Origin of the sequence: Pseudomonas frederiksbergensis, from assembly GCF_900105495.1 — a bacterium.
In the GTDB taxonomy this organism is placed as follows: Bacteria; Pseudomonadota; Gammaproteobacteria; order Pseudomonadales; family Pseudomonadaceae; genus Aquipseudomonas; species Aquipseudomonas frederiksbergensis.
The window spans coordinates 3852671-3968013 of the sequence record NZ_FNTF01000002.1 but is presented as its reverse complement, the minus strand read 5'-3'; the positions used below and the strand labels follow the sequence as shown (position 1 = coordinate 3968013).

Genomic DNA, 115343 nt, shown 5'->3' with positions numbered 1-115343 from the left:
CGTGTGTTTCATATTGGCGCGACTGTTGTTCATCTCCAGCATCAGCCGTTTTGGTGGATTCACCTCGGCCATTGCCTGCATGAGCATTGAAACGGTGGGCCTGGTGTTGCTGTGGCTCGCGCCTTCGACCGGTTATGCGCTGATCGGCGCAGGCCTGACCGGGTTCGGTCTGTCGCTGGTGTATCCGGCGCTGGGGGTCGAAGCGATCAAGCAAGTGCCCAATTCCAGCCGCGGGGCGGGGTTGAGTGCTTACGCGGTGTTTTTCGACCTGGCGCTGGCGATTGCAGGGCCGTTGATGGGCGCCGTGGCGTTGAACCTGGGGTATTCGTGGATTTTCTTCAGTGCGGCGTTGTTGTCTGTAACTGGTCTCGGACTGACGTTGTTACTGAAACGCCGCGCAATGGCCTGACACTCCTACAAGGATTTCTTATTGATCGGCAGTCTGCATTCCGGCGCGGGTCGGCTTGGCCAGTGCGTGTGAGAAAAAACGCCCGGCTTCGGAAATCATGTTGCGATGGATGTCTTTGCGATCGACGCCATCGGCATCGGTACACAGCGCCGGCATGGCGATGATCTGCTCTTCGTTGCACGGCGCCAGGAACACAAAGTGCCCTGCCCCCGCCAGCAACTTGAAGTCCGGTGCAATCGGCAGTTTGCGCGCCAGGGCGGCGGCATTCTTGTCGAACGCCACCAGTTTGTCGCCGTCGCCGCTGTAGAGCAGCACCGGCACATGTACGTCGGCCAGGGTATGGCGGCCAAACTTCAGGCTCAACGGCGCCATGAGCAGCAAGGCGCGAACCCGCGGGTCTGCCACCGGTTGCAAGTCATCACGATCCGCAATCAATTCGCCTTGGGTGTTGCAGGCATCGCGGTCGTCCGGGCGCTCCTGACAATAGCGGCGCAGACGGTCCAGGTCGGGTGTCGCGCCGGACAGAATCAGCGCCGTCTCCCCGCCCGCCGAATAACCGATTACACCGATCTGATCGGCATTGACGAAGGGCGCGAGCATTCGGTCGCCCAGCGTCGCGGTGATGGCTTCGGAAATCTGGATGGGCCGACCGTAAAGGTTACTCAACGTACCGAGGCGGCTGTGGTCCTTGGAGTTGTCACCGGGATGGATCACCGCCACCACCACAAACCCTTTGCGTGCCAGCGACGTGGCGAGGTCGTGCAAGGCCAGCGGGGTTCCGGTGTTGCCGTGGGACAGCATCAGCATCGGGAAACGACCGATAGCGACTCGCGTGTCTTCGCCCGCTTCGACCGTGTAGCCCTCGAGGAGGCTGGAGTGTTCCTTGTCGCTGGAAGGATAGAAGGCGATGGCGCGCATCGGCTGCAAATCCAGAGGGTCAAGGAAACTCATCTCATGGAAGCCGACGCTCCAGTGAGGATGCGGCGCAGGCGCGGCGTGCACCGAGTTCAGGCTGCTGAGCAGGCAAATCAGCAAGGTTGCACAAAGACGCACCATGGAAGGTTCCACCTGGCTACTGACCGGGGACGTTAACCCTCGACTGCATGACTCGGGCCACTATTTAATGAAATTCCAACAGCAAGAAACAGCCAGAAACAAAAAACTCCGTATCTGGCACTTGCGTGATCAGAATACAGAGTTTTTTGAGTGCTGCTCGAGCTGTTTGATTTTCTTTACAAAGGCCTTACGCGGCGGCGAACAACTGCTCGCTGATTTGCGTGTGCGCGTCGCTCATGGCTTTGGTGCGGACTTCGTCACCGTAGGCAAGGCCATGGGCACGGACGAACTCGAGGTCGGTGATGCCGATGAAGCCGAACAGCACCTTCAAGTACTCTTCGTGAGCCACGCCAGTCGCTTGACCGGCATGCAGGCCACCGGAAGTCGATACGATGACGACTTTCTTGCCACCGCACAGGCCTTCAGGACCGGCTTCGGTGTAACGGAAAGTCTGACCGGCGACGGCGATGCGGTCGATCCAGGCCTTGAGTTGGGTCGGGATGGTGAAGTTGTACATCGGAGCTGCAATCACCACGGCATCGGCGGCGAGGAACTCGGCCAGGGTGGTGGCACTCAACTCGGCTTCGTGCTGCTGGGCGGCATTGCGCAGTTCAGCGGTGGTGCCGGCGGCGACCAGGGTCGTGGCGGAGAAATGGCTGATGGCATCGGCGGCCAGGTCGCGGTAGGTCACCACGGCCGTCGGCTCGGCGGTTTGCCAGGCTTTAACGACTTCGCTACTCAGCTGACGGGAAGCCGAGTTATCACCAAGAATGCTCGAATCGATATGCAGCAGTTTCATGGGGGGATCTCCAGGTGAGGATCGCTACGTGGCGATCTGATGGGGAGAATCCTACAGGCGAAACCAATAGCTGATTAGACTGCAACGATGCGATAGTTCGTCCCACTGATAGAACAATCGAGCGCCCACCATGCAAGACCTCAATGATCTTTACTACTTCGCCAAGGTGGTTGAAGCCGGAGGTTTCGCCGCGGCCGGGCGTTTGCTCGGCATTCCCAAGTCGCGATTGTCGCGGCGCATCGCCGAGCTGGAAGAGCGCCTCGGCGCGCGCCTGCTGCAACGCACCACCCGACAACTGAAGCTGACCGCCGTCGGTGAACGTTACTTGCGGCACTGTCAGGCAATGCTGCTGGAAGCCGAAATGGCCGACGAAGCCGTGGCCAGTATGTCCAGCGAACCTCGCGGGCGGTTGCGGGTGTCCTGCCCCGTCGGGTTGGCCCACGAAATTCTGCCGACAGTGATCAGCGATTTCCTTGAGAAGTATCCTCAGGTTCAGCTTGAAGTCATGTTGCTCAACCGCCGCGTCGACCTGGTGACCGAGGGCGTCGATGTGGCGTTGCGGGTGCGTGATTTGGGCGATGAGGATCCGCTGTTGGTCACCCGACGTTTGCGCCAGGCGCAGATGGCGATGGTTGCCAGCCCCGGTTTTTTGCAAGGACGTGAAATCAATCACCCCGAAGACTTGAGAAACCTGCCCGTGCTCGGTGCCCTGGAAGCTGATCGCCTGGTGCATATCCGCCTGCTCGACCAACAGGGCAAAAGCTGCGACCTCACCCTCGAAGCGCGATTGGGCATCGATGACTTTATCGTGCGCAAGGCCTGCACCCTCGCCGGCCAGGGCTTTACCATGCTGCCGATGATGTACTGCGAGCAGGAACTGCAAGACGGCTCGCTGGTACAGTTGCTGCCCGACTGGTCGTTGCCTGGCGGCTGGCTGCAAGCGGTCTACCCTCATCGGCGCGGAGTGATGCCGGCCGTACGCGCCTGGCTCGACCATTTGATCGAATCATTCAATGCCTGCGGGGACCGACTGATATGAAAGCTGGACGTATGAGCGAAGAAGATGTCGCGCAATTCTGTCTCGCGCTGCCGGGTGCGCGGGAAGACTACAAGTGGGGTGGCGTAAGGGTGTTTTCGATTGCCGGGAACAAGATGTTTGCCTTGCAGAATCTGCGGGGCGATTCCCTGGCCTTCAAGGTCGACAAGGACTTGTTTCTCGGTCATTGCGACCGCCCGGGAATTCGCCCGGCGCCGTATCTGGCGCGGGCTCAGTGGATCATCATGGAAACGCCCTACCCGCTGGGCCGTGAAGAGCTGCAAGGTTTGTTGCAGCGTTCCCATCAATTGGTGGTGAGCAAGTTGCCCAAGCGCACCCAGGTCGGGCTGCTGCTTTAAAACAGCGCCAGCAGATTTGCACCCAGAAACAATTGATCGATCCAGAACACCTGATGCATCAGCACGATGCTCCAGAACACCAACTGATACGAGAGCTTGCGCGTCTTGTGACGGAACAGCTGCTGCGCCAGCAAGGCGCCCGGCCAGCCTCCGGCAAATTCCACCGCATGCAACACGTTTTCCGGCGTGCGCCAATGGTCAGAGCGTGCCTTGCGCTTGTCGCTCCAGTACAGCAAGAACGCCAGCAGGCTGACGACCCCGTAAGCCACCAGGGGAATCACCGAAACCCCACGCAGCCACAACGAGATCGAGCCAAACAGCGGCAACGTGCACAGGACCGCAAACACCAACAGTTTCAGCTGGAGATTGCGAATCACTCCTGAGGGCTTGCGTCCGGGGTTGTTGCGCGTGCTGCCATCATTCATGGCTTGACCGCCGTCCAGTCGACCCAGCCGAACTGCCAGGTGGCCAGGATGACCAGGCCGAACGCGATGCGATACCAGGCGAACGCCGCATAGCTATGGCTGCCGATGAACACGAGCAAGGCTCTGACGGCAATCATCGCGAAGATGAACGCCGTGACAAAACCGATCGCGAACACCGGAAAATCAGACGGAACGAACAGGTCGCGATACTTGTAGCCCGAGTAAACCGCCGCAGCGACCATGGTCGGCATCGCCAGAAAGAACGAGAACTCGGTAGCGGTCTTGCGCGACAGCCCGAACAACAAGCCACCAATGATCGTGGAGCCGGAGCGTGACGTCCCGGGAATCATCGCCAGGCACTGGGCGAAGCCGACTTTCAGGGCATCTTTCCAAGTGATGTCGTCAACAGTTTCGGCATGCACTTCATGCTGACGCTTTTCGGCCCACAACATGACGATCCCGCCCACAACCAACGCCGTCGCGACAGTGATCGGGTTGAACAGGTACTCGTGGATCAAATCGGAAAAAATCACCCCAAGTACCACGGCCGGCATGAACGCAATCAACAGGTTCGCGGTAAAGCGTCGAGCGCTCGGCTGGGTCGGCAAACCGATGACCACATCGAAGATCTTGCGGCGGAACTCCCACACCACCGCCAGAATCGCCCCCAGCTGAATGATGATGTTGAAAGCGATGGCCCGTTCGCCACCGAAATTGAGCAAGTCCGCCACGATGATTTGGTGACCGGTACTGGAAATCGGTAAAAACTCCGTCAGCCCTTCTACCACCCCAAGTATCAACGCCGAAAAGGCAGTCCAAAGATCCATCAATCCCCCAAGAAGCAATGCGCTACGGCATGCCCCATTAATATTTTTTCACAACGTTGACTGCGGTCAGCGTCGCTGCTGCGCCGCACGCATAGAATCCGGACGAAACCATAAAAATTCCGTGAAAAATCGACTTGGATTCAGGTTTTTCCGCGCGGGGCCGAAATCCTATCAGACAAGTCTGATTAACGCTGCCGCGTTGTTGGACTTGGGTCGGATATGACCGATTGGCAAAGTGTGGTTGGATGCTGGCGATCATTTTTTACAAGAAAAAGAAACCGGAGTGACAGCGTTATGAACAGCTTGCGCAGTATGTCGATCAGCCGACGCTTGTGGCTCATCTTGATCGTGGCCGTCCTGATGCTAATGACGTTGGGCGTCTTGATGCTCAAGCAGATTCACGATGACCTGTACCAGGCCAAGGCCCAGAAAACCCAGCATGTGGTGCAAACCGCCAGCGGCATTCTGACTTATTACCATGGCCTCGAAACTGCCGGCACCCTCACTCGCGATGCGGCGCAGAAGCAGGCACTGAGCGCCGTTCGCGGTCTGCGTTATGACCAGAATGACTACTTCTGGATCAATGACCTGACGCCGGTGATGATCATGCACCCGGCCAACCCGAAACTCGACGGCCAGAACCTCTCGGCGATCCGCGACCCGGACGGTTTTGCCCTGTTTAATGAAATGGTCGCCGTCGCCAAGTCCAAGGGGGCCGGTACCGTCGACTATCGCTGGCCGAAACCGGGCGCGAGCGCTCCGGTAGAAAAAACGTCCTACATCAAACTCTTCGAGCCCTGGGGTTGGATAATCGGTTCCGGCGTGTATATCGATGACATGCAGGCCGAGTTCTATGGTCAGGTCTGGAAGGCCACATTCGTGGGGCTGGTGATTGCGCTGATCATGGCGCTGCTGGTCATCCTGATCGCCCGCAGCATCGTGCGTCCCTTGCAGGAAACCGTGAACGCCATGGCCAACATCGCCAGCGGCGAAAGCGACCTGACCCGCAGCCTCGACACCCATGGCCAGGATGAAGTCACGCAACTGGCACGCCACTTCAACGCCTTCACCGCCAAGCTGCGGCTGGTGATCAGAGAGCTGCAAGTGTCTGCCAGTGCCCTCGGCCAGTCTTCCAGCGAACTGGGCAACGACGCCGCCCAGGCCCAGCAACGCAGCCAGCAACAATCCCAGCAAATGGAACTGGTGGCCACAGCCATTAATGAAGTGACGTATGGCGTCCACGACGTCGCGAAAAACGCCGAGCACGCCGCCAGTGAAATGCGCGATGCCGAGTCTCAGGCGCAGCAAGGCCAGGTCAACATCGATGGCAGCCTGCAACAGATCGACAAACTGTCGTCGACCATCGATCAGGCAGTGGACGTGATTCGTACCCTGGCCGCCGAAAGCACGCAGATCGGCAGCGTTCTCGAAGTGATCCGTTCCATCGCCGAGCAAACCAACCTGCTGGCCCTCAACGCAGCCATCGAAGCTGCTCGCGCCGGCGAGCAAGGTCGCGGTTTTGCGGTGGTGGCCGATGAAGTGCGACTGCTCGCTCAGCGGACCCAGAAGTCCACGGCCGAGATCCAGTCGATGATCGAACGCCTGCAAAGTCACTCCGAAGCGGCGGTCAAAGTGATCGGCGACAGCAGCCGTGCATCGCAGTTGACCATCGAGCAGGCCGGCCTGGCCGGCGCCAGCCTGAATGCCATTGCCCAGGCGCTGCGCAACCTCAACGGGTTGAACGCCTCCATCGCCAGCGCGACCTTGCAACAGGCGCATGTGGTCGAGGACATCAATCAGAACGTCACCCAGGCCGCCGGTTTGTCCCACAGCACTGCGCTGGCCGCCGAACAGTCGAGCGTGGCCAGCGTCCACCTGAAGGAATTGAGTGAGCAATTGAACGGGCTGCTCAAGCAGTTCCGGGTGTAACGACGCCGAGCCTGCGTTCGGCGGTGTAGCAGCTGTCGAGCAGCGCGAGCCTGCGTTCGGCGGTGTAGCAGCTGTCGAGCAGCGCGAGGCTGCGTTCGGCTGCAGAGCAGTCGTCAATCCTGCCTGCGAGTTTTTTCTGATGCACCGCGGTGTCTGATTTCACGACTGCTTCGCAGCCGAACGCAGCCTCGCGCTGCTCGTCAGCTGCTACAGGGGATGCCGGTTCTACTTGGCCGCGCCTGCCGTTACAATCGCCCCCTCTTCGACTTTCCCCAAGGAACCTCCATGTCCGGGCTTGAACTGTTTGCCGCTGCCCTCGGTGTCATTGCCGTCTGGTTAACGGTCAAACAGAACCCTTGGTGCTGGCCGATCGGTCTGGTCATGGTGCTGCTTTATAGCTGGATCTTTTTTGAGGTAAAGCTCTACTCGGACATGCTCCTGCAAGTGATCTATGCCGCATTGCAGCTCTATGGCTGGTGGCAGTGGACACATGCGGGTGGCGCGCGACATGGTCGGCAGGTCAGCCTGCTCGACGGTAAATCAGTTGCTATCAGTCTGGCCATTGGCGCGGTCGGCAGTCTGTTGCTCGGCGCTGCAATGGCGAACTGGACCGATGCTGCACAACCCTGGCTCGATGCGGCACTCACTGGCTTCAGCCTGGTGGCGCAGTTATGGATGGCGCAAAAACGCGTTCAATGCTGGCCGTTGTGGTTCACCCTGGACATAATTTTCGTCGGGCTGTTTATCTACAAAGGCCTGTACCTGACTGCCGGGCTCTACGCGCTGTTCGCCGTGATTGCCGTGCAAGGCTGGCGGGAATGGCGGGCCGATCTGGCGCTGCGCACATGAAAGTCCTGGTACTCACAGGCCCCGAGTCCAGCGGCAAGAGTTGGCTGGCAGCCGAGTTGCAACAGCATTTCGGCGGGATTCTGGTAGACGAATATGTACGCTGGTTCATCGAACAAAACCCACGAGACACCTGCCTCGCCGACATTGCGCAAATCGCTCGCGGACAGCTGAAATGGGAAGACGAGGCACGCGCCGGGCTGCCGCATTTGCTGATTCTCGACACGCACTTGCTGAGCAACATCCTCTGGAGCCAGACCTTGTTTGGCGATTGCCCGACGTGGATCGAGCAAGCCTTGCTGGCACGGCACTATGACCTGCATTTGCTGTTGAGTCCCGAAACCGTGGCCTGGCATGACGACGGACAACGTTGCCAGCCGCAACTGGCAGAACGTCTGGCATTTTTCCAGGCCAGCCGCCAATGGCTTGACCTGCACCATCAACCTTTCCAGGTGCTGCAAGGTGACTGGCAACAACGCAAGGACGCAGCATTCGAGGCTGTGACGCACTTGCTCAACACCTGAGCGCCCCCCACCGCTCTGCCGCAAATGTCCATTACTGAAACACCCTCCCCCGAGCAAACCCGCGTACTAAAGCGGTTCAAGCATTCCCGCAAGAACATGTTAAGCCACCGATACAACCTGCCTTCTGCGCCGTTAGCGAGCAAATGCCGCCAGCCTGGGCGGCATTTTCACGTAGCGATGTCTCGGCGGCGTTACAAACTTTTTTGACTCTATCAACAAATAAAGCCAACTAACTGTTTTCAAAAGAAAAACCAAAACCGGCACACCTTCTGCTCTCTCCCTCGCAACGCTGATAAGGGCCAGCGTTCCACTTACAGAAGGAATTGCCGCCGTGGGGAAACGTGATAACAGCATTTATGGCCTCCTGCTGATCGGATGCGCACTGGGCTCAAGTGTCTGCATGCCCGTACAAGCTGACAACGGCATCATTATTATCAAACGTGATGTCCAACCGCGCATGGCAACGCGTGCTCCGATAATTCCCGATCCTAGCCCCACCACCGTCAACGCCAACCCGTCCAAACAAATCATCAGTCAAACGAATGAGTTGAGCGACGGCGACTTTGCCGGTGTTGCCAGTGGTGCAGGCATCTCCCGCCTGGTCACTCAAAACACCAACAACCTGGGCGGCAATATCAGCAACCAGACCCAGCTTTCCAACCTCCCCGCCGGGCGCTCTGGAAATGCCGGAAACGGTATCGCCAACATGGTCAATTCAAGCGTCCAGCAAGGCCTGGGTGCTCTGAAAGTCATAACGGGAGACCGTTAAGATGAATCGTACGCTGCTGATTATTGCCATGTTTTGCAGTGCATCGACCTTCGCCCAATCTCCCGTCATCAATAACGCCACCATCGACGGCTCGGGCACGCAGTACCAGGGCAACCTCGCGGTCAACCAGGCTGCCGGCGATCTACAGCAACAGGCTAACGCCCGGGCCATCGCCGCTGGCCATGGAGCCAATGCGACCACGCAGATTCGCCAACGGCTGCGTACGGTGGTCGACCCCAGGATCGATGCGCGATCCAGCATTCAAGGCGACTCCTTCAGCCAGGGCAACGGCGTTCTGGGCGTCAACCAGAGCGCGGGCGCCAGCAACCAGCAGGCCAATGCCCTGCGTATAAGCATCGGCACACAGCCGCAAAGCATCGACGACAGCGTCCTCAGGCAACAGAACGTGGCGCTGATCATCAACTCCGATCCAACTGACTCTGCACCAGGCTATCGCCAGGTCGCTACCAGCGATCAGGCCTTCACCGGTAGCCGTGGGGTGATCCAGTTGAATCAGAGCGCAGGGGTGGGAAACCGAACGGCCAACACCCTGAGCGTACGGGTCATGGATTGACCCAAACAGGTAGGTACAACACTTAACCTAAAATAAGTACGGAGAACCACCATGAAACCTTCGATGGCAATAAAACCTCTGGTTTTTGCAATCGCTGCGGTCTTGGCTGTTGCTGCACAAGCTGGGCAAAACGATCGGCGTGGTCACCATCACAACGGTGGCCATCACACCCCTCCTGCAAAAATGATCCCTATCAGCGCGACTGCCAATGCTAACGACAGACAAAGCAGTACCGGCAACCGCATCTGGAATGAAGGGGTAGAAAACTCAGCCGAGATGAGTAGTTCGGCCGCAGGCGCGAGCGGCAACGTCGGCGTCAACGTGGCGGCAGGTTCCGGCAACCAGCAAGACAACGCCGCCGCGATCGCTAACGCAGCCTCCGACAACGCCGCGATCGATAACAGCTTCGTGTTCGGCACTGCCACTGCCACCGCTGACGTCAGGCAAACCAGCAACCGTAACCGCGTCGACAACTTCGGCGTAACCAACTCTGCCGTGATGAGTGGATCCGCCGACGGCAGCAGCGGCAACGTGGGTGTCAACATTGCTGGCGGCGATCTGAACCAACAGAAAAACACCATGGCAATTGCCAATACCAATGCTCCACTCGGTAGCGCAAGAGCCACCGCCTCCGCCAATCAAGACGGTCCTGGCCTGATAGTGAACAACACCGCTGACCGGACCTACCGCGTGGATACCATTACGGTTACCAAAACTGCTAGTGGTAGTGCCTCTCGCGAGAAGTCCTTCGAGGCTAGTGGCAGTCAAAGCGCTTCTTCGAGCTGGGCTGCGGCCGGTTCCAAAAGCTCCGAAGCCAGCGGTTCGCTTAGCATTGATGTAAGCGGTTCATCCGCCAGCGCTGCAAGTGGTTCCAACAGCAGCGCTGCAAGCGGTTCCAACAGCAGTTCTGCTAGCGGATCCAGCAGCAGCAGTGCAAGCGGTTCCAACAGCAGCAGTGCTAGCGGTTCTTCGAGTGCATCCTTGAGCGCTTCGTTGGGCGCTACTTTGGACGCAGAGGCGGCGGCTTCCAGGTCCACTACCTACAATAATGGCTTTGGCGATCGCACCCGCAGCAGCAGTTCCGAGGCATCGCTTAGCGCATCGGTTGACGCAACACTTGATGTAGCGGTAGACAGATCGTACGACCGTTCGCGCGATTCCTCGTTCGACCGTTCACGCGACTCCTCGTACGACCATTCCCGTGACTCCTCGTACGACAAATCGCATGAATCCTCGTACGACAAATCGCGCGAATCGTCGTTCGAGAAAGCGTTCGATGCTTCGTTCGAGAAATCGACCGCGTCCTCGTACGATAAATCGGGCAGCAAGTCGTCCGAATCTGAGTACGCCAAAGCGGGAAGCTGGAGTGAAAGCAGCTCATATGATTTGAGCAACACCTACTCCTATCAAGTGCTGACTCCAACTGGCTGGGCCAACCCTGTGACCAACACTGCAACCCTGAGCGGTTCGGTGAATGGTGGCAGTGGCAACCTGGGCGTCAACGTAGCTGCCGGTGTGGGCAACCAGCAAAGCAACTCGCTGGCCATCTCCAACCAATCGTTCTAACTGCTGTCTCTGGAGGCCCCCTTACGGGGGCCTTTTTCAACACCACCAGAAGGCATCCCGCTATGCGCATTATCGCCTTGGCGTTCCTGCTTTGCGTGGCCAGTGTTATCGAGGCTGCACAACTGCCGCTTTCCGTCCTGCCGGGTGGCGGGTTGGTATATAAGCCGATCCAAAGCATTCGTGAGCGCAAGTTTTCCGACCTGGTACAGCAGAAAACCGACTTCAGTTGCGGCGCAGCGGCGCTGGCGACGATATTGCGCCAGGCCTATTGGCTGGATGTAGACGAAGAACAAATCATCGAAGGCATGTTGGCACACTCCGATCAGGATCTTGTCCGCGTCCAGGGCTTCTCCATGCTCGACATGAAGCGTTACGTGGAAAGTCTCGGCATGCGGGCCCGTGGTTACCGGGTAGCGACGGAAACGTTGAGCGAAATCAAAATTCCGGTCGTGGTACTCATGGATATCCGTGGCTACAAACATTTTGTAGTCATGCAACGGGTTCATAACGGCTGGGTATACATCGGAGATCCGGTACTCGGTCATAAACGTTACAAAGTCGAAGACTTTGTAAAAGGCTGGAACGGCATCATCTTTGCCGTCATCGGCCAGGGCTACGACAAAACCAATGCACTGCTCGACCCACCCCTGCCCCTGACCGCCAAGAACCGCATCAACACCTTCAGCCCGGTGCAAGACGCAGAGTTGATGGACTTCGGATTCATCCAAAGCGACTTCTTCTAATAACAAGGGAGCACGACGCTCCGGGAGCATTCCAATGAAGACTCCGATCTGGCTGGCCGTGGTTTGCCTGGCCGCCAGCCTGCCGACCCAGGCACAAACGCTCAAACCCATTGAACTCAACGATCACGAATTGGCATCCCTGCGCGGCCGCTATGTCATGCCGGGGCGGATCATCAGTTTCGGCATCGTCATGACCAGTACTTGGCAAAATGCCAACGGTGAAGTGATCGGGGCAACGTCCTCGATGCAAATTCAACAATCGACCATCAAGCCACAATTCTATGTGTCGATAATCAATGAAAAAGGTTATGGCTCAGCGAGCTCGCAAGGCACCGGCACCGTGACCGGCGGCGGCGGCCTCAATACCACCGAAGGCGTCACTCAAGTCGTACGTGCTGCCGGCGACCACAACACTGCCTACAACAACGTTGATATCAACGTCACAAGGTCTAATCAGGCGCCAACAACGCAACAGCAGGGTCAGGCATTAGCCGCAGGCTCGACGCTGGCCGACGCCAATGGCGCGGGCTCGCTGAGCGTTTCTTCGACCGGTACGGGTATGCAACTCAACATCGTGGCCAACAACAACCAGGGCAATACGGTACAACGCCTGGGCCAGGGTGGGCTGATGCAGAACACGACTTTGCTCGGCGCTGATAACCAGGTCCGAAACCTCACGTCCCTCAATGTCGTGCTGCGTGACAACGTGGCGACAGCCGGCTCGCTGAACGGCAATCTGGACCAGCTCAAAGGTCTTCGCACCCAGGGATTCTGATCTACGCTCAGTCTCATCAGATGAAGTCAGAAGGGACGGCTAACCCATGCACCGATCGTTTACGTTCAGAGCTATCGTTTGTTTGAGTAGCCTGGCCCCGGCGACACTGCTATACGCAGCACCGGACCCCCAGGTCGAATTATTAAAACAAGAACTCATGGAGTTGAAACAGCGTTACGAAGCACAGCAGAACGCATTGATGGTACTCGAGCAACGCGTTCGCCAAGTCGAAGAAACACCTGCAACACCTGCTCCCAAACGCCTGACCAAATCCCCCGCCGAAACGCCAAAGGGTGGCCAGACGCTGGCCGCTGGTGCGCCGGGAACCACAGGCAGTTCATATGGCCAGTCGCTCAAGGATGATTCGGAGCCTGCGCAAAGCGTTTCCAACCTGTACGACGAAGCCAGCGGCTTCTTCGGTGGCGGCAAATTCAGTTTCGAAACCGGCGTGACCTACACGCACTACGATACCCGTGCATTGGTACTCAACGGCTTCCTGGCACTGGACTCGATCTTCCTCGGCAACATCAACCTCGACCGTATCAAGGCGGATAACTGGACCCTGGACCTGACCGCCCGCTACAACACGGGACAACGCTGGCAGTTCGACATTAACGTCCCCGTGGTCTATCGCGAAACCACGTATTCCTCCGGCGGCGCTGGTGGCGCCGCCAACGGGGTTTCAGACGCGACGGTTACCCGCGACCCGGCGATCGGCGATGTTAACGTTGGCGTTGCCTACAAGTTCCTGGATGAATCGGCCAACCTGCCCGACGCGGTGATGACACTGCGCGTCAAGGCGCCGACCGGGGATGACCCTTACGGCATCAAACTGGTTGAGGTCCCGGGCAACGATAACCTCGCAGTACCCGAAGACCTGCCTACCGGCAATGGTGTCTGGGCGATCACCCCGGGTATCTCGCTGGTCAAGACCTTCGACCCGGCCGTGCTGTTTGGCAGCCTGTCCTACACCTACAACATTGAAGACTCTTTCAGCGACATCAGCCCTCAGGTCAACTCCAAGGTGCCCGGTGACGTGAAACTGGGCAATTCCTGGCAGGTCGGCGCCGGCATCGCTTTCGCCTTGAACGAGAAGATGAGCATGTCGTTCTCGTTCACCGACCAGTTCGCCCGCAAGAGCAAGATCAAGCCGGACGGTGGCGATTGGCAATCGATTACCAACAGTGATTACAACTCGGCCAACTTCAACATCGGCATGACGCTGGCAGCAACCGATAACCTCACGATCGTTCCCAACCTGGCCATCGGCCTGACCGACGACTCGCCAGACTTTTCCTTCAGCCTGAAATTCCCGTATTACTTCTGATTCGGCACCCACAAAAAACCCGCTTTTTCAGCGGGTTTTTTGTTGATCCTGCAATCGCTCAACGTATCTGATGCTTGTGCAACAACCGGTAGAAGGTAGGCCTGGAGATCCCCAGCACCTTGGCGGCGATGCTCAGATTATCGCTGTGGCGGTTAAGCACATCGCACAGGGCCTGGCGCTCTGCCCGGTGCTTGTAATTTTCCAGCGTGCCCATCGGCGCGGCAATGACATGCTGGCTGATCAGGCCCAGGTCTCGCGCTTCGATCTGCCGGCCTTCGGCCAGTACCAACCCGCGACGTACCCGGTTGGCCAGCTCGCGCACATTGCCCGGCCAGTCATGCTTGCCCATGGCAATCAACGCGTCTTCACTGAAGCTGCGCGGACGGCGGCCGGTTTCATGGCTGTAGAAATGGGAAAAGTGGTTGGCCAGCATCGACAGATCGCCATTGCGCTCACGCAGGGGCGCGGTCGCGACCTGCAACACATTGAGGCGGTAATACAGATCTTCGCGAAAGAGCTTCTTCTCGATCGCAGCCTCAAGATCGACATGGGTCGCGGCCAACACCCGTACATCCACGGGTATCGGCTGACTGCCGCCTACCCGCTCGATGTGCTTTTCCTGGAGGAAACGCAACAGGTTCGCCTGCAGTTCCAGGGGCAGATCACCGATTTCGTCGAGAAACAGCGTGCCGCCGTTAGCCGCTTCGATCCGCCCGATCTTGCGTTGATGGGCGCCCGTAAAGGCCCCCTTCTCATGGCCAAACAATTCGGACTGGATCAAGTGTTCGGGAATTGCGCCGCAATTGATCGCGACAAAGGGTTTGCTGTGACGTTGGGATTGTCGATGGAGCGTGCGTGCGACCAGTTCTTTACCGGTACCGCTTTCACCTCGGATCAATACCGGAGACTCGGTGGGCGCCAGCTTGCTCAGCAACTTGCGCAGTTCGCGAATGGGTTTGCTGTCGCCAAGCAGTTCGTGTTCAGGCGAATCAATGTGAACCGTGCCTTGCCCACGCAGGCGTGCCATCCCGAATGCCCGGCCCAGCGTCACCTGAACCCGGGATACATCGAATGGCAAGGTATGGAAATCGAAGAACCATTCGCAGACAAAGTCTCCGACATTCTGCAAGCGCAGGACTTCCTGGTTGAGGACGGCGATCCATTCGGTACCGCTACGGCTGATCAGCTCTTTGACGGCTTCCGGGTGTTCGAGGTGAAAAGGTTGCAAACGCAACAGGCCGACATCACAGGTTTTTTCGGCAACATTTTCCAGGGTACAGCTGTCAACATCCCAACCCACAGAGCGCAAACCCGGCAGCAGACGATAACAATCGTCGCAAGGGTCCACTACTAACAGACGTCGTAAGGCAGGCACTTCGATCATGACTGTTCCTTGGCGCCAAATTTATGAAATATTATTAAAAACAGTCGTTTGGCGGATCTGGCTGTAACGTTAGCAATAATTTGACGTGACCTTGTATCGTTTGACTATAGAGCGGTTGCGTTATTAGTTATAAGAAGCGACTTGGTTAGTTACCTAACGAGTCATTCCTTTCATTCAGCTTTCAACGCCTGTCCAAATCTTGAACCCATCAAAGAAAGTTGATATTTCTTTTAATTGTATGTGACCCGCCCCCCGGTTGCGGGCATCAGTACAAGTAACCAGCCGAACGGTAAGCCCAACCGACGGCACATCACTTGATTGGGCATACAGAGAGAAAACCCCATGAACGCCCCGCTCCGCATCAACGAAGCTCTTTTGATTGCCGACCGCGCATTCCAACCGTTCCAGTGCGTGGCCTGGGCCCCACAAGATGGTAATGGCGAACTCTGCCTGACCGTTATCGACCGCACCAATACCCGCAGCATCGGCCGCAAGCAGATCCCAAGCAGCGCCTATACCGATCCTGCGCAACTTGAATGCCTGCTTGAAGCGGCACGTGCGGAATTGAGCGAGGAGGGTTACAAACTCCAATCGTGGTCAATGCCACACTAAGCGTTTTTGCGGGTTACCAAAGGGTAGCCCGCGCCCTCCCCCGATTACTTTTCGAAACCGCACACGCCTAACTACTTGGCAGGCTTCTCAGTGGGTCGAAAAGACACTGTTCTGGCACACAGCGACCCTCCGCCTGTTAGTTATGACAGTTGTGCATTCAGCCGTTCAGGGATTGAATGTTTCCTTATACAGTCGCCACCCAAACTCCCGGTTCAGGACGACTCGCAAGGAGCTGCGTGCATGTCAATCCAGACCGCGTTTGCATTACCGGCAACCCTGAGTGACGCCGGCAAACTTGATACAGCCTTCGCCTCGTCCGGCAAAACCCAAGTGTATTTCGCTGGCAGCCTTTCAAGCATGGCCAACGGAGTTGCGATTGATTCAAGCGGCAGATTGTTAGTCGCAGCGAAGGTCGGAACGCCAGGCGGCAGCCGCTTCGGCCTGGCTCGCTTACTCGAGGACGGCTCGGCGGATCTGGCGTTCGGCAACCAAGGCAGCGTCATCGGGCAATTTCAACACGGCTTTGAAGCCATGGCCGGCAAAGTCCAGGTACTGGCCGATGGGCACATACTGGTAGCCGGCCTGCATTACGAAAATGCTCACCGGACAGTGCCCGCCCTCGCCCTGTTTGATCAGCATGGGCGGCCGGCACAATGTTTTGGCGACAATGGCCGCTGCGTCGTGCGTCTGCCGGGCGATCTTTCCCAAGGCGTGCGTGACACCTGGCTCCCCCCCGGCGTACCGGGCGCAGAAGCCTGTGATGTCTGCGTGCAGAAGGATGGCCGGATCCTGCTGCTGGCCAATCATCACTTCGAACTGTCCGATCATGTCGGCATGCTGATACGGCTCAACACCGACGGCTCGCTGGACAACACCTTCAACGGTCGTGGCTTCGTGATTGCCAGGCACTTGTTGATGAACACCTGGCTCAGCAGCCTGATAGTGCAACGAGACGGCCGGATCCTGGTGGGCGGCTCGATCAACTTTCCTGAAGAAGGTCTGTTGGCCCGCTATCACATCGACGGCAGGCTCGACGATTGTTTCGCCGTGGATGGTTTCATGACCTTCAAGGCACGTGGCTATAGCGCTCAGGTCAGCCAGATCGTCCAATACGAAAACGGTGATGTGCAGTGCTTTGGCAGCAGCCGCGACCCGATGCACTGCCTGGCACTGAAAATACACAGCAACGGGCGCCCGGACATTCATTGCAATGGAGGCCAGGCCCAATTGCTGGAAATCGGCCACAGTGGCTGCCAGTGGACCGACGCAACGGCACTGCCGGACGGCAGCGTTGTGACGGTCGGAGCCACGATCGGCGGCGTCGAGGCGGATTTCATTCTGGCGCGACATCTACCCGACGGGCATCTCGATCGCAGCTTCGGCAATGGCACCGGTTGGGTTCGCACCCGCCTTGGCCGCAGCCTGGATACCGCGACTTCAGTGGTCATGCAGGCCGATGGAAACATTGTCGTAGGCGGTTATTCACTCGATGGCAATTATCGGGCGGTTGTCGCGCGCTATCTGGGATAGGCCCGCACAGTATTCTTGCACTTGATCTTCCCTTGCTCTTACGGCAAGTTGCGCGCTTCTTAATACAAGGAGTAGCCGATGCCCGGTTCAATGGCTCAGGCGTTCGCGCACAATTTTCTCGGGCATTCACCCCGTTGGTACAAGGCAAGCATTGTCGGCTTCCTGATTCTCAACGCATTGGTGTTTTGGACCGTCAGCCCGGTAGTGGCCGGTTGGCTGCTGGTGCTGGAGTTCATCTTTACCCTGGCGATGGCGCTCAAGTGTTATCCGTTAATGCCCGGCGGCCTGCTGGTGATCGAAGCACTGCTGCTGAAGATGACCACGCCCCAGGCACTCTACGACGAGCTGGTGCACAACTTCCCGGTGATCCTGCTGCTGATGTTCATGGTGGCCGGCATCTACTTCATGAAAGACCTGCTGCTGTTTCTGTTCTCACGGCTGCTGCTCGGGGTTCGCTCCAAGGCGCTGCTGGCATTGATGTTCTGCTTCCTCTCGGCGTTCCTGTCGGCGTTTCTTGACGCCTTGACCGTGACCGCCGTGATCATCAGTGCAGCCGTCGGGTTTTACTCGGTGTATCACCGCGTCGCCTCAGGCAACGATCCGCGTCAGGACAGTGAGTTTGGCGATGACCAGCACCTGCCCACCCTCCATCACGCCGACCTCGAACAATTCCGCGCCTTTCTGCGCAGCCTGCTGATGCATGGAGCCGTGGGTACCGCACTGGGCGGTGTTTGCACATTGGTAGGTGAGCCGCAGAACCTGCTGATCGGCCACGAGATGGGCTGGCACTTTTCTGAGTTCTTTCTGAAAGTCGCCCCGGTTTCATTGCCGGTCCTGGTGGCGGGCCTGGTGACCTGCGTCCTGCTGGAGAAACTTCGCTGGTTCGGTTACGGCACGCTGTTGCCGGACAACGTGCGCGCGATTCTGGCCAACTACGCGGCAGAAGACGATGCCGAACGCACCTCGCGCCAACGTGCAGCGCTCATCGTGCAGGGATTGGCAGCGCTGATTCTGATTGTCGGGCTGGCGCTCCACATTGCCGAGGTCGGCCTGATCGGCTTGATGGTGATTGTGCTGATCACCGCATTCACTGGCATCACCGACGAGCACCGAATCGGCAACGCGTTCAAGGACGCCATGCCGTTTACAGCGTTGTTGGTGGTGTTTTTCGCGGTGGTGGCGGTGATTCACGATCAGCAGCTGTTCACCCCGTTGATCCATTGGGTGCTGGCGCTGCCAGCGGATCAACAACCGGGCATGCTGTTTATCGCCAACGGCTTGCTGTCGGCCATCAGCGATAACGTGTTCGTCGCGACCATTTACATCACCGAAGTCAAACAGGCCTTCATCTCCGGCCACATGAGCCGAGAGCATTTCGAGACGCTGGCGATTGCGATCAACACCGGCACCAACCTGCCGAGCGTGGCGACACCCAATGGTCAGGCTGCGTTTTTGTTCTTGCTGACTTCAGCGATCGCACCGCTGATTCGCCTGTCGTACGGGCGGATGGTGTGGATGGCGTTGCCGTACACCGTGGTGATGGGTGTTCTTGGCTGGTATGCCGTGAGTTATTGGTTGTAACACCGACCAAAAAATATGGGAGCGGGCTTATGTGGCGAGGGGGCTTGCCCCCGTTGGACTGCGCAGCAGTCCCATTTTTTGGGGCCGCTCCGCGACCCAACGGGGCAAGCCCCCTCGCCACACAAGCCCGCTCCCACAGGTTTTTTGCATAAGTTATCGAGGGAGGATGTAGCGCTCGATTGCCTGGGCCGCACCCTCTTCGGTATTGGCGCCCGTCACCACGTCCGCCTGGCGCTTCACCGCCTCTTCCGACTGCCCCATGGCGATCGACAAGCCTGCGCGGTGAAACATCGCCGGGTCATTGCCGCCATCGCCCAGCGCCGCGGTCTGCTCCAGCGGTACACCGAGAAATTCAGCCAGTGTCACCAGCGCTGCACCCTTGTTGGCTTGCATGGCGGTCACGTCCAGATAAATCGGCTGTGAACGGGAAACCTGTGCCTGGCCTTCCACTTTGGGCAGCAGCAGCGCTTCCAGTTCAATCAACAACTGCGTGTTGTTGCTGGTGGCGACGATCTTGTCGATACGTTCCAGGTACGGCTCAAAACTCTCGACCACCACTGGCGGATAACCCAGGCCGTGCTGTTCACGAGGCACCATTGGGCCGTTCGGATCTTTGAGCAACCAGTCGCCACCACTGAACACCCAGATTTCGATGTCCGGCCGGTCGGCAAACAGCGCCAATGCCGTCAGCGCAGCCGTGGCCGGCAAGTAATGTGCGACCAGCAAACTGCCGTCCGGATTAACGATGGTGCCGCCATTGAAGGCTGCCGTTGGCAAGTCGACGCCCAGGGCTTCGATCTGCTGCAACATGGCTTTGGGTGGGCGGCCGGTGGCGAGGCTGAACAACACGCCCGCCTCGCGCAATGAACGGACGGCTTCAATCGTGCGTTGGCTGAGGCTGTGATCGGGCAGCAACAAGGTGCCGTCCATGTCACTGAGCAGAAAACGAATGGGTTGCGCTGTATCACTCATCCGAGGCCGTGCCAGACGCGACCATCGCGAGTCAGCAGATCTTCTGCAGCCTGCGGGCCGTCTTCGCCAGCGGCATAGCTCTGCACGCTCGCGTCCTGCTGCCAGGCGTCGAGGAACGGCTGTACCGCGCGCCAGCCATTCTCGATGTTGTCGGCGCGCTGGAACAGCGTCTGATCGCCGGTCAGGCAATCGTAGATCAGGGTTTCATAGCCGGTGGACGGCTGCATTTCGAAAAAATCCTTGTAGGCAAAGCCCAGTTCGATATTAGCCATTTTCAAGGCTGGGCCAGGCCGCTTGGCCAGCAGATCGAACCACATGCCTTCGTTGGGTTGAATCTGGATTCGCAGATAGGTCGGTTGCAGTTCATCGACCTCGGTATCGCGAAACTGCGCATACGGCGCCGGTTTGAAGCAGATGACAATCTCGGTGTCACGCACGCTCATGCGCTTGCCGGTGCGCAGATAAAACGGCACGCCGCCCCAGCGCCAGTTGTCGATCATGACTTTCAGCGCGACATAGGTTTCGGTATTGCTGTCGGGCGCCACGTTGTTTTCCTGGCGATACCCCGGCAACGGCTTGCCGTCGATTTCGCCGGGCGTGTATTGGCCGCGTACCGAATTGGCCAGCGCTTCCTCGACCGACCAAGGACGAATCGCACCGACCACCTTGGCCTTCTCGCCGCGTACTGCGTCGGCGCCAAAGGCAGCCGGCGGCTCCATCGCGACCATCGCCAGCAATTGGAACAGGTGATTGGGCACCATGTCCCGCAAGGCGCCGGTGTGCTCATAAAAACTGCCACGGGTTTCCACGCCGACGGTTTCGGCGGCGGTGATTTGTACGTGGTCGATGTAGTGGTTGTTCCAGAACGCTTCGAACAGACTGTTGGAAAACCGGCTGATCAGAATGTTCTGCACGGTTTCCTTGCCCAGATAGTGATCGATCCGGTAGATCTGGTTTTCCGTCATTACCTTGAGCAAACAAGCGTTCAAGGCTTCCGCCGTTGGCAGATCGGAACCGAAGGGTTTTTCGATCACGACCCGTCTGAACGCTTCCGGCGACTCTTGCAGCAAGCCGGAGGCGCCGAGACGACGCACCACCTCACTGAAGAAACGTGGCGCAGTGGCCAGGTAGAAGACGGCATTGCCGGTGCCGCTGTCGGCGATTTTCGCCGCCAGGGCTTGATAGGTGCTGTCGTCCAGGAAGTCGCCCTGGACGTAGCTGATGCCTTTGGCCAACTTGGCCCACAAGGCCGGGTCAAGGGCATGCTCGCCCTTGCCGACCTTGGCAGCCACTTCGGCCCGAATGAAGTCTTCGAGTTTTTTCGCAAAGGCTTCATCGGTGATGGCGTTGTGGTCGACGCCGATGATCCGCAGTCCATCCCCAAGCAGACCGTCACGACTCAGGTTGTACAGCGCCGGCATCAGCAGACGCTTGACCAGGTCACCGTGGGCACCGAACAGAAACAGCGTGGTCGGTGGTGCGACTTCTGCCTTGGATTTATTGCGGATCAAGCGGGTCATTTTTTCGAAGTCTCCACGTGGCCACCGAAGCCGAAACGTTGGGCCGAGAGAATCTTGTCGCCAAAGGTGCCTTGCCCGCGCGACCGATAGCGGGAGAACAGCGAGTTCGACAGCACCGGTACGGGCACCGATTGCTCCATGGCGGCTTCGATGGTCCAGCGACCTTCACCGCTGTCAGCTACCGAGCCTGAGTACCCGTCGAGTTTCGGGTCGCTGGCCAGCGCGTCGGCGGTCAGGTCGAGCAACCAGGACGACACAACGCTGCCACGACGCCAGACTTCGGCGATGTCGCCTACGTTCAGGTCGAAACGCTGGTCTTCCGGCAGGTTGGTGCTGGCTTTGGTCTTGAGGATGTCGAAGCCTTCGGCGAAGGCCTGCATCATTCCGTATTCGATGCCGTTGTGGATCATTTTCACGAAATGGCCAGATCCGGCCGGGCCTGCGTGGATGTAACCGCGCTCGGCACGGTCGTCTTCGGACTTGCGGTCCTTGGTCCGAGGGATGTCACCCAGGCCCGGTGCAAGGCTGTCGAACAGCGGATCAAGGCGCTTAACCACCTCGGCTTCGCCACCGATCATCATGCAGTAACCACGCTCAAGGCCCCAGACGCCGCCGGAGGTGCCGACGTCGACGTAGTGCAGGCCTTTCTGCGAGAGGGTTTTCGCCCGGCGGATGTCGTCCTTATAGAAGGTGTTGCCGCCGTCGATGATGGTATCGCCAGCTTCGAGCAGGGTGCTCAGGGTGTCGATGGTGTCTTCGGTCGGTGCGCCGGCCGGCAGCATCACCCACACCGCACGTGGCTTGGCCAGGCCAGCGACCAACGCTGGCAGGTCGATGACGCCAGCGGCGCCTTCTGCGGCCAGGGTGTCGACAAAGGCGGTATTGCGGTCGTAAACAACGGTGGTATGCCCGTTGAGCATCAGGCGCCGCGCAATATTACCGCCCATGCGGCCCAGTCCAATAATCCCGAGTTGCATGTGCTGATGCTCCTTACTACAAATAAAGTGTGTCAAAGGTTATAGCCCAACGTGACTAATGAGGGTTAGTCCAGAGCGCTGGCACATAGTTTCCGGGCATTGTGCCCGATTCAGATTGATAACGTCGGTAATCGAGCCGAAGACACAACGACCATGAAAAATAAAAAAGTTCCCTTCAAGGGCAAAAGAAATCAAAATCGGCGCCGATAGTAAATAAGCACCCGATGTCGGGGGCAGGTTTACAGTTGAGACAGCCATTTGCGAGGTGAGCAATGGGCACAGTACAAGCAGCACGGCCAGCACAAACCCTTTACGTCACGATTCGTCGCGATGAATTGCGCCAGTTGAAAGACGAGCGCGACCAATTGAAGCAGGAGCTCGCGCAATTGCGCTTGTTGACACAAAGCAATCAGGCCCAGCCTTTGCCCGTCACTCACCGTGTGCCTCACGCCTGATCCCCTCGTTTGATTCGGAAGCAGCCCATTGCTGTTTCCGACCTGCCATTCCCTCTTTGCCAAACCCGGCAACATCACGAAGTTTTCACATCCGTTTGTTGATACTCCGGCTCATTATGGCCGCTCGGTATCCGCGCGGTGCCTGTTCGTCGGTGACGTCGATGTCCCGACGATGAAAGTGATGACTGGCTGGAGCGCTGAATGGCTTTGTTTAAACGCAGCAATACGTCTGCGAATGGTTTCGACTGGACAGGATTTCTCTGGCTGTTCCTGTTCTTCTGGTATTTTTCCGGCATTACCCAACTGCTGATCCAACTGACAGGCACCTCTGGTTTCAGCGGGTTCCGCCAGGCCTTTGTGATGAGCGCCCTCTGGCTTGCGCCGATGTTGCTGTTCCCCAAACAGACACGTGTCATGGCGGCAGTCATCGGTGTGGTGCTGTGGGCCTGTTCAATGGCCAGCCTGGGTTACTTCTTCATCTATCAGCAGGAGTTTTCCCAAAGCGTCATCTTCATCATGTTCGAGTCGAACATCTCTGAAGCCGGCGAGTACATGACTCAGTATTTTGCCTGGTGGATGGTGGCGGCATTCCTCGGCCACACCGCTTTCGCTTACTTCCTCTGGACTCGCTTGCGCCCGGTGTACATGCCCCGCGGTCGGGCACTGGTGGCTGCAACGGCGATTGTGGTGGCCGTGGTCGGTTATCCGCTGATAAAGCAAACCGCGCGTACCGGCAGCCTTGCCAGCGGTTTCGAGAAGTTTGAAACCCGTATCGAGCCCGCCGTGCCTTGGCAGATGGCCGTGGCTTATCACCGTTACCTCGATACCCTGGCGGGTATGCAAGACATGCTCCATAGCGCGAGCAAGATCCCTCCCCTGCACAATCTCAAGGATTCGGCGGCCAATCAGCCGGCGACCCTGGTGCTGGTGATCGGGGAGTCCACCAACCGTCAGCGCATGAGCCTGTACGGCTACCCTCGGGAAACCACCCCGGAGCTGGACAAGCTCAAGGATCAACTGGCGGTCTTCGATAACGTCATCACCCCACGCCCTTACACCATCGAGGCGTTACAGCAGGTTCTGACCTTCGCCGACGAAGAAAACCCGGACCTGTACCTGTCGACCCCGTCGCTGGTCAGCATGATGAAACAGGCAGGCTACAAGACCTTCTGGATCACCAACCAGCAGACCATGACCAAGCGCAACACCATGCTGACGACCTTCTCCGAGCAGGCCGACGAGCAGGTGTACCTGAACAACAACCGTAACCAGAATGCCGCCCAGTACGATGGCGACGTGATCGAGCCGTTCAACAAGGCCTTGGCCGACGCTGCGCCGCGCAAGCTGATCGTCGTGCATTTGCTCGGCACGCACATGAGCTATCAATACCGCTATCCGTCGTCCTTCGACAAGTTCAAGGACCGCAAAGGCGTTCCCGACGGTGTACGTGACGACCAGGTGCCGACGTACAACAGCTATGACAACGCGGTGCTGTACAACGACTTCGTGGTTTCGAGCCTGATCAAGGACTACGCCAAGTCTGATCCGAACGGCTTCCTGCTGTACCTTTCCGACCACGGTGAAGACGTTTTCGATTCTCCTGGTCACAGCACCCTTGGCCGCAACGAAAGCAAACCGACGGCGCCGATGTACACCATTCCGTTCATGGCCTGGGCCTCGCCGAAATGGCGCGAAAACCACGACTGGAGCTTTGCCGGTGATCTGGGGCGGCCTTACAGCAGCTCGCACCTGATCCATACCTGGGCTGATCTGGCGGGTCTGAGCTTCGATGAACTGGATCGCAGCAAGAGCCTGGTCAGCGACAGTTTCAAGCCACGGCCATTGATGATCGGCAATCCTTATGAGCGCGAGCAAAAGGCATTGATCGACTTTAGCCTGATGAAACCCAAGGCCCTGCCAGGCGCTACGGCAGCCGTTCAGAAGTAATCCTTTCAGGGGCCGGTTCCGGCCCCTTTTTCCTGTGCCTTTGCGCGGCGGCGCTGCCCGAAACGCTGCAAAGATAATAATTATTCTCGTTTATAGCTAAATCCCGCCTCTCCCCTTCGTCTTTGAACAAACGGAAATTTTCCCTCGAAGACAAGGAGTCGGTCGCGATGTTCGCGCCTATCACCCGTTCCATGACCTTTACCCTGGGCCTGTGCAGTGTCGCCCTGTGCCCCGACTTGCTGGCTGACACCAGCCCAGATAAAGAACCCGCCCGCACCCTCGAACTGGGCGCCACCAATGTCACCGCCCAGGGCTTGGGCAGCACCACCGAAAACACCGAGTCGTACACCACGGGCGCCATGAGCACGGCCACTCGCCTGAACCTGTCGATCAAGGAAACGCCGCAATCGGTGTCCGTGGTCACGCGCCAACAAATGGACGACTTCAAACTCGGCACGCTGTCCGAAGCCATGAGCCAGACCACCGGCGTGGTGGTTCAGCACAACGATTCGGACCGGGTCAGCTATTCGTCCCGGGGTTACTCGATCAGCAATTTCCAGATCGACGGCATGCTGAACACCTTCACCTTCATGAAGTCCGATTCCGACACCATCATCTACGACCGCATCGAAGTGGTTCGTGGTGCCACCGGCCTGACCACTGGCGCGGGCGACCCTTCGGCCACCATCAACATGGTGCGTAAACGGCCGACATCGCAGTGGCAAGTCCAGACCGGGGTCAGCGGTGGCAGTTATGACGACTACTACAGTTATCTGGATGTCGGTGGCCCGCTGGCGTTCGACGGCCGCTTGCGCGGACGCAGCGTGCTGGCCTATCGCGACAGCGATTCGTTCCGCGACAAGTACCAGCAACAACGTGAAGTCGGCTACGGGATTCTTGAAGCCGATTTGACCGATGACACTGTGTTGGCCGTGGGTTACGACTATCAGAACAAACACGTCCAGGGCACATCCTGGGGCACGGTGCCGTACTGGAACGCTGACGGTGGCAAGGCCAACCTCGGACGCTCCACCAACATGGCCACCTCGTGGAGTTCCTGGCCGCTCAAGGACAAAACCGCGTTCGCCACGCTGGAACACCAATTGGGTGCCGGGTGGCGCGCCAAGGCCGCCTACACCCATCGCGAGAGCGATACCGACGGCAAGATCTACTACGGCGGCGGGGGTTTCCCTGAGGCTGATCGCAGTGGCATGAGCGCTAACGTCAGCCACATGCTCAGTACGCAAAAAATGAAGGCGTATGACTTCAACATAGCCGGCCCTTACTCGCTATTCGGAAGGGAACACGAAATGATGATCGGCTACGGCGAGGCCGAGCGCCGGGAAGATTCGCCCTACATGGTGGACGGCCCCAGGGCGGCGGATTACGAAAGCATCCGCGACTGGAAGTACATGGGTGATATCGCCAAGTTTCCCGACACGGTCACCAGCCTTTCAGGTTCAAAAGACAGTACCCGCCAGAAGGCCGGTTACCTGGCCACTCGCCTGAGTCTGACGGATGAGCTGCACGCCGTACTCGGCAGTCGTTATGGCAGCTGGAAGGTGTCGACCAGGACCAACAAGTACGACAACAACCTGCAACTGAGCAGCGTCGATGCCAGCAGCCAGGAACACAACGACATGTGGACGCCCTACGCCGGGCTCCTCTACGACCTCACCCCCGAATACACCGCGTACGTCAGCTACACCGACATTTTCAAGCCGCAAGACAACCGCGACAGCAACCGCAAATACCTCGAGCCGGTGGTGGGCAGCAACTATGAACTGGGGCTCAAGGGCAGCCTGCTGGAAGAACGCCTCAACCTGGCGACCGCGCTGTTCTGGAGCAAACAGGACAACGTTGCCGAACTCGACGATTCGGTGCCACCGGACCCGGTGACCGGTGACGAGTTCTACAAGTCGGGTGGTAAAGGCAACAAGGTTCAGGGCTTCGAAGCCGAGGTCTCGGGCGAAGTCATGGCCGGTTGGAACATGACGGCCGGCTACACCTACACCCACGCGGCCAATGGCGAAAAGAAACGCGCCAATACCAACCAGCCGCTGAACATGTTCCGGCTCTCCACGGCCTATCGTTTGCCCGGCGACTGGCAGGCACTGACCGTCGGTGGCGCGGTGAACTGGCAAAGCGATGTGTTCCGCGCCGCCAGTCGCCCAGTGGGACGTGATGCCAACGGTGCGGTGATCACCGAAAAAACCAACATCCGCCAAGAGGCTTATACCGTGGTCAAACTGATGTCGCGGTATGAGTTCGACAAGCACCTGTCCGCCTCGCTGAACGTCGATAACCTGTTCGACAAGAAGTATTACGACAACGTCGGGTTCTATAACGGTGTGTTTTGGGGTGACCCGCGTACGGTGACCCTGAGCCTGGACTGGAAGCTCTAGGCGCAGGCAATTCCCATTTGACGGAATCGGCGGATAATGTCCCTTCGACATTGCTTCATGGACGAAAGGACCCGACAACTCGTAGTGGGGCATACCATGAAACGTACAACCATGATCCTCGCCGGCCTGATGCTGATCAGTTCAACCGCTGTATTCGCCGAAGGTGGCGCTGAACGCATGCGGTATTACTTTGAGAGTCTGCGTCTGAGCCAAACGGCGAATCAAAGTCACGCCAGCACCGCTGAAATCAGGGTTCCGAATGATCAAACCGCGCAAGTGACAGAGCACTACAAACCGTAACGACAAAGGGCGTCCTGATGGACGCCCTTTTTCATTGCTCGTATTACCTTAAAGCGCCTTGGTCCAGAACAGCATCCGGCCGTGCGCTGGGTCGAACATGCCTGCGGCAAAACCGAACTTGCCATAGGACGCCTGGGCGACTGCATTACCTTCCAGCACTTCCAGCGTGATTTTGCAGCAGCCGCGCTGGCGGGCGATGTCTTCGACCTTTTGCAGCATTTTCTGGCTTAACCCCAAGCCGCGAAACTTCTTCACCACCGCCACATCGTGCACGTTGACCAGCGGTCGACAGGCGAAGGTCGAGAAACCTTCAAAGCAATTGACCAACCCGGCCGGCTCGCCACCGACAAACGCCAGAACACTGAACGCATGGGGACGTTTGGCCAGTTCCGCCGGGATTTGCTTCAACAAGTCGGCGGGCAATGAGTGGCCGCCCCCCATCGGGTCTTCGGCGTAAGCATTCAGCACCAGCCCAATTGCCTCGGCATGCACCGAATTGGTGTAACTGGCCTGAAGCACAAGAATTTCTGCGGATTCCATTTCCACCCTCGTTCACACATTAAGTTGCCCCAGCGCATTTCGAACTGAAAGGCCGACCGACAATATCGCGGGCACCGCCGTGTCGACAACCCGACCCTGCGCTAATTTTTCACTCAAGCGCCCCAGATCAACGCTTCGGTCCACCCCAGTTCAGCAAAATCCTCAGCCCTCAAGTCTGACTCACCGGCACAGAAAAACTCGTCCAGTTGCGGTGGTTTGACCGAGGTGCCGCTGAGCATGGCGTGAACCTGCCCGCGATGATGAATCTGGTGCTCGAACAGATGCGACAGCAGGCGCAAGCGGCTGTCATGTTGCGGCGTGTCCCGGGCGATGGTCACGATCTTGCCAAGGTCTGCGTCGCGCATTTGCTCGCAATAGGCAATCAGTCGACGGTCCACCAGCGCTTGTTCGCGCTTGAGGTCTGCGGCGTGCGTAAACGGCTCGTCCTGGTTGAAAAACACAGAGCAGTCAGGATGCGGGTCATCGCCGCGCAACTCCCGCTCCAGCGCATCCACATAAAACCAGTCGCAGGTCAGGATGTGGTTGAGGGTAGCGCGCAGACTGGGAAAGAAGCTGACCCGGGGCGCCATCAGCTCGGTCGGGCTCAACTGGCTCCAGGCCTTGGCGAGTCGATGATTGGCCCAGGCATTCTGATAGGCCATCGTCAGCAAATGGTGCGACAGAGGCTGATTCATGTTCGCGGCTCCTTGTTCAAGCTTCGGCGAAACGTTGCAGCTGCATTTCCTGTAAACGGCTGAGGGTGCGGCGGAACGGAAACTCCAGATAACCCTCGGTGTACAACGATTCCATGGGCACCTGCGCTTCGAGGCACAGCGGCACCTTGCGGTCGTAGCACTCGTCCACCAGGGCGATGAAACGCCGTACACCGTCGTCATGCACCGACAATTGCGGCAACTCGCGATCGCCCGCTACCACCCGTTCGACACCGTCTTCAGTGCCTCGGGCGATGCGCCCTTCGCGCTTTTGCGCGCTGAGGTTGGGCACCTCACTCAAAAGAATAGCGCTGAAGGTGTCGCACAGGACGATGAAATCCATGGCGGCAAACGGCTGCTCACAGAGATCGGCGTAACGAGTCCAGAGTACGGTTTGACTGGCCTGCACGACATTGAGTGAGCGGTAGCCGACCTTGATCGGGTCACTGGACACCGACTGGCCGACGGTCAGTGCCTTGAACACTTCACCCAGAGCGCTGGGTTGCCCCGGTGCCGCCACCCAGTAACGTTGCAAACCTTTGCCGGGGTGCAGGCGATGATCTTCGCCGCCATCCACCGCAATCACCTGCATATGTTTCTTGATGGCTTCGATGGCGGGCACGAACCGGTCGCGGTTGAAGCCATCGGCGTACAGCTGATCCGGTGGCTGATTGGAGGTGCAGACCACCACCACGCCCTGTTCGAACATCACCTGAAACAAACGCCCGAGAATGATCGCGTCGCCGATGTCGTTGACGAACAATTCGTCAAAGCACAGGACCCGCACTTCCTCGCTCAGTTCGCGAGCCAACGCCTTCAACGGGTCGGCGGTGCCGGTCAGCTGAAACGAACGCTGATGCACCCAGCCCATGAAGTGGTGGAAATGTTGGCGGCGCGCCGGGACCTGCAGGCTTTGGTAAAACTGGTCCATCAACCAGGTCTTGCCGCGACCGACCGGACCCCAGAGGTACACGCCAGTGACCGGCGTGCGCCCTTCCTGCAGCGCTTCGTAGCATTTCTGCAACGCCCACACGGCATGTTCCTGGGCTTCGTCCTGGACGAAGCCCTTCTGTTCGATAGCGTGTTGCCAGGCGTTTAAGGGGGAGTCGACATTCATGCGCGGCAGTATACGTCCATGTGGCACCTGTGTTGTGGCGAGGGGATTTATCCCCTCGCCACAACGCAGCGGCTACAGGCGATCTGTTGTGATCGGTTAGAGGGAGATGTCTAACCGGGCGATCTTGCCCTGTTCATTAAGGCGAAACATGTAGCGCAATTCCAGAGGGCTGCCGGGAAACGTTCCGGAGATCAGGTTATGCACCAGCACCTTGCCGGTGCGCAGTTGCACGTCGAGCACTTCGACCCGTGGCTGGTATCGCTGGGCGGTGTCTTGCATCCATTGCGCGATGGCGTGAGTGCCGACCTGGTGCTGGCCTTCATCGAACACATTGGCATCCTCAGCGAAAAAACTGGCAACCCGTGAGGTGTCGCGGGCATTGGCGGCAGCAATGTAGGCGGCGATGGCGGGCGCCAGTGAAGAGGCGGGATTGGACATGGTTACGGCTCCTTGTTTGTTGATTCTGCAGCCATGCTAAAACAAGCCTGTGTCAGTTCTTGTCAGGAGTGAAGCGCCCGGCTTCGTCCAGTTGCATCTGCTTGCGCCAGGTGCGCAGCAGGTCGCTGCGCCGCCCCGGATAACGCTCGCCCTGCTCGTTCGCCGCCGAGATCCGGTCAGTGCGAAAGGTCCGATAGGCGCTGCGCAACTCACACCAGGCGACGATGATTCGCACCTCGTTCAAAAAACCCAGGGCCAGCGGCCAGATCAGCCGCTGACTCGGCACCTGGTTGGCGTCCGCGTAATCGATATGGAGCTTGGCCTGATCGCGGATGGCTTGGCGAAACACATTCAGCGGCACGGCGTTGGGTGCAAAGCCATAGCCGGGCGGTCCCGGCAACACCGTCGGGTTGCGTAACGCGTCCAGCGCTTCGGGCGCCAATACCGCCGCAATCTTGGCCAGCGCATCGGCCGCCGCTTTGCTCAACACCTCATCACCGCGCTGATCCACATAGCGCAACCCCAGCACGATGGCTTCGGTTTCATCGGCGTTGAGCATCAACGGTGGCAAAAACAAACCGCTGCGCAGCACGTAGCCGATCCCCGCTTCGCCGTAGATTGGCGCGCCGAGGGCGGAGAGTTCGGCGATGTCGCGGTACAGCGTACGTTCAGAAATCTGCAATTCGCCGGCAAGCGTCGCCGCGGTCACCGGACGACTTTTGCCGCGCAGTACTTGCAACAAGGTCAGTAAACGAGTGGTACGCGACACGATCGGCAGGCTCTGTCCGTAAAAGTTGTCGGAGCTTAGCAGAGGCACCTGTCAGAAAGTGGCAGTAGCAGTCAGACCGGTGGTCGGCCATCCTCTTGCGAACGGAAAAGCGCCTTGACGCAAAATATTACCAACATCATATTAAATGCATGTCGACAAACTTTTCTATTCGACCCCACGTCTTTTCCTTCAGGAGTCATCCCATGCATTACAAAGTCTTCGGCCGCAAAACCGGCTTGCGGGTCTCGGAACTGGCGTTGGGCGCCGGTAACTTCGGCACCGGTTGGGGTCATGGCGCCGAGCGCGACGAAGCCAAACGCATCTTTGATGGCTACCTGGAGGCCGGCGGCAATTTCATCGACACCGCCAACGGCTATCAGGCTGGCCAGTCGGAAGCCATGCTTGGCGAATTCATCGCAGCGGAACGGGATCGCCTGGTCATCGCCACCAAATACACCCTGGGGACCACGCCGGCCGCGGGTATTTCCCACACCGGCAACAACCGCAAGAACATGGTTCGCGCCGTCGAAGAAAGCCTGAAACGACTCGACACCGACCACATCGACCTGTTCTGGGCCCACATGAGCGATGGCGTGACCCCGATGGAAGAGATCCTGCGCGGTTTCGACGACCTGGTACGCGCCGGCAAGATTCATTACGCCGGGCTGTCGAACTTCCCGGCGTGGCGCATCGCTCGGGCAGATTTGCTGGCCGAGATTCGTGGTTTCTCGCCGATTGCGGCGATTCAGGTGGAATACAGCCTCGCCGAACGCACCGCCGAACGTGAACAACTGCCGATGGCCGAAGCCTTGGGCCTGGCCGCTACGTTATGGTCACCGTTGGGTGGCGGGTTCCTCACCGGCAAGTACCGCACCAACGATGGCGACAACCGCGCTGCCAAACTCGGCATGCTGATCCACGCCGAGAAAAGCGCCCGTGAAACCGCCCTGCTCGACACTTTATTGGCCGTCGCCGCAGAACTGGACACCAGCCCGACGCACGTGGCCATTGCCTGGCTGCGGGAAAAAGCCAAGCGCTCGACCACTGCGCTGATCCCGATTCTCGGCTCGCGCACCCGTGAGCAACTGGATGCGACGCTGGGGGCGCTGAATGTGCAATTGAGTGCTGAACAGTTGTCGCGGCTTGATGGGGTCAGTGGTGTGGCGATGGGCGTGCCCCATGAATCCATTGCCGGGTCGATGGCGCGATTTACCGGGGCTGAAACCCTGGATCTGCCGATCATCCCGGTGGCCTGACACAGATTAAATGTGGGAGCGCCGCACCGCCGCTCCCACAGTTTTCACCGCGTTTTACCGGTCGACCTTATGCTTCGCGGCATAGAGGCACAGCATTTCCATCGCCAACGTCGCCGCCGCCAGTGAGGTAATGTCCGCACTGTCGTAGGCCGGCGCCACTTCCACAACGTCCATCCCCACCAGGTTAATCCCGCGCAAGCCGCCGAGGATTTCCAGCGCCTGCACCGTGCTCAGGCCGCCGCACACCGGCGTTCCGGTGCCTGGAGCGAAAGCCGGATCGAGGCAATCGATGTCGAACGTCAGGTACACCGGGTGATCAGCGACCCGAGCCCGAATGGCCTCGACAATCTCATCAACGCCACGTCGATGCACTTGCCGCGCATCCAGCACTTGAAAGCCCTGGTGATCGTCATTGGTGGTGCGCAAACCGATCTGCACCGAACGCGACGGATCCACCAACCCTTCCTTGGCCGCGTGCCAGAACATCGTGCCGTGATCGACGCGCTTGCCGTCTTCGTCCGGCCAGGTGTCGCTGTGGGCGTCGAAGTGGATCAACGACAGCGGACCATGTTTGCGCGCATGAGCCTTGAGCAGCGGGTACGTGATGAAGTGATCCCCGCCGAACGTCAGCATCGCGCTACCGGCGTTGAGAATGTGTTCGGCATGGGCTTCGATGCTGTCCGGCACCGACTGCGGTGTGCCGTAATCGAAGTCGCAATCGCCGTAGTCGATCACCGCCAGATGGTCGAACGGGTCGAAGGCCCACGGCCAATGGCGTTCCCAGGCAATCCCGGTGGACGCGGCACGAATGCCTCGTGGTCCGAAACGCGCACCGGGGCGGTTGCTGGTGGCGGTGTCGAACGGGACACCGCTGACCGCTACGTCGACGCCGCGCAAGTCGCGACTGTAGCGACGGCGCATGAAACTGGTGATACCGGCGTAGGTACTTTCTGCGGCGGTGCCGTAGAGGCTGTCGCGGGTCATGGCCTGATCGTTTTGCATCGGGATGTCCATCAGGTGCTCCTTGTTATTGGCTTATTGGCGGCTACGGAAAGTGGTCCACAAGCGAGTGCGCTGGCGCAGGTCCTTGAGGCTCATGCTGCGGTCGGCGTACAGCAGAGCGCGAACGTCGGCCGGAGGGTAAATGTCCGGGTCGCTGCGCACCGCCTCATCCACCAGCGGCGTTGCGGCCTGGTTGGCGGTGGCAAAGAACAGTGTGTTGGTCAGCGCCGCGACGGAGTCAGGGCGCAACATGAACTCGATAAAGGCGCGGGCCGCTTCGGGGTGAGGCGCGTCCTTGGGGATCGCCAGGTTGTCCTGCCAGACCAGCGTGCCCTCTTTCGGAATCCGGTACGCCACTTCGAACGGTTTGTTGGACTTGCGCGCCAGGTCGGCGGCCATGCTGGCGTCACCGTTGTAGGTCAGCGCCAGGCAAACATCACCATTGGCCAGATCGCTGATCTGTCGACCGGTCGCGACGTACAGCACATTCGGTTGCAACTGAAGCAGTAACGCCTCAGCGGCTGTCAGATCAGCCCTGTCAGTGCTGTAGGGATCTTTACCCAGGTAATGCAACGCCAGGCCGACGACTTCCTGGGGCGAATCGAGAATGGCAATGCCGCAGTCCTTCAATTTGCTGGCGTACTCAGGCTTGAACAGCAAATCGAGGCTATTGAGCGGCACATTCGGCAAGCGCTGTTTCACCGCTTCGGCATTCATCCCAAGACCCAAGGTGCCCCAGGTGTAGGGCACGCCATAGCGATTGCCGGGGTCGACGGCGGCGAGTTTTTCCAACAAATCCGGATCGAGGTTGGCGTAACCTTTGAGGCCTTCGTGGGGAATCTCTTTCAAGGCACCGGCGGCCAATCCGCGGGCCAGCACGCTGGAAGACGGCACGACCACGTCATAACCGCTGCCCCCGGTGAGCAACCTGGTTTCGAGCACCTCCGAGGAATCAAAGGTGTCGTAGCGCACGTGGATACCGGTTTCCTGCTCGAAACGCTGCAAGGTTTCCGGCGCTACGTAATCGGACCAACTGTAGAGATTCAGGGCTTTTTCCTCGGCCTGGGCCGATACAGCCATGGCGAGGAACAGCGCGGGTAAACACAGCTTGAACATGGGAGCCATGACGGAACACCTGACCAGATGAAGTGGATGCAGAATGCGTCGTCGGATACATTGGAAAAATACCAAGTTAGTTATTCTGACTTTATCCAGGAGTAATGTTTTGATGCTCAGCCAACTCCACGATCTCGATCTGCAACTGCTGCGTCTGTTCGTCAACGTGGTGGAGTGCGGCGGCTTCAGCGCGGCTCAGGGAGAGTTGGGCTTAAGCCAGTCGAGCATCAGCCAGCAAATGGCCAAACTGGAAACCCGGCTCGGTTATCGCCTGTGCAGTCGCGGCAAGGGCGGTTTCAAGATCACGCCCAAGGGCGAACAACTGCTGAGTGCAACTCGCAGTCTGTTCGAGTCCATCGAAGCCTTCCGCCATCAATCCAATGGAGTGGCCGGGCGCCTGATCGGCGAGGTGCGTCTGGGACTGTCCGAAGCGCTCGATCAATCCGTGCTGCAACGGGTGGCCGATGCGATCCGGCGTTTTCGCGAACGGGACGAATCGGTACGTATCGAATTGATCAGCGCCATGCCCGGCGAGATGGAACGCTTGCTGCTGCAACAACGACTGGACCTGGCGATCGGCTATTTCTCACAAGTGCAAAGTGCTTTTGACTACCGCGAACTGTTTACCGAAACCCAGCACTTGTATTGCGCCGCCGGCCATCCGTTGTTCACCAATGAGGCGCCTGACGATCAAGCGCTACAGGCTTGCGATCGGGTCGATCACCCTTACCGCTTCCTGCGCAGCGACGAGCCCTTCCAGGGGAAGAGGTGTTCGGCGCGCTCGGAGCAAGTCGAAGGCACCCTCGCCTTCATTCTCTCTGGCAAGCACGTCGGTTATTTACCCGAACACTTTGCCCGCAGCTGGGAAGACAAAGGACTGCTGCGGGCCGTGCGCCGTGGCGATATGAGTTTCGACGTGGCATTCCATCTGGCCCGCCATCGCGCCCAGGTGCCGGGGGATGCACAGAAAGCCTTTGAAGAGGATCTACTCGCGGCGTTCTCCTGAAGCCCCAGAACAGTTTTTGTGGCGAGGGGGCTTGCCCCCGTTCGACTGCGAAGCAGTCGCAAGATCAGCTGAAACAGTTTTGCCTGAAGGAATGCTAGGGGCTGCTTCGCAGCCCAACGGGGGCAAGCCCCCTCGCCACGGGTTCTGTGTATATCACTTCTGTATCGTTTGCCCTTGATGCCCGCTGCTGGCATCCTGCGCCTCCATTTTTGACCCGGCCCGCCTTCTGGCACGCACCTCACCATGACCGCCTCCGAAAAAGCCCCTGCCTCGCGCAATAACGACCTGATTTACGGCCTCGACGATCGCCCGCACCTGACCGCCACTGTCTTCGCCGCCCTGCAACACGTGCTCGCCAGTTTCGTCGGCATCATCACCCCGACCCTGATCATGGGCGGCGCTCTCGGCCTGCAAAGCGAGGTGCCGTATCTGATCAGCATGGCGCTGTTCGTCTCGGGGCTCGGCACGTTTGTTCAAGCGCGACGTTTCGGCCCGATCGGTTCCGGCCTGCTGTGCCTGCAAGGCACCAGCTTCTCATTCATCAGCGTGATTCTCAGTGCCGGCTTCATGGTCAAGGCCCGGGGCGGCGGCACCGACGAAATCCTGTCGACCATCTTCGGTGTGTGCTTTTTCGCCGCCTTCATCGAAGTAGTGTTGAGCCAGTTCATCGGCAAATTGCGGATGCTGATCACTCCGGTGGTGACCGGCACGATCATCACGCTGATGGGTTTGTCGCTGATCAAAGTCGCCATGACCGACATCGCCGGCGGCTTCGGTGCGGCGGACCTCGGCGCGGCCAGTCATCTGGCCCTGGCGGCCCTGGTGCTCGGAACGATTGTGCTGTTGAACCGGGTCGATGTGCCGTTCCTGCGCCTCGGTGCGATCGTCATCGGCCTGACCCTCGGCTATCTCGTGGCCTGGCTGATGGGTGACGTCGATTTCGCCAGCCTGCCCGAAGTCCCCTTGATGAGCGTGCCGGTGCCGTTCAAGTACGGTTTTAACTTCGATTGGGTGGCGTTTGTGCCAGTGGCGGTGATTTTCCTCGTATCGCCACTGGAAGCCGCCGGTGACTTGACCGCCAACTCGATGATTTCCCGCCAGCCCGTCAAAGGTCCGATCTACATCCGCCGGATCAAGTCCGGCCTGCTCGCCGACGGCCTCAACTCGGCCATGGCCGCCGTGTTCAACAGCATGCCGATGGTGACCTTCGCCCAGAACAACGGCGTGATTCAGCTAACCGGCGTGGCCAGCCGCTACGTGGCGTTCTTCATTGCCGGTTTGTTGGTGCTGCTGGGGTTGTTCCCGATGATCGGCGCGGTGCTGCAACTGATGCCCAAACCGGTACTCGGTGGCGCTGAGCTGGTGATGTTCGGCACCGTCGCCGTCGCCGGGATCAAGATCCTCGCCGAAGCCGGCCTGCACCGACGCAACATGCTGATCGTGTCGATTTCCCTCGGCATGGGCCTGGGTGTCGCAGCCGTGCCGGAAGTGTTGCGCGAGTTGCCGAAGGCGCTGCACAACATCTTCGAATCGCCGATCACCGTCGGCGCGTTGTGCGCTATCGTGCTCAACATCTTCCTGCCTGAAGAGTTCATCGAGCTGGAAGAAGACGATTTCGATCCGGAAGCCTCGATCCTGCGGGTCATGGAAAACCCGGATGTCCCGGCCAAGGGTGAACCCGTCTCGCCTGCCGCTGTCGCACCCTTGAACCGCTAGAAATGCTCCTGGCCGAGCCACTGGCGGTTCGGCCTTTTCTTTAAGAGAGCACGTTCATGCGCAGTGTCCACACCGTTATCCTTTGCCTGCTTTTGCTTTCCCTGAGCGCCTGCGCCCTGCTGCCCAATCGCGACCCGCTGAACATCAACGTGGTCGGCTTCGAGCCGTTGCAAAGCCAGGACATGGAAGTACGCTTTGCCGTGAAAATACGCGTGCAAAACCCCAACGAGACCACCATTAATTACAACGGCGTCGCCCTGGACCTGGAAGTCAACGGCCAACCACTTGCTTCCGGTGTCAGCGATCAATCGGGCTCGATTGCACGCTTTTCCGATACCGTGCTGACCGTTCCGGTGAGTGTTTCGGCGTTCTCCGTGCTGCGCCAGACCCTGGGCCTGAGCAAAACCCAAACCCTCGACAACCTGCCCTACGTCCTGCGCGGCAAACTCGCGGGCGGCTTGTTCGGCACCCTGCGTTTCATGGACAGTGGCAAACTCAGCCTGCCAACTTCGACGACCGGCACCTGGTGAATCTAGACTCAAGGAGCGACAAAGAACATGGAAGCCATACCCACGCTGTACACCGAACGCCTGATCCTGCGTCCGCTGGAGTTGTCCGACGCCGAAGCCATCCAGCAACAGTTCCCGCACTGGGAAGTGGTGCGTTATCTCAACGCCTTGGTGCCTTGGCCGTACCCTGCCGACGGCGCACTGACCTATCTGCGTGACATCGCGTTGCCGGCGATTGCCGCGGGCAAAGAGTGGCACTGGTCGATACGTTTGAAGTCGGCGCCGGAGCAACTGATCGGCAACATCAGCCTGATGGATGAGCAGGACAACAACCGGGGCCTGTGGCTCGGGCCAAAATGGCAAGGCCAGGGCTTGATGACCGAAGCCAGTGGGGCGGTCACCGATTACTGGTTCAAGACCCTAGCCCGGTCAGTGCTGCGGGTACCGAAAGCGACGCCCAACCTCGGCTCGCGCAAACTCTCGGAACGCACCGGTATGCGCTTGATCCGCAGTGATGAGGACGATTTTGTCAGCGGGCGATTCCCCAGAGATCTCTGGGAAATCACCCGTGAAGAATGGTTGCGGCAGCACTGAAGATCCCATTGTGGGAGGTTATGCAGTGAAGCGAACGCCGGGTTTGGCGCGCTCATCCACCGTCAGCTCAAACACGTCCGGGCGCGCGTAGTGCCCGACCACGTCGTAGTCGTAACGGGCGCGGATCAGGTCATCGGTGTCGATTTCTGCGCTGAGCAAACCGGTGCTGTCACGCAGCGGCCCCGCCAGAATGTCGCCCATCGGCCCGAAGATCACGCTGCCACCGGCAATCAACGGGCGGTCCGCCGGCCAGTTCGCGATCGCCACGCCCAAGGCGTGCGGTGAATCCTGAACCTGACAGGCGCTGACCACAAAGCAGCGTCCTTCATGGGCGATATGGCGCATGCTGACCTGCCACATTTCCCGCTCATCCACCGTTGGCGCGCACCAGACCTCCACGCCCTTGGCGTACATCGCGGTGCGCAGCAGCGGCATCATGTTTTCCCAGCAAATCACCGCGCCGATCCGCCCGACCTGACTGTCGATTACCGGCAACGTCGAACCATCGCCTTTGCCCCAGATCAACCGTTCGGTACCGGTGGGCATCAGCTTGCGGTGCTTGGCGACCAGGCCTGCCTGCGGATCGAAATACAACGCCGTGCAGAACAAGGTGCTGCCGGCACGTTCGATGACACCGATCACCAGATTGGCGCCGGTGCGCGCTGACAGCCCGGCCAAGGCTTCGGTTTCCGCGCCGGGCACGTCGATTGCGTTGGCAAAGTACCGGGCGAAGGCTTCACGCCCTTCCGGCAGGCGGTAACCCAGCTGAGTGCCGAAGCCCTCGCCTTTGGGGTAACCGCCAAGCAATGCTTCGGGCATGACCACCAGCGCCGCGCCGGATTCGATGATCGCGTTTTCCCAGGAAAGGATCTGTTCCAGTGTCTCGGCCTTGCCACCGGGCAAGGCGCCGATTTGCAGTGCAGCAACGATTGACTTGGGCATCGCAGTAACTCCGAAAGCAATGAGGGGTTGCCCATTCTCCGGCGCCACAGGATCATGAATAAAGCCCCGTTTGCTGCTTAATGATATGAACCAAATGAATATCGCCGCCGTCGATCTCAACCTGCTGAAAGTTTTCGAAGCGCTCCACGAGGAGTCCAGCGCCAGCCGGGCGGCGTTGCGCCTGGGCGTAACGCAATCGGCGGTCAGCGCGGCATTGCGAAGATTGCGCGAGGTGTATGGCGATCAGTTGTTCGTGCGCACCGGCCGCGGACTCGCCCCCACACTCAAGGCCAATCAATTGAAACCGGTGGTCAGCGATGCCCTGAACAAATGCCGGCAGAGCCTGGCGATGGTCGATCCGGCCGCCCACCAATATGACGGACGCTCGGTGACCGTGGGGATGTCCGATGATTTCGAAATCGCTTATGGGCGACGGCTGATTGAAGAAATCGCCCGCGTCGCGCCGAAGCTGCGGCTGATCTTTCGTCAGACCCACAGTCAGATCGTCGCCCAGGCGTTGATGGAACGCAGCATCGATCTGGCGATCACCGCCGGTGGGTTTGCCGAACGCTTGCTCAGCCGTCAGGTACTGGGGGAAGGCGGCTATCTGTGCCTGGCGGACCCGCTCAGCCTGGCCGAGGGTCAACAGACCCTGAGCCTGGATGAGTTCGTCGCCCGCGAGCACATTCTGGTGTCGTCGGGCGGCTTTATCGGGATCACCGATGAAGGGCTGGCGGCGCTGGGGCTGGCTCGGCGGGTATGCGCTTCGACCACGCACTTTGCCGCGTTGCCGCACTTGCTAAAGGGCAGTCAGGCCGTGGCGACCATTCCGGCCCATGCGGCGCAAAGCATTGCAGCGCTCAGCGGACTGGCACTGCTGCCCTGCCCTCTGGCGTTGCCGCGATACCCGATCGAACTCGGCTGGCGCACCAGTACGCTGCTCGATCCGGTGGTGTTGAAAGTGCGCGAAGCGATTGTCGCGAGTTTTGCGAGCGCTACTTGGCAGCCATCAGGCGATTGACTTCGCTGCGCACCATATTGGCGAATTCCGGGGGCGACATGCCATCCAGTTCGGCACGGACCCACTCGGCCCATTTGCCTTTGCGCTTGGCGCGTTCACCGAACAACCGCGCGGCTTCACCCTTGGACTTGCCCAGGTTGCTTTGCCAGAGATCGAACAGACGGGATTTCTCATCTTCCAGCGCAGCGCGCTCGGCAAGGGGTTTGTCGGCCAGATTGAAGCTCATGGGAGTTACCTGCTGCGTAAAATAGGCGACATCTTACACTGTAGGAAGAAATGTCCGACTCAGGATTTTTCGTCAAGGTTGGGTCTACGCGAAAATCCACTGCAACTTTTTCGCTGATGACACACTCCACTGTTCACTGTCCATTTAACTGCAAGGAGTACCTCAATGGCCCGGAAAACCGCCGCACAAGTTGCCGAAGAACAGATCAAGGATCAAGCCTTCAGCGAACTTCAGGCTCTGATCGAAGAGTCAGAGAAACTGCTCAAAAGCAGCGCCTCGCTCGTCGGTGAGGAAGCGGACACACTTCGTGGGCAAATCGCCCAGAAACTTCAGCAGGCTAGGGACTCCGTCACCAGCGTTCGTGACCGGACCAAACCTGCGGTCGAAGCCACTGAAACCTACATTGGTGGTCATCCGTGGCAAACCGTGGCCATCTCTGCCGGTTTCGGCCTGGTAGTCGGGTTGTTGCTGGGTCGACGTTAAGCGCCCCCGTTTTAATCAGTACCCGCAAAAAGGCGAGCACGCAGCTCGCCTTTTTCATGCCCGGTTTTTATGCAGACCGAGAGTATGCCGGACTCAGAGCCCGGCCAATTCCCGCAAATTCGCCAACGTCTGAGCGTCGAGCGGGATGCCTTCGGTGCTGGACTTGGCACGTTGTTGGTGACGTCGATCCCCTGGCAAACGCTTGAGCCCCACACCGTGCATCTGCCTGACCAATTCCTGGCTGCGCTCGGCAAAACTCTGCCCGGCCGCCTTGCTCGGGTCGATCACGATCAACAGTTGGCCCGTCCACGGCGTCTTGGCCCCCGGATGGTTCGACCAATCGAACTCGAAGGAAAAATTGCCGCCGGTCAACGCCGCTGCCAACAGCTCGACCATCATCGACAGCGCCGAACCTTTATGGCCGCCAAATGGCAGCAACGCGCCGCCCTCCAGAATCGCTTTCGGGTCCTGGGTCGGCTGGCCGAGGCCGTCCACCCCCATGCCTGGCGGCAAACGCTCACCCTTGCGTGCGGCGATCTGCACATCGCCATGGGCAATGGCGCTGGTCGCCAGGTCGAAGACAATCGGATCGCCGTCAGCCCGAGGGGCGGCGAAAGCGATCGGGTTGGTCCCGAACAGCGGACGATCGGCACCGTGCGGCACCACGCAAGTCATGCTGTTGACCACGCTCAGTGCGACCAGGCCTTCATAGGCGAAGGGCTCGACATCCGGCCACAAGGCGGCGAAATGGTGGGAGTTACGAATAGCCAGCACCGCAATCCCGGCACTGCGGGCTTTTTCCACCAACAACCCGCGTGCTGCGGCGAGGGCCGGCTGGGCGAAACCATTGCACGCGTCGACCCGGACAAAGCCCGAAGCTACGTCCTCGACCACCGGCACGGCCTGGCCATTGACCCAGCCACTCTGGAGCGTCGACACGTAACCGGGAATGCGGAACACACCATGGCTATGGGCGCCATCGCGTTCGGCGCCGGCGCAGTTGAGGGCCAGTGTCCTGGCGACATCGGCGGAGGTGCCATGGCGTTGAAAAATCTGCTCGAGCAAAACAACGAGCGCGTCGAAATCGAGCGTTTGAGTGTTCGAACTGACGGCCACTTCGGGCGTTGCGGTCATCTGAAGCTCCAGTTTTATTTTTGAGTACGGGCAACAGGGTGCAGCGAGGTTGCAAGGCAACCCAAAACAGTTGTCGATTAAGCGCTGTTCTACCAGCGTCCTGTCAAGTCTCGACAGCCTGTTCGGTTCAAGCAATATGTACCGCACCCGAGCCAGCCACTGGCCGTACTGTTTTTTCCTCAATCCAACGACAGGCGATTACCCGCCGGTCGTAGCGCATCGAGGAAAAACCATGATGACTCCCCCACTGCCGTATTTTTTCGACGAGGCAGAACTTGCATCCAAAGCCGAACAACCCGGTGAACGCGAAAAGGCACGGTCCTTCACGCTTGATGATTTGAAGTGGTTGAGTGCTGTTTATCTGGCAACGCATGCGGCCCGTATCGCCAATAGCGAGCCCATGCACGTCGACCGGTTGCTTCTGAGCGTACCTGACGCGTCAGGCATCCCCTTGGCCGGCGCTTTTTCCATGAGCCGGCCCAATGATGGGGAAGTCACGCTCTATACACCGTGGAAAGGCCTGGTCAAATTCGCGGACTTCAAGAGCCTCAAAAGCAAACTCCAGGAATGGCTGACGCAGCCCACTGGAAAGCGTGAGCTGCTGCGCTTTCTTTCCCTTGAACAACGCAGTGCCTTGGCTGCCGCCACTGCGCCGGGCATTACCACGCAAGTCATCGAAGGTGCGGTGCTACAGGACCAGGAACTCATCCTCGAACGCAATCAGGCTCAGAACATCAGGGCGATGATGGGCGAGTTGCTCAAGTTGCCAACGCTGCAATCGATGCTGGACGAAACCCTCAAGACCGGGTTGCATGAAACGTTCCCCGAACTGGACCAGCGCCTTACCCGAGTTAAGAGCTTTGTCATCGAAAGCGATGACCAGCAATTGCTTTCCTCGCATTCACTGAGCGAAACGCTGCTGCATTACTACCTGACCCATCAGTGGCCCACTGGCGATACCAGAGTTTTTTCCAACCCCCTGCACAATGTGAGCGGCGCCGCCGATAACCAGGCCTGGGAAAGCGCAGTCAAAGAGATCGCACAAACGTTGACCCCGCGCTTGCAAGACCTGCTCAAGACGTTCTGGAACACACCGATGAACAATGGGCAGTTACGCGGGAAGTTTTTTGCCGAGGGTTTGCGCGATACCTTTCACCTGAAACTTTTGCTACAGCGCCAACAACGTGTTCTAACGACGCAGCAATACCTGCGACTGATGAATCTCAGCCTTGAACCTGACATCGACGATCCGCTTCGTGCCGAAAAAGTCCGTGTCACCGCCCCCTTCAAGCAATTCGTGGAACTCGCCTCCACCCTGATGATCGGCAGCAGCGACACGTTGGATTTTCTGTACACCCCGTCGAGAGGCATCGAGGCTACCAGCGACCTCCCCGCTGTCGGGAAAATCGTCGCGCAGATGTTGAAAAGCCAAGGACATGAAGACACGCTGCTCAACTTTCTGTCATTGGACGAACGCACTACGTTTCTTTCAATGAAGCCGGAAGAACAAGTGATTGTCGGTGAACCGATCATCGGCTCGGTGTTTGAACAATTGATGACCGACATCCTTGGCAAGCAACGCGAGAATCTGGCCTATGCGCTGAGCGAATACCGTGAAAGCGAAGGCACGCAGGATCCCCGAGCCTTGTTCGACAAGGCATTGGATGTCCGCGGACTGATCGACGCTCGACTGCTGGCCGCCGATGCCGAAGGACGCTGGAGTACACACGCAGACCGGCGCCCGAGCGCGCAACCAGCGGCCGTTCGCGGCGAGTCGGCCAAGGAGCATCTGGCCATTCTTTCCACCGTTAAGCAGCCGCTGGAGCTACTGCTCGACAACCGGCCGGTCATTCCCGCGAACACTCGAACGATTGCCGAAGTGCAGCGTATCTTCAATTCCTCGCTTGGGAGCCTGCAATCGCGTTTCACTCAAACCCTGTCAACGGCATTGCGCAGCGAATTGAAACTGCACGCCGTCATGCGCACCCTCAGTGCCACGGAACAGGCGATCATCAACACCGTGCTTGATACCCCGGTACGCTTGCAGCGGGCAGCATTGAACAGTTTTTTGCCGGACGTATTTTCCTTGGCATTGAAGGCAAGCGGGGCCACAGCCACGTTGAAACTGGCCAGTTGTTTTGTGCTGACTGAACGTGGAGGCCTGGACCCGAAGCATTCAGGCAAGGCGATTTTGTGGACGCCAGCCTCGGGATTCGAAGCTTTCAAGGCATTGCCTCCATTGCTGACCGAGCTGGATCGACGTCTCAAGGACACCGATGATCGCACCACCTTTCTGGAGAACCTTGGACGCAGCGAGAGAGTCGCTGGCCGGAGCTACACCCTGGCGCCGCTGCAGCGAATAGATGAGGATTTTCTCGATCACGTGCAAAAGCCCTTTGTCCAGCTGGACCAGGCGTGCGTCATCCGTGCGCTGGCCACGAAACTTCCCGCGACGCCCCTGGCCAATCTCCTGATGCTGGTGGCATTGCGCCAACCGATGACCGGATCAGATCGCGCGACGGACATCGCCCAATCCCTGATCACTCAGCAAAAACTACCGGCATGGCTGGCCAAGGCGTCCATTCAAGACCAGATACTGCACGGGGAGTTGCTTCAGCAATACCTCAACAACGTGACCGATGATCAGGACTACCTCACTGGCATACGCTCCCTGGCACGCACGGCGCACGATGCACTTGAAAAACAACTCAAGGCAGATACGTTCGACATCGATCCAGATAAGGTCCAGATACAGATCGACAAGCGCTCGAGGTCTGCGGCCAGCACCCAAACCCTGACCGATTTTGCCCTGACCCATTTCAAGGATCTGGACAAAACCCATTTCAAACTGGTGTCGCTCGATAACACCGCGATCCCCCAGGATATGGACCAAAGCTACATCAAAGACCTGATACGAAACTTGAAGCTGGGTGAACTTCAACAAAAGACACTGAACGAAGCCTTTGCAGACACCCAGGCGAATGCCAAGGACCGCAGGAAGCGTTTTTACACGCAATTGCCCTGGCAGCTGATGCATTACGCCCACACGGAAAAATTGCAGGAGCGCCTCAGCGAGACGGGGTTTGATCTGATACGCCAAGTCATGGACATGCCGGACGCTATCGCACGCGCGGCAGTCGACGGTGCCCACGCGATCATTCGTCCACTCGAGCTCCTGGGCATCAAGCGTCAACAGCCGGTCAAGGTGCCAGGGGTCTATCTGATTGGCTCATCGGCCGACAGCACCGCACCACAGGTCCTTGTCGCGCCTCATAGCCCCGGGTACGGGGTGAAAGAGTATAAAAATGAAACACAGCTGCTGACCGAACTGAAGACACGCGGCGATCTGCTCGACTGGGTACTCATGAACCTGCCGCAGCCTGATCGGATACTGCTCGAACACAGGATGGAGACCACCAATAGCCGCCTTGCCGAGGTGACGCTGGCGTCCAACCCGATCAAGGGGAATCTGTTCGGGCACTTGTTCGATGACAACGCCGCTTTACTGGCACGATTGCTCGGTTGTCAGGCCGATGACAACAAGCAGGCTGAGTGGGCAACCATCAAGCATGTGCTGGGTGAAGATCTGCAAGGGGCATTTACGTTCCTGATGGGCAAGCTTGCCTACCCGATTACGGTGTGGCGCAGTTACCGAGACATCAAGCAGTCCGCCGAAGACCTTCAAACGCACAAATGGGGAGCGGCGATAAAGGAATTTATCAGCGGCATTGCACAACTCGCCACGTTGCGACTGTCGTTGGAATCGCAAGCGAAGCCATCTTCAACGCCCACTACACCGGCACCAGAAACTTCCGATACCCGCTTCAAATGGCAGGAAGTCGCCATTACAGCCCCCGAACGTACGCAGTTGAAGCGTCATGAAAGCCTTGATGTCGACCTGAATTCGCTCACATTAAATTCGAGTCTGGGCCTCTATACCCATCCGACGACCAATAAGACCTACGCACCGGTTGAAGGAAAGGTATATCCGGTCACAAAGCGCGGCACACACTGGCGCATCGCTGACACCAGCAATCGCGGTCCCCGGCTGAGTCAGAACGTATCGAAACAATGGGTTCTGGATAGGCAAACGCCAGCGCCCCGCTTCAGCATCAGCGATCGGTGGCGCACCGTATCTTCGGTTTGGGAGGGCATGAACATCGATGCCAATGGAATGCGCGAAATCCGTCGACTGTTTCCGCAAAAGGCCCGCCAGATTGACGAAGCGCTGGACCTGGCAACCACCTATGCCTGGAACTGCTTTCAAAATCTGCAATTGCTGAAGTCATCCGACAAGACCGTTACCCCCGTGCATCAACTCATCATGGATTTTATTGAAGTACCGCAAGTGCAGCCCGTGCATGTGGAACAGCTTGAAAAAGTCTTTGGAGACATTTTTGCGGCCTTGTTGGACCCCTCACTCAGAAAGCCGAAAACCAATCGTTTTGCCATCGGCAGGGTACTCGATGGCGCGGCAACAACATTCGGCTTCATCGTTCCAACGGATGCGAAGCGGAAAATCTATCTGGCAGAAAAGTTCTTCGATACCGGTTTCGAGTTCTACCGCACACATCTTTCCGAGCCTTCCTTCCCTATCAACACCCATGCTCAAGCAGTCACCCTTATTCATGAGCTTTCGCATATCGTCTGCAAAACCGAAGACATCGCTTACCTCGACTCCAGCAGACCATTTCCCCATCTGATTGGGCAGGCCAGCGCAACTGCCAGTGAGCTCAAGGACGCGTTGACCACGCTGCAGGCCACCGCACTTTCGATCAAGACCCCTCTTACCCGGTTGTTCATGACCGAAGATCCTGACACCGGTGTGTGGGAGGACCCGGGCAACACTTCATATGAAAATACTGATCAGGTAAGAGCGCATATATTGGCCTTGACCGGCGGAGAAAACCTGAGCGCCGCCCGCAAGATTTTCAAGCGAGATCCATTGGTCCGACTCAAGGTGCAACTCGGTAACGCCGACAGCGTTTCATGGCTCATCAGCCAAATGGGGCGCCAACTGCATACCAGCACCCCGTGAATCAGAAAAATAACGACCGATTTGCTGGGCAATTGCCATGACGGTTGTTCTCGCAGACTTCCCCTCAAGGTTAGAATGCGGGAAATCAGGATGGGTCAATGACCGATAACTCACTCTCGCAAGCCCAATATGACGCAATCACCGATGCCGCTGCGCATTGGTGCATGCGTCTGCACGCCAACGATTGCACCGCTGAAGAGCGGCTGGCATTCGAGCAATGGCATGACGCTCATCCGCTTCACGCGTTCGAGTACGAGGCGATGCTGGAGATCTGGGATGTCGCGGGGGACCTGCCCCGTCCAGCCACCGTAGTCCCGATGGTCCGCGCCAAACCTGCAACGCCTTGGCGCACCTTCGGTATCGCCGCCGCGGTTTGTGCCGTGGCGTTGCCGCTGGCGGCCTATAGCGGCTGGAACCTGGGCTGGCTGCCCAATTCCTATCAACATTTCGAAGCGAACGACAATGTCCGCCAGGTCACCCTGAGCGATGGCAGTCAGGTGGAACTGAACCTGGGCAGTGAGCTGACGTTCAGCAACTACAAGGATCAACGTCGGATCACGCTGAAAAAAGGCGAAGCCTTCTTCAACGTCAGCCATGACACTGAACACCCCTTCATTGTCAAAGCGGCCGAAGGCAGGATTCGGGTAACCGGAACCAGATTCAACGTCTGGATGTATGAAGATCAGGTACGCGTGAACCTGATAGAAGGTTCGGTGCTGGTGAGCAGTAACGACGCCGTTGCGGGTGACGGTTTGCGCCTCGAACCAGCAATGCAGGCGAGCTATAGACGCGGCGACTTCACTCCGCGGATCAGTCAGACCTACGACAATGACAACTCACTGGCCTGGCGCAGCGGAAAACTGGTGCTCGATGATCTGGCGTTGACCGATGCATTGCCATTGATCAATCGCTACTTGAGCAAACCGGTGATGGTGGCCGACAGCAGTACCGGCTCGATTCGCATCGGCGGCATCTACAACATCAAGGAGCTCGACAACCTGGTGGCTTCCCTGCCCAAGGTATTGCCGGTCTACCTGACCCGCAACAAGGATGGCAATCCGGTCCTCAACTCCCTTGCGCAACACCCCCCAAAAAGCTGAAGGCCGCCCCCTTTTGCGGGGTGCGGCCTGCTTTTTCTCGCTCCAGCAACTTCAGCGTTACTGTGCGGCCACCTTTCTGGTGGCCCTTAGTCATCGAAGGTCACGAACCTGCAAATATCGAGTACCGCTGACAAAAAATTTAGGCCATGAAAGCGCTTTTCACAGGCATCTCACGGGGCGCTGACGTGATGGCGACAAAATTTCTACATTCGGGGCTTCATTATTTGCCCCGCTCGTACGTCTTATTGAATGAGAGCACCCATCACATTTCCTGGCCGGCTCGAAAAAGGAGTTTTTGCATGTACAACTCGCAACTGCCAACGGACGGTAGCAGTGCGCCAAAGGGCTCCGCCATGGGCTCCGGTGTTTTTGGTCAACGCATTGAGCGCAATGGCAACGAGCGGATCAGGTTGCTGCTCAAGAGCTTTGGCCTGCGAACCAGCCTGATCCGCCTCAAAGTCATCGACGCCTTGCTGACTGCCGCCGAAAGCGACCGTAGCCTCGGCGTGCGCGGCGTGCACAGCCACTTGCTGGAGCTGGGTATTCCCCTGTCCTTTCTCAGTGTGCGGGAAGTGTTGAAACGCTTGTGCAGCGAAGGCGTGATCACGCTCAATCCGGACAAAAGCTACAGCCTGCATCCGCACGCTGCAGCCATTCTTCATCGCGAGTGATCCGCGCAAGATGCGTCGTTCAGGGTTTGACCTTGCGGCGCATCACGCCATTGACCACCACCACGATCACCGCCACGCCGATGGCGATGTACTGAAACAGCTTCTCGCTGATGACACCTGCGTTTTGCAGATACGAAAGTCCGAACATGATCCCCAACACCACGAGCGAGATCAGAATCGAGTATTTCAAACGTTGCGACTGAGTCATTGCGAGTTCCTGAACCTGAAAAATTATCCGATTTGTATCAGAGCGCGTGCCAAGCCCTACCTTTCTCCGATGATAGGACACTACAAAACGGGGTCTCATGTTACAGCCGATCACTGGATTTGGCTTTATTGCCCCGTGAGGATTTTGAAATGTTCCGTCGAATCGCACTGCCGATTCCCCCTGCTCGCTCTCCTGGCCCTGAGCAGCTGCATCGTTTTCCCCCACGGCGATCACCATTACGACCGTGGTGGGCCGGGGTATTACCAGCATCGATAACGTGGATATTTGAACCTTCATTCGTAAGCTAAATACCCAATCCGATAACTGCTAAATAAATGCCCGCCCTGTCGCGAGTATTTTTCGTACGGGCATATTTACCTATTCCTATCAATGGAATATCGAAACATAGCGAAAACTATCGAAACCTTGAGTTTCAATAGTTCATTGGAGCTATTCATGTTCCGTGATTAATCTCGGCGCGTTGCAAAAGACCCGATATTAAACTTCGCGCAAAAAAGAGACGCCATGCACAAGCCTTTAATCAATATCAGCTCCCGACATCTATTGGGCTTTTGCCTTGCAATCACTTTTTTCGAACTGCTGACCTATATGGCCAGCGATATGATCATGCCGGGCATGTTGACCGTTACCCATCAATTGGATGCCAGTCCCGACCATGTCCCTTACGCCTTCAATCTTTATTTGGCCGGCGGCATTCTTCTGCAATGGCTTATTGGCCCGCTGTCCGATCATTTCGGCCGCCGCCGGATGTTGCTTATCGGTTGTGCGGTATTCGCCCTGGCCTGCGCCGCCGCGTTCAAGGTGCAAAGCATTTCCGCGTTCAATGGCTTGCGACTGATTCAGGGCATGGGGTTGGGGTTTGTCATCGCGGTCAGCTACCCGGCCCTGCAAGAAGTTTTCTGCGAAGCCGACGCGGTCAAGATCATGGCGCTGTTGGGGAACGTTGCGTTGCTCTCCCCGCTGCTGGGGCCGTTGCTCGGCAGTCTGCTGCTGGAATGGTTGTCCTGGCGGGAGCTGTTTTTACTGCTGGGTATCGGCGGCGTGATGGTCTGGCTCGGGCTTTATCTGTTCATGCCGGAAACCGTGGGCACCCTGCGCCACGACGGACAGCGACTGGAAGCAGTACGCTTTGAATGGCACGGCACCCTGCGCCGCTATGCGGCGTTGCTGACTAACCCGCGATTCCTGTGCGCCGCTGTCGCGCTCGGCGTGATGAGCCTGCCGTTGATTGCCTGGATCGGCTTGGCGCCGCTCTTGCTGATCCACAACCAGGGGTTATCAACGCTGCACTACGGCCTGTGGCAAATCCCGGTATTTACAGCCGTCATTCTCGGCAATCTGATCCTCAATCGACTGATTGCCAACGTTGAACTGCCACAACTGATTCGATACGCGCTTTGGCCGTTTTGCGGCGGCCTCATCGCGTTAGTCGCCGTCAGCATCCATGGCGGTTCGACCGTCGTGCTGATCAGTTGCCTGGCGCTGTACGCCGTGGGACTGGGCATGAGCAATGCCGCGTTGTACCGGCTTGCGCTGTTCGCCAGCGATGACAGCAAAGGTCTGGTCTCGGCCATGATCGGCATGATCTCGATCGCCGTCATGGGTGGCGGCGGCTCGCTTATTGCGGCCATCGGTGCCGGTGACAGCCACGAATCCTTCGCTTTGATGGCGGGTATCGCTGGGCTGCTGAGCCTGGCGCCCCTGCGCCTGTTTCTGCGGCGCTCTCAAATCCCGCTTGCCGTCTGACACCCCACAGCAGGTCTTCTGATGATCCACTTACCCCACACCGATGCGCTTTGCGCGTTAACGCAACCCTATTGCCTGGATTCCGTCCCTGAGGGCCTGTTCGATCAGGCGATGGGGGAAATCAGCTTGTTTCATTGTCACCACACGCCTGGCTACGAACGCTGGCTGAACGCCAACGGGCTCGATGCCCAAGATCTCGAAACACTGGATGACTGGTCCAGATTGCCACCGATTTTCGCCAACTATTTCAAACGTCACCTGTTGTTCGGCCCTACCGGCGAAGGCGCGCTGGAGCTGACCTCATCCGGCACCAGCGGCCAGAAAAGTCGCATGCGCTATGACTCTCGCAGCATGGCGGCGGCTCAAGGGATGGTGAGCCACATTTTCCGGCACTACGGCTGGGATACGCCGCACAGCCCCTGCAATTATTTGCTCCTGAGCTACGAGCCCGAGGCTGCCATCACCTTGGGCACTGCTTACACCGACCAGTTTCTGTGCAGCTATGCGCCCGTCAATCGGCTCGTCTACGGATTACGCCGGACGGCTAAAGGTCACGAGTTCGACCTGTTTGGCGTGATTCGCGCCTTGCAGGAGTTTGCCGACGAGGGCTTGCCCGTGCGAATTCTTGGATTTCCTGCGTTTCTTTCCCATGCGCTACAGCACATGGAAGACACCGGCGCACCCAATCTCGAGCTTCCAGCTCAGTCATTGGTGTTTTTGGGGGGAGGCTGGAAAACCCAGGCAGCACAAGAAATTCCATTGCTTGAGTTGTATGCCCGAATCAATCGGCAATTGGGTGTCGACCTGTCCCGCTGTCGCGATGGTTACGGAGCCGTCGAGCATGCCGTGCCCTATATCCAGTGTGCCCGTCATCATTTTCATGCCCCCGTTTATTCGAAGGTTTTCGTGCGCAACCCATCCGATTTCACGGTCCAGCCATACGGCCAGCGCGGCTTGCTGGAATTCGTCTCCCCGTACATTTCGTCAAGCCCTGCTCACGCGGTGGTCATGGGCGACCTGGCGACATTACACCCCGGCGCCAGTTGCGGATGCGGCCTGAGCACCGATTGGTTCGAGCTGCACGGGCGTGCCGGCACCACCGCCAGTCGCAGTTGCGCGATGGCGGCTTCCGAATTGCTGGGAGGGGCTTGATATGTACCTGATCAATGGCCAACTGCGTGACGACGTTACCCCGCAAAGCGCCCTCGACAGCCTTCGAAAACAATTGCCCGGGCTGCTTTCTGCACCGATCGACAGCGAAACCGTCATCGAAGCCGCGGCTCGTTTCGCCGCGCAGTTACAGACTCGCAGCCTGAACCTGCCTCTGGACGACGATCAATGTCAGGGGCTGAGCGAGTTCTGCCAGCGCAGCAACCTGAGCACAAAGCTTGAGCGAGAACTGGGTTCGCAACCCCGCTCGCTGAGACGTATCGACTACCGGCAGCCACACTTTGAAAGCTGGCACCCCTTGGGACTGGTGGTGCATGTGACGCCGGGCAATGCGCCGATGCTGGCGTTCTGCGCGGTTCTTGAAAGCCTGCTGGCCGGTAACATCAACTGGTTACGCCCCAGCACCAGCGATGCGGGTTTGACTGCAAAGTTGTTGGCTGAATTTGTGAAGTGCGACACCAGCGGCAGGCTTGCCGAGTTCGTCGCGGTACTGCCCGTGGGCACTTCCCTGATAGCCGAACTCTGCACTCAGGCCGATGGCGTGTCAGCCTGGGGCGGTGAAAAGGCACTCACGGCGATTCGTCAGCAGATCCCCGCCGGATGTCGCTGGATCGATTGGGGGCACAGGATCAGTTTCGCTTATCTGTCGCCTGACGCGGCCAGCCCTTCGGCGCTGGATGCGTTGGTGGATGAAGTGTGCAGCCTGGATCAACAAGCGTGTTCCAGCCCGCAATGGGTGCTGGTGGACAGCAATGATCCGGCCATTCTGCAAGACCTGGGCGAGCGTTTGAGCGAAGCCTTCACGCGCCGTGCCTCGCGCTGGCCGGCGCTGGTACCCACGGACCAGGAGGCGTGCGAAATCACCACCCGCACGGCCATGGCGCAACTGGATTACTGTTTTGCGAACCAACGCGGCCAGGTCTGGGCCGGCCATGGATGGCGGATCATCTGGGAACACCATCAGACGCTCGCGCCATCGCCACTGTTTCGTACGCTGCTACTCAAGCCTGTGCCGCAACACTTGATCGCCGAGACGCTCTTGCCCTGGCGCACGGTCCTGCAAAGCTGCGCACTGATTTGCTCTGCGACAGAAACGCCAGGACTTGTGCGAACACTGGTCAACGCTGGCGTCACCCGTATTGCGCCTTGCCCGGGGATTCATGATGGCTACGCCGGTGAGCCGCATGATGGCGTTTACGCGTTGACGCGTTTGAGTCGCCGCCTCTCGGTGAGCCTGTCGGCGGATGTTTTGCCGGGCCGGGCGACGCTCGACCCGGTCCCACCGGCCCCTGACATTGCCGATGCGCCGATCATGGACAAAAACGCCTTCACGACCCAACCGATGGGCGCCGCAGCGCAATTGTATTTCCGCTCGGGAGGGAGCAGCGGCACTCCCGCCCTCGCCGGCTTCAGCTATCGCGACTTTCAACGACAGATGCGCGCAGCGGCAGACGGCCTGTTCGCCGCCGGCCTCGATCCTGCACAGGACCGGGTCATGAACCTGTTTTACGGCGGCAGCCTGTACGGGGGGTTCCTCAGCTTTACCAAAATACTGGAGCAGATGGGCGTCACACATTTCCCCATGGGGGCGCCCCAGGACGATGACTTCAGCGAAATCGCCCAACTGATCGTTGACCAGCGTGTCACCGTGCTGATCGGCATGCCGAGCACCTTGCATCGTCTGTTCTTCAGCGAGCAGGCCCGACTTCGCGCGTACGCAGGTATCAGCAAAGTGTTCCTCGGCGGCGAGCACCCGGGCCAAACCAGCCTGAGCCTCATGGAAAGTTGCGGGGTTTCGATGATCCGCTCGGCGATCTATGGTTCCGTCGACGCCGGTCCTTTGGGGCATGCGTGCGCAGCCACCGCGAACGGGGTGTTTCACTTGATGTGCGATACCCAGCATCTGGAAATCGTGCAGATCGAACAGGATGAACCGGTTCAGGCTAATGAGGTCGGTCGCCTGCTGTTTACTTCACGAGCACGACAAGGCCAGACCGTGCGCCGATATGACGTGGGTGACACCGGTCGCTGGATGCCCGGAGCCTGTCCGTGCGGGCTGGACTCACCCCGATTCGAACTGCTCCAGCGCCACGGCAAACTGGTGCGAATGGGCACGGAATTCATTTCGCCGTCGGCTCTGCACGATAGCGTCGGCGTGCCCATGCAGATAGTTCTCGATCACAGCCCTGATGGCGTCGAGCGGCTGACAGTTTTGTCGAATGCAGACGCCGATCAGGTCCGCCACGCCTTATTGAACGATCAAGCGCTGGTAAACGCCGTGAACGCCAACCTGTTAATTGTTGAAGTTCAAACATGCAAGGAACAAGCATTCACTCGGAATAAACACAGCGGCAAAACACCGTTGGTTATTGATAAAAGAAAATAAAAATACCGAGAACTACTCACAACTTGTTTTCCGACTGTCTAGACGCCTGATAGAAAAGAGAGAATCCAGTGAAATCGACTTATTCACTCGAACAACTGCTGTCTTATATACGACAACATTCAAACTTCTACCGCCAGCAACTGGAACACTTACCGTCGCAGGGCATTAAGTTGCAAGATATACCGCTGACCAACGCTGTGGACTATTGGTCTGACAGCCATGACTTGAATCATTGGCCGGTCCTGACCGCAAAGGTCGACGATGCGTTGGTGTTTCAAACCGGCGGATCGACCAGCCAGGGCAAACTGTCCGTTTACACCTATAGCGAATGGCAAGAACTGGTCAGTACATTTGGAGAAAGCTTCTCCTCACAACTGAATGACGGAGACCGTGTCGCCAATCTATTCTTTTCCGGAGATCTCTATGCCAGCTTTCTGTTCATCCACGACTCCCTGGTACACGTCAGGCGATCGATCTGCGAGTTTCCGTTTACTGGACACGCGGAGCTGGGCGCACTGGCCGATGCGATTGATCAGCATCGGATCAACGTGCTGGTCGGCGTCCCGGCACAGCTGCTGCGATTCGCTGCCTACCTGAACCAGCATCGGCGAGTACTGCGCGGGGTTGAGACGTTGTTGTATGGCGGCGAAAGCCTGTTTGCCCAGCAGGTAGCAATCCTCACCGACGTATTTCCCAACGTGCGCATCGCGTCCATTGGCTATGCCAGCGTAGATGCCGGCCTTATCGGGGCCAGCGCTCGTGACTGCGCCTTGGGCGAGCATCGGGTGTTTGAACCACAAACCTTGCTGGAGATCATCGATGAACTCACCGGCGAAGTCATCGAAGAATGCGATCGCACCGGATTGTTGGTGGTGACTAGTCTGACCCGCCGGCTCATGCCACTGCTGCGTTATCCAGTGGGCGACCGCGCGTGCTGGCGCGAGCCCGGCTCAGCCCCAAATCGCAAATTCGCCCTCAAGGGACGTAGCGTGCACAGCCAGCGAGTGCGCGTCGGCGTGCTGTCGCTGCTGATCGACGACATCCAGCAGATCGTCCAGCGCATTGCCCACAACGACCAATGGCAATTGTTGATCGAACATGACGGATACAAAGATATTTTGAGTGTGAAGTGGGTTCCCTCAACGCTATCGATGGCCACCGTACCGGTGTGCCGAGCGTTGTACGAGGCGTTGGTTGAACACTATCCCGCCATCGAGGAGTTGAGCCGCGAGGGTCTGCTGGAATTGCGAGTGTTGTCTTGTGCAGTCACCGCATTGAAGCTTCACCCACGCTCCGGCAAACAATTGCGGGTCCAGGACCTGCGCGTGTATGACGCACCATTGTCGGAGCCCGCATGATGCCGCATTTGGTTTTTCGCCCCTATCGCCCCTCCGACGCACGAGCCGTAAGCCAGTTGTTTCGCGAGGTCTATGGCGATCATTACGTTCAGCCGGATGTGTATTTGCCGAACATGATCGATCAGCACAATGCCAAGGGACGCTGGAAGTCGATGCTGGCGGTGGACGACGTACGCGTTCTAGGGCATGCCGCGTTGTGTCATGACACACCTGCGGACACCACCGAACTGGCCCTCAGCGTGGTACATCCCGCCGCGCAGGGGCAGAGCATCGCGACCCGTCTGGGTCGGGAGTTGTTGTCGCAATCAGGTTCCATGGGGTTCAACAGCGTCTCGATCAAACAAGTGACACACCATCCCTACACGCAACGCATGGCTGCAAGCATCGGCTTCCACAGCACGGGTTTGCTACCTGACTACGTCCCTTCGCCCTTCGCCGAGCCGCTGCCGGAAACCATCGTGATGGGTTGCCATGTAGTCGAAGGGCAAACGCGTCCACTTCCCGATATCCCATGGCCTGAAAGCTGCCGAGGGTTTATGCAGCACTTGTGTGCTGTGTTCGGCACTCATGCGGACATGACGCCGTTGTCTTCCCTGCCCTTGCAACTCAAGCAACACCATAAAAGATTCGACATGGTCATTCAGCGTTTGACCAAACGTCTGCTTGAGCAGGTCCGGCAATTGCCCAGGCACTGGCTGATCTCGGCCAAACTTCAGTTGTCACGGCACTTTGCCCAGGACGTTCGCAATCTGGCGGCCCTTGGTTTCACCTTTACCGGGCTGACGCCTACCTCCAGTGCCCAGGGGTGGTTCGCACTGTTTCATCGAGGGGCGCAGTCTCGACACCTCGACCTGCATTGCCCGCACATGCAACGCTTGCATGACGATTTACAGCAAAACACCAACATGCAGAGTAGCGCCGAAGCGCTGAACAGAGCCCGCTCAGCCGCGTGAGGCTTTTCGATAAAAGTCATTGCCCGGCTGCGCGCAAAGCTCTACCAGCCAGTCGACAAACACCCTCACCCGCCGGGACAACTGGCGGTGTGGCGGGTAAAGCGCGGTCAGCGGCATGCCCGGTGTCGGCACCGCACTGAGGACTTCACATAAACGGCCTTCGCTCAACTGGCGCGCTACGTGGTAAGACGGGGCCTGGACCAGACCATACCCCGCCTCGCACGCGGCCAGGTAACCATCGGCGCTGTTGACCGAAACTTGCTTGGGCAAATCAATGAGCTGAACCTGATCATTGACCGTGAACTCCAGCCCATAACGCTTGCCATTGTTGCTGGAGAAGTACTCCACCATCTGATGGCCTTCCAGGTCAGCCAGACACTGAGGCGTTCCGAATCGCTTCAAGTAATCGGGGCTGGCACACGTGACCTGGTCCAGCATGACCAACGGCCGCGCCACCAGTGAATCATCCAGTGAGTCGCCGCCCCGCAGCACGCAATCGACGCCTTCGCGTATCAAGTCGACAGGTCTGTCATTCAAGCCGATTTCCAGCTCGATCAAAGGATATCGAGCAGTGAATTGCGGTAACGCCGGGATCACTATCAAGCGCCCTACGCCCGCCGGCATGTCCACGCGCAGCAGCCCCTTGGGGTTATTGCGTGCAGTGCTGAACACCGCTTCGGTTTCCTCCAGATCCGCCAGCAACCGCACGCAACGAGGGTAATAGGCCGCGCCGTCGAGCGTCAGGCTGATCTGCCGCGTCGTGCGTTGCAACAGTTGCACACCGAGATGCGCTTCCAACTGTTTGATCAGGATGGTCACGGAGGCACGGGGCAATTGCAGGCTATCCGCCGCTTTGGCAAAACCGCCCAGTTCGACGATTCGAGTGAACACGCGCATCGCATTAAAACGGTCCATGGCTATTGCTTACCGGCTGATTATTTAGAAATTACGAACAGTGATAGCAGTTTTAGCCGGTTTATCTTGTTTCTGTCGAGATCAACAATGGACTTCACTCACAGGGAGCTGATTTCAATGCAAACACGTCAACTGGGCAAAAACGGTCCACTCGTCAGCGCGATGGGTCTGGGCTGCATGGGCATGACCGATTTCTACACGACTGGCGTGGACGTCCGCGAAGCCACGGTCACACTGCATCGCGCGCTGGAATTGGGCATCAACCTGCTCGACACCGCCGACATGTACGGCCCGCACACCAACGAAGAACTGATCGGCAAAGCCATCGTCGGCAAGCGAGACCAGGTGTTTCTGGCCAGCAAATTCGGGATCGTTCGCGACCCGGCCAATCCGGTTGCGCGGGGCGTGAATGGCCGACCGGAGTACATTCGCGCCGCTATCGACGGCACCCTCAAGCGTCTCGGTGTCGAGACTCTGGATTTGTATTACCAGCACCGCATCGATCCGCAGGTGGCCATCGAGGAAACCGTCGGTGCCATGGCCGACCTGGTGAAAGCCGGCAAGGTTCGATACCTGGGTTTGAGCGAGGCCTCGGTCGCAACACTTGAGCGCGCGCACAAGGTTCATCCGATCAGTGCGCTGCAAAGTGAATATTCGTTATGGAGCCGTGATCAGGAGGAAAACGGTTGTCTGGCCGCGTGTCAGCGCCTGGGAATAGCCTTCGTCCCTTACAGCCCTTTGGGCCGTGGCTTTCTCACTGGAGCGCTGAAAAGCCCTGATGATTTCGCGGCAGACGACTACCGGCGTTTCAGCCCGCGTTTTCAAGGCGAAAACTTCGCCAAAAACCTGTTGTTGGTGCGGCAAGTGCAGGACCTGGCCGCAGACAAAGGTGTGACTGCCGGCCAACTCGCGCTCGCATGGGTGCTGGCTCAGGGTGATTACGTTATCCCGATTCCCGGAACCAAACAGCGTAAATACCTGGAAGAAAATGTGGCCGCGCTGGATGTGAAGCTCAGCGGCGAAGACTTGCAAGCACTGGAAGCGATATTCCCGGCCAATGCCACGGCGGGTTTACGTTATCCGGAAGAAGTCATGGAGTTACTTGACCGGTAACCGACACCTGGCCCATTCGACAAGTTGAGTGGGCCAGGACAAACCGTCACGCCTTTGAGCTGACGCCCTTGTCGGTAGGCACTGATGTGCCGTTGCCCTTGCCATAAGCTTGTAAATTCTGCAGTACGTAGATCGCTTTCTTGTATTCCGGGATCAGTCCCGCAGCGTACTTGTCACCCTTGATGCTGTTGTTCTGGATGGTGTCCAGTTGAGTGGCGAAATACTCCAGTGCATTGAATTTCGCATCCGGGTCTTTCTGTATTCCGAACCGGTCAAACTTGTCACCGGCATTCATTAAGGTCATTGAAGTAATATCAGAAATCAGTCCTTTGGCTTTCAAGAACGCACTGAGATTGCCCAGTTGTTTGGCGGTGACATTTTCCGGATCGAAGCCTTTGATGTTTCTGTGCAGTTTCTGCTCATCCATCAACTTCGTGTTGAGCGCACTGGGATCGCTTCCCACCAATGCCAGCATTTGCTTGACCCTGGCGCTGTGCGTCACAGGCTTGCCAGCGCCTGTGTCCTTGACCAGCAAACCTGCCTTGGAAGTCCAGGCACCGGTATAGCCAATAGTCATGACCGAACTCCCGACTGCGCTATCTGAAACAGACATCCGTGTGAGGCGACCATACAAAGCTCCTTGTTTAATCTGGTTAAGAGCGGGCGAGTATCAGCCTGGCCACTTGCCATACCAACTATTTATTCCGGTTTTTTACAATTCTCGTACATTTACGATACAAGCGGAAAAGCGCCCTGTTTCATTGGCTTATCCAATGGGAGTGTGATTTTTCGACGCTACGCAGCCGGACGCAGCCTTCGGCAGCTGCTACAAAGAATGTGCGGCGGCTGAAACTCGTATTACTTCGAAACAATCTCCTGCCTCGATACTGGTTAGAATGGTCAAAATGCATTTTTTGGCCGCTATTCGAGACGAGATCCCCCATGCGAACCCACCTGCGTCTGGTCGCCCTGAGCGCCCTGTTCATTTCCTCCCTGGCCCAGGCCGCCGACCTGATCCCGATCGAGGTTCACCGCGATGCCAATTGCGGTTGCTGCAAAAAATGGATCAGCCATCTGGAAGCCAACGGCTTCAAAGTCGACGATCACGTCGAAGCCAATATGAGCGAATTCAAGCAACAGCACGGCGTGCCTCCACGTCTGGCGTCGTGTCATACCGCTTTGATCAACGGCAAATTCGTTGAAGGTCATGTCCCCGCCGATCAGGTGCTGGCCTTGAGCAAGCGCGACGATCTGCTGGGCGTCGCCGCACCCGGCATGCCCATGGGTTCACCCGGCATGGAAATGGACGGCATGAGTGATGCGTATCAAGTGATCGGCCTGAAGAAAGATGGCACCGACATGGTGGTGGCGGACTACCCGGCCCATTGATGTTCGGTGCGTACATCGGGCTGTTCTTTGCCGCATTCGGTGCGGCAACCTTGCTGCCCTTGCAGTCCGAAGCGGTGTTGGTGGGGCTGTTGCTCAGCGGCAAGTATTGGCTCTGGTCGCTGCTCGCCGTGGCGACATTGGGCAATGTCCTGGGGTCGCTGGTGAACTGGTGGCTGGGACGCGGTATCGAGCGGTTTCATGATCGGCGCTGGTTTCCCGTCAGCCCGCGCCATCTGGAAAAAGCCCGGGTGCATTATCAGCGTTACGGTCATTGGTCGTTGCTGCTGAGCTGGGTGCCTGTGATCGGTGATCCGCTGACCTTGGTGGCCGGCGTGATGCGCGAGCCGCTGGGGCGATTCCTGCTGATCGTGACCCTCGCCAAAGGCGCCCGTTATGGTGTGTTGACCATGGCCACAGTGGGCTGGATGGGTTGAACGATTAGCCACGGCGATTGCCTGTGTTTAATGTCGCCCTAATCATGCCGATCCAGCATCGGCCGATTTCCAATGGAGCTCGCCCATGTCCCTCACCCCTTTCCGCTGGCTGCCCAGCCTGCTACTGACCGCTGCATTGCCTGTCATCGCCCACGCCGAAGGCCCGGAATACGGGCCGGAGCTGCAAGGTTTCGAATACCCCTACACGGTCAAGCATTTCGCCTTTGAATCCCAGGGCAAATCCCTGCAAATGGGTTACATGGATGTCGCCGCCAACGGCAAGGCCAACGGACGCAGCGTGGTGCTGATGCACGGCAAGAACTTCTGCGGTGCCACCTGGGACAGTTCGATCAAGGCCCTGAGTGAAGCCGGTTACCGGGTCATCGCCCCGGACCAGATCGGTTTCTGCACCTCCAGCAAACCCGACCATTATCAGTACAGCTTCCAGCAACTGGCGACCAACACCCAGCAATTGCTCAAGGCCCTGGGCATTCAAAAGGCCAGTGTTCTCGGGCACTCCACCGGCGGCATGCTCGCCACTCGCTATGCGCTGCAATACCCCGATCAGGTTGAACAACTGGCCCTGGTCAACCCCATCGGCCTGGAAGACTGGAAAGCGCTCGGCGTGCCCTATCGCACGGTCGATCAATGGTATGAGCGCGAGCTGAAACTCACCGCCGACGGCATCCGCACCTATGAACGCAACACCTATTACGGCGGCCGCTGGAAGCCGGAATTCGATCGCTGGGTAGACATGCTCGCCGGGTTGAACAAAGGACCGGGGCATACGCAGGTGGCGTGGAATTCGGCGCTGATCTACGACATGATCTTCACCCAACCGGTGTACTACGAGTTCAAGGACCTGAAGATGCCGACCCTGCTGCTGATCGGTACATCCGATACCACGGCCATCGGCAGCGACATCGCACCGCCCGAGGTCAAGGCGAAACTCGGTCACTACGACGTCCTCGGCAAGCAGGTGGCGAAACTCATTCCCCGGTCAACGCTGGTCGAATTCCCCGGCATGGGCCACGCGCCGCAAATGGAAGAACCGGCGCAATTCCACCAGGCCCTGCTCGCTTGGCTGAACAATACCAACCCCGTTCATTGATGAGGTAAAGCCGATGACAGTGCAGATCGCGATGATTGATGACTGGCAGGACGTGGCCCGTGACGTGGTGGACTGGTCGGTGCTGGAGCCCATCGGCCAGGTAAGTTTCATCCATGACTACCCTGGCGACAACGACACCCTGGCGGCAAGGCTGGGCGAGTTCGAAGTGATCTGCGTGATGCGCGAACGCACCCGGTTCGATGAGGACCTGCTGCGGCGCTTACCGAAACTCAAGCTGCTGGTCACCGGTGGCATGCGCAACGCCGCCCTGGACCTGAAAGCCGCCGCTGCGCAGGGCATTCAGGTCTGTGGCACCGACAGTTACAAGCACGCAGCGCCGGAACTGACCTGGGCGTTGATCATGGCGGCGACCCGCAACCTGGTGGTTGAAGCCAACGCCCTGCGAGCCGGTTTATGGCAGCAAAGCCTGGGCGGCGACCTGCATGGCAAGACCCTGGCAATCCTGGGGCTGGGCAGCATTGGCACTCGCGTTGCCCGGTTCGGCCAGGTGTTCGGCATGCGGGTGATTGCCTGGAGCGAGAACCTGACCGCCGCACGCGCAGCCGAAGTCGGCGTGACCTGCGTCAGCAAACAGGAACTGTTCGAACAGGCCGATGTGCTATCGATCCATCTGGTGCTCAGCGAGCGTAGCCGCGGCTTGGTGGACGCCCAGGCACTGGACTGGATGAAACCTTCGGCGCTGCTGGTCAACACTGCCCGTGGCCCGATCGTCGATGAGGCCGCGTTGATCAAGGCGTTGCAAAAACGGCGACTGGCCGGCGCTGCGCTGGACGTCTTCGAGCAGGAACCCTTGCCGGCTCATCATCCGTTCAGAACCCTGGACACTGTGCTGGCCACGCCCCACGTCGGGTATGTCAGCCAACAAAACTATCAGCAGTTTTTCTCGCAGATGATCGAGGATATTCAGGCGTGGTCTGCGGGAGAACCGATTCGCGTACTGAGCTGATACGCGTCAGGCTGAGGTGGGCAACCACAACCGAAACCGTGCCCCACCCAGCGGCGACGCTTCAACGGTGAGCGTGCCGCCCTGAGCTTCCAACGCCCGACGACTGATTGCCAGCCCCAGACCAAACCCGCCAGTGGCCCGATCCCGACTGCGATCCAACCGATAGAACGGTTCGAAAATCCGCTCACGCTCCTCATCCGGAATACCGATCCCATCGTCGTCCACCCAGATTTCCGCCCCCTTGGCACACACCTGCACACCAATCTGGATGCGTTTTTCGCAGTAGCGCATCGCATTGCGCAGCAGGTTCTGTATAGCGCGGGCAGTCAACCTTGGGTCGAGGGTGAAGCGCTCAAGTTGCCCGTGCAGCAGCACATCGATAACGATGTCCGGGGATTCCAGTTCTTCGTCGACGCTGCCGAGGATGCTGTCGATAAATTCATCCAGCGACACTTCGACCCGCTCCGGCAGCCGCGCCGGGTTTTGCAGGCGGCTGTAGGACAACAGTTCCAGCACCAGCTCATCGAGTTCGCGAATGTGCGCGACCAGCCCTTGCAGACGCTCGCGACTGGCGGCGGGCAAATCGTCGGACAGTGCCAGCGCCAGGCCGAAATCCAGTCGTGTCAGGGGCGTGCGTAATTCGTGAGACACGGCATTGAGCAGGTCCCGCTGCTGGTTGAGCAGGTTCTCGATATCGCCAGCCATGGTGTCGAAAACGTTGGCCAGGCTACCGATGTTGGAGCTTCTGGAAATCTGTGTGCGCTCGCTCAAATGGCCCTTGCCGAAACGTTCAGCCGTCCCTTTGAGACGTTCCAGGTCGCGCCAGTGCGGGCGCAGCCACAGCAACAGGCAGGCGAGCATGGTCGCGCCGATCAACACGTTGATGCTCCAGTACAACAGGCTGACGTCTATCGGGTCCGGCGGCACGATCATCTCCACCACCGTCCGCTCGTTCAGCGGCGCCACCGCCAGGGTGCGCCAGCCCCAGTCGCCAATGCGCACGATGTTCTCGCCACGCTGCAAACGCCTGCGCTCATCAGCGGTGAAATCGGGGTCGTCGTTACCGGTCAGGACGATGTGCAGCGGCTGGAATTCCTTGTCCATCTCCGCGGCCAATGCCGGCCACTGCGCCGGGGGCACGGCGTGAAACTGTTTGACGATGAGGGTTTGCAGCCCGCGCGAATAATCGAGGTTGTAGGTGACAAAGCGCTCCTGGAAGACCTTGATCACCACGTCAGGCACCAGATAGATCGCCGCGCTGTACGAAACGATGGTCACCAGATACAGGCGAAACAGGATTCTGAACATCGACTCAGCATTCCCACTCGGAACGGCTGAACAGGTACCCCTTCCCCCACACCGTCTTGATCTTGCGCGCCTCGCCGGCGTGATCGTCGAACTTGCGCCGCAGCTTGGAAATCGCCACGTCCACCGAGCGGTCGGTGCCATTGAACTCGATGCCGCGCAGGCGTTGCAGGATCTGGTCGCGACTGAGCACTTCACCGGCATGACGAGCGAGCACCACCAGCAGGTTGTATTCACCGCTGGACAGTTCGACCAATTGCTCGCGCCAGGTCACGGTGCGCTCGGACAGGTCGATGCACAGATTGCCCATCAGAATGCGGTCGTTGGCCGTCTGCGGTTCAATCAGGCTGCTGCGCCGCAACAACGTCCGCACCCGGGCCAGCAACACCCGCGGTTCGCAAGGTTTGGTGACGTAGTCGTCAGCGCCCATTTCCAGTCCCAGCACCTGATCGTGGCTGTCGTCGCGGGCGGTGAGCATCAGGATCGGCAAGGTGGCCGAATCGGCGCGCAGCAAACGGCAGACTTGCAGGCCATCGAGCCCCGGCAGCATCAGGTCAAGGATCACCAGGTCCGGCGGATTGACCCGCGCCCGTTCGCGCACATGGTCACCACGGCTGATCACGCTGACGCTATAGCCGTTGCGTTCCAGGTAACTGGCAATCAGTTCGGAGAGCGCGGTGTCGTCTTCGACCAGGAGGATGTTGGGCATGGGGTGTTTCCAGAAAGTGCAGTGGCGTTTGACAGACCGCTTTCGCGAGCAGGCTCGCTCCTACAGTTGAAATGCGGTCCCCTGTGGGAGCGAGCCTGCTCGCGAAAGCAATCTAACAGTCGCAATAGAAATCGAGGCGTGAAGGATATACGCCCTCAGCCGTGCCTGAGTAAAACCCTTACACAATTTCACACAGCACCAACAAAGCTTCACCGCTACCCTCGTCGCCTCCCCGTAGGATGCGGGGGGTCATTATTGGGGTATTACATGTCAAAGAATCTGCTTGCCAGGCTCAGCCTGATTGCACTGGCGGTGACGCTGAGCGCTTGTGACAAGGCTTCGACTGCCGAAGAACAGGCGCCTCTGGCCACGGTTCGCATTGAAACCATCCAGGCCAGCCCACTCTCGATCACCAGTGAACTGAGCGGGCGGATTGCCGCGCCACGCATTGCCGAAGTCCGCGCTCGGGTTGCCGGTGTGGTGCTGCAACGGGCGTTCCGTGAAGGCAGTGATGTGAAAAAAGGTGAAGTGTTGTTCCGTATCGACCCGGCGCCGTTCAAGGCCGACCTGGACAGCGCCGAAGCGGCGCTGCGCAAGGCGCAAGCCAATGCGTTCCAGGCGCGCCTGCAAGAGCAGCGTTACGCGCAGTTGATCGAAGGCAATGCCATCAGCGGTCAGGACTATGACAACGCCCGGGCCAGTGCCCGGCAAACCGCTGCCGACGTCGCCGCGAACCAGGCTGCCGTGGAACGGGCGAAACTCAACCTGGGTTACGCCACCGTCACCGCCCCGATTTCCGGGCGCATCGGTCGCGCGCTGGTGACCGAAGGTGCACTGGTCGGGCAGAACGAAACCACACCGCTGGCATTGATCCAGCAACTGAACCCGATTCACGCCGACCTCACCCAATCGACCCGCGAACTCAACGACCTGCGCCGGGCGTTCCGTTCCGGCCACTTGCAGCAGGTCGGTCAGGACCAGGTCAAAGCCACGCTGATCCAGGACGACGGCAGTCTCTATCCGTTGCCCGGCAAGTTGCTGTTCGCCGACATCACCGTCGACCCCGGCACCGGCCAGATCATTCTGCGCAGCGAATTCCCCAACCCGGACCTCGATTTGCTGCCGGGCAGCTTCGTGCGCGTGCGTCTGGAGCAAGCGGTCAACCAACAAGGCATCAGCGTGCCGCAACGGGCCATCCAGCGTGACAGTGCCGGTATTGCCCAAGTGCTGTTGCTCGATGCCGAGCAGCGAGTCGGCCAGCAACCGGTCGAACTGGGCGCCGTGCAGAACGATCGCTGGATCGTCACCGCCGGTCTCAAGCCCGGTGACCGCATCGTCACCGAAGGCCTGCAGCACGCCCGTCCCGGCGAAAAAGTGCAGATCGACGACACCCCTCTTCCACTTGCCCAAGTTTCTGGCCAGTAAGCAGGACGCTTCTTTATGCCGCAGTTCTTTATCGATCGCCCGGTGTTCGCCTGGGTGGTTGCCCTGTTCATCCTGTTGGCCGGCGTCCTGGCCATTCCACAGTTGCCGGTGGCGCAATACCCCAACGTCGCGCCGCCGAAAGTCGAAATCTACGCGGTGTACCCCGGTGCTTCGGCGCAAACCGTGGACGAAAGCGTGGTCAGCCTGATCGAGGAAGAACTCAACGGCGCTGACCATCTGCTGTATTTCGAATCCCAGAGCAGCCTCGGCAGTGCCACCATCACCGCGACGTTCCAGCCGGGCACTGACCCGGAAATGGCGCAGGTCGATGTGCAAAACCGCCTGAAAGTGGTCGAGTCGCGTCTGCCTCAAGCGGTGACACAACAGGGTTTGCAGGTGGAGAAAGTTTCCGCCGGTTTCCTGCTGCTGATCACCCTCACCTCCAGCGACGGCAAGCTCGACGACGTGGCGCTCAGCGATTACCTGGCACGCAACGTGATGAACGAGATCAAGCGTCTGGACGGCGTCGGCAAGGCGCAGTTGTACGGTGCCGAACGGGCCATGCGAATCTGGATCGATCCGCAGAAGCTGATCGGCTTCAACCTGACCCCGGCCGACGTCAACGCCGCCATCGTCGCGCAGAACGCGCAAGTGTCGGCGGGTAGCATCGGCGATTTGCCAACCCGCACCACCCAGGAAATCACCGCGACCATTCTGGTCAAAGGCCAGTTGTCGACCCCGGAAGAATTCGCCGACATCGTCCTGAAAGCCAATCCCGACGGCTCCACGGTGCGCATCAAAGATGTGGCGCGTGTCGAGATCGGCAGTCAGGAATACCAGTTCTCCACCCGCCTTAACGGCAAACCATCGACCGCCGTCAGCGTGCAGTTGGCACCGGGCGCCAATGCCTTGAGCACTGCCACGTTGGTGCGGGCGAAGATGGACGAACTGGCGCGCTACTTCCCCGCTGGCGTGGAATACAAGATCCCGTACGACACCTCGCCCTTCGTCAAAGTCTCGATCACCAAGGTGGTTTACACCCTTGGCGAGGCGATGTTGCTGGTGTTCGCGGTGATGTTCCTGTTCCTGCAAAACATCCGCTACACGCTGATTCCGACCCTGGTGGTGCCGGTGGCGCTGATGGGCACCTTTGCGACCATGTTGGCGCTGGGGTTCTCGATCAACGTGCTGACCATGTTCGGCATGGTGCTGGCGATCGGCATCCTGGTGGATGACGCGATTGTGGTGGTGGAGAACGTCGAGCGAATCATGGCCACCGAAGGCCTGTCGCCCAAAGAGGCAACGCGCAAGGCGATGAAGCAGATCACCGGGGCGATCATCGGCATCACGCTGGTGCTGGTCGCGGTGTTCATTCCGATGGCGTTCATGCAGGGCTCGGTCGGGGTGATTTACCGGCAGTTCTCCTTGTCGATGGCGACGTCGATCCTGTTCTCGGCGTTCCTCGCCCTGACCTTGACCCCGGCGTTGTGCGCGACGCTGCTCAAGCCGATTGCCAAGGGCGAACACCACGAGAAGCGCGGGTTCTTCGGCTGGTTCAACCGGCGCTTCGAGCAACTGACCGAGCGTTATCAGGGCTGGGTTGCCTATGCACTGAAACGCACAGGCCGCTACCTGTTGATCTACGGCGTGCTGCTGATCGGATTGGGCGTGTGCTTCAGTCGCCTGCCCTCCTCGTTCCTGCCGGTGGAGGATCAGGGTTACACCATCACCGACATTCAACTGCCACCGGGTGCAAGCAAGAACCGCACGGTGCAGGTGGTCGAGCAGATCGAAGCCCACAACGCCACTGAACCCGGCGTCGGCGACAGCACGGTGATTCTCGGTTTCAGTTTTTCCGGTAGCGGGCAGAACGCCGCGTTGGCGTTTACCACGCTCAAGGATTGGTCTGACCGGGGTAGCGACGACTCGGCCAGTTCCATTGCCGATCGCGCCAACATCGCGTTGAGCCAGATCAGGGACGCCGTGGCGTTTGCAGTACTGCCGCCACCGGTGGATGGCCTTGGCACTTCCAGCGGTTTCGAGTTCCGCTTGCAGGACCGCGGCGGCCTCGGCCATACCACGCTGATGCAGGCGCGTAGTGAATTGCTCGCTGGCGCCGAGAAAAGTCCGATCCTGATGAACGTGCGCGAAAGCGCCTTGGCCGAAGCGCCGCAGGTGCAATTGGAAGTCGACCGCAAACAGGCCAACGCGCTGGGCGTGTCCTTTGCCGACATTGGCAACGTGCTGTCCACCGCCGTCGGTTCGGCTTATATCAACGACTTCCCTAATCAGGGGCGGATGCAGCGTGTGGTGGTGCAGGCTGAAGGCGATCAGCGCAGTCAGGTCGCCGATCTGCTGAAGATTCACGTGCGCAACAGCGCCGGGAAAATGGTGCCGTTGTCGGCCTTCGTCCAGGCCAGGTGGACCCAGGGCCCTGCGCAATTGACTCGCTACAACGGCTACCCGGCAATCAGTATTTCCGGTGAACCGTCGCCCGGTTACAGCACCGGCGAAGCCATGGCGGAAATCGAGCGTCTGGTGGCGCAAGGACCGGCGGGGTTGGGGCAGGAATGGACCGGGTTGTCATTGCAGGAGCGGTTATCCGGCAGTCAGGCTCCGATCCTGCTCGGTTTATCGTTGCTGATTGTGTTCCTGTGTCTGGCCGCGTTGTATGAGAGCTGGTCGATACCGACCTCGGTGCTGCTGGTGGTACCGCTTGGCGTGCTCGGCGCGGTACTGGCCGTGACTTTGCGCGGGATGCCCAATGACGTGTTTTTCAAGGTTGGATTGATCACCATCATCGGGCTGTCGGCGAAGAACGCGATCCTGATCATCGAGTTCGCCAAGAGCCTGTACGACGAAGGCCACGACCTGATCGACGCCACGCTGCAAGCCGCGCGCCTGCGGCTGCGACCGATTGTGATGACGTCGCTGGCGTTCATTCTGGGTGTGGTGCCGCTGGCGATTGCCACCGGGGCCAGTTCAGCGAGCCAGCAAGCCATCGGCACCGGGGTGATTGGCGGGATGATCACGGCGACACTGGCTGTGCTGTTTGTGCCAGTGTTTTTTGTGGTGGTGATGAAACTCGTGCGCAAGCGCCATAAGGGTATCTAACCCCACCTACCCTGTGGGAGCGAGCTCCTGCAGGGTTCAGGCGAACCACTGCAGGAGCGAACCCTGAGTCAGGCCAGGCTTTTGCTGACCACCTCGAACACATCGCTGGACAGCTGGCCCGAAGCGCGAATCCGCTCAAGCTCACCTTTCATCAACGCCTGGCGCGCATCGTCATACTTGCGCCAGCGAGTCAGCGGTGCCAACTGCCGAGAAGCAATCTGCGGGTTGAACCCGTTCAACTCGATCACCAGATCCGCGAGGAACCGATAACCCGAACCATCGGCCGCATGGAAGTTGATCAGGTTCTGCCCGGCAAACGCGCCGACCAGTGCACGAACCTTGTTCGGGTTCTTGATGTTGAATGCCGGATGCTGCATCAACGCCTTGACCCGCTCCAGACCACCGGGCAGCACGCTGCCCGCCTGGACGCTGAACCACTGATCCATGACCAGCGGATTGTCCTTGAAGTGCTCGGCAAAACTGGCCAGGGCCTTGGCTTTCTCGTCTTCGAACGGCGAATTGACCAATACCGCCAACGCCGTCAGGCGCTCGGTCATGTTGTCGCTGGTCTCGAACTGCTCGAGCGTCGCCGCTAATACTTCCGGTTTGCCGCTGAGCATCAGGTACGACAGCGCAATGTTCTGCAACGCGCGACGAGCGAAGTGTTCGGCCTCAGCCACATACGGGGTTTTCTTCGACAGATCGCGATTGGCCTGGTAACGCAGCCACAGCGCCTCGAACAAACCTTCTGCCAATTGCTTGCGAGCAAACTCGCGAGCGATGTGAATGGCGTCAACGTCAGCCACTTCGCTGATCTCAGTCAGATACGCCTCGCCCGGCAGCGAGAGCATTTCCGCGACCATCGCCTGATCCAGCGTCTCGTCCGACAACACGGTACGCAAGGCAGAAACCAGACGCTGATCCAGCACCAGTTTCTCGCCCTTTTGCTGCTGGGCAATCAGCTCTTGCAGCACCTGAACCGACAATTGCTGACCCGCATCCCAGCGGTTGAAACCGTCGCTGTCGTGTTGCATCAGGAACATCAGCTGATCGCGGTTGTACGGGAAGCTCAGTTTCACCGGCGCCGAGAAGCCACGCAGCAACGAAGGCAATGGCTGTTGCGCGATGTCGATGAAGGTGAACGTCTGCTCGGCTTCGGTCACCGAAATGACCCGTGAGGTGCCCTGGGCACTGGCTTCACCGGAAAGACACAACGCAATGGCCGCGCCTTTGGCGTCCAGCAGGCCCAGTTCGACCGGGATCACGAACGGCAGCTTCTCAACCTTGTCCGGAGTTTCCGGGCAGCTTTGACGGAACGTCAGGCTGTAGGTTTTCGCCGCCGCGTCGTAGGACTCGCTGACCGCCAAACGCGGTGTGCCAGCCTGGCTGTACCAGCGCTTGAACTGGGTCAGGTCGACACCGTTGGCGTCTTCCATCGCTTTGATGAAGTCGTCACAGGTCACGGCCTGGCCGTCATGGCGTTCGAAGTACAGGTCGCTGCCTTTACGGAAACCTTCGGCGCCGAGCAAGGTGTGGATCATGCCGACCACTTCCGAGCCCTTTTCGTACACGGTCAGGGTGTAGAAATTGGAAATCTCGATGAAGCTGTCCGGGCGCACGGCGTGAGCCATGGGGCCGGCATCTTCGGCGAACTGGTGGGTGCGCAGGTACGCCACGTCCTGGATGCGCTTGACCGTGGCCGAGTTCATGTCGGCGGAGAAGCACGAATCGCGGAACACGGTGAAGCCTTCCTTCAGCGACAACTGGAACCAGTCGCGGCAGGTCACACGGTTGCCCGACCAGTTGTGGAAGTACTCGTGGGCAACAATCGCCTCGACCCGCTGGTGCGCGGCGTCGGTCGCGGTTTCAGCGCGAGCCAGCACGGCGCTGGAGTTGAAGATGTTGAGGCCCTTGTTCTCCATGGCACCCATGTTGAAGTCATTGACCGCGACGATCATGAAGATGTCCAGGTCGTACTCGCGACCGTAGACCTCTTCGTCCCAGCGCATCGACTTCTTCAGGCTGTTCATGGCGTGCTGGCACTTGTCGATGTTTTCCGGCTCGACATAAATGCGCAGCGCCACAGAGCGCTCGGTCATGGTGGTGAAGGTGTCTTCGACGCACCACAAATCACCGGCCACCAGCGCGAACAGGTAAGCAGGTTTCTTGAACGGATCTTCCCAGGTCGCCCAGTGCCGGCCGTCTTCCCCGGGACCTGAGGCAATCGGGTTGCCGTTGGAGAGCAACACCGGATAGCTGTGCTGCTCGGCAACCACCGTGGTGGTGAACGTGCTCATCACGTCCGGACGGTCGAGGTAATAGGTGATCTTGCGGAAGCCTTCGGCTTCGCACTGGGTGCAGAACATCGTGCCGGATTTGTACAGGCCTTCCAGCGCAGTGTTGGTTTCCGGGTGGATCCTGACGCTGGTATCGACCGTGAAGGTGGTGCTGGTCGGGTGCAGGGTCAGGTGGTTTTCCGTCAACTGATAGTCGGCGGCGGTCAATTCGATGTCGGCCAGGTTCACCGACAGCAATTCAAGCTGTTGGCCATCCAGCAACAGCGGCGGCAGGCCCGGGCCACGCTCGGGATTGCGGCGCATCACCAGTTGCGCATGGACCAGGCTGTGGTCCTCGTACAACTCGAAGGTCAGGTGCGTCTCGTCGATCAGGTACTCGGGCGCCTGATAGTCCTTCAGGTAGATCATCTTCGGTTGTTCGGTGCGCATGCTGGAGTCCTTACTGATGCACGGCGAGCTGGTAGGCCGTGTATTTACGAATATTGATTACGCCGGTGTCGAAAATCAGGTACTGGCCCTTGATTCCCAACAGCGTGCCTTCGGCGATCGGATTCTTGTCCAGGTTGAAGCTGACGATCTTGGCCGGGTATTGCTCGACCGGATAGCGGATCTCGAGCGTTTCTACATCGGCAATAGTCTGGATCGCCTGTAGGCCGAATCGTTCCTGCAAACTTTGCAATCCTTCGGCGCAACTGTCGAACAGCTGATCGCGAACCTGCGCCAAATCGACCGACACCGCATCGCCCTTGAGTAAAGCACGCCAGTTGGTCTTGTCCGCCACCTGACTGCGGAACAGGTCTTCGACGAAGCCCGACTGCTGACGGGTCGAAACCCGCATGATCGGCAGAGCCTGACGGGCGCCCTGATCGATCCAACGGGTCGGCAGCTGAGTGGCGCGGGTAATCCCGACCTTCACTCCCGAAGAATTGGACAGATACACAATGTGATCCGTCATGCAAAACCTCTCGCCCCACTCCGGCTCACGGCAGGTGCCAGCGTCATAGTGGCAACGCTCCGGGCTCATGATGCAGATGTCGCACTGAGCCAGTTTGGTCATGCACGGGTAGCAGTAACCCTGGCTGAAGCTGGTTTTAGTCTTGCGTCCGCAATGGGTGCAATGAATCGCTCCCAGGTATTCCAGGCGCACCGTGGTCCCGATCAATGGATTGACCGGCACCTCGACGTCGTCCAGACGAAACGCGTACTGCACGTTCGCCCCGTCAAGGCGCGCCGACATTTTGCTGATTGCACCGCGGCCAATCTCGATCAATGGACGGCATCCGATTTGAACAGGATATTCGGCACTTCGATCGACTTGGAGCCGCACTCCTGCACGCCCATGTAACCGGTGCGCTGGTCTTCGGGCAGGTTCTGGATTTCCCAGGCGATCATCGCTTGCAGCGACAGTTCGCGTTGTTCGGCGGTAAGTTTGCCACCGTCGGACCATTTACCGATTTCCACCGCCAGTTTCAGGCTCTGGTAGATCTCGGGGGTGATGTTGTTGATCATTTCGTTAAAAGAGGACATCAAGGGCTCCGCGCTCTTTATTGACATAACTGGTTAGACGGCCAGTTTACGGCGGTTGTACAAACCACCCAACAAGCCGGTCAAGCATCCGACGAGCAACCCGCCGACGTGGGCCGCGTTGGCAATTTCACCGAAACCGATCAACGAGATCAGTCCCGACATACACAGCACCAGCCACACCAGCATCATCACCAGCACGCCGCGCGGCAGGCGATAAGCCGGGTTTGGCGACAACAGCTGAAAGATCCAGCAATGCCCGAGCAGGCCGTACAGCACGCCGGACAACCCGCCAAACAGTGTCGGGCCACTGAAAACAAACTGGGCGTAGTTCGAGACCAGGCCGAACAGCAAGGTCAGGCCGATCAGGTTGATACTGCCCTGGCGCGACTCGATGCGTCGCCCCAGCTCCCAGTACCACATGCCGTTCATGGCCAGGTGCAGGATGCCGAAGTGGATCAGCATCGGCGTTACCAGACGCCACCACTGCCCCGCCGCCAGGCTGTCAGCCAATGGCACAAAGTGGATGTACTCGCCGACAACGCGAAAATCGAGGAAGGTCAGCCAGCGCAACGTGTCGAGGTTTTCGCCCAGCAGCGTCACCGCGCCGACCAGCAGGCTCAGCAGCAACACGAACGCCGTCGCCTTGGCGTGGCGCAGTTGCTCGACGAAACCTGGGTGCTTGACGGTTTGCGCCACCGGAATGTCCAGCTGTTGATCGGGATCACCGGCCGGGAAACGTTCGTACAACACACGCACGTCTTCGCTGATGTTGGCCGGCACCCACAGCACTTGCTCGCCCGCCTCTTCACTGACCCGATGCGGCACCTGCATGCGCTGCAACAGTTTGACGAACCCGCTCAAGTCCACCGCCAGCGGCAGGCGTAAAACAGCAACGGCACTCATCGCAGCACCTCCGGCCGCTCGACGTCGACCCAGACAAATTTATGCGGATCGAGACGGGTTTCCTGGTCCAGACGGTAGGCGACCAGTTTGCCGTAAAGCACCGCACTGTAATCCAGACAGGCCAGGTTCGGCCGGATCGGCGCCGGTTTGCCGCTGCGCCAGTAGTGGCCCACGAACAACAAAGGTTCATCGACGCCATAGCGCAGCAAGGTGTTTTTTTCAGTGGACGACAGCGGCGTCCGGGCCACGGGTTCGGGCAAGGCGTCGGGCTGGAACACAATGTCTCCATAGGTTTGCGGGTCGTCTTCCCAGAACTTGGTGCGGAAGAACGAACGCGTCAGGCCATCGCCGCTGGTCATGGTCAACCCGTGCGGCAAGCGCATGTCAGTGCCGCGCAGCAGGCGATCGAACACGGTGCAGGCGAAACTGCCCGGCACGGCCGAGGCCTGGAGGAAATGCTCATCGACGCAACCATTGGGGAACAGCGCGCGCAAGGGTTCGATCAGGCCTGCATCCCAGCAGGCATGCACCACGCGAAAACGCCCGGCGTCGACGAACAATGGCATCTCGTAGAACCATTGCAGGAAGTCATGCCAGTCGGCAGGATGGCCTTCGAACTGGGTCAGGGTTTCGTTCAGCAAACGGGCATGGCGCGGGGTGTGTTCACGCACGAACTGCTTGCCGCTGCCCGGAGGCGCCGGCGTGCTCCAGCCGAGGGCGTTGAACTCATGGTTACCCATGATGCACAGCGCCTGACCCGCTTCGACCATGTCGTGAACGATGTGCAGCGCTTCGCGAATCCGCGGGCCGCGGTCAATGATGTCGCCAACGAACACTGCCATGCGCGACGAATGCCGCCAGACGCCAGCGTGTTTCTGGTAACCGAGCCGGTCGAGCAAGTGCTCAAGGGTCAGAGCGCAACCGTGCACGTCACCGATCAGGTCGTAGCTACGCGCGGGATCGAGCATCAGTCGCCTCCACCACCCAACTTGCTGCCCCAACCGAGTTTGGTCCTGCAGACTTCATAGTAGTTGTGATCGAGCGGATGAATCAGCCGCAGCTTTTGGGCTTTTTTGCTGATGGTGATGGTGTCACCCGGCGCGCAGGTGAAATGGTTCTGCCCGTCACAGGAGACTTGCGGGTAAATCTGCATATCTTTGGACACGACGATTTTCAGCTCACTGTTGCCATCGACCACAATCGGCCTGCCCGACAAGGTATGGGGGTACATCGGCACAATCACAATAGCGTCGAGCTTGGGGTGCATGATCGGCCCGCCCGCCGACAGCGCGTAGGCGGTCGAACCGGTCGGAGTGGCGACGATCAGGCCGTCGGCCTTCTGGCTGCAGACGAACTGGCCGTCGATGTACAACTCGAACTCGATCATCCGCGTTGACTTGCCAGGGTGCAGCACCACGTCGTTCAGCGCGTCGCCCTGACCGATGGCCTCGGCATGACGACGAACTTCGGCTTGCAGCAGGAAGCGGTTTTCGACCAGATAGTGGCCGTCGAGCACTTCGGCGACTTTGACTTCCAGCTCATCGGGGCGGATATCGGTCAAGAAGCCCAGGCTGCCACGGTTGATGCCCAGCACCGGGATATTGTGCCGGGCCAGCGCCCGGGCGGCACCCAACAGGCTGCCGTCACCACCCACCACAATCACCATGTCACATACTTCGCCGAGCATCTTGCGCGACGAGGTTTGCAAGCCATGGCCCGGCAACACTTCGGCGATGGTGTCTTCGAGGATCACGTGCAGGTGACGATCGAGCAGAAACCGTTTCAGTCGGCGGACGGTATCCAGCACCTGCGAACTGCCCAGGCGACCGATGATGCCGATATTACGAAATTGCTCCATGAGGTTCCTGCGCGACGGCGAAAAACACGATTATGGGCGAAAGCGCGGGATAGACAAAATCCTTTCAGCCACAACGGTGTACTCACGATTGAGGCTATGCTCGCAAGATGATCCTATTTCCCGATTTGCTGCAGTTACCCCACCAGTTGCGCCATCCCGAAGTGCGCGACCTGGCTTGGGTCATCCTCGCGCCGCCGATGCTTGGCGTGACGACGTGGCCGCAGCGTCATCCGCTGACCGGCAGTGACTGGGTGCAAGCGCCGGATCGGCTGGAACGGTGGCTGCGGCAACTCGATCACGACAGTTATGACTTGCTGCACTGGCTGGCGCAGGCCCGAACCCGGCGATTGGGCTTGTACTACGAACGCCTCTGGCAATACGCCGTGCAGCACGCGCCGGGTATCGACCTGATTGCCGCCAATATGCCGATCCGCCGCGAAGGCCACACGCTGGGTGAGCTGGACATGCTGCTGCGCGATCGTGACGGCGTGCATCATCTGGAACTGGCGATCAAACTTTACCTTGGCCCGCAAAATGGCGACGGACACGACACGGCGCGATGGCTCGGCCCCGGCTGCCACGATCGGCTGGACCGCAAACTGGCCCATCTGACGCAGCATCAACTGCCGATTTCGGCCCGTCCGGAGAGCCGCGAAGTATTGGCGGCGCTGGATATCCAGCAGTTCAGTGCGCACTTTTGGCTGGGCGGTTATTTGCTGTATCCGTGGCCGGGATCGGCCGAGCCACCGAATGGTGCGCACCCCCAGCATTTACGCGGTAGCTGGCTGCATCAGAAGGACTGGGCAGACTTTGTCGTACAGCGCCCGTTCGGTCGCTGGCAGCCCCTGCCCCGCCATGCCTGGCTGGCGCCGGCGCACTATCCGGCGGAGCAGGCCTGGAGCGTTGAACAGCTGAACACCTGGCTCAGCGAGCTGGAGCCGCTGGCCCCGGCGCAATTGCTGGTGCGACTCACAGAAAACGCCCAAGGTGATTGGGAAGAGGCAGAGCGGCTGTTTCTGGTGGCGGATCTTTGGCCTAACGTTCCTGGCAGTGGCTGAGTTTTTTAGCGTCTGGGCTGGCCCTATCGCGAGCAGGCTTGCTCCTACATTTGATTTCCTTGTGACGAAGATACCTGTAGGAGCGAGCCTGCTCGCGAAAGGGCCAACGCAGTTCAGATGGATAACCGCAAAGCCAGCGCCGCCAACGTCACCAGCAAAACAGGCACCGTCAACACAATCCCGACCTTGAAGTAATACCCCCAGCCGATCCGGATACTCTTGCGCTCCAGCACATGCAACCACAGCAGCGTCGCCAGGCTGCCGATCGGCGTAATCTTCGGCCCCAGGTCGCTGCCGATGACGTTGGCATAGATCATCGCCTCCTTCACCACCCCGGTCGCCTGGCTGGCATCGATTGACAGCAAACCGATCAGCACCGTCGGCAGATTGTTCATCATCGACGACAGCAGCGCCGTCAGGACGCCGGTGCCCATGGCTGCGCCCCATACGCCGTAGCCGGCAAAACCATCCAGCCATCCGGCCAGATACCCCGTGAGCCCGGCATTGCGCAGGCCATACACCACCAGGTACATGCCCAGCGAGAAAATCACGATATGCCAGGGCGCTTCCTTGATGACTTTGCGGGTGGAAATCTTGTGACCACGGGCAGCGATGGCCAGCAGCAACGCCGCGCACACTGCAGAGATGGCACTGATCGGAATCCCCAGCGGTTCCAGCGCGAAGCAGCCGAGCAGCAGTATCGCCAACACGGCCCAACCGGCATAAAACGTAGCGTGATCGTGGATCGCAGAAGCCGGTTGCGCCAGTTGCTCGGGGTCGTAGTCCTTGGGAATGGCACGACGGAAAAACCACATCAACATCGCCAGGGTCGCCACGACACTCACCAGGTTGACGGGGATCATCACCGCCGCGTAACGGTTGAAACCAATGTTGAAGAAGTCGGCGGAAACGATGTTCACCAGATTCGACACCACCAACGGCAGACTCGCCGTATCAGCGATGAAACCGGCGCCCATGACGAACGCCAGGGTCGCCGCCGGGGAAAAACGCAACGCCAGCAGCATGGAAATCACGATGGGTGTAAGAATCAGCGCAGCCCCGTCGTTGGCGAACAATGCCGACACCAACGCACCGAGCAGCACCATATAAGCAAACAGCTTGCGTCCGCTGCCCCGTCCCCAGCGGGCCACATGCAGCGCCGCCCAGGCAAAGAACCCCGCCTCGTCCAGCAGCAGACTGATGACAATCAGCGCGACAAAGGTCCCGGTGGCGTTCCAGATAATCTGCCACACCAGCGGGATGTCGCTCAGCTGAACGACCCCGAAAATCAGCGCAAGCACCGCGCCGAACACCGCACTCCAGCCAACGCCAAGGCCTTTTGGCTGCCAGATCACCAAGGTGATGGTCAGCAGGAAAATCAACGATGCGGTCAGCATGCAGTGCAGCCTTGTCGGAAAACAAACCGCGATTCAGCCGCAATGCACGGGCGGAGTAAAGCGCAAACTTGCTCCCTCCTTCCCAAACGCACTGGGATCGATGTAGCAGCGGCTACGACAGATTGGTGTGCGATGTTCCTACACAGGGTTTGTCACGCTTTCTTGTGTTGTTCGACCCACAGGCCATAAGCATTGATGAATTTTTGCAGAAACGGTTTTAGCGACTCGGACAGTTTTCCCGCCTCGTCGAACGCTGAACCGGCACCGCTCAGATAAGCTTCGGGTTGCTGCATGCACGGCACATCCAGAAACACCATCGACTGGCGCAGGTGATGGTTGGCGCCAAAACCACCGATAGCGCCCGGCGAAGCACTGATCACCGCGCCTGGTTTTCCGCTCCAGACACTCTTGCCATAGGGGCGCGAACCCACGTCGATCGCGTTCTTCATCGGCGCAGGCACAGAACGGTTGTATTCGGGAGTCACGAACAGCACCGCGTCGGATGAGCTCACTTGTTGCCGGAAAGTGCTGTAGGCTGCCGGCGGTGAAGCACCATCGATGTCCTCGTTGTAGAGCGGCAGATCACCGATTTCGACGATAACCAGTTTGAGATTGGCAGGCGCCAGGTCGGCCAGGGCCAGCGCCACCTTGCGATTGATCGATTCCTTTCTCAAGCTGCCGACCAGTACAGCGATCGTATAGACGTTGCTCATGGAAGATTCTCGACTGTCGGATGAAAGAGCTTGTAGTTATAGATGACGATTCAACCAGTGGGCGACTGAAAAAACGTCGCCCCTGACTATTTTTTTCCTGTAGGAAAACTTACCTCGCCCAACCACGGTCTACAGAGCCGCAAATTGAGTGATTTATCCCCAGAGGTTCTAAGCAGATGGCAGCAGTACTCGTCGGTCAGTTCCATGCAAGAGACGCGGAAGGCCGCGTTTATTCCGTGCATGAGTTCCAGGAATCCACCCCGTCGGCAGACGGCCTCACTGGCTCGGTGCCTGTTACCACTTACAAGCTGGCCATTGGCGACCGCGTACGGAAACTCGATGACAACCAGTTTTTGCTGGTGCAGTCGGACGTGACCATCGTGCGTGAGCCCGACACTTATGTCGGCAATCTGCCGGAAACCAACGTCGCTTCATAACCCCGTGTTATGAGCAGAAGTCATATGCGCGCACTTGAGTTAGGATTCAGCCACTGACTCCCTCACCTGCTGAACATGGACTTCACGCATGCGTTTACGTCATATCGAAGTGATCCAGGCGCTCCTGCAGACCGGTCACCTGGGCACCGCCGCCGAATGGCTGCAGTTGCCTGTGGCTGAAGTCGAAGGGATTCTGCGCGACGCCGAGGATCAGCTGGGTTTCATGCTGTTTTCCAGCGTGCGTGGACGCTTGCAGGCCACGCGCGAGGCGCGGGAGTTACAGGTCCAGATCGCCCACGTCTATGAAGCGCTCGAGCCGGTCCAGCGGCTGGCCAACAGCCTCAAGCAATATCAGGCTCCGCCCTTGCGGATTATCTGCACGCCGCCCTTGGCACAGCAGCTATTGCCACAGAGCATTGCCGCCCTGCGCCGACGCCTTCCTGATGCGCCTTGCACCCTTCTGAGTCAACCAACCCGCGAGATCGTCAGAAACCTGCTGCTGCGTGAAAGCGATCTGGGATTAAGCCTGCATGACCCCGATCACGCCGACATTCATTGCCAGGTGATCGCCCAAGGCAAGCTTCAGCTGCTGGCACCCCACGGCTGGTTGCAACCCAAACAGAAGTACATCTCGCTGCAGGACCTGGCCGGCCAATCGATGGTGGGCCTGGAAGGTCATGATCCGCTGAGCCCGGCGCTGGAAAACAAGCTGCATGCCCTGCGTCCTGCCCCGGTCATTCACACCCGGGTACAGACTCACCAGATGATGCGCAGCATGGTCGAGGCCGGTGAAGGCCTGGCCATCGTCGACCCTTTCACCGCCCTCGGGGCGAAATCGGCCGGGCTGGATGCGTGCCCGCTGGCGCCGGCCGTGCCAATCAGCCTGTATGCCTTGACCCTGAAGAGCGGTGAGCCGTCGCCAGCGGTTCAGGCATTGCTGGGCATTATCACGGAACAAGCCGTGGCGATGCTGGCGAACTAAGCGGGGTTTCCAGCGGGTTATCGAACAATCGATACCAGAACAGCGCCACTTCGGCGGTGTTCGGATCGATTCCGCGATAACGCAAATGATCGATTCCGCCCAGGACGTAACCGCGGCGTTCATAGAGCCGACAGGCCCCCAGGTTGTTGTTCTGGGTTTCGAGCATGATGCCCGGCAGTTTCTTTTTGCGGCTCCAGAACTGCGCCACATCCAGCAACGACTTGGCCACACCATGACGACGCGCCGGCGCATGCACCGCCAATTCGTCGATATGGGCAAAGCCGTTCCAGTTGGTGCTGACCACCAGGTGACCCACGGGCTCATCATCGAGATAAGCCATGAAGATCGCGCTGTCAGCGGCATCGCGGAAACTGCTGAACTCCTCGGGATCGATGCCGTAGCACTTGCGATAGGGCGTGATCGGTGTCACCGGCCACTGCTCCACCGGTTTACCGATTTCGGCGGCACCGTAGACCGCGACTTCAAAACTGAAATCACTGCCCCAGATGTAGGCTGCAAAACCATCGTCGGCAACGCGTACCGACAGCCCTGGGTATTTCGGATTCATGAGCGGTTGCATACTGGGAAAGGTCCTCATTCCTTGATGCAATCGACGGTATATAGCCGTCCATTGCCCTCATCTTCGTGTTGCAAGCCGTGCACATCAGCGACAAACCCCGGGAAGCTGCTGTCGAACGTACGGGCAAACGCCAGGTAATCGATAATCGAGCGCGTCGACTCGGTAAAACGCTCGCCGGGCATGATCAACGGAATCCCCGGCGGGTACGGCACCAGCATCACTGCGGCGATCCGCCCGTCCAGAGCATCGATCGACACCGCTTCAACCTCGCCACGCACTAATTGATCATAGGCGTCAGATGGCTTCATGGCGATTTCCGGGAGCACGGTGTACATGCGCTTCAGGTGTTTGGCCGTGGCATTGCTGCGATAGCAGGCGTGCAGTTGATCGCACAGATCGCGCAATCCCATGCCCTGATAGCGCGCGACATCCTCTTGTGCCACGCACGGCAGGCAGGTCGCGAGACTGACATTGGCATCGTAGCTGCGCTTGAACTCCAGCAATTCGGTCAGCAACGTGCTCCATTTGCCTTTGGTAATGCCCATCGAGAACAGCACCAGGAACGAATACAGCCCGGTCTTTTCAACGACCAAGCCACGTTCCCAAAGGAATTTGCTGACCACCGCTGCCGGAATTCCGCGCTGGCTGAGGGCCCCGCCTGCCGTCAGGCCCGGCATCACCAGCGTGACCTTGATCGGATCAAGCAGCACGTAGTCGTCGGTCACGCCGCCAAAGCCGTGCCAGTCGGCATCGGGCTGCAGCAGCCAGTCATCGGTGATCACGCGGTCGATGCCTTCCACCGATGGCGGCTGCCAGATGGAAAACCACCAATCGTCAGCGGCGATGTGCTGACGCAAATTGGCCAGCGCCCGGCGGAAACTCAGCGCTTCGTCGAACATTTCCTGCAACAGCGATCGTCCGGCCGGGCCCTCCATCATGGCCGACGCCACATCCAGCGAGGCGATGATGCTGTACTGCGGCGAGGTCGAGATGTGCATCATGAACGCTTCATTGAAGCGATCCCGATCCAGTTGCCGCGCGCCGCCATCCTGAACGTGAATCATCGACGCCTGGCTGAACGCCGCCAGCAGTTTGTGGGTGGAATGGGTAGTGAACACCAGGGGGCCGCCTTCACTGCGGGAAGTGCCCATGCCGTAACGCCCGGCGAAAAACTCATGAAACGCCGCGTAGGCGTACCAGGCCTCATCGAAGTGCAAGACCTCGACGCTATTGCCCAGTTGCTGCTTGATCAGCTCAGCGTTGTAGCAGAGGCCGTCGTACGTCGAATTGGTCACCACCGCCAACTTGACCTTGGGTGCCCGTCCCTTGGTCAGCGGGCTGGCATCGATCTTGGCCTGGATCGATTCGCGGCTGAATTCGCTCAAGGGAATCGGGCCGATGATCCCCAGTTCATTGCGCTCCGGGCACAGGTACAGCGGAATGGCGCCGGTCATGATGATCGCGTGCAATATCGACTTGTGGCAGTTGCGATCCACCAACACCAAGTCATCGCGAGCGACCATCGAATGCCAGACAATCTTGTTGGCGGTCGAGGTGCCATTGATCACGAAGAAGGTGTGATCGGCGCCGAAATTGCGAGCAGCACGAGCTTCGGCTTCCGCCAGCGGGCCAGTGTGATCGAGCAAAGAACCGAGTTCCGGCACCGACACCGACAAATCGGAGCGCAAAGTGTTTTCCCCGAAGAACTGGTGAAACGCCTGACCCACCGGGCTCTTGTGGTACGCCACGCCGCCGCCATGGCCGGGTGTGTGCCAGGAATAATTGGAGTCGGCCGTGTGCTGCACCAGCGCTTTGAAAAACGGCGGCAGCAGACCATCCAGATATTTGCGCGCCGCTCTCGCGACCTGCCTGGCCAGAAAAGGCACGGTGTCTTCGAAAAGATAAAGAATCCCGCGCAGTTGATTGAGTTCGGCCATGGCGTCGGCGGGAGCGTTTTCCAGGGTCACCTGCTCGCCCAGCGCGAAGATCGGCAAGTCGGGCGCACGCACCCGCGCCAGGCCAATCAGCTCGGCCATGTTGTGCAATAGATGAGAGTGGGTGCTGGCGTCTTCGGCCGCAATCAACATGCAGGAAAGACCGTGATGGGTCGAAGCGACCAGTCGCCCTTCGGTGTAATTCACCGCCGAGACAATGCTGAAGCCTTCCTGCTCCAGCTCCCGGGCGATGCCACGCACGCGATCACCGGCCACGGTGTCGGCCTTGATGTCGCGATGGACGATCAGGACCGGGAATTTCAAATCTTTATACATGGGGCTCAGTGTCCTGAGGCGGCAGACCGTGGTCCACCAATCACCTCAGGGTAGAGGGTTCGAGCGCATGTGGCGAGTGTGATGCACTGAAATGGGTCATCGGGGCGCGTTACGCTTGATCAAGATCAAAAGATCGCAACGCTACGCCTGAGCCTTGGCTTCGGCCAGTTGCTGCCAGAGCGATGGGGCGCCGGCGGATTTGGCGATGACTTCCAGGCGTGCCATGTGCTGGGCCAGGTCATCCTCGCTGGCACGGATGATACGCGTCGGCTGACGATCGACCGGCAGGCGGCGGATCTCAGTGGCGGAGTTGTCCGCACCTTCCCCGGAACCATTGCCATCGGAAGCATTACCGGCCAGGGACAGGCTGGTCTGGCCGCCCGTCATGGTCAGGTAAACGTCAGCGAGGATCTCGGAGTCGAGCAAGGCGCCGTGCAGTTCACGGCCGGAGTTGTCGACGCCATAGCGTTTGCACAAGGCGTCGAGGCTGTTGCGCTGCCCCGGGTGACGTTCCCGGGCCATCATCAAGGTGTCGAGGATCGAGCAGTGCTGCGTGATGTCCGCACGATCGTGCTGGCCCATCAGGGCGAATTCGTTGTTGATGAAGCCAACGTCGAACGCCGCGTTATGGATGATCAGCTGCGCACCCTTGATGAATTCAAAGAACTCATCGGCGACTTCAGTGAAGCGCGGCTTGCCGACCAAGAATTCGTTGGTGATGCCGTGGACGCCAATGGCGCCTTCATCACTCTCGCGGTCCGGTTGCAGATAAACGTGGAAATGCCGGCCCGTCAGGCGCCGACCGATCAACTCGACACAACCGATTTCGATAATCCGGTGGCCGTCGGTCACCGGCATGCCGGTGGTTTCGGTATCGAGTACAACGGATCTGGTGGCCATCAGTGCTCAGCTCTCAACGGGTCATTCGTGCAAAAACGGCGATGTTAACACGCTCGCCGGGGTCTTTCAGGTACGCCGTGTTGCACCCATCGCGAGCAGGCTCGCTCCCACATTGAATTCGGGGGTCACAGATTTTGTGCTCAACGAAGATCAAATGTGGGAGCGAGCCTGCTCGCGATTGGCCACGACGCGGTGCATCGGTAGAGCCGGAATCAAGCCTGCTTGTACCCGCGTACTTCATCCACGCCACGATTGGCCAGTTGGTCGGCGCGTTCGTTGCCGTGATGGCCAATGTGCCCGCGCACCCATTTCCAGGTGACGTTGTGGCGATTGACCTGCTCATCCAGCAACTTCCACAGATCAGCGTTTTTCACCGGTTCTTTCGCAGCGGTTTTCCAGCCGCGCTTCTTCCAGTTGTCCATCCACTCGTTGATGCCTTTCATCACATACTGCGAGTCGGTGACCAGCAGCACGTCGCAGGAGCGCTTGAGTTCTTCAAGACCACGGATAGCGCCCATCAGCTCCATGCGGTTGTTGGTGGTGTTGGCTTCGCCGCCCCACAGTTCTTTTTCAACGCCCTTGCACACCAGCAAAGCGCCCCAGCCGCCAGGGCCAGGGTTGCCTTTACAGGCGCCGTCGGTGAAGAGTTCTACGCTATCGCTCATGCCAATCTATCCAGAAAATGCCGTGGCTCGCCGATCGGTGATCGACGATGCCCGAGGCCGGGGCAAACCCGGCCGGGAAAATAAAAAAGGTCTTATGGATCGATGCGGCGACGATTGACCTTGGCCATCGGCAATGGAATCAGCTTGCCCATCGGTTCGCGCCGCTCCTGACGGACGGGCCGCAGGCCCACCACGATCTTGCGCGCAACCAATAAATAGAAGCCGCCACCCGAAAGTTGCCAGTCACCGGCCTTGCGCTCCCAGCCGGCCAGACGAGCCTGCCAGGCCGGTGACGCAAGCGGCGGACGATAGCATCCGAAGCGGCGTTTCTCCAGCGCGAAACCCAGCAGGTTCAGCCAGTCTCCGACTCGCGACGGGGAGATGCAGCGAGCCTTGCGCAACGCGTCATGAGCAAAAACATGACGCAAGCCCCAGGTGCTCCAGGGGTTGATCCCGATGATCAGCAGATGCCCGCCGGGCCGCACGCTGCTCGCCGCTTCGCGCAGCAGACCGTGAGGCGACAGGCAGAAATCCAGCCCATGCTGCAACACCACCACATCGGCGGCATGCTCGCTCAATGGCCACGCCTGCTCTTCACAGACGATCTCGACCCCCGGCAACGGCGCGCCGAGCCGCACATTGCGCTGCACTTGCGGTGCCGACGGCGGCGTTTGGGCCGACGGGCCGTAATGCACCAGGTAGCCACCGAAGAACCGTCCCAACTCGTCTTCGAGCATGCGACGTTCTTCGTCCAGCAGAAATTGCCCGATGGGGCCGGACAGCCATTCACGGGCCGCGCTGATCAATGTCAGCCATTCAGGATCAGCCTGAGCGAACGCTTTATCGGTCATTGCATTCTCCAACGCGCCAGGAAGTTCTAAGATGCGCCATTGTTTTCCGCTTGGCGAATCCGACGATGATACAGATCAGTGCCCTGCCCGCCTTCACCGACAACTACATCTGGTTGTTACAAGACCACAGCACCCAGCGTTGCGCGGTGGTCGATCCGGGCGATGCCGCGCCAGTGCAGGCCTGGCTCGAAGCGCATTCGGGTTGGGTGTTGAGTGATATTTTGATCACTCACCATCATCATGACCACGTCGGCGGCGTCGAGCAGCTGAAAAAAGCGACAGACGCGACAGTCTACGGCCCGGCCAGCGAAAGCATCCCGGCGCGGGACGTGTCGCTCAAGGACAACGACCGCGTGAGCGTACTGGGCTGGGACTTCGATGTCTTTGCCGTGCCCGGCCACACCCTAGGGCATATCGCCTATTACCATCATGGTTTGCTGTTCTGCGGTGACACCCTGTTCGCCGCCGGTTGCGGGCGCTTGTTCGAAGGCACGCCGGAGCAGATGCATACCTCACTGACCCGCCTGGCCGCGTTGCCTGAAGATACGCTGGTCTACTGCACTCACGAATACACGCTGAGCAACCTGAAATTTGCCGCAGCGGTCGAACCGGGCAATGCGGACACCGCCGCACGTCTGGAAAAAGTCACCGCGCAACGTGAAGCCGGAATCATGACGCTGCCCTCTACTCTGGCGCTTGAAAAGCTGACCAACCCGTTTTTGCGTGTCGACGTAACATCCGTTAAAGAAAAAGTGGACGAACGGAATGGAACCCAAAACCGGGCTCCGAGTGCGGTTTTTGCTGCTCTGCGTGCTTGGAAAGATAAGTTCTAAGTAGCCATCACGTTGGTACAAAAATTCTGAATGGTTGACCGCAGGGGGTGCGCTTTCTAGAATCGCCCGACATTTTTGCCCGGAACTTACTTCCAGCCAATGTCGTCATCTATTCGTAAAGCCATCAATTCAGACGCATTGACCCGCTTGGCTCAAGCCATTGCGGTGGCTGTGTCCGCCACGCTGGCGGGCTGTTCCAGCCATGTGCCGCAGACCGAAGCGACACACACTCCGAATATCGCCGCCCGGGCCAAGCAGAAACCTATCTGGCTCAGCGAAAAACCGACTCCACAAATTCCGCAAGATGTCTGGGAGCGCATGCGCCAAGGCTTTCAGTTGCAGGACAACGTGGGTGTCAACCCGCGCATCGAGCAACAGCGCCTGTGGTTCGCCAGCAACCCGTCCTTCCTCGAGAACGCCGGCGAACGCGGCAGCCTCTACATTCACTACATCGTCGAACGCCTTGAAGAACGCAACATGCCGCTGGAACTGGCGCTACTGCCAGTGATTGAAAGCGCCTACAACCCGATGGCCTATTCCCGGGCCAACGCGGTTGGCTTGTGGCAATTCATCCCTTCCACCGGGCGTTACTTCAACCTGCGTCAAACCCGCTTCTATGATGGCCGTCGCGATATCACCGCCTCGACCACCGCAGCGATGGATTACCTGACCCGCCTGCACGACATGTTCAACGGCGACTGGCTGCTGGCCCTGGCCGCGTACAACGCCGGCGAAGGCACCGTCAGCCGGGCCATCGAGCGCAACGAAAAGCTCGGTTTGCCGACCGATTACTGGAACCTGCCGCTGCCGGCCGAAACCCAGGCCTACGTGCCAAAGCTGCTGGCCCTGTCGCAAGTGGTGCTGGCACCTGAAGCCTACGGCGTGAACCTGAACCCGATCGCCAACGAACCGTACTTCCAGGTCGTCGAAATCAACCAGCGCATGGACCTGTCCAAGGTCGCCGCGGTGGCGAACATCGACGAAGACGAACTGTTCCAGCTCAACCCCGCCTTCAAGCAGCGCACTACCATCGATGGCCCCCAGCATTTGCTGGTGCCGACGTCCAAGGCGCAACTGCTGACCGCCAGCCTGTCGACCATGCGTCCTGAAGAGCTGATCAGCAAGAAGTCGCTCAAACCGGTATTCGAAGGTGCAGACGACTCTGAAATCGCCGGCCTCAAACGTGCCTACCGCGTCAAACGCGGCGACAACCTGGCCGCTATCGCCAAGGCCAACAACGTCGACGTCAAGGATCTGCAGCGCTGGAACAAGATGACCGGCAAGAACCTCAAGGCCGGCCAGACATTGGTCATGCAGGACACCACCAAGCGCAGCCGCGGTCGGGTCAACACCGTCGTGGCGGCGAACAGCAAAGCAAACACTAAAGCTGACAAGCAGAAGTCGCAGACCCAATACAAGGTCAAGCAAGGCGACTCGCTGTACATGGTCGCCAAACGCTTCAACGTTGAAATGCAGCACCTCAAGCGCTGGAACCCACGTGTTGGCCAGGCGCTGAAGCCCGGCCAGATGCTGACGGTGGCTTCCCCGCATTAATCAGCACGCCCTGTCGAGGGGCTTTTGTGGTGGATGGGGCTGTTGTGGCGAGGGGGGCTTGCCTGTGGCGAGGGGGCTTGCCCCCGTCGGGGCGCGAAGCGGCCCAGCACTTTTTCAGGTCCACCGCATTCGCAGGATTTACGACTGCTGCGCAGCCGAACGGGGGCAAGCCCCCTCGCCACAGGCAATCCCCCTTCCCACAGGTTTTGCGCTTGCAGGCCAATCTCCCCGACAATTAACCACGCATTAACCCCCCGTCTTTTTCCTGTCGATACAAGCTGTTACTGTACGGCCCACAAAGCCCAAGCCGCCTGGATCGGATCCCTGACTTGAAGCATGCCCTCCTCCTGCTCCTGATCTGCCTGGCCTTGAGCTCCCCCGCAAGCGCGACGATCAGCGAAAGCCATGGTTATGCGCAGTTCGGCACGCTCAAGTACCCGGCCAGATTTACCCACTTCGACTGGGTCAACCCGAAAGCGCCCAAGGGCGGTACGTTGCGGGTGATGGCGTTTGGCACCTTCGATACGCTCAACCCCTACACATTCAAAGGCTCGAGTCCGGTTTCCACCGCCAACTTCCTGCAATACGGCATCAACGAACTCAATGAACCGTTGATGGTCGGCACCGGCCAGTACGCGCCGTCCGGCGATGAACCAACCTCAAGCTATGGCCTGATCGCCCAATCGGTGGAATACAGCGAAGACCGCAGCTGGGTGGTGTTCAATCTGCGCCCCGAAGCGCGTTTCCACGATGGCACACCGATTACCGCCTATGACGTGGCGTTCTCCTACCGTTTGTTGCTCAAGGAAGGCCATCCGCAATACCGCACCAACCTTCAGGAAGTGTCGCGGGTCGACATCCTCAATCCGCAACGTATTCGTTTCGTCTTCAAGCGCGCCGGCAACCCGTTGCTGATCCTGCGCCTGGGCGAGTTGCCGGTACTGCCCCAGCATTACTGGAAAGGTCGGGACTTCAAGGCCACCACCTTCGAACCGCCACTGGGCAGCGGACCGTATCGCATCACCTCGGTAGAACCTGGACGACGGATCATTTTCGAACGGGTCAAGGATTACTGGGGCAAGGACTTGCCGGTCAATCGTGGCAAATACAACGTCAATCGTATGGAAGTCGAGTTCTACCGTGACAGCGACGTGGCTTTCGAAGCGTTCAAGGCCGGCGAATTCGACATCTATATCGAACACCAGGCAAAAAACTGGGCCAATGGCTATAACTTCCCGGCCGTGCGCCGTGGCGATGTGATCAAGGCGCAAATCGCGCACCGGATCCCGACCCAGAGCCAGGGCCTGTTCATGAACAGTCGGCGGCCAACTTTCGCCGAGGCCAAGGTCCGTGAAGCGCTGGGCCTGATGTTCGACTTCGAGTGGACCAACCGCACGCTGTTCAGCGGCGCCTACAAGCGCGCCATGAGTTATTACCCCAACAGCGAATTCTCCGCCACCGGCCTACCGGTCGGTCATGAGTGGCTGCTGCTCAAGCCCTATCGCGATCAGTTGCCCGCCAAGCTGCTCACCGAACCGTTCAGCCTGCCGCAGACCGAAGGCCGCGGCATTCCGCGGGAAACCATGCGCAAGGCCCTGTCGCTGCTCGCCGAGGCCGGCTGGAAGCTCAACGGTCAGCGACTGCAAAACTCCATCGGCCAACCGTTGCGTTTCGAGATCCTGCTGGTCAACCCGAACCTGGAACGTATCCTCCAGCCTTACGTCGAGAACCTCGCCAGCATCGGCATCGACGCCCGGTTGCGCACCGTCGATCGCGCCCAGTACAAACAACGCCTCGATCAGTTCGACTTCGACATGATCCTGATGACCCTCAACCAGACCCTCAGCCCGGGCCTGGAACAGTGGCAGTATTTCCATTCCAGCCAGGTCGGGGTCAAGGGCAGCAAAAACTACGCCGGGATTGCCAATCCGGTGGTCGACCATTTACTCGAACAATTGCTCGCCGCCCAGACCCGCGATGAACAGGTCGCCGCCGGCAAGGCGCTCGACCGGGTGTTGCTGTGGCAGCACTACATCATTCCCAACTGGTACCTCAATTATCACCGCCTGGCCTACCGCAACCGGTTCGCCTTCGTCACCACGCCGCCCTACACGTTGGGCCTGAGCGCCTGGTGGCTGAAATCTTCGGAGAAAGATCGATGAAACCCTTACGCACCCTGCTCTTGCAGGCCAGCGGTCTGTTGTTTGCCGGGCTGGCCTGTGCCGCCCCGCAACATGCCCTGACCCTGTACAACGAGCCGCCGAAATATCCGGCCGATTTCAAACATTTCGACTACGTGAACCCCGACGCGCCCAAGGGCGGGATCTTCCGCCAGGCCGGTTTCGGCGGCTTCGACAGCCTCAACCCTTTCATCAACAAGGGTGTCGCGGCCGACGACATCAGCATGATCTACGACACCCTGGCCAAACAGGGCCTGGATGAGCCGTTCACCGAGTACGGCCTGGTTGCCGGCAAGATCGAAAAAGCCCCGGACAACAGCTGGGTGCGTTTCTACCTGCGCCCCGAGGCACGCTTCCACGACGGGCATCCGCTGCGCGCCGAGGATGTGGTGTTCAGCTTCCAGACCCTGATCAAGGACGGCGCTCCGCTGTTCCGCGGTTACTACAGCGATGTCGAGGAAGTGGTCGCTGAAGATCCGCTGACGGTGCTGTTCAAGTTCAAGCACACCAACAACCGCGAGCTGCCGCTGATCCTCGGCCAATTGCCGGTGCTACCCAAGCATTGGTGGGCGACGCGCGATTTCACCAAGGGCAACCTGGAAATGCCATTGGGCAGCGGCCCCTACAAGGTCAGCGAAGTGAAGGCTGGACGTTCGGTGCGCTATGAGCGGGTCAAGGATTACTGGGCCAAGGACCTGCCGGCCAACCGTGGGTTCTACAACTTCGACGTGATGACCACCGACTACTACCGCGACAACACCGTCGCACTGGAAGCGCTCAAGGCCGGCCAGTTCGACTACTGGCTGGAATCGGCCGCGAAAAACTGGGCCAAGGCCTACAACATTCCGGCGGTGGCCGAAGGTCGGCTGATCAAGGAAGAGATCCCCAACGGCAACCCCACCGGCATGCAAGGCTTCGTGTTCAACCTGCGCCGCCCGGTGTTTCAGGATGTGCGCGTGCGTCAGGCCCTGACGCTGTTGCTGGACTTCGAATGGACAAACAAGCAACTGTTCAACGGCGCCTACGCGCGCACCCGCAGCTACTTCGAGAATTCGGAAATGGCGGCCAGTGGCCTGCCGGACGCCGATCAACTCGCGATCCTCGACCCGTTCCGCGGCAAGATTCCCGAGCAGGTGTTCAGCGAGGCGTTCCAGAACCCGGTGACCGACGCCAGCGGGATGATCCGCACCCAGCAGCGCAAAGCCTATCAATTGCTGCAAGAGGCGGGCTGGCGGATTGTCGATGACAAGATGGTCGACGCCAATGGCAAACCGGTGACCATCGAGTTCCTGTTGGCCCAGACCGAATTCGAACGTGTGTTGCTGCCGTTCAAGCGCAACCTCAGCGACCTGGGCATCGAACTGGTGATCCGTCGGGTCGACGTCTCGCAGTACATCAACCGCGTGCGTTCGCGGGACTTCGACATGATCGTCGGCAGCTTCCCGCAGTCCAATTCGCCGGGTAACGAGCAACGCGAATTCTGGATGTCCGACGCCGCCGACAAACCCGGCAGCCGCAATTCCATGGGCCTCAAAGACCCGGTGGTGGACCAGTTGGTCGAGCAACTGATCAACGCCGATTCGCGCAAAAGTCTGGTGGCCCACGCCCGCGCACTGGACCGCGTGCTCCAATGGGGCTATTACGTGATCCCCAACTGGCACATCAAGACCTGGCGCGTGGCGTACTGGAACCACATCGGCCACCCGAAAATCTCCCCCAAGTACGACATCGGCATTAATACCTGGTGGGTCAAGCCTGACGCGACATTGCCGATAGAAGTCGAAACCAAACTGCAAGCCGACCCTGCGGGCACGGAGTAATCAGATGCTGGCGTATATTTTTCGGCGACTGCTGCTGATCATCCCGACCTTGCTCGGCATTTTGCTGATCAACTTCGTGATCATCCAGGCCGCCCCCGGCGGGCCAGTGGAGCAGATGATCGCCAAGCTCGAAGGCTTCGAAGGCGCCACCAGCCGCATCGCTGGCGGCGGTGCCGAAGTCTCGGTGGCCGGCTCGGCCTATCGTGGGGCGCAAGGCCTGGACCCGGCGCTGGTCAAGGAAATCGAGCACATGTACGGCTTCGACAAATCGGCGCCGGAACGCTTGTGGATCATGATCAAGAACTACGCCACCCTGGATTTCGGCGACAGCTTCTTCCGCGACGCCAAGGTTATTGACCTGATCAAGGAAAAGTTGCCGGTGTCGATCTCCCTCGGGTTGTGGAGCACGCTGATCATGTACCTGGTGTCGATCCCGCTGGGGATCGCCAAGGCGACGCGGCACGGCAGCCATTTCGACGTCTGGACCAGTTCGGCGATCATCGTCGGTTACGCGATACCGGCGTTCCTGTTCGCCATCCTGCTGATCGTTGTCTTTGCCGGCGGCAGCTATTTCGACTGGTTCCCGCTCAGAGGGCTGACCTCCAACAACTTCGATGAATTGAGCATGGGCGGCAAGGTCCTCGATTACTTCTGGCACCTGGCATTGCCAGTGACGGCGCTGGTGATCGGCAACTTCGCGACCATGACCCTGCTGACCAAAAACAGCTTCCTCGACGAGATCAACAAGCAGTACGTGGTCACCGCCAAGGCCAAGGGCCTGACCAATCACCGCGTGCTCTACGGCCACGTGTTCCGCAACGCCATGCTGTTGGTCATCGCCGGGTTCCCGTCGGCGTTTATCGGGATTTTCTTCACCGGTTCGTTGCTGGTGGAAGTGATCTTCTCCCTCGACGGCCTCGGGCTGATGAGTTTCGAGGCGGCGATCAACCGCGATTACCCGGTGGTCTTTGGCACGCTGTTCATCTTCACCCTGTTGGGATTGGTGGTGAAACTCATCGGTGACCTCACCTACACCTTTGTCGATCCGCGCATCGACTTCGAAAGCCGGGAGCATTGAGATGAACCTGTCCCCTCTCAATCGCCGACGTTTCGAACTTTTCAAGGCCAACAAGCGTGGCTGGTGGTCGTTGTGGCTGTTCCTGCTGCTGTTCGGGCTGAGCCTCGGCGCCGAGTTGATCGCCAACGACAAACCCTTGGTGGTGCACTACGACAATGGCTGGTATTTCCCGGCGCTCAAGCGTTACCCGGAAACCACCTTCGGCGGCGAATTCCCGCTGGAAGCCAACTACAAGAGCCCGTACATCCGCGAATTGCTCAAGGCCAAGGACGCCTGGGTGCTGTGGGCGCCGATTCCCTACAGCTATCAAAGCATCAACTACGACTTGAAAGTCCCGGCCCCGGCGCCGCCTTCCGCCGACAACCTGCTGGGCACCGACGATCAGGGGCGCGATGTGCTGGCCCGGGTGATTTACGGCTTCCGGATTTCGGTGCTGTTCGCCCTGACACTGACCATTCTCAGCTCGATCATCGGCGTGATCGCCGGGGCCTTGCAGGGCTTTTACGGCGGCTGGGTGGATTTGGCCGGGCAGCGTTTTCTGGAGATCTGGTCTGGGCTGCCGGTGTTGTATCTACTGATCATTCTTGCCAGCTTCGTCCAGCCGAACTTCTGGTGGCTGCTGGGGATCATGCTGCTGTTCTCGTGGATGAGTCTGGTGGACGTGGTCCGCGCCGAATTCCTGCGAGGACGTAATCTGGAATACGTGCGCGCCGCGCGGGCGTTGGGCATGCAGAATGGTGCGATCATGTTCCGCCACATTTTGCCCAACGCCATGGTCTCGACCATGACCTTTATGCCGTTCATCCTGACCGGCGCCATCGGCACCCTGACCGCTCTGGACTTTCTGGGCTTCGGTCTGCCGCCTGGCGCGCCGTCCCTCGGTGAGCTGGTGGCCCAGGGCAAATCGAACCTGCAAGCGCCGTGGCTTGGCATGAGTGCGTTTGCCGTGTTGGCGTTGATGTTGAGTTTGCTGGTGTTCATCGGCGAGTCTGCTCGCGATGCCTTCGACCCGAGGAAGTGAAATGAATCAGGACAATCTGATCGAAGTGCGCGACCTGGCCGTCGAATTCGTCGTTGGCGAGCGCGTTCAACGGGTGGTCGAAGGCGTCAGCTTCGATATCAAGCGCGGCGAAACCCTGGCGCTGGTGGGCGAAAGTGGCTCCGGCAAATCGGTGACCGCCCATTCCATCCTGCGGCTGCTGCCCTACCCGCTGGCCCGGCATCCGTCCGGGACCATCACCTACGCCGACCAGAACCTGCTGGACCTGAAAGAGAAAACCATCCGCCACATCCGCGGCAACCGGATTGCGATGATCTTCCAGGAGCCGATGACTTCGCTCAATCCGCTGCACTCGATCGAGAAGCAGATCAACGAAGTGTTGGGCATCCACAAAGGCCTGGTCGGCAAAGTCGCGACCAAGCGCACGCTGGAGCTGCTGGAAATGGTCGGCATCCCGGAGCCCGAGAAGCGTCTCAAGGCCCTGCCCCACGAACTGTCCGGTGGCCAGCGTCAGCGGGTGATGATTGCCATGGCCCTGGCCAACGAGCCGGAACTGCTGATCGCCGACGAGCCGACCACCGCGCTGGACGTCACCGTCCAGCTGAAAATCCTTGAATTGCTCAAGGAACTACAGGCCCGGTTGGGCATGGCGCTGCTACTGATCAGTCACGATTTGAACCTTGTACGAAGAATTGCGCATCGCGTATGTGTCATGCAGCGCGGTTGCATCGTCGAACAGGCATCGTGCGAAGAGTTGTTCCGCGCACCACAGCATCCGTACACTCGGGAACTGCTGGCAGCGGAGCCCAGCGGCAAGCCGGCAACCAATGTGGTTGGCCCGCCGTTGCTGCAGGTCGAGGACCTGAAAGTCTGGTTCCCGATCAAGAAAGGCTTTCTGAAAAAGACCGTCGACCACATCAAAGCGGTGGACGGCATCAATTTCAGCCTGCCTCAGGGCCAGACCCTGGGGATTGTGGGAGAAAGCGGCTCGGGCAAGTCGACACTGGGTTTGGCGATTTTGCGGCTGATCGGCAGCCAAGGCGCGATCCGTTTTGAAGGCAAGCAGCTAGACTGCCTGACGCAGCAACAGGTTCGACCGCTGCGTCGACAGATGCAGGTGGTGTTTCAGGACCCGTTCGGCAGCCTGAGCCCACGGATGTGCGTGAGCCAGATCGTTGGCGAAGGCCTGCGGATCCACAAGATGGGCACCGAGGCGGAACAGGAACTGGCGATTATTGCGGCACTCAAGGAGGTAGGCCTGGATCCGGAAACCCGGCACCGCTACCCCCACGAATTTTCCGGCGGGCAACGGCAGAGAATCGCCATTGCCCGGGCATTAGTGCTAAAACCGGCGTTGATTCTGCTGGACGAGCCGACATCGGCCCTCGACCGGACAGTGCAACGCCAAGTGGTGGAGCTTTTGCGTTCACTGCAAACCAAGTACAACCTGACGTATCTGTTTATCAGCCATGACCTGGCTGTCGTCAAAGCGCTGAGCCACCAGCTGATGGTGGTCAAGCAAGGCCAAGTGGTCGAACAGGGAGACGCGCAAAGTATTTTTGCGTCCCCCAAACATCCGTATACACAGCAGTTGCTGGAAGCCGCTTTCCTGGCCCCGGCCACTGCGCAATAACCTGAAAGAGAGGAGCAACACATGGGTTTTCTCGCCGGTAAGCGCGTACTGATCGTCGGTGTCGCCAGCAAGCTGTCCATCGCATCCGGCATCGCTGCCGCCATGCATCGCGAGGGCGCTGAGCTTGCCTTCACTTATCAGAACGACAAACTCAAGGGTCGTGTCGAAGAGTTCGCACAAAGCTGGGGCTCCAACCCTGATCTGTGCTTCCCGTGCGACGTGGCCAGCGATGAAGAAATCGCCAAGGTCTTCGTTGAGCTGGGCAAGAAGTGGGACGGCCTGGACTGCATCGTGCACTCCGTCGGCTTCGCCCCGGGCGACCAACTGGATGGCGACTTCACCGAAGCCACCACCCGTGAAGGTTTCCGCATCGCTCACGACATCAGCGCCTACAGCTTCGTGGCCCTGGCCAAAGCTGGCCGCGAAATGATGAAAGGCCGCAATGGCAGCCTGTTGACCCTGTCGTACCTGGGCGCCGAGCGCACCATGCCGAACTACAACGTGATGGGCATGGCCAAGGCTTCCCTGGAAGCTGGCGTTCGTTACCTGGCTGGCTCCCTGGGCCCGGACGGCACTCGCGTCAACTGCGTCTCGGCTGGCCCGATCCGCACCCTCGCTGCTTCCGGCATCAAGAACTTCCGTAAGATGCTGGCCGCCAACGAAGCGCAAACTCCGCTGCGTCGTAACGTCACCATCGACGAAGTCGGCAATGCCGGCGCCTTCCTGTGCTCGGACCTGGCGTCCGGCATCAGCGGCGAAATCATGTACGTGGACGGTGGTTTCAACACCACGGCCATGGGTAGCCTCGAAGAATAATCTTCGGTCAGCCCCTTAAAAAACCCGCCTCTTCAGGCGGGTTTTTTTATACCTGCGATTTGCGGCCTGATGCAGAACCCCTGTGGGAGTGAGCCTGCTCGCGATAGCGGAGTGTCAGTCGACATCAATTTTGAATGTCAGTCCGCTATCGCGAGCAGGCTCACTCCCACAGGGGATTTGTGTTTAACCATCACTCGGTGTCAGGCAACTGGCAAATAGCTGCTGGATCGGCTGTGTGCGCTGGCTATAGCGCTGCAACAGGACCATTTCCCGGTAGAACGTCAACGCGCCCAACGGGATGATCCGCACCTTCGCCCCATGCTCAAGCCAGAGCCCGGCCTCGGGTAGCAGCGACACCCCTAATCCACATTCAACCATCTTCACGATGGCTTCCAGCTCATCCAATTCCAAAGCCACTTGCACATCAATCTGCTGCTCGCGCAAAAACCGGGTTACCAGTCTTCCACCGAACGAATTGCGGTCGTAACGCACATGCGGATGGCTCGCGAGGATCTGCAACGGCTCATCGCCTTCAAGGTCCGCCGGCACGATCAATACAAACGGTTCCTTGCGGATGATCTGCGCTGACAGCTCCTTGGGCAACTCGAACGGCGGCTTGATCAGGATCGCCAGATCCACCTCACCGGTGTCCACCTGGCTCAGCAGGTTCAGCGACACGCCGGGCACCAGTTTCGGCTCCAGCAACGGCGCCTGCTGCCTCAGTCGCAGCAACGCCTGGGGCAGCAGTCCGGTCTGGGCCGTGGCTACCGCACCGATTTTCAGTTCGCCACGATACTCGCTGACATCATCGCTGACCGCCATGCGGCTGAAGGTCTCAAGGATCTCTCGCGCCATCGGCAACGCGCGTTGCCCCGCTGCATTGAGCAGCGCCTGACGCCCGGTGCGATCGAACAAGCGAATGCCCAACGCCTGCTCCAGATTGCGCATCTGCGCGCTGACCGCCGACTGCGTCAGGCCGATGTGCATTCCGGCCGCCGCGAACGTGCCATAGCGTGTGACGGCAATGAAAGTTTTCAGTTCGCGCAGCATGATTGCTCCCGATTGATCGAAATAATTTGAGCTCGCGGCAAAAATTATCGTCTTTTAATCAAAAAGCACAGGACTAAAATCAGTTCGAATCCAGACAGTCGAGGCACATCCGATGCAACTTTCCCCTTTTCACTTGGCCATCCCGGTCCATGACCTGACTGCCGCACGTAATTTCTACGGCAACGTGTTTGGCCTGGAAGAAGGTCGATCAAGCGATCATTGGGTCGATTTCAATTTTTTCGGCCATCAACTGGTGATTCACCTGGCGCCGAAAAATGCCTCGCAAGAAGCCGCGCACACCAATGCTGTCGATGGTCATGACGTACCGGTGCCGCATTTCGGCGTGGTGTTGGGGATGAACGAATGGGAGGCGTTGGCCGAGCGATTGAAAGCCCTCGACACCCGGTTCGTCATCGAACCGGGCATTCGCTTCCAGGGATTGGTGGGTGAGCAAGCGACGATGTTTCTCTTCGATCCTTGCGGCAATGCGCTGGAGTTCAAGGCGTTCAAGGACATCACTCAGTTGTTCGCCAAATGATCCGCCCCGTCCCGGATGCCACGACCCTCAGTCAGTCCGTGATCAAGGGTGAGACCACCGCCGCCGCCGTCGCCGAAACGGTCCTGGAGCGCATTCAGGCACTGGAGCCGGAGATTCAGGCCTTCGTCTCGTTCGATGCCCGAAAAGTACGCACCGATGCTGCGTCGCACACCAATCGTGGCTTGCTGGCCGGCGTTCCGGTGGGGGTGAAGGATGTCTTCGACAGTGCCGATCATCCGACGCAATTCAACTCACCCATCTATGCCGGTCATCAACCTGCCCGGGATGCCCATGTGGTGACCCTGCTCCGCCAGGCCGGCGCGCTGATCATGGGCAAGACCCACACCACTGAATTTGCGTACATGCACACCGGCCCGACCCGCAACCCCCATGACCCGGACCGCACGCCGGGCAGCTCCAGCGCCGGTTCGGCGGCCGGGATGGCAGCGGATTTCTTTGCGGTGGCGCTGGGTACCCAGACGGCCGGCTCACTGCTGAAACCGGCGTCCTATTGCGGTCTGTTCGCGTTCAAACCGTCGTTTGGACTGGTATCGCTGGAAGGTGTAAAACCGCTGGCACCGAGCTTCGACACCGTAGGCTGGTACGGTCGCTCGGTGCGGGATCTGCACTTGGTGGCGCGGGTATTGATTCCAGGTTTTACAATGCCGGAGGTTGAACCACGCCCTCTGCAATTGGGCTTCTATCGCACAGCGCGCTGGGATCAGGTCGACCCCGAGGTGGCCAACGCCCTGGAACAGGCGGTGGACCACTTGCGCAGTGCCGGCCATCAGGTCGACTACGTGCAACTACCGGATGAGTTTGCCGGGGTATTCGACGATCACCTGTTGATCAACGACTGCGAAGGCGCCCGTTCTCTGGCGAAGGAGTTTCAGGAACACCGCGCACTGCTAAGCCCTTCGATCTTGGCAATGTTCGACCGAGCGGCGGCGACCACCTGGGAACAGGAGTCCGCTGCCAAGGCCCGATTGGCGGCGCTTGCACCGCGCCTGAATGAACGCTGCCAGCCCTACGACGCGATGCTCGGCCCTTGCTGCGGGATGGTTGCGCCCCTGGGTCTGGAAAGCACCGGCCCATCGGATTTCATCAAGTTCTGGGGGGCGTTCGGCTGGCCGCAGGTGAATATCCCGCTGGTTCGCGCAGAAGGATCGATGCCCATCGGTTTACAGATGATCGGCCGGTTCAGAAATGACGGTTCACTGCTCCGGGTGGCCGAACGGGTCGCTGTCGATTTGCTCGTTGATCGCAGCCAATAAGCCTTCGGCTGTCTCGTGGAGCGCAGGATGAAACTCGATCTGATCGACACTGAAGTGGATGTCGCAACCGCGATGCTCTGTGGCATTACGCTCTTCGAGTATTTCTTCGAGTCGTGCCCTGATCGCGGGAATCTCCACAACGCTTGATCCGGTCAGTAACGCGACGAATTTGTCGCTGCCCAGCCGGCCGATTACATCGCTCTCGCGAAAGGCAATGCGCAGCACATCAGCGAAGGTTTTCAGGGCTTTGTCGCCCTCGGCACGACCATAGAGATAATTGATGTGCTTGAAGTCATCGATATTGAAAAGCAGCAGCGTTGCCGGCTTTTTCAGCTGGTGACAGACATCCAGCCCTTGTTGGGCCAGCGCTGTAAAACCGTGTCGGTTGGAGAGCAGCGTCAACTCGTCCATGCTCGCCATCTGCACGCCCATCAACTCCTCCTCGGCCTTGCGGGCCAAGTCACGCAGCAGCTCGCGCTCCTGCAATGGCGTGCGCAACGGGTCGGCGCACGCGCCTGGTTTTACCGGTTTGCCTGGGATCAGCATTACTCACTCCATTGGCGGGTATATTTCTTAGAGTCGTCCATACCCGCTTTGACTCCCTGTTAACGGACCGCCGGTCAGCTACCCGCGACCGGACATGGCCCTCCTGCATCAGCCCAAAGCTTGAACTGGGTGACGAAAATGTCGTGCGGCACCGGTACCGGCGCCCTTCCATATCCTGGATTCCAGCCCCAGAGCACCAGTTTGTCTTCGCTGACATGTTTGATCAGCGCAGCGAAATCGCGGTCACCGTTGCTCGAACGGTCCTTGATCATTGCGCACAATTTATCGGTTGGCAGACCGATCCAGGCCATTTTGTGCGCGGCTGGCGGCAAGCTCCAGTGCGGCGCCCCTGGCGGTGCGTTTGCGCCGTAACTGGCCGGCGGATTGCGCTCGGCGTGACAGGTCGCGCAGGGCAAACCCGCCGCGCCCTTGCCGTCCATGCCCCGCACGACGTTCATGGCGTGAGGGATCCCGGCGTCAAACTGCAATGGCGAATCGCCGGGGATATGGCAATTCTGACAGCGCGGGCTCTGGAAGACCTGTTGCACGGTATCGAACGCCTTGATCGCTTCCTTATTGTCAGCGAACAAGTCCTCGGCGTAGCCGACCAGGCCGATCAACACCACTGCGCCAAGCATCAGATGTCGTCTCATCTCACACCCCCGACAGCTGCAACGGCAATTCCCGCAAGCGCTGGCCGGTCAGGGCGAACACCGCGTTGGCCACTGCCGGCGCCGTGGGCGGCACACCGGCCTCACCGATGCCACCGGGTTTGTCGCTGCTGGGCACGATATGCACCTCCACCACCGGCATTTCGTTGAGCCGCAGCACTTGATAGTCGTGGTAATTGGATTGCACCACTTGCCCGTTCTTGAAGGTCAACTTGCTGTGCAAGGTAAACCCGAGGCCGAAGGTGATGGCCGATTCCATTTGCGCCGCGATGCTCATCGGGTTGACCGCAATGCCGCAATCCACCGCACACACCACCCGATGCACACGGATCGCCAGGTTGTCCTGGGACACCTCGGCCACCTGGGCGACGTAGCTGCCGAACGACTCATGCACCGCAACACCCAATGCATGGCCGGCCGGCAGTGGCGCCTTCCAGTTGGCTTTCTCGACGGCCAGGTTCAGCACGCCAAGATGCCGCGGATGGTCCTTGAGCAAGGTTCGCCGGTACTCCACCGGGTCCTTGCCGGCCGCTTCTGCCAGTTCGTCGATCAGCGACTCCATCACGAACGCGGTGTGGGTGTGCCCCACCGAGCGCAGCCAGAGCACGCGGATGCCGGTTTGCGGCGAATGCAGTTCAACCTGGTGATTCGCCAATCCCTCAAGGTACGGACTGTCGGCAACCCCTTCGACAGAGGTCTTGTCGATGCCATTCTTGACCATCGTCGCCTCGAACGAGGTGCCCGCCATGATCGACTGCCCGACCATCACATGCTTCCAGGCGATCGGCAGGCCGCCCGCATCGAGCCCGACGCGCGCCTGATGGAGGAACGCGGAGCGGTAGTAGCCGCCGCGAATGTCATCCTCCCGGGACCAGACGGTTTTCACCGGTGCGCCCGCAGCCTTGGCAACTTCCACGGCTTCAGCGACAAAGTCCGAGGTCGGATTGGCCCGGCGACCGAATCCGCCGCCGAGGAACTCGGTGTGAATCTCCACCTGCTCGGGTTTGAGCCCGGTGATTTTCCCGGCGACCATTTGATCCAGGGTCTGGAACTGGGTGCCGGTCCAGATTTCGCATTTGTCTTTGCTGATTTTTACTGTGCAGTTGAGCGGCTCCATCGGCGCGTGGGCCAGGTACGGCACGCTGTATTCGACATCGATGGTCTTCGCCGCTTTACCCAGACCCGCCGCAACATCCCCCGCCTGACTGGCCGAAGCGCCAGGGGTGGCGGCGAGTTTGCGGAAGCTGTCCAGCAGCGTTTGACTGTCGAGCCCGGTGTTCGGCCCCAGGTCCCAATCGACCTTCAATGCATCGCGCCCCAGCTTCGCCGCCCAGTAATGATCGGCAATCACCGCCGCCCCGGTGGGCACCTGCACCACTTTGTGTACGCCCGGAATCGACAGCGCTTCGGCGCCTTCGAAGGATTTGACAGTGCCACCGAACACCGGCGAGCGCGCGACCATGGCGGTCATCAGCCCGTCGAACTGCACGTCCATGCCGAACTTGGCGCGGCCGGTGATTTTCTCCGGGGTGTCCAGGCGCTTGGTCGGTTTGCCGATGATTTTCCAGTCCTTGGGCTCCTTGAGCTTGATCGACGCCGGATCCGGCACCGGCAGCTTGCCGGCGTCATCGGCCAGTTCGCCGTAGGTGGCGCGTTGGTCGCCGGCAATCACCACACCCGATTCGGTGCGAATCGCGGAGGGTGCGACGTTGAAGCGTTTGGCCGCCGCCTCAATCAACATCAAACGCGCTGCGGCTCCGGCCTGCCGGTAGCGGTCGAACTCCATCCAGGTCGAGGTCGAACCACCGGTGATCTGCATACCGCCAAACCCAGCCAGACCATATTCGGCGGCCGAAGCGGGTGCATGTACGACGCGGATCTTCGACCAGTCGGCGTCCAGTTCTTCGGCGATCAACATGGTCAGGCCGGTCCAGATGCCCTGGCCCATTTCCGAATGGCCGAGCAGTATGGTGACGCTGTTGTCATTGCCGATCCGTAGAAACGCATTGGGCGCAAAAACATTACCCTGATTCTCCGCGCCGATCGCAAAGCGATGGCCACCGGGGATAACAAACGCCACCACCAGACCACCGCCCAGCACCGCGCTGCCCTTGAGGAAACCGCGGCGTGACAGAGGATTGAGGCTGTTCATTGTTCGGACTCCCTTCGACGTGGCATCAACCGATTTCTGCGGCGCGTTTGACCGCTGCACGGATCCTTGGGTAGGTGCCGCAGCGGCAGATGTTGCCGGAGAGCGCCTGATCGATGTCGCTGTCGGTGGGTTTGGGAATTTTCGCCAGCAACGCGGCGGCCGACATGATCTGCCCTGACTGGCAGTAGCCGCATTGCACCACATCGAGTTCGGCCCAGGCTTGCTGCACCGGGTGCGAACCGTCGCTGGACAGGCCTTCGATGGTGAGGATTTTTTGCCCATGGGCCACAGCTGTGGCGGGGGTGACGCAGGAGCGCAGCGGCGCGCCGTCGACGTGCACGGTGCAAGCGCCGCACTGGGCCATGCCGCAACCGAATTTGGTGCCGGTCAGGTGCGCGACATCGCGCAGTACCCACAGCAGCGGCATGTCTGCGGGGACATCCAGCGCCTGGTCCTTGCCATTGATGTTGAGGGTCAGCATTGCGAATTTCCTCAGATTCACGGTGTTCTGAACGGGCTCTCTCGGGGCTGCGCCGTTACGCCCTTTGCAGGAGCAGCGTTATCCTTTCAGCTAAGCGCAAATTACCGGGCGAGACGGGTTCATCGACCACCGGTCACACAAAGAAGACCGAGGTAACCCGACGACATCAAGGTTGTTTCACATAAGCCGCGCTGTACTTCTGATACTCACCAAAACCGGTCACTTCTGCGGCGCCGTTCAGCAATTGCAGGCGAAACAGCGGGTCGCCCTCGGGGTTCAGTGCAATAACAAGATTGCCGGCGAGCAACGGGTACTGATGACGGATTTCGACGGGCGGATCCTTGAGTTGAAAAATGCTCAGGGTGACGTCCGCCATCTCCGGGCCGTTGTCGATTGCCGGCAATACTTTGACGGTCAATTCGCCGACGCGCTGATCCTGGACATTGCTCACGAGGTAGCGCCCTTCTCGCTGACTGTCTGCAACCGGCTCGAGTTTTTGCGCAGCAACCTTGAACGCAGTCGGTCTCAAATTGATGCTTAATTGCCGCGAGCCGTTGATCCACGTGCCGGTCTGGCTGCCCTGCTCGTTCGGCGTGCCTTCGACGAACCAGTTGCCGATCATCTGACCGTCGTCGCCCAGTTCACGCAGAACGATTCCACCATCTTCGTAGGTATTGCCCACCAGCCGGATCGGTTTGCCGCTGCCCGTCTTGCTGTAGCGGACTTCCCCGACGTAGACATCCCCCTGACGTTGCCACCACAGTTCAACGGGGATCTTGTCATCGAGGGTGCCGCGCAACATGACAGGCGCTTCACCGATGGGCCCTTCGAGGCGACGACGCTCAGTCCACTGGCCGGACTTCAGTTCACGATCGGTGACGTCCACATAGCCATTAGGCATGAACGGGTTGGCTTCGGAGGGTTTTTGCTCCACCTGTGTTTTCTCGGCCACCTTTACAGGACGGTTGTCCTGTATTTGCCAGGTCGCGCTCTGGTGCCAGCAGCAACCGCTTTTGGACTGGGTGTGCAGGCTTTTGGTAACCGGGTCGATCTCGAACATGCCAAGGTGTTCGTCACGGGTCAGAGCGGAAAAGGATGGACTCAACAGCAGCGTCCGGCTCTGGGGATCGAACAGGTAGATGTCATAGGAAGGACCGCCATAGCCCGCATCATTGCCATTGCGTACGGCAAGATCTTGTTGGCCGTCGAAATTGAAATCGCCGAACAACAGCAGACTTTGATCGGCATACGCCAGGTTGCGGTCGAACTCCGAAGCTTTGCGGCCTGGCTTGAACAGGGCGAACGCTTCGGCTGACTCGATACGCTGCAGCACCTGCCCGCCGGCCCTTTTGCGCAAGGTGATCAGCGCAGGGGCGCCGTCGAAAGTCTGGGTGGGCGGCTGAGCGAACAGCACGTCAATGACGTATTTCTTCGCGGGATCCGTGAGGTGATACGTCACCGGCCCGGCGCTTACAGCACCGGCAGCCAGCAGACAGGAAACAGCCAGTAAACGAGAGGCAACCATGGCGCAGAGCTTCCTTGCGGCAATCAGGTCGGCAAGTCTAGCGGCTATCGGGTCATCCCGACATTGTTGATTCCGTCGCCAAAGCAAACTCTTTCAACTTGTCGATCTACGGTACGGCCAGACCACCCGAGGCTGACTACGCTGAAAGTCCAGCCTGAGTAATCCGAAGAGGAGCTGCGCCATGCACCGCGTTCAAAAACTCACGCCCTGCCTGTGGTTCGACGATCAAGCCGAGGAGGCCGCGAAGTTCTACTGTGCGATCTTCGATCATTCGAAAATCAGTGCCATTACCCACTACGGTAAGGCCGGTCAGGAGATACATGGCAGGCCCGAAGGCTCGGTGATGACGGTTAGTTTCGAACTGGACGGACAGAGTTTTACCGGCCTCAACGGCGGCCCCCTGTTCAAGTTCAATGAAGCGGTTTCATTCCAGGTCAATTGCCATACTCAGGAAGAAGTCGACCACTTCTGGGGGCGTCTGTCCGCGGGCGGGCCCGTTGAGGCTCAGCAATGCGGCTGGCTCAAGGATAAATTCGGCGTGTCGTGGCAGATCGTTCCGGTGGCCCTGACGGACATGATGAAAGACCCCGACACGGCAAAATCCCAACGCGCCATGACGGCACTGTTGCAGATGAAAAAACTCGATATCGCTGCACTGCAACGAGCCTTTGACGGCGAGAGCTAATACACTTCGCGCTGACCTGCCGAGGACGCTGACCATGAAGCCCGCCGTTGCCAAAGATGCCGACAAAGCCCCGCGCTTCTGGCGCGACGACGCCCTGCCCTTCATCGAAGCCCGTTCCATCGCCGACGGCCGCGAGGTCTGCTACACCCGGCATTCTCACGAGCACTTTTCCATTGGTGCAATCACGGCCGGGTGCAGTACCTATCTCCATGAACAATCGGAATGTCAGGTCAGTGCCGGCACCGTGGTGCTGATGAATCCCGGTGATGTCCACGCCTGCAATCCCCTCGATGACCAACCGTGGTCGTACCTGATGCTGTACGTCGAGACACCCTGGCTGACCGATTTGCAGCATCAGCTCGGTTTCAGCCCGGACTTGGCGTTCCGCCGGTTTTCCATCACTCACGTGGACGACGCCGATCTGTTTGCCGGGCTCAAGGGTTTGTACGACGTGCTGGTCGATGATCAGCACGACATCCTGCGCAAGCACAGCGCCGCGGTGGAGTTTTTCACCGATGTACAGCAGCGCCTCAACCCCGGTGATCAGCCTCTGCGCGAGCCCAATTTCAAACTGGAGCGGGCCGCCGAGTACATCCGCGACAACTTCACGCAATTGCTCAAGCTCGAAGATATTTGCGCGGCGGCTCAGTTGTCGCCTTCCTACCTCATCCGCGCGTTCAAGCAGCATTACGGCATGACGCCCCACGCGTTTGTACTCAACCAGCGAATCCAGTTCGCCCGGGAGCGGTTGCGTCGCGGTAAATTGATTGCCGATGTGGCACTTGAAGCAGGGTTTGCCGATCAGGCGCACTTTCAACGGGTTTTTAAACAGCATCTGGCGGCGACGCCGGGGCAATACCGGAGTTGACATCAGCCGTCACCCCCAAAGGGCAACGCTTAAGCCCGGATCAAATATCCCGCGCATACCACCAAGAGCAACGCCATGCTTCGGTTAAACAACCGCATGCCTTTGGCGTTGCTCAAATACCCGCGCAAAAACGTCCCGGCGTAGACCCAACAGCCGACGGACAGGTAGCAAATCACCAGATACACCGCCGCAAACTGCCAGACCAGCCGCGCCTCGCCATCTGCCACAAAAGCGCCCATACCGGCCACACAGGCCAGCCAGGCTTTCGGGTTGAGCCATTGCATGGCGGCGCCATACAGCATCGAGGGTGTCCGGCCCGATTCCTTCGCATCCAGATCTCCCTTGTCGGCAGCCAACTTGAAGGCCATGTACAACAGGAACGCCACGCCCGCCCATTGCACCCCCTGCGTCAACGCTGGCCAGCGCTGCAACACTTCGTGCAGCCCTAACCCCATCAACACCAACAACACGACGAAACCCAGCGTCGCCCCGGCGACATGCCGTTGACTGGCGCGAAAACCAAACTGCGCGCCGCAACTCAACGCCACGATGTTCACTGGCCCTGGCGTTATCGAGGCCACCAGGGCAAATGCCGCCATCGAGATAATCAGACTCATCACAGACCTTCTTCAATTCAGTTGAACAAGGCCCCAAGGTAAAGAGCCACCTGAGGGCTGTATTGAACAAAACGCCCCTCGGTTGACCCTGTGCTGCAATTGCCTGCGGATGAACTACGCTGCCAAAACAACCCCGCAGATTGAAGAAGCGGTGCGCAAAGCCGGTGCGGCAGCGATAAAACCACTGGCGCATACCGACTGACCTTTCTTCGGCGTCCGGCGTCCATATGCTAACCGCTACCACCCGGAATACGCTCCGTGAGAATCAGACAGCCCCTGCTTGCTTTTCTGTTACTCGCCTCGCTGTTTGGTGGCTGTACGACCATTAATGTCCCTCGCGAACCCAGTCAGGCCCTGCCGGCAATCCATTCGGCGTTCGGCCGTTCGATTCAGGCGCAGGCAGTCCCCCATCAGGGCCGATCGGGCTTTCGCTTGCTCTCCGACAGCGCCGAAGCTTTCACCGCCCGCGCCGAGCTAATTCGCAACGCCCAAAGCAGCCTGGATTTGCAGTACTACATCGTCCACGACGGCATCAGCACACGGGTACTGGTGAGCGAACTGCTCGACGCCGCCGACCGCGGAGTACGGGTGCGGATTCTGCTCGACGACACCACCAGCGATGATCTGGACTGGATCATCGCGACCCTCGCCGTCCATCCGAAGATTCAAATCCGCGTGTTCAATCCGCTGCACCTGGGCCGCAGCACCGTCGTGACACGGACGATGGGCCGGTTGCTCAACCTGTCGCAGCAACACCGGCGCATGCACAACAAACTGTGGGTAGCGGACAACAGCGCGGCCATCGTTGGCGGGCGCAACCTGGGGGACGAGTATTTCGATGCCGAGCCTAACCGCAATTTCACCGACATCGATTTGCTCGGCATCGGCCCGGTCGCCGAACAGTTGGGGCATAGCTTCGACCAGTACTGGAACAGCGCCCTGAGCAAGCCGATCGATCAATTCATCTCGAGTAAACCGACAGCCCGAGACCTGGAAAACACCCGGACCCGGCTGAACGAGTCTCTGGAGCAAACGCGCAAAGAGAATCACGCGCTGTACCAGCAGTTGAAGACCTACACCACTCACCCGCGTCTGAACGTCTGGCGCCGGGAGCTGGTCTGGGCATGGAACCAGGCGCTGTGGGACGCACCGAGCAAGGTGCTGTCCAAGGGCGAGCCTGACCCGCACCTGTTGCTGGCCACCCAGTTGGCGCCCGAGCTGAATGGCGTCAGCAAGGAACTGATCATGGTCTCGGCCTACATCGTGCCCGGCCAACCGGGGCTGGTGTACCTGACGGATCGCGCCGATGCCGGCGTGTCGATCAGCTTGCTGACCAACTCACTGGAAGCCACGGATGTACCGGCGACGCACGGTGGTTACGCGCCTTATCGCAAAACCTTGCTGGAGCATGGCGTGCAGCTGTTCGAATTGCGCCGTCAGCCCGACGGCAATGGCAACGGTGGCAGTGGGCCGCGCCCGTTCAACAAGGGGTCATCATCCAATAGCTCCGACTCCAGCCTGCACAGCAAGACAATGATTTTCGACCAGCAGAAAGCCTTCATCGGATCGTTCAATTTCGACTCGCGCTCATTACTGTGGAACACCGAAGTCGGGGTGTTGGTGGACAATCCGGAGCTCGCCAGTCGGGTTCGCGCACTGGCGCTGGAAGGTATGGCGCCAGCGCTCAGCTATCAGGTCCGGCTGGAAAAGGGTCAGATCGTCTGGGTCACCGAAGATGACGGCAAACAGCGCACATTGACCAAGGAACCGGGGAGTTGGTGGCGACACTTCAACTCATGGTTCACCAGCATGATCGGCCTGGAGAAGTTGCTATAGCTTGAATTGGTTCTTTACGGGACTCGGAAAACACACTGCACCTGGACTGTTCAGCGGGTGCGAAACGACGGCTGGAATTCTCTGTCGATTTTCCGGTGGAGGCGCTGGGCGACGCGGCTTATGCTCAGCCCATGAACCTACAAAACACTTTGCTTCCGCCCCACGCCGAGATGGTTCGTGCCATGCTCGAACGAGACACCGCCTATGAGGGGGTGTTCTTTACCGCGGTCAAAACCACCGGCATCTTCTGTCGCCCCAGTTGCACGGCGCGCAAGCCGAAACCGGAGAACGTCGAGTTCTTCGCCCATGCCGATGAGTGCATGTCGGCCGGCTACCGCGCCTGTCTGCGTTGCAAACCACTGGACGCGGCGGCCATTGCACCGGATTGGGTGCAGCAGTTGCTCAAATCGGTGGATGCCGACCCCGAGCAGCGCTGGACCGATGCCCAACTGTTGGCCGAGGGCATCGAACCACTGAAGCTGCGCCGCTGGTTCAAGCAGCATTTCGGCATGACCTTTCACGCCTGGCTGCGCACCCGACGCCTCGGCATGGCGTTGGGCGGAATCAAACAGGGCGACTCCATCGACAATGCCGCGTTCGGTTCGGGCTATGAGTCCCTGAGCGGGTTTCGCGATGCGTTTCAAAAGTCCTTCAACATCACGCCCGGCCGCGCCGGCAACAGCGAACCACTGCTGTTCACGCGCCTGACCACACCGCTGGGGCCGATGATCGCCATGGCCGAACGACGCGGGCTGGTGCTGCTGGAGTTTCTTGACCGACCAGCGCTGACCAAGGAAGTGGAAGAACTGCAGAATCGGTACGGCTACGCGGTTGCGCCAGGACATAACGCGCATTTGCAGCAGATTGAAGCCGAACTGACCGAGTATTTCGCCGGCAAACTGACTGACTTCAACGTTCCACTACACTTGCCTGGCAGCGATTTCGCCCGACAGGTCTGGGCCGAACTGGCGAAGATCCCGTACGGCCAGACCAGCACCTACGGCGCCATTGCGGCGCTATTGGGCAAACCCGGCGCCAGTCGCGCCGTGGGCGTGGCCAACGGGCATAACCGTCTCTCGATTGTCGTGCCCTGTCACCGGGTGATCGGCGCTGACGGCTCGCTGACCGGCTATGGTGGAGGACAACCGCGCAAGGCGTTCCTGCTCAGGCTGGAAAAAGCAGCGGTGCAGATCACGCAACAGCTCGCATTCTGATCATTTGCAGGTTTCTCAAAAAGTCATAAGGAAGGACATTCGATGGACACGTCATTTCACCAACTGCACCACGACGGCTTGCTGATCCTCACCAATGTCGCCGATGCCACCGGGGCGCGCATCGTGGAGCAACTGGGCTGTAAAGCCGTCGCCACCAGCAGCGCGGCAGTCGCCTGGGCTCACGGTTATCCGGACGGCAACGCCCTGCCCCTCGAGCGCCTGGTATCGACCGTCGAGTCCATCGCCCGGGTGATCTCGGTGCCGTTGACCGTGGACATCGAGGCCGGTTATTCCGATGACCTGACACGGGTGGCCGAAGTCATTGGGGCGGTAATTGCCGCCGGGGCCGTCGGGATCAACATCGAGGACGGCGCTTCCCCGCCCGAGCTGTTGATGCGCAAGATCGAAATCGCTCGGCAGGTTGCCGAACGTCGCGGCGTGAAGCTATTCATCAACGCCCGAACCGATGTGTACCTCAAGAGCCTGGTGCCCGCCGAAGATCGCGTGGCCGAGACGCTCAAGCGCGCCGCGTTGTATCAGGCGGCCGGTGCCGATGGTTTGTTCGCGGCTGGCGTCACGGCTGAGTACGAAATCGCCGCGCTGTGCCAGGGCACTCGGTTGCCGTTGAACGTGCTCGGGCTCCCCGGCTTGCCTTCGCCTGACGAGCTGAAGGCCCTCGGCGTACGCCGTTTGAGCGCGGGGTCACGCATCGCCGAGTTTCTGTATGGCGCCATGAGTGCACTGGCCAAGAGCTTTCTGGAAACGGGGACACTCGACAGCCGTGAGCTGAAGGCCTTCACCTATGGCGAAGTGAACGCCCTGTTGGCGCCGTCCGGGAAAGCCTGACCCATGCCCGACGCCTACCTGCCCGCCACCGAGTTTCTATCGTCCATCGATGACGACTGGCGCCGCCACATTGCCGCCATCGGCCCTTGCCTGCACCAGCCCCATGCGGCACGCGATCCTTATGAGTCGCTGGTGCGGGCGATTGCCTATCAGCAGCTGCATGCGAAGGCCGGGGATGCGATTGTCGGTCGATTGATCGCGTTGTTTGGGACGGGTGTGTTCCCGAGGCCTGAGCAGATTATCGCGACCGGGTTCGATCAACTGCGCAGTTGCGGCTTTTCCGCCAGCAAGATCGCAACCATTCAGGGCATTGCCCAAGCGGCGCTGGACGGTGTGGTGCCAGATTACGCTGAGGCAATGGCGATGGCGGATGAAGCGCTGATCGAGCGATTGATTACCTTGCGCGGGGTTGGGCGCTGGACGGTTGAGATGTTGCTGATCTACAGCCTGGAGCGGCCGGATATTTTGCCCGCCGATGACTTTGGAGTGCGGGAGGGATATCGCCGGCTCAAGGGGCTGGAGGTGCAGCCGACGCGCAAGCAGATGATTGAGATCGGGTTGGCGTGGAGCCCTTATCGGACGGTGGCTTCCTGGTATTTGTGGCGGATGACCGGCAAGTAGACCGCGTTATCGTTCTTCGCGAGCAAGCCCGCTCCCACAAGGGGAATGCATTTCAATGTGGGAGCGGGCTTGCTCGCGAAGAGGCCGGACCATTCACCACAAATCCAACTACCCATCACCCTCCCTTATCCGCCATGACTTCTCCTCAAACCCGGCGCATGTTGATCCCTCAACCGGAGGGATTCGCCATGCTCAACGCACTCAAACAGATCAACTCAACCTCAGCCTTCAATCGCTGGGCCGGTTTCGAAGTCACTCGCGCCGAGAGCGGCGAAGCCGAGCTCACGATGGCTTTTCGCGAGAGCGATATGGCGCAGTACGCAGGCTTCCTGCACGCCGGACTGATCGGCGCGCTGCTCGACACCGCCTGCGGATTCGCAGCCGGAACGGTCGCCGGCAATGTGCTGGCCTCACATTTCTCAGTGAACTGCCTGGCACCCGCCATCGGCGAAGTGTTCATCGCTCAGGGGCGGGTGGTAAAGGCCGGCAAGAAACAAGTGTTCGCCCGCGCCGAGTTGTTCGCGCAAACCGGCGATCAGCTGAAACTGGTGGCGACCGGCGACGCGATTCTCGTACCGGTCGAGGGGCGCTGAGGGTCTAGGCTGTCTTGGGAACGTTGCAGATTTGACGGAGGTTCCCATGCAGCTCGAAGGTTCCTGCCATTGCGGCGCGGTGTCGTTCAGTTTGACCAGCGCCCACCCCTACCCGTATCAGCGTTGCTATTGCTCGATCTGTCGCAAGACTCAGGGCGGTGGCGGCTACGCGATCAATATTGCCGGTGATGCCAATAGCCTGAAAGTGCGAGGGCGCAAACACGTTGCGATTTACCGTGCGCGGCTCAAGGATGAAGGCCAGAAGCGCGCCCACCGCAGCAGCCTGGAGCGACATTTCTGCACGACCTGCGGCTCGGGCTTATGGATATTCAGCCCCGAGTGGCCAGAGCTGATTCACCCGTTTGCCTCTGCCATCGACACCCCGCTGCCGGTGCCACCGGAGCACACCCACTTGATGCTCGGTTCAAAGGCGCCTTGGGTCGAGGCACAGGTGCAGCCTGGCGACAAACAGTTCGATATTTTTCCCGAAGAATCCATCGCCGAATGGCATGAGCGCCTGGGTTTGAACCGCTAAACCGGTTCACAGTCTTTGACAGTTTCCCGACAAAGCTGTCAAAGATTGCCGCCCGGCAGCCGCCTAGCATGGGCGCATCCAAATTTCCTCGGGTGCTCCCATGTTTCGCTCGCTATCCCTGTCGTTGACTTCGCTGTGCCTGCTCATTCCCGTTGACTCTTTGCAAGCTGAAGACTGGCGCTACACCTTGCGGGCCGGGGCCGCCAGCGTGCCCCGTTACAGCGGCAGTGACGAACGTGTGGTGGCGCCGCTGTTGGGCGCTGAAATCCTCAGCCCTTACGGATTCTTCCTGGACACTGAAAAGGGTCTGGGCTGGGCGTTCGACGAGGAAGATTTCGGCCTCAGCGTGTACATCGGCGCCAGTGATGTGCGCAAGGATCGCAAGACCGGGTTCAAAGGTTCGGATGAGCTCAACGGCATGGGCTCGATCAAGTCACGCCCGGCGCTGGGGCTCGACGGGACTTACCACATGGGGCCGATTATCCTCGGTGCGAGCTTTGAGCATGCCTTGGAAAAGGACGACGACGATCATGACACCGGCTCGGCGTGGAACCGGTTGAAACTGAGCATCAGCGCACCATTTTATGAAGGTGAGCATGGCAAGGTCGTCGGCAGCCTCAACAGCCAGTTTGGTGACAGTCATTACGTGCGCACCTGGTACGGCGTCAGCGATGCCCAAGCGTCGCGCAGTCAGTTCAGGGCTTATGACACACATGGCGGGCTGGTGAGTCGCGGCGCGGATGTGACCTGGACATTACCCGTCAATGGGCAGTGGCGTGTTTCGACGGTGCTGGCGGTGCAGTATCTGGCGAACGATGCGGCGGACAGTCCGATTGTTGAGCAGCGGATGCAGACATCGTTGGCTGGCCAGGTTGCGTACACCTTTTGACGATGCGGTGTTGCAGATGGCCTCTTCGCGGGCAAGCCCGCTCCCACATTTGGAATGCATTCCCCTGTGGGAGCGGGCTTGCCCGCGAAGGGGTCCGCAAGAGCGGCGCAATTAATCCTGGTGCGCCCAGGTCATGCGAAACGACGCCCCGCCCCACGGCGAATCCGCCACTTCCACTTGCCCGCCATGGGATTGCGACACCCGCCGCACCAACGCCAGGCCCAGGCCGAAGCCACCGGTGCGGCGGTCGCGGCTGGCGTCCAGGCGCGAGAACGGCTCGAAGATTTTCTCCCGCCCGTCCATCGGCACGCCTGGCCCGTCGTCGTTGACCCGCACTTCGTAGTGATCACCGGTGCGAACCAATGACACCTCCACCCGCCCATCGGCATAACGAATGGCATTGCGCAACAGGTTGATCACCGCCCGGGCCATGAAGCGCGGCTCGATGCGGACCTCATCGACCTGGCACTCGACAATCAGCAATTGCACACCAGCGGCTTCAGCTTCCAGCGCGACGCTGCCGAGCACACTGTCGAGCCAGCTGCTGGCCTGAATGTTTTCCCGAGTGATCACCGTGGCGCCGCGCTCGAGGCTGGCATAGGTGAGCAGTTCGGACACCATCTCTTCGAGCTCGCCGAGGTCGGCGTACATGTCGGCAATCAGTTCACGGTTCTGGGTCGGATCGGGTTGTTGCTTGAGCTGGTCCAGCTCGAAAGACAGTCGGGCAATCGGCGTGCGCAATTCATGGGACACCGCGTTGGTCAGCTCGCGCTGATTGGCAATCAGGCTTTCGATGCGCGCCGCCATCAGGTTGAAATGTTCGGACAGGTCGCGGATGTTCGAGCGCTTGGACAGCTGGATCCGCGATGACAGGTCGTTATCGCCAAAACGCTCGGCCGCCAGACGCAGCTTTTCCAGATCGCGCCAGTGCGGGCGCACCCAGAATAACAACACGAACCCGATCATCACCGCGATCATCAGATAGGCCGCGGCAATGTAGAACGACATCAGACTCGGCTCAGCCGGCAGCATGATGCTGAGCAGTTGCGAACCGTCGTCAATGCGCGAGATGAATTGCGTGTACTTTTCACGAATCACCAGCAGGCCCTGGGCCAACTCGGCTTTCTCCTGATCGCTCAGGGACAATTGGTCGGTCTCGACCAGGGTCAGGCCCAAGCCGTAGTGGGGGCGCACCGCGTCCAGTTGTCGCTCCCGGGCCGCCCCGTCCAGGCCGCGCAACTGCTCGGCCAGCGACCAGGCCTGGCCCCGCACCGCCTCGCGGTTGTAGCTCTGCATCTGACCGTCGAGCAGCGCATTGAACGCGCGATCGACCGTTTGCAGCCCCAGGACCAGGCCAACCGTCATCACCAGAAACAGCCCCAAAAATAACCGCAGCATTCACCGCTCCCACGCAAACGGATTGAACAGATAACCCTTGCCCCATACGGTCTTGATACACAGCGGCTCTCGAGGGTTGTCCTTGAGCTTGCCCCGTAGTTTGCTGATGTAGACGTCAACGCTGCGGTTCAGGCCGTCGAAAGCGATGCCGCGCATGCGGTTGAGAATATCGTCACGGGACAGGATTTTTCCGGCAGCGCTGGCCAGCAACCACAGCAGTTCGAACTCCATGGTGGTGAGTTCGATGCCCTCTCCCGCCAGCCGCACTACCCGGCAGCTGCGGTCGATAC

General features: G+C 59.3%; 110 protein-coding genes (2 of these 110 running past the window's edge). 63 read left to right on the top strand and 47 right to left on the bottom strand.

Going from position 1 to position 115343, the window contains the following annotated elements:
- Positions 1-409, top strand: partial view of an MFS transporter gene (locus tag BLW70_RS18805; RefSeq protein ID WP_074876431.1) — the end only. Its footprint begins 779 nt before the window's first position; only the last 409 of its 1188 coding nucleotides appear in the window; its start codon lies off the left edge, out of view; its stop codon occupies positions 407-409.
- 18 nt (positions 410-427) lie between these two features.
- Here the strand turns inward: BLW70_RS18805 and BLW70_RS18800 are convergent, their stop codons facing one another.
- Entirely contained in the window at positions 428-1465 is a 1038-nt protein-coding gene (locus BLW70_RS18800; protein WP_074876429.1) for an alpha/beta hydrolase family protein, read from the bottom strand.
- A gap of 187 nt (positions 1466-1652) precedes the next feature.
- Positions 1653-2264 (bottom strand): FMN-dependent NADH-azoreductase, encoded by a 612-nt coding sequence (locus BLW70_RS18795; RefSeq protein WP_056740026.1) that lies wholly within the window; start codon positions 2262-2264, stop codon positions 1653-1655.
- A 130-nt stretch (positions 2265-2394) separates the two neighbouring features.
- Between BLW70_RS18795 and BLW70_RS18790 the strand changes: the two genes are divergently transcribed.
- The gene (locus BLW70_RS18790) at positions 2395-3303 is read left to right on the top strand and encodes a LysR substrate-binding domain-containing protein (RefSeq protein WP_074876427.1); all 909 of its coding nucleotides are present in this window, start codon (positions 2395-2397) and stop codon (positions 3301-3303) included.
- Complete coding sequence (locus tag BLW70_RS18785) at positions 3300-3659, top strand: MmcQ/YjbR family DNA-binding protein (RefSeq protein ID WP_074876425.1); 360 nt, start codon at positions 3300-3302, stop codon at positions 3657-3659. Before BLW70_RS18790 ends, BLW70_RS18785 begins: the two co-directional genes overlap by 4 nt.
- On the opposite strand, the gene BLW70_RS18780 is transcribed toward BLW70_RS18785, so the two are convergent.
- Positions 3656-4084, bottom strand: coding sequence for a DUF1294 domain-containing protein (locus BLW70_RS18780; RefSeq protein ID WP_074876423.1), 429 nt, complete (start codon positions 4082-4084; stop codon positions 3656-3658). The two genes, BLW70_RS18785 and BLW70_RS18780, sit on opposite strands and share 4 nt — an antisense overlap.
- The gene (locus BLW70_RS18775) at positions 4081-4911 is read right to left on the bottom strand and encodes an undecaprenyl-diphosphate phosphatase (RefSeq protein ID WP_074876421.1); all 831 of its coding nucleotides are present in this window, start codon (positions 4909-4911) and stop codon (positions 4081-4083) included. The genes BLW70_RS18780 and BLW70_RS18775 overlap by 4 nt, the downstream gene beginning before the upstream one ends.
- 294 nt (positions 4912-5205) lie before the next feature.
- On the opposite strand from BLW70_RS18775, the gene BLW70_RS18770 reads away from it, so the two are divergent.
- The gene (locus BLW70_RS18770; RefSeq protein WP_074876419.1) at positions 5206-6840 is read left to right on the top strand and encodes a methyl-accepting chemotaxis protein; all 1635 of its coding nucleotides are present in this window, start codon (positions 5206-5208) and stop codon (positions 6838-6840) included.
- On the opposite strand, the gene BLW70_RS30890 is transcribed toward BLW70_RS18770, so the two are convergent.
- Positions 6821-7003: a hypothetical protein gene (locus tag BLW70_RS30890; protein WP_174553768.1), complete on the bottom strand. Its 183-nt coding sequence runs from the start codon at positions 7001-7003 to the stop codon at positions 6821-6823. The two genes, BLW70_RS18770 and BLW70_RS30890, sit on opposite strands and share 20 nt — an antisense overlap.
- Before the next feature lie 122 nt (positions 7004-7125).
- Here BLW70_RS30890 and pnuC point away from each other — a divergent pair, with 122 nt between their 5' ends.
- Positions 7126-7689 (top strand): nicotinamide riboside transporter PnuC, encoded by a 564-nt coding sequence (gene pnuC, locus BLW70_RS18765; protein WP_074876417.1) that lies wholly within the window; start codon positions 7126-7128, stop codon positions 7687-7689.
- On the top strand, positions 7686-8210 hold the full coding sequence (locus BLW70_RS18760) for an AAA family ATPase (protein WP_074876415.1): 525 nt from the start codon (positions 7686-7688) through the stop codon (positions 8208-8210). Before pnuC ends, BLW70_RS18760 begins: the two co-directional genes overlap by 4 nt.
- A gap of 132 nt (positions 8211-8342) precedes the next feature.
- Here BLW70_RS18760 and BLW70_RS30360 read toward each other — a convergent pair whose 3' ends face one another.
- A complete protein-coding gene (locus BLW70_RS30360; RefSeq protein ID WP_139273397.1) occupies positions 8343-8564 on the bottom strand; it encodes a hypothetical protein in 222 nt (73 codons plus the stop codon).
- Here BLW70_RS30360 and BLW70_RS18755 point away from each other — a divergent pair.
- The 6 genes from BLW70_RS18755 to BLW70_RS18730 all read left to right on the top strand — a co-directional run bounded on the left by BLW70_RS18755 (position 8542) and on the right by BLW70_RS18730 (position 13964).
- Positions 8542-8979, top strand: coding sequence for a hypothetical protein (locus BLW70_RS18755; protein WP_074876413.1), 438 nt, complete (start codon positions 8542-8544; stop codon positions 8977-8979). The two genes, BLW70_RS30360 and BLW70_RS18755, sit on opposite strands and share 23 nt — an antisense overlap.
- 1 nt (position 8980) lies before the next feature.
- Positions 8981-9553: an adhesin gene (locus BLW70_RS18750; protein ID WP_074876411.1), complete on the top strand. Its 573-nt coding sequence runs from the start codon at positions 8981-8983 to the stop codon at positions 9551-9553.
- A gap of 51 nt (positions 9554-9604) precedes the next feature.
- The gene (locus tag BLW70_RS18745; RefSeq protein WP_074876409.1) at positions 9605-11119 is read left to right on the top strand and encodes a heme utilization protein; all 1515 of its coding nucleotides are present in this window, start codon (positions 9605-9607) and stop codon (positions 11117-11119) included.
- 62 nt (positions 11120-11181) lie between these two features.
- Entirely contained in the window at positions 11182-11862 is a 681-nt protein-coding gene (locus tag BLW70_RS18740) for a C39 family peptidase (protein WP_074876407.1), read from the top strand.
- Positions 11863-11896: 34 nt separating this feature from the next.
- Complete coding sequence (locus BLW70_RS18735) at positions 11897-12637, top strand: hypothetical protein (RefSeq protein WP_074876405.1); 741 nt, start codon at positions 11897-11899, stop codon at positions 12635-12637.
- A gap of 46 nt (positions 12638-12683) precedes the next feature.
- Complete coding sequence (locus BLW70_RS18730; RefSeq protein WP_074876403.1) at positions 12684-13964, top strand: coiled-coil domain-containing protein; 1281 nt, start codon at positions 12684-12686, stop codon at positions 13962-13964.
- Between the two features lie 58 nt (positions 13965-14022).
- Here the strand turns inward: BLW70_RS18730 and BLW70_RS18725 are convergent, their stop codons facing one another.
- Positions 14023-15348 (bottom strand): sigma-54 dependent transcriptional regulator, encoded by a 1326-nt coding sequence (locus tag BLW70_RS18725; RefSeq protein WP_074876401.1) that lies wholly within the window; start codon positions 15346-15348, stop codon positions 14023-14025.
- A 342-nt stretch (positions 15349-15690) separates the two neighbouring features.
- Here BLW70_RS18725 and BLW70_RS18720 point away from each other — a divergent pair, with 342 nt between their 5' ends.
- The 3 genes from BLW70_RS18720 to nhaB all read left to right on the top strand — a co-directional run bounded on the left by BLW70_RS18720 (position 15691) and on the right by nhaB (position 19071).
- Positions 15691-15960 (top strand): hypothetical protein, encoded by a 270-nt coding sequence (locus tag BLW70_RS18720; protein WP_074876399.1) that lies wholly within the window; start codon positions 15691-15693, stop codon positions 15958-15960.
- 240 nt (positions 15961-16200) lie between these two features.
- Positions 16201-17490, top strand: a complete 1290-nt coding sequence (locus tag BLW70_RS18715; RefSeq protein WP_074876397.1) for an NHL repeat-containing protein — start codon at positions 16201-16203, stop codon at positions 17488-17490.
- Between the two features lie 78 nt (positions 17491-17568).
- Positions 17569-19071 (top strand): sodium/proton antiporter NhaB, encoded by a 1503-nt coding sequence (gene nhaB, locus BLW70_RS18710; protein WP_074876395.1) that lies wholly within the window; start codon positions 17569-17571, stop codon positions 19069-19071.
- A 153-nt stretch (positions 19072-19224) separates the two neighbouring features.
- Here nhaB and BLW70_RS18705 read toward each other — a convergent pair whose 3' ends face one another.
- Genes BLW70_RS18705 through gnd form a run of 3 tightly spaced genes read right to left on the bottom strand, consistent with a single transcriptional unit; the run spans position 19225 to position 22540 of the window.
- A complete protein-coding gene (locus tag BLW70_RS18705; protein WP_074876393.1) occupies positions 19225-20043 on the bottom strand; it encodes a Cof-type HAD-IIB family hydrolase in 819 nt (272 codons plus the stop codon).
- On the bottom strand, positions 20040-21563 hold the full coding sequence (gene zwf / locus BLW70_RS18700; protein WP_074876391.1) for a glucose-6-phosphate dehydrogenase: 1524 nt from the start codon (positions 21561-21563) through the stop codon (positions 20040-20042). Before zwf ends, BLW70_RS18705 begins: the two co-directional genes overlap by 4 nt.
- Complete coding sequence (gene gnd, locus BLW70_RS18695; RefSeq protein WP_074876389.1) at positions 21560-22540, bottom strand: phosphogluconate dehydrogenase (NAD(+)-dependent, decarboxylating); 981 nt, start codon at positions 22538-22540, stop codon at positions 21560-21562. Before gnd ends, zwf begins: the two co-directional genes overlap by 4 nt.
- Before the next feature lie 272 nt (positions 22541-22812).
- On the opposite strand from gnd, the gene BLW70_RS18690 reads away from it, so the two are divergent.
- From BLW70_RS18690 to BLW70_RS18675, 4 genes are all read left to right on the top strand, one after another.
- Positions 22813-22995 carry a DUF6026 family protein gene (locus BLW70_RS18690; protein WP_008149922.1) on the top strand — a complete coding sequence of 61 codons (183 nt, stop codon included), beginning with the start codon at positions 22813-22815 and terminating at the stop codon, positions 22993-22995.
- 201 nt (positions 22996-23196) lie between these two features.
- Positions 23197-24942 carry a phosphoethanolamine transferase CptA gene (locus BLW70_RS18685; protein ID WP_074876387.1) on the top strand — a complete coding sequence of 582 codons (1746 nt, stop codon included), beginning with the start codon at positions 23197-23199 and terminating at the stop codon, positions 24940-24942.
- A gap of 167 nt (positions 24943-25109) precedes the next feature.
- Positions 25110-27347 (top strand): TonB-dependent siderophore receptor, encoded by a 2238-nt coding sequence (locus BLW70_RS18680; protein ID WP_074876385.1) that lies wholly within the window; start codon positions 25110-25112, stop codon positions 27345-27347.
- Positions 27348-27443: 96 nt separating this feature from the next.
- Entirely contained in the window at positions 27444-27647 is a 204-nt protein-coding gene (locus BLW70_RS18675) for a hypothetical protein (RefSeq protein WP_074876383.1), read from the top strand.
- A gap of 48 nt (positions 27648-27695) precedes the next feature.
- On the opposite strand, the gene BLW70_RS18670 is transcribed toward BLW70_RS18675, so the two are convergent.
- From BLW70_RS18670 to BLW70_RS18650, 5 genes are all read right to left on the bottom strand, one after another.
- Positions 27696-28187, bottom strand: coding sequence for a GNAT family N-acetyltransferase (locus BLW70_RS18670; protein WP_074876381.1), 492 nt, complete (start codon positions 28185-28187; stop codon positions 27696-27698).
- A 113-nt stretch (positions 28188-28300) separates the two neighbouring features.
- On the bottom strand, positions 28301-28882 hold the full coding sequence (locus tag BLW70_RS18665; RefSeq protein WP_074876379.1) for a DinB family protein: 582 nt from the start codon (positions 28880-28882) through the stop codon (positions 28301-28303).
- A gap of 16 nt (positions 28883-28898) precedes the next feature.
- Positions 28899-30017: a cell division protein ZapE gene (zapE, locus tag BLW70_RS18660; RefSeq protein WP_074876377.1), complete on the bottom strand. Its 1119-nt coding sequence runs from the start codon at positions 30015-30017 to the stop codon at positions 28899-28901.
- A 96-nt stretch (positions 30018-30113) separates the two neighbouring features.
- Positions 30114-30455, bottom strand: coding sequence for a nuclear transport factor 2 family protein (locus tag BLW70_RS18655; RefSeq protein ID WP_008069241.1), 342 nt, complete (start codon positions 30453-30455; stop codon positions 30114-30116).
- A 52-nt stretch (positions 30456-30507) separates the two neighbouring features.
- A complete protein-coding gene (locus tag BLW70_RS18650) occupies positions 30508-31224 on the bottom strand; it encodes a helix-turn-helix transcriptional regulator (RefSeq protein ID WP_074876375.1) in 717 nt (238 codons plus the stop codon).
- Positions 31225-31427: 203 nt separating this feature from the next.
- Between BLW70_RS18650 and BLW70_RS18645 the strand changes: the two genes are divergently transcribed.
- Complete coding sequence (locus BLW70_RS18645; protein WP_074876373.1) at positions 31428-32480, top strand: aldo/keto reductase; 1053 nt, start codon at positions 31428-31430, stop codon at positions 32478-32480.
- Between the two features lie 54 nt (positions 32481-32534).
- Here the strand turns inward: BLW70_RS18645 and speB are convergent, their stop codons facing one another.
- Both speB and BLW70_RS18635 read right to left on the bottom strand, forming a co-directional pair.
- Positions 32535-33494 (bottom strand): agmatinase, encoded by a 960-nt coding sequence (gene speB, locus BLW70_RS18640; protein WP_074876371.1) that lies wholly within the window; start codon positions 33492-33494, stop codon positions 32535-32537.
- A gap of 21 nt (positions 33495-33515) precedes the next feature.
- The gene (locus BLW70_RS18635) at positions 33516-34607 is read right to left on the bottom strand and encodes a polyamine ABC transporter substrate-binding protein (protein ID WP_074876369.1); all 1092 of its coding nucleotides are present in this window, start codon (positions 34605-34607) and stop codon (positions 33516-33518) included.
- Between the two features lie 103 nt (positions 34608-34710).
- Between BLW70_RS18635 and BLW70_RS18630 the strand changes: the two genes are divergently transcribed.
- The 4 genes from BLW70_RS18630 to BLW70_RS18615 all read left to right on the top strand — a co-directional run bounded on the left by BLW70_RS18630 (position 34711) and on the right by BLW70_RS18615 (position 38423).
- Positions 34711-35604: a LysR family transcriptional regulator gene (locus tag BLW70_RS18630; protein WP_074876367.1), complete on the top strand. Its 894-nt coding sequence runs from the start codon at positions 34711-34713 to the stop codon at positions 35602-35604.
- 243 nt (positions 35605-35847) lie between these two features.
- Positions 35848-37320 (top strand): nucleobase:cation symporter-2 family protein, encoded by a 1473-nt coding sequence (locus tag BLW70_RS18625; RefSeq protein ID WP_074876365.1) that lies wholly within the window; start codon positions 35848-35850, stop codon positions 37318-37320.
- A gap of 56 nt (positions 37321-37376) precedes the next feature.
- A complete protein-coding gene (locus tag BLW70_RS18620) occupies positions 37377-37850 on the top strand; it encodes an LEA/WHy family protein (protein WP_074876363.1) in 474 nt (157 codons plus the stop codon).
- A 27-nt stretch (positions 37851-37877) separates the two neighbouring features.
- Positions 37878-38423 (top strand): GNAT family N-acetyltransferase, encoded by a 546-nt coding sequence (locus BLW70_RS18615; RefSeq protein WP_074876361.1) that lies wholly within the window; start codon positions 37878-37880, stop codon positions 38421-38423.
- Positions 38424-38441: 18 nt separating this feature from the next.
- Here the strand turns inward: BLW70_RS18615 and BLW70_RS18610 are convergent, their stop codons facing one another.
- Complete coding sequence (locus BLW70_RS18610) at positions 38442-39365, bottom strand: carbon-nitrogen hydrolase family protein (protein WP_074876359.1); 924 nt, start codon at positions 39363-39365, stop codon at positions 38442-38444.
- 85 nt (positions 39366-39450) lie between these two features.
- On the opposite strand from BLW70_RS18610, the gene BLW70_RS18605 reads away from it, so the two are divergent.
- Positions 39451-40386, top strand: a complete 936-nt coding sequence (locus BLW70_RS18605; protein ID WP_074876357.1) for a LysR family transcriptional regulator — start codon at positions 39451-39453, stop codon at positions 40384-40386.
- Here BLW70_RS18605 and BLW70_RS18600 read toward each other — a convergent pair.
- Positions 40361-40612 (bottom strand): hypothetical protein, encoded by a 252-nt coding sequence (locus BLW70_RS18600; protein WP_008155229.1) that lies wholly within the window; start codon positions 40610-40612, stop codon positions 40361-40363. The two genes, BLW70_RS18605 and BLW70_RS18600, sit on opposite strands and share 26 nt — an antisense overlap.
- A 165-nt stretch (positions 40613-40777) precedes the next feature.
- Between BLW70_RS18600 and BLW70_RS18595 the strand changes: the two genes are divergently transcribed.
- A complete protein-coding gene (locus BLW70_RS18595; RefSeq protein WP_074876356.1) occupies positions 40778-41095 on the top strand; it encodes an ElaB/YgaM/YqjD family protein in 318 nt (105 codons plus the stop codon).
- 93 nt (positions 41096-41188) lie between these two features.
- Here BLW70_RS18595 and BLW70_RS18590 read toward each other — a convergent pair whose 3' ends face one another.
- Positions 41189-42229 (bottom strand): Ldh family oxidoreductase, encoded by a 1041-nt coding sequence (locus BLW70_RS18590; protein ID WP_074876354.1) that lies wholly within the window; start codon positions 42227-42229, stop codon positions 41189-41191.
- Between the two features lie 232 nt (positions 42230-42461).
- Here BLW70_RS18590 and BLW70_RS18585 point away from each other — a divergent pair, with 232 nt between their 5' ends.
- The 3 genes from BLW70_RS18585 (at position 42462) to BLW70_RS18575 (ending at position 49038) form a co-directional block, all read left to right on the top strand.
- On the top strand, positions 42462-47267 hold the full coding sequence (locus BLW70_RS18585) for a dermonecrotic toxin domain-containing protein (protein ID WP_074876352.1): 4806 nt from the start codon (positions 42462-42464) through the stop codon (positions 47265-47267).
- A 98-nt stretch (positions 47268-47365) separates the two neighbouring features.
- The gene (locus BLW70_RS18580; RefSeq protein WP_074876351.1) at positions 47366-48367 is read left to right on the top strand and encodes a FecR family protein; all 1002 of its coding nucleotides are present in this window, start codon (positions 47366-47368) and stop codon (positions 48365-48367) included.
- Between the two features lie 299 nt (positions 48368-48666).
- Positions 48667-49038: a fe2+ zn2+ uptake regulation protein gene (locus tag BLW70_RS18575; RefSeq protein ID WP_074876349.1), complete on the top strand. Its 372-nt coding sequence runs from the start codon at positions 48667-48669 to the stop codon at positions 49036-49038.
- Positions 49039-49057: 19 nt separating this feature from the next.
- Here BLW70_RS18575 and BLW70_RS18570 read toward each other — a convergent pair whose 3' ends face one another.
- Entirely contained in the window at positions 49058-49246 is a 189-nt protein-coding gene (locus BLW70_RS18570; protein WP_010460665.1) for a hypothetical protein, read from the bottom strand.
- 525 nt (positions 49247-49771) lie between these two features.
- On the opposite strand from BLW70_RS18570, the gene BLW70_RS18565 reads away from it, so the two are divergent.
- The 5 genes from BLW70_RS18565 (at position 49772) to BLW70_RS18545 (ending at position 56880) form a co-directional block, all read left to right on the top strand.
- Positions 49772-51013, top strand: a complete 1242-nt coding sequence (locus BLW70_RS18565) for an MdfA family multidrug efflux MFS transporter (protein ID WP_074876348.1) — start codon at positions 49772-49774, stop codon at positions 51011-51013.
- 21 nt (positions 51014-51034) lie between these two features.
- Complete coding sequence (locus tag BLW70_RS18560) at positions 51035-52165, top strand: LuxE/PaaK family acyltransferase (protein ID WP_074876346.1); 1131 nt, start codon at positions 51035-51037, stop codon at positions 52163-52165.
- Between the two features lies 1 nt (position 52166).
- Positions 52167-54569 (top strand): aldehyde dehydrogenase family protein, encoded by a 2403-nt coding sequence (locus BLW70_RS18555; protein WP_074876345.1) that lies wholly within the window; start codon positions 52167-52169, stop codon positions 54567-54569.
- Positions 54570-54637: 68 nt separating this feature from the next.
- Complete coding sequence (locus BLW70_RS18550) at positions 54638-55927, top strand: phenylacetate--CoA ligase family protein (RefSeq protein WP_074876343.1); 1290 nt, start codon at positions 54638-54640, stop codon at positions 55925-55927.
- A complete protein-coding gene (locus BLW70_RS18545; protein WP_074880668.1) occupies positions 55927-56880 on the top strand; it encodes a GNAT family N-acetyltransferase in 954 nt (317 codons plus the stop codon). The genes BLW70_RS18550 and BLW70_RS18545 overlap by 1 nt, the downstream gene beginning before the upstream one ends.
- Here the strand turns inward: BLW70_RS18545 and BLW70_RS18540 are convergent.
- Positions 56869-57795, bottom strand: a complete 927-nt coding sequence (locus BLW70_RS18540; RefSeq protein WP_074876341.1) for a LysR family transcriptional regulator — start codon at positions 57793-57795, stop codon at positions 56869-56871. The genes BLW70_RS18545 and BLW70_RS18540 overlap by 12 nt on opposite strands.
- A gap of 117 nt (positions 57796-57912) precedes the next feature.
- Here BLW70_RS18540 and BLW70_RS18535 point away from each other — a divergent pair, with 117 nt between their 5' ends.
- On the top strand, positions 57913-58908 hold the full coding sequence (locus tag BLW70_RS18535; protein ID WP_074876339.1) for an aldo/keto reductase: 996 nt from the start codon (positions 57913-57915) through the stop codon (positions 58906-58908).
- A 46-nt stretch (positions 58909-58954) separates the two neighbouring features.
- Here the strand turns inward: BLW70_RS18535 and BLW70_RS18530 are convergent, their stop codons facing one another.
- Positions 58955-59485, bottom strand: a complete 531-nt coding sequence (locus BLW70_RS18530; RefSeq protein ID WP_074876337.1) for a hypothetical protein — start codon at positions 59483-59485, stop codon at positions 58955-58957.
- Positions 59486-59850: 365 nt separating this feature from the next.
- On the opposite strand from BLW70_RS18530, the gene BLW70_RS18525 reads away from it, so the two are divergent.
- The 4 genes from BLW70_RS18525 (at position 59851) to BLW70_RS18510 (ending at position 62809) form a co-directional block, all read left to right on the top strand.
- Positions 59851-60297, top strand: coding sequence for a DUF411 domain-containing protein (locus BLW70_RS18525; RefSeq protein ID WP_074876335.1), 447 nt, complete (start codon positions 59851-59853; stop codon positions 60295-60297).
- Positions 60297-60731 carry a YqaA family protein gene (locus BLW70_RS18520; protein ID WP_074876333.1) on the top strand — a complete coding sequence of 145 codons (435 nt, stop codon included), beginning with the start codon at positions 60297-60299 and terminating at the stop codon, positions 60729-60731. Before BLW70_RS18525 ends, BLW70_RS18520 begins: the two co-directional genes overlap by 1 nt.
- 85 nt (positions 60732-60816) lie before the next feature.
- The gene (locus BLW70_RS18515; protein ID WP_074876331.1) at positions 60817-61842 is read left to right on the top strand and encodes an alpha/beta fold hydrolase; all 1026 of its coding nucleotides are present in this window, start codon (positions 60817-60819) and stop codon (positions 61840-61842) included.
- Between the two features lie 13 nt (positions 61843-61855).
- A complete protein-coding gene (locus BLW70_RS18510) occupies positions 61856-62809 on the top strand; it encodes a D-2-hydroxyacid dehydrogenase family protein (protein WP_074876329.1) in 954 nt (317 codons plus the stop codon).
- A gap of 6 nt (positions 62810-62815) precedes the next feature.
- Here BLW70_RS18510 and BLW70_RS18505 read toward each other — a convergent pair whose 3' ends face one another.
- Both BLW70_RS18505 and BLW70_RS18500 read right to left on the bottom strand, forming a co-directional pair.
- Positions 62816-64117, bottom strand: a complete 1302-nt coding sequence (locus BLW70_RS18505; RefSeq protein WP_074876327.1) for an ATP-binding protein — start codon at positions 64115-64117, stop codon at positions 62816-62818.
- Between the two features lie 4 nt (positions 64118-64121).
- Positions 64122-64823: a response regulator gene (locus BLW70_RS18500; RefSeq protein WP_074876325.1), complete on the bottom strand. Its 702-nt coding sequence runs from the start codon at positions 64821-64823 to the stop codon at positions 64122-64124.
- Positions 64824-65090: 267 nt separating this feature from the next.
- Between BLW70_RS18500 and BLW70_RS18495 the strand changes: the two genes are divergently transcribed.
- Together BLW70_RS18495 and BLW70_RS18490 are read left to right on the top strand one after the other, a co-directional pair.
- Complete coding sequence (locus BLW70_RS18495) at positions 65091-66248, top strand: efflux RND transporter periplasmic adaptor subunit (RefSeq protein WP_074876323.1); 1158 nt, start codon at positions 65091-65093, stop codon at positions 66246-66248.
- 15 nt (positions 66249-66263) lie between these two features.
- Positions 66264-69362, top strand: coding sequence for an efflux RND transporter permease subunit (locus BLW70_RS18490; RefSeq protein ID WP_074876321.1), 3099 nt, complete (start codon positions 66264-66266; stop codon positions 69360-69362).
- 68 nt (positions 69363-69430) lie between these two features.
- On the opposite strand, the gene pepN is transcribed toward BLW70_RS18490, so the two are convergent.
- Genes pepN through BLW70_RS18460 form a run of 6 tightly spaced genes read right to left on the bottom strand, consistent with a single transcriptional unit; the run spans position 69431 to position 75947 of the window.
- On the bottom strand, positions 69431-72088 hold the full coding sequence (pepN, locus tag BLW70_RS18485) for an aminopeptidase N (RefSeq protein WP_074876319.1): 2658 nt from the start codon (positions 72086-72088) through the stop codon (positions 69431-69433).
- 10 nt (positions 72089-72098) lie between these two features.
- Positions 72099-72929 carry a DUF2797 domain-containing protein gene (locus BLW70_RS18480; protein ID WP_074876317.1) on the bottom strand — a complete coding sequence of 277 codons (831 nt, stop codon included), beginning with the start codon at positions 72927-72929 and terminating at the stop codon, positions 72099-72101.
- A complete protein-coding gene (locus BLW70_RS18475; RefSeq protein ID WP_074876315.1) occupies positions 72926-73186 on the bottom strand; it encodes a YeaC family protein in 261 nt (86 codons plus the stop codon). Before BLW70_RS18475 ends, BLW70_RS18480 begins: the two co-directional genes overlap by 4 nt.
- 33 nt (positions 73187-73219) lie before the next feature.
- On the bottom strand, positions 73220-74089 hold the full coding sequence (locus BLW70_RS18470; RefSeq protein WP_074876313.1) for a rhomboid family intramembrane serine protease: 870 nt from the start codon (positions 74087-74089) through the stop codon (positions 73220-73222).
- Positions 74086-75060: a metallophosphoesterase gene (locus tag BLW70_RS18465; RefSeq protein WP_371916901.1), complete on the bottom strand. Its 975-nt coding sequence runs from the start codon at positions 75058-75060 to the stop codon at positions 74086-74088. Before BLW70_RS18465 ends, BLW70_RS18470 begins: the two co-directional genes overlap by 4 nt.
- On the bottom strand, positions 75057-75947 hold the full coding sequence (locus BLW70_RS18460) for an NAD(+) kinase (RefSeq protein ID WP_007906781.1): 891 nt from the start codon (positions 75945-75947) through the stop codon (positions 75057-75059). The genes BLW70_RS18465 and BLW70_RS18460 overlap by 4 nt, the downstream gene beginning before the upstream one ends.
- A gap of 107 nt (positions 75948-76054) precedes the next feature.
- On the opposite strand from BLW70_RS18460, the gene BLW70_RS18455 reads away from it, so the two are divergent.
- Positions 76055-77005: a DUF1853 family protein gene (locus BLW70_RS18455; protein WP_074876309.1), complete on the top strand. Its 951-nt coding sequence runs from the start codon at positions 76055-76057 to the stop codon at positions 77003-77005.
- A 113-nt stretch (positions 77006-77118) separates the two neighbouring features.
- Here BLW70_RS18455 and BLW70_RS18450 read toward each other — a convergent pair whose 3' ends face one another.
- A complete protein-coding gene (locus BLW70_RS18450) occupies positions 77119-78402 on the bottom strand; it encodes an arsenic transporter (protein ID WP_074876307.1) in 1284 nt (427 codons plus the stop codon).
- A 152-nt stretch (positions 78403-78554) separates the two neighbouring features.
- Entirely contained in the window at positions 78555-79115 is a 561-nt protein-coding gene (locus BLW70_RS18445; RefSeq protein ID WP_074876305.1) for an NADPH-dependent FMN reductase, read from the bottom strand.
- 176 nt (positions 79116-79291) lie between these two features.
- Here BLW70_RS18445 and BLW70_RS18440 point away from each other — a divergent pair, with 176 nt between their 5' ends.
- Entirely contained in the window at positions 79292-79552 is a 261-nt protein-coding gene (locus tag BLW70_RS18440) for a hypothetical protein (protein ID WP_074876303.1), read from the top strand.
- Positions 79553-79640: 88 nt separating this feature from the next.
- Positions 79641-80534, top strand: a complete 894-nt coding sequence (locus tag BLW70_RS18435; protein ID WP_074876301.1) for a LysR family transcriptional regulator — start codon at positions 79641-79643, stop codon at positions 80532-80534.
- Here BLW70_RS18435 and BLW70_RS18430 read toward each other — a convergent pair.
- The 5 genes from BLW70_RS18430 to BLW70_RS18410 all read right to left on the bottom strand — a co-directional run bounded on the left by BLW70_RS18430 (position 80500) and on the right by BLW70_RS18410 (position 85800).
- Positions 80500-81114: a GNAT family N-acetyltransferase gene (locus tag BLW70_RS18430; RefSeq protein WP_074876299.1), complete on the bottom strand. Its 615-nt coding sequence runs from the start codon at positions 81112-81114 to the stop codon at positions 80500-80502. The two genes, BLW70_RS18435 and BLW70_RS18430, sit on opposite strands and share 35 nt — an antisense overlap.
- Before the next feature lie 14 nt (positions 81115-81128).
- Positions 81129-83384 (bottom strand): Orn/Lys/Arg family decarboxylase, encoded by a 2256-nt coding sequence (locus tag BLW70_RS18425; protein ID WP_074876297.1) that lies wholly within the window; start codon positions 83382-83384, stop codon positions 81129-81131.
- A gap of 141 nt (positions 83385-83525) precedes the next feature.
- The gene (gene dnaQ / locus BLW70_RS18420) at positions 83526-84284 is read right to left on the bottom strand and encodes a DNA polymerase III subunit epsilon (protein ID WP_074876294.1); all 759 of its coding nucleotides are present in this window, start codon (positions 84282-84284) and stop codon (positions 83526-83528) included.
- A gap of 212 nt (positions 84285-84496) precedes the next feature.
- Positions 84497-84949 carry a ribonuclease HI gene (gene rnhA / locus BLW70_RS18415; RefSeq protein WP_008028618.1) on the bottom strand — a complete coding sequence of 151 codons (453 nt, stop codon included), beginning with the start codon at positions 84947-84949 and terminating at the stop codon, positions 84497-84499.
- A gap of 92 nt (positions 84950-85041) precedes the next feature.
- Positions 85042-85800 carry a methyltransferase domain-containing protein gene (locus BLW70_RS18410; protein WP_074876293.1) on the bottom strand — a complete coding sequence of 253 codons (759 nt, stop codon included), beginning with the start codon at positions 85798-85800 and terminating at the stop codon, positions 85042-85044.
- Between the two features lie 65 nt (positions 85801-85865).
- Between BLW70_RS18410 and gloB the strand changes: the two genes are divergently transcribed.
- The 8 genes from gloB (at position 85866) to fabI (ending at position 96714) form a co-directional block, all read left to right on the top strand.
- The gene (gloB, locus tag BLW70_RS18405; RefSeq protein ID WP_074876291.1) at positions 85866-86633 is read left to right on the top strand and encodes a hydroxyacylglutathione hydrolase; all 768 of its coding nucleotides are present in this window, start codon (positions 85866-85868) and stop codon (positions 86631-86633) included.
- 99 nt (positions 86634-86732) lie between these two features.
- Positions 86733-88187 carry a transglycosylase SLT domain-containing protein gene (locus BLW70_RS18400; protein ID WP_074876289.1) on the top strand — a complete coding sequence of 485 codons (1455 nt, stop codon included), beginning with the start codon at positions 86733-86735 and terminating at the stop codon, positions 88185-88187.
- A 329-nt stretch (positions 88188-88516) separates the two neighbouring features.
- Positions 88517-90349 carry an extracellular solute-binding protein gene (locus BLW70_RS18395; RefSeq protein WP_074876287.1) on the top strand — a complete coding sequence of 611 codons (1833 nt, stop codon included), beginning with the start codon at positions 88517-88519 and terminating at the stop codon, positions 90347-90349.
- Positions 90346-92187 (top strand): extracellular solute-binding protein, encoded by a 1842-nt coding sequence (locus tag BLW70_RS18390; RefSeq protein ID WP_074876285.1) that lies wholly within the window; start codon positions 90346-90348, stop codon positions 92185-92187. Before BLW70_RS18395 ends, BLW70_RS18390 begins: the two co-directional genes overlap by 4 nt.
- Positions 92188-92191: 4 nt before the next feature.
- Entirely contained in the window at positions 92192-93265 is a 1074-nt protein-coding gene (locus BLW70_RS18385) for a microcin C ABC transporter permease YejB (RefSeq protein ID WP_074876283.1), read from the top strand.
- A 1-nt stretch (position 93266) separates the two neighbouring features.
- Complete coding sequence (locus BLW70_RS18380; RefSeq protein WP_074876282.1) at positions 93267-94286, top strand: ABC transporter permease; 1020 nt, start codon at positions 93267-93269, stop codon at positions 94284-94286.
- A gap of 1 nt (position 94287) precedes the next feature.
- On the top strand, positions 94288-95898 hold the full coding sequence (locus tag BLW70_RS18375; protein WP_074876280.1) for an ABC transporter ATP-binding protein: 1611 nt from the start codon (positions 94288-94290) through the stop codon (positions 95896-95898).
- A gap of 21 nt (positions 95899-95919) precedes the next feature.
- Complete coding sequence (fabI, locus tag BLW70_RS18370) at positions 95920-96714, top strand: enoyl-ACP reductase FabI (RefSeq protein ID WP_008152082.1); 795 nt, start codon at positions 95920-95922, stop codon at positions 96712-96714.
- A gap of 183 nt (positions 96715-96897) precedes the next feature.
- On the opposite strand, the gene BLW70_RS18365 is transcribed toward fabI, so the two are convergent.
- On the bottom strand, positions 96898-97764 hold the full coding sequence (locus tag BLW70_RS18365) for a LysR family transcriptional regulator (RefSeq protein ID WP_074876278.1): 867 nt from the start codon (positions 97762-97764) through the stop codon (positions 96898-96900).
- Between the two features lie 112 nt (positions 97765-97876).
- Here BLW70_RS18365 and BLW70_RS18360 point away from each other — a divergent pair, with 112 nt between their 5' ends.
- Positions 97877-98302, top strand: a complete 426-nt coding sequence (locus tag BLW70_RS18360; RefSeq protein ID WP_074876276.1) for a VOC family protein — start codon at positions 97877-97879, stop codon at positions 98300-98302.
- Positions 98299-99576, top strand: a complete 1278-nt coding sequence (locus BLW70_RS18355) for an amidase (RefSeq protein WP_074876274.1) — start codon at positions 98299-98301, stop codon at positions 99574-99576. Before BLW70_RS18360 ends, BLW70_RS18355 begins: the two co-directional genes overlap by 4 nt.
- Here BLW70_RS18355 and BLW70_RS18350 read toward each other — a convergent pair.
- The 5 genes from BLW70_RS18350 to BLW70_RS18330 all read right to left on the bottom strand — a co-directional run bounded on the left by BLW70_RS18350 (position 99517) and on the right by BLW70_RS18330 (position 104951).
- Positions 99517-100122, bottom strand: a complete 606-nt coding sequence (locus BLW70_RS18350) for a GGDEF domain-containing protein (RefSeq protein ID WP_074876272.1) — start codon at positions 100120-100122, stop codon at positions 99517-99519. The two genes, BLW70_RS18355 and BLW70_RS18350, sit on opposite strands and share 60 nt — an antisense overlap.
- Positions 100123-100196: 74 nt before the next feature.
- Positions 100197-100775: a hypothetical protein gene (locus BLW70_RS18345; protein ID WP_074876270.1), complete on the bottom strand. Its 579-nt coding sequence runs from the start codon at positions 100773-100775 to the stop codon at positions 100197-100199.
- 1 nt (position 100776) lies between these two features.
- On the bottom strand, positions 100777-102945 hold the full coding sequence (locus BLW70_RS18340; protein WP_074876268.1) for a xanthine dehydrogenase family protein molybdopterin-binding subunit: 2169 nt from the start codon (positions 102943-102945) through the stop codon (positions 100777-100779).
- Positions 102946-102970: 25 nt separating this feature from the next.
- Positions 102971-103426 (bottom strand): (2Fe-2S)-binding protein, encoded by a 456-nt coding sequence (locus BLW70_RS18335; RefSeq protein WP_074876266.1) that lies wholly within the window; start codon positions 103424-103426, stop codon positions 102971-102973.
- Positions 103427-103592: 166 nt separating this feature from the next.
- Positions 103593-104951 (bottom strand): XAC2610-related protein, encoded by a 1359-nt coding sequence (locus BLW70_RS18330; RefSeq protein ID WP_074876264.1) that lies wholly within the window; start codon positions 104949-104951, stop codon positions 103593-103595.
- A gap of 181 nt (positions 104952-105132) precedes the next feature.
- Between BLW70_RS18330 and BLW70_RS18325 the strand changes: the two genes are divergently transcribed.
- The gene (locus tag BLW70_RS18325; protein WP_074876262.1) at positions 105133-105636 is read left to right on the top strand and encodes a VOC family protein; all 504 of its coding nucleotides are present in this window, start codon (positions 105133-105135) and stop codon (positions 105634-105636) included.
- A 34-nt stretch (positions 105637-105670) separates the two neighbouring features.
- The gene (locus tag BLW70_RS18320; RefSeq protein ID WP_074876260.1) at positions 105671-106504 is read left to right on the top strand and encodes a helix-turn-helix transcriptional regulator; all 834 of its coding nucleotides are present in this window, start codon (positions 105671-105673) and stop codon (positions 106502-106504) included.
- Between the two features lie 29 nt (positions 106505-106533).
- Here BLW70_RS18320 and BLW70_RS18315 read toward each other — a convergent pair whose 3' ends face one another.
- Positions 106534-107121 carry a LysE family translocator gene (locus BLW70_RS18315; RefSeq protein ID WP_074876258.1) on the bottom strand — a complete coding sequence of 196 codons (588 nt, stop codon included), beginning with the start codon at positions 107119-107121 and terminating at the stop codon, positions 106534-106536.
- Between the two features lie 258 nt (positions 107122-107379).
- Between BLW70_RS18315 and BLW70_RS18310 the strand changes: the two genes are divergently transcribed.
- From BLW70_RS18310 to BLW70_RS18280, 7 genes are all read left to right on the top strand, one after another.
- Positions 107380-108957, top strand: coding sequence for a phospholipase D family protein (locus BLW70_RS18310; protein WP_074876256.1), 1578 nt, complete (start codon positions 107380-107382; stop codon positions 108955-108957).
- A gap of 131 nt (positions 108958-109088) precedes the next feature.
- A complete protein-coding gene (locus BLW70_RS18305; protein ID WP_074880666.1) occupies positions 109089-110171 on the top strand; it encodes a bifunctional transcriptional activator/DNA repair enzyme AdaA in 1083 nt (360 codons plus the stop codon).
- Between the two features lie 42 nt (positions 110172-110213).
- The gene (locus BLW70_RS18300; protein ID WP_074876254.1) at positions 110214-111017 is read left to right on the top strand and encodes an isocitrate lyase/PEP mutase family protein; all 804 of its coding nucleotides are present in this window, start codon (positions 110214-110216) and stop codon (positions 111015-111017) included.
- A 3-nt stretch (positions 111018-111020) separates the two neighbouring features.
- Positions 111021-111638, top strand: coding sequence for a DNA-3-methyladenine glycosylase family protein (locus tag BLW70_RS18295; protein ID WP_074876252.1), 618 nt, complete (start codon positions 111021-111023; stop codon positions 111636-111638).
- A 188-nt stretch (positions 111639-111826) separates the two neighbouring features.
- Positions 111827-112231, top strand: coding sequence for a PaaI family thioesterase (locus BLW70_RS18290; RefSeq protein WP_074876250.1), 405 nt, complete (start codon positions 111827-111829; stop codon positions 112229-112231).
- A 46-nt stretch (positions 112232-112277) separates the two neighbouring features.
- Positions 112278-112766, top strand: a complete 489-nt coding sequence (locus BLW70_RS18285; protein WP_074876248.1) for a GFA family protein — start codon at positions 112278-112280, stop codon at positions 112764-112766.
- Between the two features lie 100 nt (positions 112767-112866).
- Positions 112867-113655 carry a MipA/OmpV family protein gene (locus tag BLW70_RS18280; protein WP_074876246.1) on the top strand — a complete coding sequence of 263 codons (789 nt, stop codon included), beginning with the start codon at positions 112867-112869 and terminating at the stop codon, positions 113653-113655.
- A gap of 111 nt (positions 113656-113766) precedes the next feature.
- Here BLW70_RS18280 and BLW70_RS18275 read toward each other — a convergent pair whose 3' ends face one another.
- On the bottom strand, positions 113767-115053 hold the full coding sequence (locus tag BLW70_RS18275; protein WP_074876244.1) for an ATP-binding protein: 1287 nt from the start codon (positions 115051-115053) through the stop codon (positions 113767-113769).
- Positions 115054-115343, bottom strand: partial view of a winged helix-turn-helix domain-containing protein gene (locus tag BLW70_RS18270; RefSeq protein ID WP_074876242.1) — the end only. 418 nt of this gene lie beyond the right edge of the window; 290 of the gene's 708 nt are visible here — the last part of the coding sequence; the start codon falls outside the window, past its right edge; the stop codon is at positions 115054-115056.

Coding starts and splice junctions, on each gene's coding strand:
- BLW70_RS18800 (WP_074876429.1), bottom strand. CDS start 1,465: ATGGTGCGTCTTTGTGCAACCTTGCTGATTTGCCTGCTCAGCAGCCTG.
- BLW70_RS18795 (WP_056740026.1), bottom strand. CDS start 2,264: ATGAAACTGCTGCATATCGATTCGAGCATTCTTGGTGATAACTCGGCT.
- BLW70_RS18790 (WP_074876427.1), top strand. CDS start 2,395: ATGCAAGACCTCAATGATCTTTACTACTTCGCCAAGGTGGTTGAAGCC.
- BLW70_RS18785 (WP_074876425.1), top strand. CDS start 3,300: ATGAAAGCTGGACGTATGAGCGAAGAAGATGTCGCGCAATTCTGTCTC.
- BLW70_RS18780 (WP_074876423.1), bottom strand. CDS start 4,084: ATGAATGATGGCAGCACGCGCAACAACCCCGGACGCAAGCCCTCAGGA.
- BLW70_RS18775 (WP_074876421.1), bottom strand. CDS start 4,911: ATGGATCTTTGGACTGCCTTTTCGGCGTTGATACTTGGGGTGGTAGAA.
- BLW70_RS18770 (WP_074876419.1), top strand. CDS start 5,206: ATGAACAGCTTGCGCAGTATGTCGATCAGCCGACGCTTGTGGCTCATC.
- pnuC (WP_074876417.1), top strand. CDS start 7,126: ATGTCCGGGCTTGAACTGTTTGCCGCTGCCCTCGGTGTCATTGCCGTC.
- BLW70_RS18760 (WP_074876415.1), top strand. CDS start 7,686: ATGAAAGTCCTGGTACTCACAGGCCCCGAGTCCAGCGGCAAGAGTTGG.
- BLW70_RS30360 (WP_139273397.1), bottom strand. CDS start 8,564: ATGCTGTTATCACGTTTCCCCACGGCGGCAATTCCTTCTGTAAGTGGA.
- BLW70_RS18750 (WP_074876411.1), top strand. CDS start 8,981: ATGAATCGTACGCTGCTGATTATTGCCATGTTTTGCAGTGCATCGACC.
- BLW70_RS18745 (WP_074876409.1), top strand. CDS start 9,605: ATGAAACCTTCGATGGCAATAAAACCTCTGGTTTTTGCAATCGCTGCG.
- BLW70_RS18740 (WP_074876407.1), top strand. CDS start 11,182: ATGCGCATTATCGCCTTGGCGTTCCTGCTTTGCGTGGCCAGTGTTATC.
- BLW70_RS18735 (WP_074876405.1), top strand. CDS start 11,897: ATGAAGACTCCGATCTGGCTGGCCGTGGTTTGCCTGGCCGCCAGCCTG.
- BLW70_RS18730 (WP_074876403.1), top strand. CDS start 12,684: ATGCACCGATCGTTTACGTTCAGAGCTATCGTTTGTTTGAGTAGCCTG.
- BLW70_RS18725 (WP_074876401.1), bottom strand. CDS start 15,348: ATGATCGAAGTGCCTGCCTTACGACGTCTGTTAGTAGTGGACCCTTGC.
- BLW70_RS18720 (WP_074876399.1), top strand. CDS start 15,691: ATGAACGCCCCGCTCCGCATCAACGAAGCTCTTTTGATTGCCGACCGC.
- BLW70_RS18715 (WP_074876397.1), top strand. CDS start 16,201: ATGTCAATCCAGACCGCGTTTGCATTACCGGCAACCCTGAGTGACGCC.
- nhaB (WP_074876395.1), top strand. CDS start 17,569: ATGCCCGGTTCAATGGCTCAGGCGTTCGCGCACAATTTTCTCGGGCAT.
- BLW70_RS18705 (WP_074876393.1), bottom strand. CDS start 20,043: ATGAGTGATACAGCGCAACCCATTCGTTTTCTGCTCAGTGACATGGAC.
- zwf (WP_074876391.1), bottom strand. CDS start 21,563: ATGACCCGCTTGATCCGCAATAAATCCAAGGCAGAAGTCGCACCACCG.
- gnd (WP_074876389.1), bottom strand. CDS start 22,540: ATGCAACTCGGGATTATTGGACTGGGCCGCATGGGCGGTAATATTGCG.
- BLW70_RS18690 (WP_008149922.1), top strand. CDS start 22,813: ATGGGCACAGTACAAGCAGCACGGCCAGCACAAACCCTTTACGTCACG.
- BLW70_RS18685 (WP_074876387.1), top strand. CDS start 23,197: ATGGCTTTGTTTAAACGCAGCAATACGTCTGCGAATGGTTTCGACTGG.
- BLW70_RS18680 (WP_074876385.1), top strand. CDS start 25,110: ATGTTCGCGCCTATCACCCGTTCCATGACCTTTACCCTGGGCCTGTGC.
- BLW70_RS18675 (WP_074876383.1), top strand. CDS start 27,444: ATGAAACGTACAACCATGATCCTCGCCGGCCTGATGCTGATCAGTTCA.
- BLW70_RS18670 (WP_074876381.1), bottom strand. CDS start 28,187: ATGGAATCCGCAGAAATTCTTGTGCTTCAGGCCAGTTACACCAATTCG.
- BLW70_RS18665 (WP_074876379.1), bottom strand. CDS start 28,882: ATGAATCAGCCTCTGTCGCACCATTTGCTGACGATGGCCTATCAGAAT.
- zapE (WP_074876377.1), bottom strand. CDS start 30,017: ATGAATGTCGACTCCCCCTTAAACGCCTGGCAACACGCTATCGAACAG.
- BLW70_RS18655 (WP_008069241.1), bottom strand. CDS start 30,455: ATGTCCAATCCCGCCTCTTCACTGGCGCCCGCCATCGCCGCCTACATT.
- BLW70_RS18645 (WP_074876373.1), top strand. CDS start 31,428: ATGCATTACAAAGTCTTCGGCCGCAAAACCGGCTTGCGGGTCTCGGAA.
- speB (WP_074876371.1), bottom strand. CDS start 33,494: ATGGACATCCCGATGCAAAACGATCAGGCCATGACCCGCGACAGCCTC.
- BLW70_RS18635 (WP_074876369.1), bottom strand. CDS start 34,607: ATGGCTCCCATGTTCAAGCTGTGTTTACCCGCGCTGTTCCTCGCCATG.
- BLW70_RS18630 (WP_074876367.1), top strand. CDS start 34,711: ATGCTCAGCCAACTCCACGATCTCGATCTGCAACTGCTGCGTCTGTTC.
- BLW70_RS18625 (WP_074876365.1), top strand. CDS start 35,848: ATGACCGCCTCCGAAAAAGCCCCTGCCTCGCGCAATAACGACCTGATT.
- BLW70_RS18620 (WP_074876363.1), top strand. CDS start 37,377: ATGCGCAGTGTCCACACCGTTATCCTTTGCCTGCTTTTGCTTTCCCTG.
- BLW70_RS18615 (WP_074876361.1), top strand. CDS start 37,878: ATGGAAGCCATACCCACGCTGTACACCGAACGCCTGATCCTGCGTCCG.
- BLW70_RS18610 (WP_074876359.1), bottom strand. CDS start 39,365: ATGCCCAAGTCAATCGTTGCTGCACTGCAAATCGGCGCCTTGCCCGGT.
- BLW70_RS18605 (WP_074876357.1), top strand. CDS start 39,451: ATGAACCAAATGAATATCGCCGCCGTCGATCTCAACCTGCTGAAAGTT.
- BLW70_RS18600 (WP_008155229.1), bottom strand. CDS start 40,612: ATGAGCTTCAATCTGGCCGACAAACCCCTTGCCGAGCGCGCTGCGCTG.
- BLW70_RS18595 (WP_074876356.1), top strand. CDS start 40,778: ATGGCCCGGAAAACCGCCGCACAAGTTGCCGAAGAACAGATCAAGGAT.
- BLW70_RS18590 (WP_074876354.1), bottom strand. CDS start 42,229: ATGACCGCAACGCCCGAAGTGGCCGTCAGTTCGAACACTCAAACGCTC.
- BLW70_RS18585 (WP_074876352.1), top strand. CDS start 42,462: ATGATGACTCCCCCACTGCCGTATTTTTTCGACGAGGCAGAACTTGCA.
- BLW70_RS18580 (WP_074876351.1), top strand. CDS start 47,366: ATGACCGATAACTCACTCTCGCAAGCCCAATATGACGCAATCACCGAT.
- BLW70_RS18575 (WP_074876349.1), top strand. CDS start 48,667: ATGTACAACTCGCAACTGCCAACGGACGGTAGCAGTGCGCCAAAGGGC.
- BLW70_RS18570 (WP_010460665.1), bottom strand. CDS start 49,246: ATGACTCAGTCGCAACGTTTGAAATACTCGATTCTGATCTCGCTCGTG.
- BLW70_RS18565 (WP_074876348.1), top strand. CDS start 49,772: ATGCACAAGCCTTTAATCAATATCAGCTCCCGACATCTATTGGGCTTT.
- BLW70_RS18560 (WP_074876346.1), top strand. CDS start 51,035: ATGATCCACTTACCCCACACCGATGCGCTTTGCGCGTTAACGCAACCC.
- BLW70_RS18555 (WP_074876345.1), top strand. CDS start 52,167: ATGTACCTGATCAATGGCCAACTGCGTGACGACGTTACCCCGCAAAGC.
- BLW70_RS18545 (WP_074880668.1), top strand. CDS start 55,927: ATGCCGCATTTGGTTTTTCGCCCCTATCGCCCCTCCGACGCACGAGCC.
- BLW70_RS18540 (WP_074876341.1), bottom strand. CDS start 57,795: ATGGACCGTTTTAATGCGATGCGCGTGTTCACTCGAATCGTCGAACTG.
- BLW70_RS18535 (WP_074876339.1), top strand. CDS start 57,913: ATGCAAACACGTCAACTGGGCAAAAACGGTCCACTCGTCAGCGCGATG.
- BLW70_RS18530 (WP_074876337.1), bottom strand. CDS start 59,485: ATGACTATTGGCTATACCGGTGCCTGGACTTCCAAGGCAGGTTTGCTG.
- BLW70_RS18525 (WP_074876335.1), top strand. CDS start 59,851: ATGCGAACCCACCTGCGTCTGGTCGCCCTGAGCGCCCTGTTCATTTCC.
- BLW70_RS18520 (WP_074876333.1), top strand. CDS start 60,297: ATGTTCGGTGCGTACATCGGGCTGTTCTTTGCCGCATTCGGTGCGGCA.
- BLW70_RS18515 (WP_074876331.1), top strand. CDS start 60,817: ATGTCCCTCACCCCTTTCCGCTGGCTGCCCAGCCTGCTACTGACCGCT.
- BLW70_RS18510 (WP_074876329.1), top strand. CDS start 61,856: ATGACAGTGCAGATCGCGATGATTGATGACTGGCAGGACGTGGCCCGT.
- BLW70_RS18505 (WP_074876327.1), bottom strand. CDS start 64,117: ATGTTCAGAATCCTGTTTCGCCTGTATCTGGTGACCATCGTTTCGTAC.
- BLW70_RS18500 (WP_074876325.1), bottom strand. CDS start 64,823: ATGCCCAACATCCTCCTGGTCGAAGACGACACCGCGCTCTCCGAACTG.
- BLW70_RS18495 (WP_074876323.1), top strand. CDS start 65,091: ATGTCAAAGAATCTGCTTGCCAGGCTCAGCCTGATTGCACTGGCGGTG.
- BLW70_RS18490 (WP_074876321.1), top strand. CDS start 66,264: ATGCCGCAGTTCTTTATCGATCGCCCGGTGTTCGCCTGGGTGGTTGCC.
- pepN (WP_074876319.1), bottom strand. CDS start 72,088: ATGCGCACCGAACAACCGAAGATGATCTACCTGAAGGACTATCAGGCG.
- BLW70_RS18475 (WP_074876315.1), bottom strand. CDS start 73,186: ATGTCCTCTTTTAACGAAATGATCAACAACATCACCCCCGAGATCTAC.
- BLW70_RS18470 (WP_074876313.1), bottom strand. CDS start 74,089: ATGAGTGCCGTTGCTGTTTTACGCCTGCCGCTGGCGGTGGACTTGAGC.
- BLW70_RS18460 (WP_007906781.1), bottom strand. CDS start 75,947: ATGGAGCAATTTCGTAATATCGGCATCATCGGTCGCCTGGGCAGTTCG.
- BLW70_RS18455 (WP_074876309.1), top strand. CDS start 76,055: ATGATCCTATTTCCCGATTTGCTGCAGTTACCCCACCAGTTGCGCCAT.
- BLW70_RS18450 (WP_074876307.1), bottom strand. CDS start 78,402: ATGCTGACCGCATCGTTGATTTTCCTGCTGACCATCACCTTGGTGATC.
- BLW70_RS18445 (WP_074876305.1), bottom strand. CDS start 79,115: ATGAGCAACGTCTATACGATCGCTGTACTGGTCGGCAGCTTGAGAAAG.
- BLW70_RS18440 (WP_074876303.1), top strand. CDS start 79,292: ATGGCAGCAGTACTCGTCGGTCAGTTCCATGCAAGAGACGCGGAAGGC.
- BLW70_RS18435 (WP_074876301.1), top strand. CDS start 79,641: ATGCGTTTACGTCATATCGAAGTGATCCAGGCGCTCCTGCAGACCGGT.
- BLW70_RS18430 (WP_074876299.1), bottom strand. CDS start 81,114: ATGCAACCGCTCATGAATCCGAAATACCCAGGGCTGTCGGTACGCGTT.
- BLW70_RS18425 (WP_074876297.1), bottom strand. CDS start 83,384: ATGTATAAAGATTTGAAATTCCCGGTCCTGATCGTCCATCGCGACATC.
- dnaQ (WP_074876294.1), bottom strand. CDS start 84,284: ATGGCCACCAGATCCGTTGTACTCGATACCGAAACCACCGGCATGCCG.
- rnhA (WP_008028618.1), bottom strand. CDS start 84,949: ATGAGCGATAGCGTAGAACTCTTCACCGACGGCGCCTGTAAAGGCAAC.
- BLW70_RS18410 (WP_074876293.1), bottom strand. CDS start 85,800: ATGACCGATAAAGCGTTCGCTCAGGCTGATCCTGAATGGCTGACATTG.
- gloB (WP_074876291.1), top strand. CDS start 85,866: ATGATACAGATCAGTGCCCTGCCCGCCTTCACCGACAACTACATCTGG.
- BLW70_RS18400 (WP_074876289.1), top strand. CDS start 86,733: ATGTCGTCATCTATTCGTAAAGCCATCAATTCAGACGCATTGACCCGC.
- BLW70_RS18390 (WP_074876285.1), top strand. CDS start 90,346: ATGAAACCCTTACGCACCCTGCTCTTGCAGGCCAGCGGTCTGTTGTTT.
- BLW70_RS18385 (WP_074876283.1), top strand. CDS start 92,192: ATGCTGGCGTATATTTTTCGGCGACTGCTGCTGATCATCCCGACCTTG.
- BLW70_RS18380 (WP_074876282.1), top strand. CDS start 93,267: ATGAACCTGTCCCCTCTCAATCGCCGACGTTTCGAACTTTTCAAGGCC.
- BLW70_RS18375 (WP_074876280.1), top strand. CDS start 94,288: ATGAATCAGGACAATCTGATCGAAGTGCGCGACCTGGCCGTCGAATTC.
- fabI (WP_008152082.1), top strand. CDS start 95,920: ATGGGTTTTCTCGCCGGTAAGCGCGTACTGATCGTCGGTGTCGCCAGC.
- BLW70_RS18365 (WP_074876278.1), bottom strand. CDS start 97,764: ATGCTGCGCGAACTGAAAACTTTCATTGCCGTCACACGCTATGGCACG.
- BLW70_RS18360 (WP_074876276.1), top strand. CDS start 97,877: ATGCAACTTTCCCCTTTTCACTTGGCCATCCCGGTCCATGACCTGACT.
- BLW70_RS18355 (WP_074876274.1), top strand. CDS start 98,299: ATGATCCGCCCCGTCCCGGATGCCACGACCCTCAGTCAGTCCGTGATC.
- BLW70_RS18350 (WP_074876272.1), bottom strand. CDS start 100,122: ATGCTGATCCCAGGCAAACCGGTAAAACCAGGCGCGTGCGCCGACCCG.
- BLW70_RS18345 (WP_074876270.1), bottom strand. CDS start 100,775: ATGAGACGACATCTGATGCTTGGCGCAGTGGTGTTGATCGGCCTGGTC.
- BLW70_RS18340 (WP_074876268.1), bottom strand. CDS start 102,945: ATGAACAGCCTCAATCCTCTGTCACGCCGCGGTTTCCTCAAGGGCAGC.
- BLW70_RS18335 (WP_074876266.1), bottom strand. CDS start 103,426: ATGCTGACCCTCAACATCAATGGCAAGGACCAGGCGCTGGATGTCCCC.
- BLW70_RS18330 (WP_074876264.1), bottom strand. CDS start 104,951: ATGGTTGCCTCTCGTTTACTGGCTGTTTCCTGTCTGCTGGCTGCCGGT.
- BLW70_RS18325 (WP_074876262.1), top strand. CDS start 105,133: ATGCACCGCGTTCAAAAACTCACGCCCTGCCTGTGGTTCGACGATCAA.
- BLW70_RS18320 (WP_074876260.1), top strand. CDS start 105,671: ATGAAGCCCGCCGTTGCCAAAGATGCCGACAAAGCCCCGCGCTTCTGG.
- BLW70_RS18315 (WP_074876258.1), bottom strand. CDS start 107,121: ATGAGTCTGATTATCTCGATGGCGGCATTTGCCCTGGTGGCCTCGATA.
- BLW70_RS18305 (WP_074880666.1), top strand. CDS start 109,089: ATGAACCTACAAAACACTTTGCTTCCGCCCCACGCCGAGATGGTTCGT.
- BLW70_RS18300 (WP_074876254.1), top strand. CDS start 110,214: ATGGACACGTCATTTCACCAACTGCACCACGACGGCTTGCTGATCCTC.
- BLW70_RS18295 (WP_074876252.1), top strand. CDS start 111,021: ATGCCCGACGCCTACCTGCCCGCCACCGAGTTTCTATCGTCCATCGAT.
- BLW70_RS18290 (WP_074876250.1), top strand. CDS start 111,827: ATGCTCAACGCACTCAAACAGATCAACTCAACCTCAGCCTTCAATCGC.
- BLW70_RS18285 (WP_074876248.1), top strand. CDS start 112,278: ATGCAGCTCGAAGGTTCCTGCCATTGCGGCGCGGTGTCGTTCAGTTTG.
- BLW70_RS18280 (WP_074876246.1), top strand. CDS start 112,867: ATGTTTCGCTCGCTATCCCTGTCGTTGACTTCGCTGTGCCTGCTCATT.
- BLW70_RS18275 (WP_074876244.1), bottom strand. CDS start 115,053: ATGCTGCGGTTATTTTTGGGGCTGTTTCTGGTGATGACGGTTGGCCTG.